This window comes from Nocardia sp. bgisy134 (assembly GCF_965341865.1).
Lineage (GTDB): Bacteria > Actinomycetota > Actinomycetes > Mycobacteriales > Mycobacteriaceae > Nocardia.
The window spans coordinates 1-112818 of sequence record NZ_CBDQZP010000014.1; the positions used below are offsets into that span (position 1 = coordinate 1).

A 112818-nucleotide genomic window follows, 5' to 3' on the forward strand; every position below is an offset into this window, starting at 1 on the left:
TCTCTCCCCCCCCCCCCCCCCCCCCCCCCCCCCCCCCCCCCCACCGGGCTCAGCAGTTGCTCGGCGCGGACTCGCCGCGGAAGCGGGCGTCGAGCCAGCCCAGTGCGGCAGGGATGCCGAGAACGGCGGCGGTGAGATGATCGGGCACCGCGATCTGCTCGGCCTGCACCCGCACGCCCGCCGCGCACCACCTGCGGTCGGTGTTGACGATCGCGTCGACCGGAACCAATCCGTCGATCGGAGAATGCCATTCGAACACCGGCGTGCGCGGCACACCGGCGTGCAGCTCGAGGCTGTTCTCCTCCACCACCGCTCGCGCGTCGCGGTTGTCGATCATCGAGGTCGTCTTGGCGAAGTCCATCGCGCCACGTCCCGCGCCCGCGGCGATGATGTCGTTGGTGCAGCTGTTGGCCATGGCGTCGCGCGCGGCCAGCCCGCGGTCGTTGAGTTGCTCGCTGAGCGGGAACCGCTCCGGGTACTCACGCTCCAGGCCGAGGCCCGCGGCCAAGGCCAGACCGAACACCGGGTGCGAACCGAGGCCGAGGCCCTCCATCATCTTGACCAGGTTCATCGGCACCCCGCCCATCGCGGCACCCGCGAGCTGGAGTTCCGGTGCGTACTCCGGCGCCAGCGCCGCCGCCCACGCGGTGGCCATCCCGCCGCCGGAGTAGCCGACCATCGCCGTAGGGCTCTGCGCCACTTGCAGATCGGACACCTGCTTCACCGCGCGGATGCCGTCCAGGGTGATCTGACCGCCCAGCTTCGCCGCGCCGTAGGCGAACTGCGGGCCGAGATGATCGGGGAGGGCCACGCTCCAGCCGCGCTGCAGCAGCACGTTCCAGCCGGGCGCCTCGCGCACGATCAGATTCGGATCGCCGGTGTAGAGCACCCGCGACACCGAGCACTCGGCGCCGAGCCCGTTGATGATGTGCTGGAAGGACAGCAGCGGGCCGTCCTTGCGGTGCGCCGTCGGGGTGAGCACCGTGGTGGTGGCCGCGATCGGCTTGCCCTGCGAGCTGGTCGAACGGAACCGCACCACGGTGACGGTGGTGTCCGGGAAGATCGGCAGCGGCGGCATCTGGCGCACCGCCAGCACCTCGCCGGGCTTCTTGTCGGCCAGGTCAGGGGGCGAGGCGTAGAACGGATCCGGATCGGGGGCCGGATACAGCGGTTCGCCGTGGGTCACCCCCGCTCCGGCGACGACCATCATCGCTCCGAGCGCGGCGACACCGAGCGCGCGCATCGAACGCAGGGCCTTCCTCATGGACTTGTGCCTCCCCAGTGGGTCCAACGTTGGAGAACATCCTCATCAACGGACGGTGGGGATGGCAGACGCGGTGCGCAACATGTTGACAATTCACAGTTCGGGCAGCGACACGCTGTGACCGCCGCGCACACATACTCGTGAGAATCCCCACCGAAGCGCCGCGCGGCCTGTGACTTGTCCAGCCAGTGGGATGGAACATGTTCTTTGCTATGGTCCCGGACCTACCGTCGAGTAACCGGCGTACGGCCGCGCCGGACCGGAAGGAGACGGTGGCATGGACGGCACACAGCGCATCGCGGATCGCTGGTCGGGTGTCGCGGACGCGCTGACCCGGCGCGTGACCGTCTACTTCGACGGCCCGACCCCCGAGGACGAGATCGTGCTCGCGTACGCCGCGACCAGCACCGAGGCGTGGGAATTCACCAGCGCGGCGCTGCACGCCGGCCTCACCGTCACCGTGGACGGCAAGGTCGGACCCGAGCTGCGCAGGTTGCCGTGCCGGTCGCTGTGGACCTGAACGCGAGGTGACGCGCCGTGCCTCACGGACTGTCCAGCACCCGATGGAGGAAGGCCATCGTGTCCGGCAGCGAGTCGCGGGCGGTAGCGAGGTGGTCGCCGGGATAGACCGCCACCTGGAGATCCGCGCCTGCCGACGTCAGCTCCGCGACCAGGGCTGCGCTCAGGGGCGCGGGCACGTCGCGATCGGTCAGACCCTGGCCGATGAACAGTGGCACCGTGTGGCCCTCGGTCGGTATCCGCAGCATCGAGCGCGCCGCGGCCAGCAGCGCCGGATCCGCCAGCGGCTTCGCCAGCATCTCGCCGATCGAGATATCGCGCACCATGGCGTCGGCCTCGGCGACACACTCGCGCTCGACCAGGGCGAGCACATCCCGGCCCACGGGAGTCAGATAGCTGTCCACGTCGACTTCGGGCGCGGTCTCGCGCAACCCCACGAGGATCGAGGCGAAATAGGCGGTCGTCATCCGGAGCGGAAGCCGCGGCACCCAGGGGCCGAGCAGCGGCGCGATGTTCTCCAGATTCGACGGCGGCCCGGTGGCGACCGCGCCGCGCAACCAGAGCTCGGGCGCGTCCTCCGGGGCGATGCGCGCGGTGAACAAGGCGGTCTGCCCGCCTTGGGACTGACCGAGCACGGCCCACCGGTCGCTCAGCTCGGGCACGACAGTCCGCGCGGCGCGCACCCCGTCGATCATGCTGCGCGCCTGCGACGGTCCATCCAGATACGGGTGCGTGCCCGGGGTGCCGAGGCCGACGTAGTCGGAGAGCGCCACGGCGTAGCCGGCGCGCAGCAACTCCGGATAGACGGTGTCGAGATAGAGGCGGCGCGGCTGCACCGTGAACGCGCAGTGGTCGGCGATCCCCACCGTGCCGTGCGCGTAGGCCACGATCGGCCATCCGCCGGGCGGCGGCGGACCCGGCGGCAGATAGATCGCGCCGCTGCTCTGCATCGGCCCGTGCGGGCCGCGCGACCAGTAGACAAGCCGTAGCCCGGCGCCCGCGTCCGCCACTTCGACGACCTGTGGCAACGGGGACACCTCCGTGACCGAGCCGGGCAGTCCGGCAGGGTTCGCCGCGCCGGTGCCCGCGGGCGCAAGCACCGAGATCACGACCCCGAGCACGCCCCCCAAGATCAGTGCGCGATTCATCGACCGATGATTGCCGTATCGATGCCGGCGGGGCAAGACACCACATTCGGTGTCCCGCTCAGGGCGACCTACCCCCGCCACATGCGGGCCATCGACGGACGTCGTCCGGCCGCGCACGACTACGCTCGACCGGGACGTCCGCGCCACGCCGGACACCACGGCGGCCATGTTGGATACCCACAGCGGCCACGCCGGACAAGTACAGCGCTCGGGAGGGAACGACAGTGAGACAGCGGACGCGGACAGCACACGACCGCCGACCGCGCGTGGTACACGGGGCGACGGTTGCGCTACTGCTGTCCCTCGCGGTCGCCGGTTGCGGCGGCGATAACACGTCCACCGCGACGACGTCCGATCTGGGCTCGCCCACGCCGTCCGCGCGCCTGACCGCACCGCCGACCACCGCGTCGATCGCGATCACCTCACCCGCCACCCCCCTTGCGGCGCAGCCGACGGTCGACCCCTACGAGGGCATTCCCCTCGTCGACCACGTGGCGTGGACCGAGAACGTGGACGGCGCCCGCCTGCTCGTCTTCCCCTCGGAAGCCGGTCGCCGCACCACCTATCCCGGTTCGGACGAGCGGGCCTGGCAGGAGGTTCTCGCCCAGTCCCCCGACGCCGACACCCCCGGCATGCGCGACCAGTTCATCTGCCACTGGGACTGGGCGCGTCTGGTCCAGCCGAACAAGCCCAGCTGGAATATCGAACCGTGGCGGCCCGCCGTCGGCTACCCGGCCACCGTGCAGGCGTCGTGCAACCCGGGCGGACCCGAACGCTGACCGACCGCCACCCGCTACCGGAAAGGACACCCATGCGCATCGTGATCGCCGGTGGACACGGCAAGATCGCCCTGCTGCTCGCCGAATCGCTCGCCGCGGTGGGTCACTCCGTCGACAGCCTGATTCGCAACCCCGTCCACGCCGCGGATGTCGCCGCCACCGGAGCCCGCCCTCTCGTGCTGGATCTGGAACGAACCGACCGCACCGCACTCGCCGCAGCGCTGACCGGGGCCGATGCCGTCGTCTTCGCGGCGGGCGCGGGGCAGGGCAGCGGCGCGGCCCGCAAATACACCGTGGACAAGGGCGGCTCGGTGCTGCTCGCCGAGGCCGCGGAGCAGGCCGGAGTACGACGTTTCGTGCAGATCTCCACCATGGGTGCCGGTCAGCCGCCCGCGCCGGGCACCGACGAGGTGTGGGCCGCCTACATCGATGCCAAAACCCAAGCCGAGGACGATCTTCGAGCCCGCGATCTGGACTGGACCATCGTGCGCCCGGGTCGGCTGCTCGATACCGAGGGCACCGGCCGGGTCACCCTGAGCGCGGACCGGGTCGGTCGCGACAGCATTGCCCGCGCCGACGTCGCGGCCGTCCTCGCCGCCGTGCTGTCCGCTCCGAACACCGTGCGCACCACGCTCGACCTCGTCGCCGGGGATACGCCGTCGGCCGATGCGGTCGCCAATATTGGTAGCCAATAGATTGCTGATTATCGTGTGACGCACCGGATTCGGCCAGCGGGATCCCCAAGACGGTTCCGTCGGCCGACTTATCCGGCCGCCGCCGACCCGCGATTTCGCACCGAATCCGAAACGATTTCCCGACGCTGCCGATTCACCATTCGAGACCTCGCCGCGCGGGGGCGCAATGACGACGCTTCGCCACACGGAGCGTCCGGCCATCCGCGCGCCCCCGCCGAGGCGCACGCGCCGGTCGGACGGTCCGGGACGCATCGCCGCGGCGAACGCCGCCCGACCTGGCCAGCCGTACACCCGGCCTGACGAGGAAGAACACTGGGAAGAGGGCGAACCCGGAGGCTGCCGCGCCGATCCAGCGAACCGCCCGGTCGGAACGCATGGCCGCGCTGGTCACAACTGTGAAAAACCTTTTGCGCGAATACAATCGATCGTGCAGATGTACTTGCATCTGAAAGGCACACGGACCTAAACTCAGTTCCGCAAAGCTATATAGAGGACAACCAGGGGAGGCCGTGTGGGCGAACCGAGGGCAAAAGTCGCCGGAGGTTTGCTGCCGCCTACAGTCAGGGGCGTTCTTATGGACCAACCACTTACAGGCGGCCGGATCGGGTTCGCCGACACCGCACTGGCCGACCAGCCAGCGAACGGTAGAGCTATGAGCACATCGTCGGCCCCGAGCGGCCACAGAAATACCGCGTACTCACGAGAAACGGCAGTCGCGTTCGTCATCGATGCCGTCGAGTCCACCGGAGCGGCCACCCGGAACGATTTCGACATCGATCGGATCGTGTCCACGGCGCACGCCATGGCGGACGACTGGGATCTCGAGGCGTTGCAGCCGGCGACGTTCTGGCGCATCGCATCCACCTTCATCAGGCAGTAGCCGGTTAATCACCGCGCGCGGCGGCCGAACAGCGCTGCGCGCCAGCGAATCTCGCCTGCGGCAGGACACGGCCGGACATCACCTCCGTCCGCCGAGCCGGTGTGCGCGACACCCAGCGCGACCTCGCCGCTTCTCGCGTCGTCCGGACCGACGACGACGCTCGAGCCACAACGGGATCTTCTCGCCGTCAATCGTTTTCGGCCCGAGCCAGGCGGCAAAAATCAGAAAAGAGACCGCTCGTGATCTTCAGGGCGTCGAGCTGCATCAGCGGCGCCAGGTAGTTATCGACGGCAGATAGTTATCGACGGCACCGCACCGCATCCAGCGGCACTCGGTGATTTCTCGGATACACCGCGAGGTCTTCGGCCGTACTGGCAGACCATCGGCGGCGCCACATGATCTTCGGCGACGCTCCTCAGCGCTGCCGGACGATCGTCACGCGTACGATGCCAACATCTCGACCGACTTCTGCGGCGGCAAGGCCTGCACGCTCAAGCGGTCCATCACCGAGAGGTACAGCGCCAGATCCTGCCTGCGGTCCAGGTACAGGGCGCTGGTCAGGTGCTCCAGGTACACGATGTCGGGTAGCTCGGGCTGAGCGAAGCGCAGGATGCTGAAGGAGCTGCCCGCGGCCGCGTGCTCGCCCGCCGAGTACGGCAGGACCTGAAGGGTCACGTTCGGTAGGCCGGCCAGCGCGATGAGGTGCTGCATCTGCTCGCGGTGCACCTGCGGCCCGCCCACCGGACGGTGCAGCGCGGCCTCGTCGATCACCGCCCAGACGATCGGCGGATCCGTCCGGTGCAGGATCTCCTGCCTGCGCTGGCGCACGGCGACGCGTCGTTCGGTGTCGGCGTCGTCGTTGCCGAGAGACAAGACGGCCCTTGCGTATTCGGGCGTCTGTAGCAGGCCGGGCACAAGGTGCGCCTCATAGGTGCGGATCTTGTTGGCCGCTTGCTCCAGCCCCAGGTAGGTGCCGAACCACGAAGGCAGCAAGTCGCTGTAGCGGTGCCACCAGCCGGGCTCGTTCGCCTGTCTGGCCAGCGCGAGGAACCGCTCGCGTTCGACGGGATCGGTTACGCCGTAAAGGGTTAGGAGATCGCGGATGTCGCGTTCTTTGAAACCGGTGCGGCCCAACTCGAGACGACTGATCTTGGCGTGCGAGCCACGAATCGCGTCGCCGGCGGCCTCGCGGGTGATGCTGCAACTCTCGCGTAGCTTGCGCAACTGCCCACCCAGGGCGATCCGGAGCACAGTCGGACCATGCTCCGCGACAACCGATTGCACGAGGCCGTCGTCGTTGGGTTCTGCGATCATGGAGTTCGTCTCCGATACTCGAGGTTGCCCACCAGTGTGTCACACACTTGTCGTTTCGAGACACACCGCACCGACCGCAATGTTACCTTTCAGCTAGTCAAATCGTCGAATTCCCCGGCCTTTGCTCCGCGAACGAACGCGTCGATCTCGGGGCGTGTGTAGAAGAGGACCGCGCCCTCGGGGTCGCGCGAGTTACGCACGGCGACCAGGCCATTGGACACCTCCGCTACTTCGACGCAGTTGCCGCCGCTCGGCCCGCTGTACGAACTCTTGCGCCAGGCGCTCGTGATCTTGTGTGTGGTTGTACCCGACATTTCCCACTCCTCGGTTACTGCCAGTGTGAGGGACCTATCCGCTTGGGTGCTTGCAGATGCACGCTCAAACGTTCTTGCATTTGCACCCACGTCCGGACGATAGCACGAAGTTCACCATGCGGCGCAGAATAATTCGGACCTACCGGTCGGCTTTGAGACCGGTGATTCGTCAGTCGCGGAAAGACCGTGATCAGCTGGCGGATCCAGTCCGCTGACACCACCCGAATCTTGTACTGTCACAGAGCACATCGGATGTACCGTCCATTCGCGACAACCTCGGTGCAAGACGCGCGCGGCGCGCCGCCGAACATCGGTCAAGGGCGGCGGACATCCGGCCAGCACGCACGTTCCCGAGGAGTCACACGCGATGCCCGAAGACCAGAGCCCGCTCATCCGGACCGACATCCCCCATTCCGCCCGAATCTGGAACTACTGGATGGGGGGCAAGGACTACTACGAAATCGACAGGGTCGCAGGTGATGCGGGCATCGAGGTCGACCCCGACATCACCACGATGGCCGTCCAGTCGCGCCAGTTCCTGATCCGCGCGGTCAGCTACCTGGCCAGCGAGGTCGGCATCCGCCAGTTCCTCGACATCGGCACCGGCCTGCCGACCATGCAGAACACCCACGAGGTGGCGCAGAGCGTGGCGCCCGACGCGAAAATCGTTTACGTCGACAATGATCCGCTCGTGCTGACCCACGCGAGGGCGCTGCTCACCAGCACCACCCCGGAAGGCGTCACCACCTACGTGGACTGCGACTTCCACGACACGGAGCAGATCGTCGCCGACGCGCAGAACGTCCTCAATTTCAACAAGCCGATCGCCGTCATGTTCATGGGCGTGCTCGGCCACGCCAAGACCTACGACGAATTGCTGCGCATCGTTCACACGGCGCTCGACGCCGTGCCGTCGGGCAGCTACCTGGTGATGTGGGACGGCACGGACGACAGCCAGGAGTACGTGACCCTCTGCGAGAACTACACCGGCACCGGCGGCGTGCCGTACGTGCCGCGCCCGCAGGCCCAGATTCGCGCCGTCTTCGACGGTTTGGAGTTGGTCGACCCCGGATTCACCTCCATCACCCAGTGGCGCGCCGAGAATACCGAGGTGGGCGAGATCCGGCCCATTTCCGCATACGGAGCCGTCGCGCGCAAACCCTGACGCGCACACCGCGGATACCGGCCAGTCGGCAAATATCCGGCGCGCCGAAATATCCTGACGTGTCATCGATAATCGCGCCGGGTCGGCGAAATTACTGACGCATCAGGAAATAGTGCGACGCGCCTGGGAAAGCCGCTGCGCCACAACGGCGGCCGTCGGCATCCGTCGACGGCCGCCGTTTTCCATTCCTCGCCGTCGTTCGTGCAGATGTACTTGCATCTGTAAGGTACGCGGCCCTAAACTCGGGCAAAGAGTAACGCGGGGAGGCGCGCAGGGAGTTCGCGCCGGCGTCGACAGACAATTCGCCTCCCCTTTGCCAGACGCGAGGGGCGGTCGACATGAGTCAGCCATTTCGAACTCCCCACCGGGACGCGCTCTTCGGAGGCGCCGGTGTAGAGACGTTGCGACCACCCGCCGCGGGCGATGTGTCCGCCGCCGATTGCGGCGCCGAGCCCGGTGGCCTCACCTATCGCCGCGCCCGCGAGATACTCCAGTTCCACGAGGTGCACGGCCCGCAGTGCAGACAGTGGCTCGCGGCGGCGGCGTACTTGTCCGCGGGCCTGGACGACGAATAGTTTGCCCTCGAATGTCGTTGCGGCTCAGTCTCTTCTGTCCCGATCACGCGCACGGCGCGTCACCGTAGACGACGAGCCAGATCGCCCGCCCCAGCGATTCCGCCAGCGCGTCGTCGGTGACGACCGAATTCGCCGCGAAGGCGGCCGTGATCGATCGCTCGACCATCGCCGTCAGCACCACCGCCGTCGCGGTCGGGTCGACGGACGAATCTATTCGCCCCTCGGCGCGATCCGTCTCGAGCCGAGTGCGCACCACATCCACGAAGGACGCGACCCGACCTCTCCAGTACCGCCCCACATCTCGGTCGTAGGCGGCGACTTCACTCAGCGCCAGCAGCAGATAGCGATGTTCACGGAACCCCGCGATCATGCTGCCGATCGCACCGACCACTCCCGCCCTGCGGTCACCGTGATCGGCGCGCCACCACGTCTCCGCCGCGTCGAACAGGTCCGCGGTCGCCAGCTCCGCCATGCGGATCAGTAGCCGGCTCTTGTCCGGAAAGTAGCGGTAGAAGGTCGATCTCGCGGAACCCGACGCCGCGGCGATCTTCTGCACCGCGATCTCGGTGTAAGGCGTTCCGTCGGCGAGCAGCTCTTCGACGGCGCGTAGGACGCGTCGCTCGAATTCCGCGCGCCGGTCGTCGACCTGCTTGCGCGCGTTCTTCGGGGCTCTCGTCAGCGAAGGCATCCGCCGCCCGCACGTCGCGCGACGGTGCGGCGTCGCCGAGGTCGTCCGCTGGATGGATCCATGAGTTCCATTCTGCCGTGCGGCCGTTGACAGCGAGAGGCGCCGAGCCGCACCATCGATCGGACACCATGTCCGAGACGCAGTGACCGAGGCGGTTCGATGATGAGCGGCGCTTCTGCCATCCCGGTCGAGGACACCGAGGTCGTCGTGGTCGGCGCGCGCTGCGCCGGGTCGGCGGCGGCCGCCGCGTTCGCGCAGGCCGGTCGGCGGGTGGTGCTGCTCGAAGCGACTCGGCTTCCCTCCGACACGCTCTCCACGCACTTGCTGTGGCCCGGCGGAGTCGCGGAGCTGCGGCGTCTCGGTGCGCTCGATCGTGTCGCGGAGTTGGGCGCGCCACCGATGCGGACGGCCTACGCGGCGGGCGCGGGCCATGCCATTCGCTCCTCGTTCGCGCCGGTCGACGGCGTCGACTACGCGCTGTGTGTGCGCCGCACGGGCCTGGACGCCGCGCTCGCGGCCACCGCGGTCGCCGCGGGAGCGCAGCTGCGGGATGGCGCGCGGGTCGGCGAATTGCTCTGGCGAGGAACACGATGCGCGGGCGTGCGGTACACCGATTCGTCCGGCACGCACGAATTGCGCGCCGCTCTCGTCGTCGGCGCCGACGGACGGCGCAGCACGGTGGCTCGGCTGGCCGGTGCGTCCCGCCCTCGGCTCTTCGCGCCGAGCGGGCGGGACTGCTATTTCGCCTACTGGCGTGACACGGCGGTCGAATGGCGCGGGGTGGCCGCGCAGTGGCGCGACGGCGCCGATCTCGGCACCGCCTTCCCCTGCGACGACGGGCTGCTGCTCGCCCTCGTACAACCGCCCGCGAGCCAGGACCGTCCGGGACCCGGCGGGGCCGAACGACGCTATCGGGAAGCGATCGAACGGATTCCGGGGTTGACGGCGCGGCTCGCGGGATGCGAGCGCGTGGGTCGCGTCCGCTCGGCGACCGGGCTCGTCTCCTACTTCCGGGGATCCAGCGGGCCCGGGTGGGCCTTGCCCGGCGACGCCGGTCATTTCAAGGATCCCGTGACGGCGCAGGGCATTCGGGACGCGCTGCACTACGGCAGACGGCTCGGCGAACTCGCCGCCCCGGTGCTGCACGAACCGCAGCGCCTGGACGCGGCGTTGCGCGCCTGGGAGTCCCAGCGCCTCACCGAATGTCTCGGCATCTACCAGTGGACGAACCGGTTGTCTCGCGCGACGCCCATGAGCCCCTTGGAGATTCAGCTGTACCGCCGCGCCACCGGCGACCCGGAGCTAGCACGGGCGGTGACCGAGATCTTCTCCCGGACAAAGGATCCGAAGGACGTCTTCACCCCTGGCCTCGCCGCCGCGCTGGCCGTTGGCGCCTTGCGTGCGGCCTGGCCGTCGGTCGGTCCGGTGCTGACCGAACTCCTCCACGAAGCCCGCGACACCGCCGCCGACTGGTGGCAGTCCCGCGCGCACCCGGCCATCACGCCCGCCACCGCCGCCGTCCCAGGAGTTCGACATGCGTGATCAGCGACCGTTTTCCGGTATTTCCCCGACCCGTCGCGATGTCCTACGCGGTGCGCTGGCGGCGGGCGCCGGCCTGTTGGCGAGCGCTCCGATGGCCACCGCCGCGCCCGTAGCGCGGCGAGCGCCCGCGCCGGGGCGAACGGTCGCGATCTTCGGCGGCGGCGTCGCGGGGCTCTCCGCCGCTCACGAACTCGCCGAGCGCGGATACCAGGTCACCGTCTACGAACCCGCCTTCCTCGGCGGCAAGGCCAGGAGCATGGGCGTCCCGGGCACCGGCACGGAGGGCCGGCTCGATCTGCCCGGCGAGCACGGCTTTCGCTTCTTCCCCGGCTGCTACCAGAACCTTCCCGACACCATGCGGCGCATTCCGTTCCCCGGCAACCACGACGGCGTCGCGGGCAACCTGGTGCGGGTGGAGGGCACCGTCGCCGGATTCCGCGGGCGCCCACCGATTTTCACGCCGGTCGAGCTCGGCGCGATCGACCAGCTGACGCCGCAACGACTACAGAACACTCTGATGAGCGCGTTCGGTTTCGTTCCCGAGCTGCCGCCGCACGAACTCGCGTTCTTCGCCAAGCAGATGACGGTCTGGTTCACCTCTTGCGAGCAGCGGCGTTTCGGGCAATGGGAGTACATCACCTGGGAGCAGATCCTGCGCGCCGAGGGCAAGTCGCCCGCCTACCGCGACTACTTGGTCAGCGCGCTCACCCGGATCACCGTCGCCGCGAAACCGCACCTCAGCTCGGCGCGCACTATCGGCACCATCGGCGAGGCGTTGGTGCTGGCCGCGACCGGAGCGATTCCGCAGTACGCCGCGGGGATCGACCGTATTCTGAACCGCCCGACCAACGAGGCGTGGATCGATCCCTGGGTCGGCTACCTGCGTTCGCTCGGTGTCCGTTTCGTCATGAACCGGGGCGCGAGCGCGCTGGCACTGCGCGGTGGGCGCGTCGTCTCGGCGACCGTGCGTGGCGCGAACGGCGCGGCCGACACCGTCACGGCGGACTGGTACGTCTGCGCCATGCCGGTCGAGCGAGCGCGGCCGCTGCTCAGCGACCAGATCCTCGACGCCGACCCGCGACTGGCGGGCATGCGTCACCTGCAGACGGATTGGATGGTCGGCATTCAGTACTACCTCGCCAGGACGACCGAGCTGCCGGAGGGCCATATCGCCGCGCTCGGTTCGCCGTGGGCGCTCACCGCATTGCGCCAAGCGCCCATGTGGGTCGGCGATTTCGCCGCACGCTACGGCGACGGCTCGGTGCGAGAGTGTCTCTCGGTGGACATCTCCGACTGGGACTCCCCCGGTCTGCTGTACGGCCGACCGGCCAAGGAGTGCTCGCGCGCGGAGATCGCGGCGGAAGTGTGGGCCCAGCTGAAGGAATGGCTCAACACCGCGACGGGCTGGCTGCGCGACGAGGACATCCACTCCTGGCATCTCGATCCCGGAATCAGCTGGCGCGGTGGCGAAATCGACAATGCGACACCGTTGCTGGTCAACACCGCCGGCTCCTACGTGCATCGGCCGTCGGCGCACTGCGCCATACCCAATCTGTTCTTCGGCGGCGACCACGTGCGCAGCCACATCGACCTCGCGACCATGGAAGGCGCCAACGAGTCCGGCCGCGCCGCGGCCAACGCGATCATGGACGCCGCCGACGACCCCGGCCTGCGCACGCCGATCTTCCCTCTGGTCTCGCTGCCGCTCTTCGATCAGGCCAAGCTCCTCGACGCCGATCGCTACCGCGCGGGACTGCCCCATGTGCTCGACGCCTGACGTTCCTCATCGGCGACCCACGCCGGGCAGTCCACCGAAGAAGATCTCGAACACCGTCTGTGGATTCGTGTGCAGCTGGGCGCTGGTCGGCGGGACGAACGGCGGCCCTTCGTTGATGTCGGTGACGACATAGTCCGCGTGCGAACCCGGCGTGCGCTGTTCGATACCGGAGCAGTCCGGACCGCCGGTCGCGTTGACCTTCGGCAGATCCTCCGGGTACTTGTACGGCTCCGAGGCCAGCATGAAGTTGCTGTTGAACACCGCGCCCGGCTTCATCCCGCCGAATATCGCGTTCGCCAACGGCATGACCGAGGTGATGCCCATGATCACGCAGCGCAGCACAGGGCGATAGTCGTGCAGCAACTCGGCGCCCGGCCGCAGCAGCCGGACCGCCGTCGCCAGCTGCTGCTCGTTCTCGGTGAAGACCGCGCGGGTGGTCTCGGCCAGACCCAGCACGTTGAGCAGCATCTCGTCCAGGTCCGCCGCCCGGTCCGCGACGGTCACGCCGGTCGCGGTCGCGTTGCCGACCGTGCGCAGCAACTCCCCCGCGGTGTCGGCGTAGAGGCCGGTGACCTCGGCTGTGGCGGCCATATCGAGTCCGAGTTGCGGCAGGCTCGGATTCAGTTCTCGCAGTACGGCGTCGGTGCGCGCCAGCAGATCCCCGAGCGTGTCGCCGCGCCCCTGCAACGCCGCGCTCAACGCGGCGAGGGTGGCGTTCAGCCGTGCCGGTTCGATTGCCGCCAGCAGCGTCGAGAGTCGCTGGAACAGCGTGTTGAATTCGACCGTCACCGATTCCCCGCGAATCAGCGCCCCCGGCGCGAGCGGGCGCGACGACGGGTGGGCGGGCGCCACGAAGTTGACGTACTTCGCGCCGAAGACCGTCGTCGAGCGGATATCGACCAGGGTGTTCTCCGGGACCATCCGCAGCAGGCCGGGGTCGAGCGCCAACCGCAGCCACACCCGGCCATCGTGCGGTTCGACGGCCGCGACGCGCCCGATGTCGACACCGCGCAGGCGCACCGCGGCGTCGGGATCGAGCACCAAGCCCGTGCGCGGCGCATCGACGACGACCGTGGCGGTCGGCTCGAAGCGACCCGTGTACAGCGCCGAGGCGACAAACAGCACGGCCACGATCGTCGAAACCAGCGCCAGCCCGGCGAGTTTGAGCCGGATCGTCACCCACGTGGCCCACAGGTTCGGGTAGCGCCCCCGGAAGGACTGTTGCCGTGCGTCCAACTCTTCACCCCTTCGGCAGGGCCCTGCGCGTGATCACGCGATCGCGTATCCCTTGCTCGCGTCCGGTCGACAGTAGTACTGTCCAGACACGTGTCCAGCATATGTCTGGACAGGTATCTGTGGAAGGATTTCCGATGACTCTGGTGAAACCACAGCGCGTCTCCGGCGGCGAGCACGAGCACGGACATCTCGAGGAGTTCCGCTCCGATCCGATCGCGTTGATGCGCCGGGTGCGCGCCGAATGCGGCGACATCGGCGCCTTCGAGCTCGCGGGCAAACAGGTCATCCTGCTCTCCGGGGCGGAAGCCAACGAGTTCTTCTTCCGTGCCGGCGACGAGGATCTCGACCAGGGCGCCGCCTATCCGTTCATGAAGCCGATCTTCGGCGAGGGCGTGGTCTTCGACGCCAGTCCGGAACGCCGTCAGGAGATGCTGCACAACCAGGCGCTGCGGGCCGAGCACATGCGCGGGCACGCGGCCACGATCGCCGCCGAGGTGGAGCGGATGCTGGCGCGCTGGGGCGACGCGGGCGAGATCGATCTGCTCGATTTCTTCGCCGAGCTGACCATCTACACTTCCTCGGCCTGCCTCATCGGCGCGAAATTCCGCAACGAACTGGACGGCAGGTTCGCGCACCTGTACCACGAACTCGAACGCGGCACCGACGCGTTGGCCTACGTGGACCCCTACGCGCCGATCGAGAGTTTCCGCCGCAGGGACGAGGCCCGGGCCGCGCTCGTCGATCTGGTGCAGGGAATCATGGACCAGCGGGCCGCCCGTCCCCCCGCCGAGCGCGGCGACCGCGACATGCTCGACGTGCTCGTCTCCGTGCCCGACGAGAACGGCGCTCCGCGCTTCAGCGCCAGCGAGATCACCGGCATCTTCATCTCGATGATGTTCGCCGGCCACCACACCACCTCCGGCACCGCGGCCTGGACCGTGATCGAACTGCTGCGCCACCCGGAGCTGCTGGACGGCGTCGTCGCCGAGCTGGACGAACTCTACGCCGACGGCTCGCCGGTGAGTTTCGGTGCGCTGCGCCGGATTCCGCGCCTGGAGGCGGTAGTGAAGGAGACGCTGCGGCTGCATCCGCCGCTGATCATCCTGATGCGGGTCGCCAGAGGCGATTTCGAGGTCTGCGGTCACCACATCACCGAGGGCGATCACGTGGCAGCCACACCGGCCATCTCGAACCGGCTGCCCGAGGACTTTCCCGACCCCGACGCCTTCGACCCCGGCCGCTACCTCGATCCGAATCAGGAGGACATCGTCAATCGCTGGACCTGGATTCCGTTCGGGGCGGGGCGGCACCGCTGCGTCGGCGCCGCGTTCGCGCTCATGCAGCTCAAGGCGATCTTCTCGATCCTGCTGCGGGACTGGGAGTTCGAGATGGCTCAGCCTTCGGAGAGCTACCGCAACGACCATTCGAAGATGGTGGTGCAGCTGGAGCAGCCCTGCCGGGTGCGCTACCGCAGGCGCGGTGCGGCGGGCGGGCGGGGCGATTGAGCGCCGGGACTTCGGCGGACATGCTCGGACGGCCGCGGCACCACACCGCGGCCGTCCGAGCGTCACCGGCTCACTCGTATCGAACCTGCCAGCTCTTGACCCCGTTGATCCAGCCCGACCGCAACCGCACCGGATCCGAGACCTGCCGCAGCGCGGGCATCGCGTCGGCGATCGCGTTGAACATCAGATCGATCTCCAGCCGGGCCAGGTTCGCGCCGACGCAGTAGTGCGCGCCCGTCCCGCCGAAGCCGACGTGCGGATTCGGATCGCGCAGGATGTCGAAGACGAACGGGTCGGCGAAGCCGTCCTCGTCGAAATTGGCCGAGCTGTAGAACAATCCGAGCCGCTGCCCGGCGTGGATCCGCTGCCCGCCGAGCTCGACGTCCGCGGTGGCGGTGCGCTGGAATGCGGTGACCGGAGTGGCCCACCGGACGATCTCGTCGGGCGCGGTGCGCGGGCGTCGCGCGCGGTAGATCTCCCACTGCTCGGGGTGATCCACGAAGGCCTTCATGCCGTGCGTGATCGCGTTGCGCGTCGTCTCGTTGCCCGCCACCGCGAGCAGGATGACGAAGAAGCCGAACTCGTCGGAGGCCAGCGCCTCGCCGTCGACGTCGGCGTACACCAGTTCGGAGACGATGTCGTGCGCCGGACGATCACGGCGCTGCTCGGCCATGTTCCACGCGTAGCCCAGGATTTCGGCCGAGGCCACGGTCGGGTCGCCGTACTCGGGGTCGTCGTAGTTGAGCATCTGGTTCGACCAGTCGAAGAGCTTGCGCCGATCCTCCTGCGGCACGCCGAGCAGTTCGGCGATCGCCTGCAGGGGTAGCTCGCAGGCCACCTGCTGCACGAAATCACCCCCGCCCGTGCGCTTCGCGGCGTGCACGATGCGCTCGGCCCGTTCGGTCAACGCCGCGCGCAGGCTTTCGACCGCGCGCGGGGTGAATCCTTTGGAGACGATCCGGCGGATCTTGGAATGCTTGGGCGCGTCCATGTTGACCAGCAGCGCGCCGGTGAGCTCCATCTGCTCCGGAGTGATGTCGCCCGGCAGCCGGATGATCGCGCCTTTGCGCTGCGAGGAGTAGAGCTCCGCGTGCCGCGAGATCTCCTTGACGTCCGCGAGTTTGCTCACCACCCAGTAGCCCCCGTCGCGGAAGCCGCCCGAGGCGTCGTCGGACTGCCCGTTCCACCACACCGGCGCGGTGCGGCGCAACAGTGCGAATTCCTCGACGGGACTACGGTTCTGCCACAGCGCGGGATCGGTGAAGTCGAAACCCGTCGGCATCGACGGTGCGGTCATGTCTACCTCCTGGGATGAAATGTCCTGCGGCGATGCGGTTCACGCGGATCGGTGATCGGGTTCGCGACCCGCGACATGGTCCCGGGCCCAGCGGTAGTCCGGTTTGCCGCTGGGCGAGCGCACGATGGCGTCGGCAACCCAGATCTGTTTCGGCACCTTGTACCCGGCCAGGTGGCGCCGCACGTGCAGTTCCAGCGAGCCGAAGTCGATCGGGCCGGATTCCGGCACCGTGACGACCGCCGCGACCTGATGGCCCCAGCGCTCGTGCGGCACGCCGACCACCACCGCGTCGTAGATCCGCGCGTGCGCCTTCAGCACGCCTTCGACCTCTTCGACGAACACCTTCTCGCCGCCGGTGTTGATCACCATGTCGCCGCGCCCGAGCAGGGTCACCGAGCCGTCGGCCTCGGCCCTGGCGCGGTCGTCGGTCACCACGATGCGGGCGCCGTCCACGGATTCGAACAGCCGGGCGGACCTCTCGGGATCCTTGTAGTACCCGAGCGGCACCGCCCCGGTCTTCGCCAGCCGGCCTTCGGCGCCCGGCGGCACCGGACGCCCCTCGTCGTCGACCACCACCGCGCCGCGACCGGTCCGCACCCGGGGCCCGCGCGCGGGGTCGTCGTCCTTCTGCGCGAAACCTATTCCACCGAAGCCTGTTTCGGACGATCCGATGGAGTCGGACACGATCGCCGACGGAAACATCTCCAGTAGGGTGTTCTTCACCGCCTGCGAGAGCAGCGCCGCGCCGGAGGCGATGGCCAGCAGCGAGGACGCGTCGGCGGGCCGCTGCCGGTAGGCGTCGATCAGCGGCCGCGCCATGGCATCTCCGGTGATCACCAGCACCTGCGGCCGATGCCGCGCCACGCCCGCCCACACCGCGGCGGGTTCGAAACGGCGCTCGAAGATCACCGCGTTGCCCGACCACAGCGCGGTGAAGGTCGGCATCATCGCGGCCGCGTGGATCAGCGGCGGCAGTACGAACCAGATGCTCGGCTCGCCTGCCGCGCCGGTGCGCGACTGCTGGTACTCGTCGGCCACGGGTTCGCCTGTGTAGAAATCGATCCCGCCGCCGAGCACCCGCCACATGTCCTCTTGCCGCCACATGACGCCCTTCGGCAGCCCGGTGGTGCCGCCGGTATACATCATGAACAGGTCGTCGGGACCGCGCTTCGCCGCGGGCCGCGTCCCGGGATGCTCCGCCAACGCGCTCTCGTACGGTACGGCGTCGGCGTCGGCCTGGTGCACCGTCTCGTCGTCGACGCGGAGCGCGTGCCGCACGCGCGGGACTCGAGATCTGGCCGCCCGCACCGCGTCCGAATAGCGGGCGTGGTAGACGAGCGCGTCGAGATCGGCGTTGTCGTAGATGTAGGCGAGTTCCGCTGGGCCGTATCGGTAGTTGATGTTGATCGGGACGGCCGCGAGCTTGAAGCAGGCGATCAGCGTCTCCATGGTCTCCACGCTGTTGTGCATCTGGAAACCGACGTGGGCGCCCGCCTCGACGCCCGATGCCGCGAGGTGGTGCGCCAGTCGATTGGCCCTGGCGTCGAGGTCCGCGAAGCTCACACGGCGCTCGCCCTGGAGTACCGCGATCCGGTCGGGCATGGCGTCGACGGCGTGCTCGAACAGGTCGGCAAAATTGTTGGCCATCAGGTGTCGTCTCGCTCTCGGCCGTCACACCACGGTGAGCGGCAAAGGTTTTCCACGGTCAGCGAACTCGAACCGCGCGCCGGTGCTGAACCGCGTCACCGCCACCTCGGCGCACTCGCGAAACGGTGTGTCGGCGAGCCGGAAATCGACAGTCAGCACGCCGCCCTCGGCGTCGGCTGCCGCGGCGAACCAGCGCGGGTTCACCGCGCGGGCGAGCGCGTCCAGCGGGGCGAGGTGGTCGGGGGCGAGCATGGCGGGCCACGCGCCGTCGGTCCCGGCGCCACTTTTGCGCGGAATGCGCAGGCGGACAGCGTCGTTCGCATAGTCGATGGCGATGCCGGTGTAGGGCAGAGGATTCAGCGCCGGATGCGCCGCGAGCACCGTGGCGAGAGCCTCCGCGTCGTCGCCGAGCCGCAGACAGCGGCGGATTCGGTCGGCGGTGAGTCCGGCGATGCCGGTGAACTGCTTGCGCGCGATCGCCGCCGCGCTCGGCGCGTCGGCCCTGGCCCGCACGGCGAGCACGAAACCGAGGGTGAGCAGATGATGCTGGAGGCACACCTCCTCGGCGATGCGCACCAGTGCGGAGTGCGAGAAGTCCGCGAAGCGCAGGTCGCTCAGCAGCGGTCCCGCGTAGTCGGACAGCCCGTCTTCCGCGGGAACGATGGGCGCCAACTCCGTACGGGCCGCAGCGGAATCGGCGACGAGCCCGGCGTCGCGCGGTATCGGCGGCGGCTCGTGCGCCGGATCGATGGTGACCCGCCAGGCGCAGACCGGCGTGCGGTCCGCGGGATGGCGGGGCGGGCGGTGGATGGGGCGCACCTGCGCGTGCGGATTCGTCGCCAGTGCGGTGGCGTCGAAGGTCGGGTCCTCGATGTCGTGGCACATCGAGACGACGAAGTCCTCGCCCATCGGCTCGACATCGGCCAGCGCGCCGCAGTGATCGAGCCAGAACTCGCCGTGATCGCGATCGTCCACGCGGAAGCGGAAATCCATGAACTGCGGCGGCGCGCCGATGTCGAGCTGCAACCCCTTGAAGATGGTCGGCACGTCGTCGCCAGCGAAACCCAGCGCCCGCTGCATCCTGCGCGTGTACACCGGGCTGGCCAGCTGCCACTCCTCGATGGCGACCTCCGTCATGCCCGTCCTGCCGAACGCGGCGATGGAGTGCGCCATTCCGGAACGGTCGATGAGGTGCCCGCACAGCAGCAGTTCGGGCACCAGCGCCGCCAGCGTCTGCCGGGAGAATCGCGCGTAGCGGCTCGGTGTCGTGCTCATCGCCGTCACCAGAGCGGGGCGGGCGCTTCGCCGACGCCGTACCAGCCCGGCAGCGGCGTACCGGAGGTCGAGCGGGCGATCCGCTGCTGCATGCCGGGGGTCAGCGCGTTGTTCGTGATCATCTCCAGGAACAACGCCGAGACGTTGCCGAAGTCGAAGAAGTCGCGCTGCCACGACCATTGGAAGTCGCCGCCGTAGCGGAACCAGCTGCCGCCGATGCCTTCCGGGCTGTACGGGCGTCCGTCGGGGCGTTGCGCGTCGGCGACCTGCTTCCAGAAACCGATCACCGTGCCGGACCGGTCGTCGACCACGAACTCCTGATACGGATAGGTCCAGCCCTCCAGACCCGTCATCTCCTGGCCGAGGGCGATATCGCGGATCTCCTCGCGCCCGACGGCCATGAATTCCTGGGCCGGGCCGTAGTTCCAGCCGTAGGTGGCGTCCATGGTGTACATCTCGGCGAGGGGCTTCCAGTCACCCTTCTCCTCGCAGCGCTGGTTCTCCAGGACCCAGCGCCGGATCATCTCGTCGAGCTCGGCGCGGTCGTAAGTCGCCATCAGTGTGCACCTTTCGCGGCGTGGTCGTTCTCGTCGTCGGTGAGGGAGAGCGCCCTGGTCGGGCAGTAGCGGATCGCGCTCGCGACCGCGTCGCGCTGCGCCGGATCCGGGCTGGGATCGAGGATCTCCACGTGGCCGCGCTTGGGCACGGTGAAGACGGCGGGCGCCTCGGACTGGCAGACGGCGTGACCCTGGCACAGATCGAGGTCGACGGAGATCTTCACGGCGCTCTCCCCTCGCCCGCACCGGACACCCTGGCTGTCATCACACACCTCGATTTCGAGAACAGGTTCATCCAGACCGGCTGCGACGGATACAACCGTTGAGACAGATAGCTGGACATGTGTCTGGACAGTACCACCGTGCTGGTCGGCCAACAACGGTTTCGACGACAAGCGCATCGGCGACCGGAGCGGCGATTCAGGACCGCGGGCGCGACGAAACCACCGCTACCGGATTCCGTCGCCTCGGGTTTGCGGGCCCGACGGGTCACCGACCGAGACAGTCAGCCCGTCCAAGATCACGACGCGTTGCCAAAACCGTTATCACACAGCGATGTTCGCGCATCTGTACTTGCATCTGTATCGAACACCGACCTACACTCGGCCCGAAAGCAGAGGAGCTTCACCGAGCCCGTGCCAGCGTTGCCACGAGACTCCTCGCAACATCCCGAAGGTCTTTGACATGGATCAGCCGCTACATCGCTCCCGCCGGCTCGGCGTCGCCGATATCGCCGCCGTCTACGGCACCGACGCACTGCACCGACGCATCGCCCAGTTGCGCGCCCGTGGACAGCACTATGCCGCCGTCGCGATAGAGCGCGAGATCCGCAGCAGCGCAATGGAAGACGGCTCCGGGTAGGCCGCTGCTCCCGCGGCGGGGACCGGAACGGGCGCCCCTTCCGACCGGCTCGCCTCCGGCCCGCGCTCGGTCCGGCTCCGATCGAGCGCGGGCACCGGCAAGCGCGCGAAGGCCCGAACGACTTCCGCCGCGTCGATCGACGACCGGCACCGGCGACGGGCACGACCGGACCATCCTCGGCGAGAGGGTTCAGCTATGCGCGACTCGCCTCCCACCGTCCCGGACACTTCGCGCGGGAGACCGCCGGGCGGTGGCACTCCGTACCGCGCACGCCTCGATGCCGTCGCCGATGCCTTGCATCTGGGGCCTCGCACAACGGTGCTGCGGTGCAATTGATCTCATCGAACACTCCCCATGCCGATAACCGTTTCGTATAGTGATGCAACAATTCGGGCGCTGTTCTATGACGTCCGATGTGGCACTGGAGCACTACGAATGACCTTCACCGCGCTGGACCTGTCCGCCGACCCGTCCACCACGGCGCTCGAAATCGGCGGCCAGCCGGCGTCGGTACCGCTGCAGAACACCGACGGGGTGGCGTCGCGGATGGTCGGCTACTTCGCCACCTGTGTCGCCCCGTGCCGCACGCTGCCCGGTGAGCAGATGCGCGGCGACGTCACCAAGGTGACGCGATTCTGCCTCACCCTGGCCGCCGAGATGTTCGATCGCAGGACCGTGCCCGACGACGACCAGCTCGGCGAGGTCAGGGAGGCCGCCGCCCAGTGGGCGCGCGAAGCGGTGCCGCTCGGCACCATCCTGCGCGCCTATCACGAAGGCCTGCGCATCGCGTTCGGCTTGATCACCGAGAGCGCCAAGGCCGACGACGTGGACGAGGTGATCGTCGCGACCGATCTGGTGCTGGAACTGCTCGAGGTCATCACGGCCGCGGTCTCCGACGCCTACGTGGACGAGCAGCATCTCGTCGCCCGCGAGCATCAGACCGCCGCGCAGACCCTGGCCTCCGCGCTGCTGAGCGGGCGCGGCAGTTCCGCGCTGGCCAGGCAGGCGGGTATCCCGATCGCGGAGTCGTATCAGGTGGTGGCGCTCTCGGTGCCGGAGCATCCGGACGAGCGCGATCCGCGGATCGACGCGCAGGTGGCCGCGCGCCGCAAACTACGCCGACTACAGTCCGAGCTGGCCACCGTCTTCCGCTCGCGTGTGCTGGCCCTGCTCTCCACCAAGGGCGGCACACTGCTCATCCCCGTGGGCGAGGACATCCCCGAGCTCACTCCCGAACTCCTCGACACTCTCTCCGCCGGGGCCGAGGTCCCGCTCACCGCCACGGTGATCGTCGGCGACACCGATCGGATCCCGGATTCCGCCGAGCAGGCCCACGAGCTGCTGAATCTGGTCCGGGTCGGCGGCCGCTCCGCCGGGCTCTACCAGATGTCCGATCTGGCGGTGGAGTACCAGCTCACCCGCGGCGGACCCGCCGCCCGCCGGATCGCCACCATCCTCGACCCGCTCGACGCGCACCCCGAACTGTTCGACACCATGCGCGCCTACCTGGGCAACGACATGAACCGGCAGCTCACCGCGCGCCAGCTGTACGTGCACCCGAACACCGTCGACTACCGGCTGCGCCGCATCGCGCAGCTGACCACGATCGACCTGGCCACCTCGGCGGGCATCTCGCAGGCGGCCATCGCCCTGCTGGCCAGGGATCTCGACCGCAGCGTGGCGCGGCGCTTGTAGTCGCGCGGCTTCGGCACGGGCCGCGAAACGCCTCCAGCGGCGCGACGCCGACGGCCCGCAGTACGCCTGTTGTGGCACGACCGCGCAACGATGCGGATTCGTGCTGGTCACACGGTCCCGAACTTGCGATCCTGGAACCCCGTGAGTCTGGATGGTGAAAAGTATGCGAATCGCGGAGATCTTGCGCAGGAAAGGTAGCGAAGTCGCCACGGTGCCGCCCGACACGACGGTGCGCAGTCTGCTGGCCACGCTGGCCGAGCACAATATCGGCGCGGTGGTCGTCTCCCCCGACGGGATGCGAATCGCGGGCATCGTCTCCGAGCGCGATGTGGTGCGTCGCTTGCACGAGCTCGGCGCGGACCTGCTCGACACGCCGGTCGCGGACATCATGACCGTCGAAGTCCGCACCTGTGTCCCCGACGATCACGTCGACAGCCTGCGCCGGATCATGACCGACCACCGGATCCGGCACCTGCCGGTGGTGCGCGACGACATGTTGATCGGCATCGTCAGCATCGGCGACGTGGTCAAGAGCGCGATCTCGGAGCTCGCGACCGAACGCCAGCACCTGGTCGACTATCTCCAGGGCCGGTACTGAGCGAACGGCGCTACAGCGCCGAGAGGTCGCCGAGGTCGGCGGACAACCAGCGCTCGGGTCGCATGTACACCGCGACCTGCTCGCCGTACGCCTCTGCCGCCCGCAGATAACCATCGACCTTGTCCGGCGGCAGGTAGCGGGCGACCATCTCGCGGTGCAGCTCGTCGGTCATCGGCGTGATCCGGGTGACCGGCCCCTCCACACTGACGTAGCGCACCGTGGGCTCCAGGCGCTGCACCATCAGGCTGAAGCGGCCGGTCTGCCGGATGTACCGCATCTTCTCGGACTCCGGGCCGGTCAGCACCCACACCTCGGCGCCCGGCGAGTACTGGTACCAGATCGGCACGTTCAGCGGACCGCGATCCTGGCCCGTCGTGACGGCCAACGCCGCGATGTGCGGCTGCGCGAGAAACTGTTGACGCTCATCTTGGCTCAACGGCATGGGCTCCAGGCTAGCGCGTGAAACACGTTGCCCACCTGAAACCTTCGATCACCGTACGAAATGTGCGTATCGTTGAATGGTGTCCATGGCATCGGCGTGAAGGGAGCGTCACGTTGCGGTCACCCGCGCCAGGCTCGCATTTCACCCGCTTCCCTGCCGCGCGCGGACACTCCGCCGGCCACCGGATTCCCGCTTCGCCCCCGCCCCTCTCCGCCAAGGTACGCGCGCTGTTCCCCGCGCTCGCCGAAGCGAGCGAGGTCTACCTGGACAGCGCGGCCACCACGCAGAAGCCGCTGCCCGTCGTCGAGGCCATCCACCGCTACCACTCCTCGCGCACCGCCAATGCCGGTCGCGGCACCTACCCGTGGGCGACCGAACTGACCGCGCGGATCTCGGATGTGCGCGCCCGCACGGCCGCGTTCCTCGGCGCCCGGCATGCCGACGAGGTGGTCTTCACCGGCGGCGCGACCGCCGCGCTCAACGCCGTCGCACTGTCCTGGGGGCTCGCCGAGCTCGCCGACGGCGACGAGATCCTCTACAACCCGCGCGATCACGCCTCCGCGGTGCACCCGTGGCACCATCTGCGCGGCCTGCTGGCTCGGTTCGGCCGCCGCGTGGAGCTGATCCCCTATCGGACGACCGAACTCGGCGAAGCCGACACCGCCGACATCCTCGCCAAGGTCACGCCGCGCACCCGGCTGATCGTCACCAGTCACCTGCACCACGTCTTCGGCGCGGTGACGACGCTGGAGGAACTGCGAGGGCGCATCGATCCGTCGGTGCTGCTGTGCTTCGACTGTAGTCAGAGCGGCGGTCACCTCCCGGTGGACGTGACCGAGCTCGGCGCCGATTTCGCGGTCTTCGCCGCGCACAAGATGTTCGGCGCGCCGGGCACGGGAATCCTCTACTGCCGCAGACGGATTCACGATCGGCTGCTGCCTTTCCTGCCCGGCGGCAATTCGGGGGTGCGGCTCACCGAAGCGGGGCTGGTCGGCGGCGTGATGCCGGAGCTGCTCGAGGGCGGCACCCACAACATCCCGGGTATCCTGGCCCTCGGCAGCGCGCTCGACGTGCTCGAATCCTTCGGCCTCGAGGCCATCGCCGCGCACAATCGCGAGCTCACCCTGCGGCTCCTCGACGGGCTGCGCGCGGTGCCCGGACTCGAATTCCTCCCCGGTCCCGCCTACGCGCCCTGCGCCGTCGGATACGGCATCGTCTCGTTCCGTCTCGCCGGAATCACCACGGCCGACGTGGGTTTCGTGCTCGGCCAGCTGGGTTTCCTGGTGCGCACCGGCCTGCACTGCACCCCCGCGGCCGACCCCGGTGCCGACGACCTGGACTCGGTGCGGGTCAGCACGCACGTCTACAACACCCTCGACGAGATCGACCGGTTCACCGCCTGCGTCACCACGATCGCCGAGGAGGTCACGTGAAGACCGACACCCCGCGCTACGACCGGAGGGCGGCGTCCCGGGTCATCGCCGGACTCGCCCAGCCGGAGCTGTTCGACGACGTGCCGGTGCCGACCGGTCCCCGCCATTCCGAATTCACTTGTGCCGCTTTGGTTCCCGAGGAAGGCAGCCATCTGACCTATTCGCAGCGGCTGTACCTGGAGCGTTTCATGCGGCCGTGCCACCCACGGCAGGTGACCAGCGCGACCCACCGCATCGCGTGGACCGACAGCGATGGGATCCCCAACACCGGGCACTTCCGCTCCGACGGCCTGGGGCCCCTGGTGCCGATCGCGGTGCGCGAGACCGTCCTGGCGCTGTGGCACGCGCTGCGCGCCGACACCGGGCTGGTGCGCCGCGCGGAGCGACTCGGCCCCCGCGACCGCGCCGTGCTCGAGGGCACCACCACCGACCACGACCCGCTCGAGATCTTCCGCGTCGGCATCGAGGCGACCGGCCGCGCACTGGCCCAGCACGCCCTGCTCGCCCGCCAGACGCCCTACCGCGATGCGGTCGAATTCGCCAGGGGCATGCGGGATTCCGGGCTCTTCGCGGCGATCGCGACGCGCTGGTTCTGGGAATTGCAGGCCTCCACCTACCGGCGCGGAATGATCCCGGTGACCCTGGCCACCCAGCCCGACGGCACCGTGCGCTACACCGCCGACGCGGTGGCCACGCTGCGTGCCATGAAGGACGCCACCATCGCCGACGCGCACACGGTGATGCGCCGCGCGACCACCGGCGAGGGCCTGAGCGTCGCCGATGCCATCGCCAAGTACCACGAGGATCTCGACCTCATCTCCCGCCAGTACGCGCTGCTGCCGCCGGGCACCCGCCCCGCCTGCCTGGCCGCGATGCCGCATCAGCTCGACGGCGTGCACTACAGCTTGCTGCCCATGGTGGTCGACCGGTTCGTCGAGGTGTTCGCCGAGATCGTGAGGGGTTGCCGCCCTGTCGAGGTCGCCGCGACGCTCGACGAACGCACCGCCGACGATCCCGCGACGGCCGACGACCGGACCTTCTATGTACCGGACATGAACTGCAAGCACTGTGTTCGCACCATCACCGGCATTCTGGAGTCGATGGGCCTGGTCGTCGCCGAGGTCGATCTGATCACCAAGCGGGTGACCGCCGAGTTCCGCAGCCCGCGCAACCGGGCGCGCGCGTTCGAGGCGATCCGCGACGGCGGTTACAACCCCGTCGCGGAGCGGCCCGAGCCAGCCCACGCCGAAATCGCCTCCCAGCCTTCGGAATCCGCGGTATGACGGCGCCGCTACCGGCGCTACCCGCGAAGATCCACCCGCTGGTTCGCGCCTTCCTCGACACCCGCGACGCCCTGGACGAGACACTGATCCGGTTCGGCTCGCCCGTGCATCTGGTCTTCCCCCAGGTCTTCGCCCAGAACTTGAAGCAGTTGCGCGCGGTCCTCGATCGGGAGCGGACCGGGTATCGAATCTGCTACGCCCACAAGGCCAATCAGTCACGTGCCTTCGTCCGCACCGCTGAGCACGCGGGCATCGCCATCGATGTGGCCTCGCCGCAGGAGCTGGCCAGCGCGATCGGCGCCGGGTTCGGGCCGATGCGAATCGAGGTGACCGGACCGAAGGGCGAGGCGTTCCTGCGCACGCTGATCGAGTGCGGCGCGACCATCAACGTGGACAACCTCTGGGAGTTGCGCCGCATCGCCGAGCTCGCCGGTGAGCGCGCCACCGTGCCGGTGCTGCTGCGTGTCTCCGGCTTCCCCGGCTCGCCGCTGAGCCGTTTCGGGGTTCCGCTCGAGCACGTCGACCACGCGTTGGATCTGCTCAGCGCCCATCGCGGCCGGATTTCCTTCCTCGGCTTCGCCTTTCACATCGATTCCGGCGAGAACGCCGAACGGGTGCGCGCGTTCGACGCCTGCCTGACCTTGATCGAACGGGCGTACGCGCGCGGGCTTTCACCCCGCGTGCTCGACCTCGGCGGCGGTCTGCGCCAGGTCTTCACCGCCGACGCCGATCGGTTCGACGGCTACGTTCGCGCGTTGCGCGAGGCGCTGCTCGGCCGTGGCGATCCGATGAGCTGGGGCGACAATACCTTCGGCTATCACATCGATGACGCGGCGGTGCACGGCACGCCGGTGTTCCACAAGTACGCCAACACGATTCCGGCCACCCGGATGCTCGGCGACCTGCTCACCGCACCCCTGGAGCGGCACGGCGGGCGCACGGTCGCCCAGGTCGCCGCGGACAATCTGCTCGAGCTCTGGCTCGAGCCGGGCAAGGCCCTCGTCGACCATGCGGGCGTGACGGTGGCGCGGGTCGAGTTCGTCAAGGAACTCGGCGACGGCACCCTGCTGGTGCACGTCGACCTCAGCCGCGACGCGGTGACCCCGGCCGACCAGGAGGTGATGGTCGACCCGATCGTCCTGCCGAGCGCCGCGCACGACTCGGGCCCGATGAGCGAGCGGTACGACGAGGGCGCGCTCACCCCGTTGCGTTCGGCGGCCGACACCGCGCCCGCGCTGCGGCCGGTGCACGAAACCGGGCCGGTGGGTGTGTATTTCGCCGGACGGCTGTGCCTCGAGCGCGACCTCGTCACCAATCACAAGGTCTCGCTTCCGCAGCGTCCCAGGTCCGGGGATCTGGTCGTGTTCCCGAACACCGCCGCCTACCACATGGACCTGTCGGCGGCCTCCGCCTCGATGCAGGCGCCGCCCCCGAAACTGGCCGTGGCCCACCGCGCGGGCAGTTTCCAGGTGAGCCGCGACGTCGACTACGAGCCCCATATCCCGGTGGGTCCGGCGCCCGCCCGGCGGACTCCGCCCCGAGCACCGCGCCGGACGCCGGTGCCGCGCGAAACCGAGGCGCCCTGATGCTCTACGGCCACATCACCGAACTGATCGGCAACACGCCGCTGCTGCGCCTCGACCCCGCGGTGCACGGGCTCGCGCACGTCGAGCTGTACGCGAAACTGGAGTCGCACAACCCCTTCGGCTCGGTCAAGGACCGCGTCGCCTGGGGCATGATCCGCGACGAACTCGATGGCATCACCGCCGCGGGACAGACCTTGATCGAGGCGTCCAGTGGCAACACCGCCAAGGCGCTGCGCGTGCTGGGGGCGCTCTCGGGCGTCGGACTGCGGGCGGTGACCAACCGGATCAAGGTGGCCGAGGTCCGCGATCTGCTGCGGCTGCTCGGCACCGACATCGTCGAGCTACCCGGGCTTTCCGAGTGTCCGGACCCGACCACGCCGAACGACGTGTACTCCGTGATCGAGTCGACCATGGCGAAAGAGCCCGGCGTCTATCACCATCCCTCGCAGTACACCAACGAGAAGAACGTCGAGGCGCACTGCCTCGGGACCGGACGGGAGATCCACGAGGACCTGGCGGCCGAGGGCATCGACCGGGTGGACTATCTGGTCGGCGGGCTCGGCACCACCGGGTCCACCCGCGGCGCCGCGACCTATCTGCGCAAGCACAATCCCGAATTGCGCACGGTCGCGGTGGTTTCCGAGCGCTCGGACTTCATCCCCGGTATCCGCTCGGAGACGGAGATGTGGGACGTGGGGCTGTTCCAGCCCGATTTCTACGACCGCATCGTCAGCGTCGCCTCGGGCGACGCCGTCGACGCGACGCTGCGACTGGCCACCGGATACGGCGTGCTGGCGGGGCCGACCAGCGGCGCCGCCTACGCCGCCGCGTTGGAAACTTTGGGCGCGCTGGATCTTTCGGAGCGCGACGCGAACGACCCTGTGGTCGCGGTGATCATCGTCTGCGATCGCCTCGAACCCTATCTCTCGTATCTGCAGAAGCGCAGGCCCGAGTTGTTCGGCAGGCCGGATCGCCGAAGCGAGCCGACCGCCGCCGAACTCGCCGCGACGCCCCGGCTGACGCCCGCCGAGGTCGCGGAACTGGATCGCACCGGACGGCCCACCATCGTCGACACCCGCGGCGCGATGGCCTACCGGATCGGCCACGTGCCCGGCGCGGTGAACATCCGCGACGATCAACTCGAGGACATGCTCACCCACGGCGTCCCGTTCCCGCGCTCGCGACCGGTGGTGTTCGTGTGCCCGGTCGGTGAGATCTCGCTGCGTTTCGCCGCGCTCGCACGGCGCGCGGGATACGACGCGGTGAGCTTGGACGGCGGCATCGTGTCCTGGCGCGACGCCGGGATGGCGCTGGAAAGCGGGGCCTGAACGGCCGATGCCCGGCAGGCATTACTGTGAATCGGTGCAGACAGGCCAGGAATCAGAGGACGCCGGTCCCCGCATCTGGGGCGGGACGACGCTCACCGAACGCCGGGAGGCGCGGCGCTCCGCGCTGCTGGAGGCCGCCCTGGATCTGATCGGCGAGGCGGGGGCCGCGGGCGTCACCATGCGCGCGGTGTGCCGCCGCGCCAACCTCACCGACCGGTACTTCTACGAGAGTTTCAGCAGCCGCGACGAACTGCTCGACGTGCTCTACCGGCAGATCGCCGACGAGTTCCTGGAGCCGATGACCGCGTTCACCTCGGCCGACGACGCGTCCAGGGACCGGGCGCTCTCGGAGATCCTCGTCGACAAGGTGCTGGAAGATCCCCGCAAGTCGCGCCTGTTCCTGGTCGAGCCGTACTCCAGCACCGGCCTCGGCCAGACCACCATCGCCGTGATGCCCGCCTTCACCCGGCTGATCCAGGACCACCTGTTCGCCCACATCGCGGACCCGGTCCGGCGCAGACTGGCCGCGGTCAGCATGGCCAGCGGCAATGCGGGCATGTTCTCCGCGTGGCTGAACGGTTCGTTGCGCGCGACCCGCGAGCAGATCGTGGAGCACTGCGTCGCGACCCTCACGGCGTACCGCTCGATCTACCCCGCCTGATCCCGGAATCCCCACGGCCCGCCGCCTCCCCGAGGCGCGCGGGCCGTTGTCGTCCGCGACCTCGTTTCGGGACGAGCATTTGACGGCAGGTGCCATCACTTCTAAATTGATGGCACCTGCCATCAGATGAAAGGCACCGTCGCCATGACCCTGTTCAATCCGAAGACCGACACCTTCGCGGAGTTCGACCCGATGACCCAGCGATTGCTGACCTCGCTCGTCGGCTTCTTCGAGAGCAAGGGCAAACAGGCGCTCACCGCCGACGCGCACCGCGGCGAGTGGTACGACGACTGGATGGTCTTCTTGCGGAAGTCGAGAATCATCGCCTACATGGCCACCCCGAAGGCGCACGCGGGCGGCGATCCGGACAAGCGCTGGGACACCGCCTTCATCTCCAAGTTCAACGAGATCACCGGCTTCTACGGCGCGCAGTACTGGTACGCGTGGGGCGTGTCGACCCTCGGCCTGGCCACCATCTGGCAGAGCGGCAACGACAAGGCGCACGCCCGCGCCGCCGAGGAACTCGATCGCGGCGGCATCGTCGCCTTCGGCCTGTCCGAAAAGGACCACGGCGCCGACATCTACTCCACCGACATGCTGCTCACCCCCGACGGCGCGGGCGGATTCACCGCCAACGGCGGCAAGTACTACATCGGCAACGGCAACGTCGCGCGACTGGTGCCGACCATCGGCCGCCGCACCGACATCGAGGGCCCGGACGCGTACGTCTGGTTCCTCGCCGACAGCAGCCACCCCCGCTACACCCTGGTCAAGAACGTCATTCACGGCCAGAACTACGTCAGCGCCTACGATCTGGCGGATTACCCGGTCACCGCCGACGACGTACTGCACACCGGCCGCAAGGCCTTCGACGTCGCGCTGGCCGCGGTGAACTGCGGCAAGTTCAACATCGGCATGGTCACCCTCGGCATCGTGCAGCACTGCTTCTACGAGACCGTCGACCAGGCCGCGGGGAAGATCTTGTTCGGACATCCGGTCACCGACTTCGGTCAGGTGCGACAGATACTGTCCGACAACTACATTCGCATCACCGCCATGAAGCTCTATCACGAACGAACCATCGACTACATGCGCGAATCGACCCCGGAGGACCGGCGTTTCGTCATGTTCAACTCGATCGGCAAGATGAAGGTGACGCGCGAGGGCGAGCGCGTCTTCCGCGAACTCTCGGATGTCATCTCCGCCAAGGGTTTCGAGAAGAACACCTACTTCGCGGTGGCGCGCGGCACCATCGACTCCATGCCCCGCCTGGAGGGCACCGCGCACGTGAACATGGCGCTCACACTGAAATTCCTGCCGAGTTTCCTCTACAACGCCGCCGACTTGCCGCCGGTGCCGGTGCGCCGCGACGCGGGCGACGACGAGGCGCTGTTCCGCCAGCCCGGCGCGGCCGGGCTCGGCAAGGTGCGTTTCGCGGACTGGCGGCCCGCGTTCGCCGGCTATCGCCACCTCCCGAATGTCGCGCTGTTCCTGGAGCAGGCCGAGCGGTTCGTCCAATTCCCGGTACAGGCCCCCGCGACCGACGCGCAGCTGACGGACCTGGACTATCAGCTGGCCGTCGGTGAGTTGTTCACGTTGCTGCCCTACGGCCAGCTGATCCTGGAGCAGGCCGCGATCGCGGGCACGCCCGACGACCTCGTCGACGCCATCTTCGAGTTGTTGGTCCGCGACTTCTCGGCCTACGCCCTCGGGGTCTTTGCCAAGGCATCTTCCACTGTGGCGCAACAGGAATGGGCCCTCGGCTCGTTGCGCAAGCCGATCTCCGACGCCGGGCGCGCCGACCGCGTGTACGCGGAGGTGCTCGGTCATGCGGGCGCGTACCGGATGAACCCGTAACTCGCGCACGTCCGTGGCTGCCCGCCGGGCGACGCGCGAGCCCGACCGGTCAGGACGACTCGCGCTCGACGAGCTGGGCGAGCCGCTCGAGATCGCCTCGAAGCGCGCGGGAACGGTCGCGGTGGGCGGGGACGAACCGGTAGATCACCCGATCGAGCCAGACCGGGAGCGAGAGCACTCGGAACGTCTGCTCGATACACGTCCCGTCGGGAGTAGGGCGCAGCCGGAAGCGCCATTCGGAGTTGTCGCCCAAGGCGCCGTCGGTGACCCACACCAGCTCCCGCGGCTTGTCGGCGACCGTGCAGGTGCACAGCCGCCGCCAGCGCCAGAGACCCGACTTGCTGCTGCCGCGGAAGCGAGCGCCGACCTCGGCGCGGGTGCTGCCGCCGAGCCACTCGGCGCCGCGGCATTCGTGGCTCCATTCGCCGACGCGGGTGACGTCGGCGAGCACCGCCCACACCGCGTCCGGCGGCGCGGCGCAGAACACTTCGTTCCTGCCGCCCAACGGCACGCGCAGCGGGGAGAATTCGGCGGTGTGCCAGCGCCGGAACGCGGCCCTGCGATACCGCCTGATCATGACGTGCAGCATCAGCCAGCGCGGCACCGCGGGAACCATCTCGCCGATCGCGGCGGTGTCGTCGGGCGAGGCGCCGTCCACGAGGAACAGCCCCTCGTCGAACCGCTCGATCGGGCCGAGCGGTTTGAGGTTGTGCTCGTCGGCCCAGTGCCGCCATTCGCCCTCGGTGATCGCGGTCGAGACCACCGGCATCATCTGGCGCTCTTCGCGTTCCAGGTGCGGGAGCAGTACGGCCTCCAGCTCGTCGAGCGCCGCGAGAACATGTGCGCGAGCCTCACCGGCGGCCCGGTAGGCCACCGCGGCGTCGACCAGCCGATCCATGGCGGGCACGAGGGCGCGGTGGTCGGCGTTCATCCGATCGAGCAGCTGCACCGCCGCCGGGTCGTGGTCGCGGACCAGCGGGTAGAGGTGTTCGTCCTCGGATTCGTGGAGATGGCGCAGGAAGCGCATGATCCAGAGCAGATGCTCCGCGATCGCGACGCGTTGTTCGTCGAACGGGTAGGGCCAGGCGCTCAGCGCGTTCCTGGCCCGGAGCAGGTCACGGCGCAGCGCCGAGTGCGCGACTCCCATCGCGCGGGTGTCGGCGGGTCGTTCCAGGTCTGCGGAGTTGGTCATATGGATTACTCCTCGGCGAGGTCGAGCAGCCGAATCACGGTGTCGGCCGCCCAGTTTCGGTATGTGGCGGGTGTCCACGCGGACTCCTCGGTGAGCGCGAGGTAGACCTCGCCGCCGAGGACGGCGTGCAGCGAGGCTGCCTCGGCGTCGGTGACGGGCCTGCCCGTCACCGCCTCGAGCCCCGCCCGCATCGACGTCGAGCGATCCGCGCGGTCGCGGGCCGCGAGTGCCGCCAATTCCGCGTCGACGGCCGCGGCCTGCACCAGCACGCGGTGCAGTGCGGCCGATCTCCGGTTCACGGTCTCGAGCAGGTTGGCCAGCTTGGCGGCGCGCTCGCGGACGAGACCGGCCGCGATGGCGTGGAATTCCGGCCGCTCCAGCAGGGGCACCGGCTCGTCGTCCCCGACAACGGCCACGTCGAGCACCACTTTCAGGATCTCGCGCTTGTTGCCGACGCTGCTGTACACCGTCTCCACGGCGCAGCCCGCGCGTGCGGCGATGTCGCGCATCGATGTGCCCGCCCACCCGCGGGCCACGAACAATTCGGCGGCGGCGGCGAGCACCGCCGCCCTGGTCTCGCCTGCCTTGGCCTGACGCAGGGTGGAGCGATATCGCCGCGTGCTAGTGGCCATACTCCATTGTCGAACGGGCCTGTATTCGACACAAGGTCGTTCCAGCGAATTATTCGTTCGTCGTCACTCGCGACGCACCCGGCGTTTCGAAAGTCGCTACCGAAAAGTGGCCTGGCACACGTAGGCTGACGTGTTCTGGTGTCGAGGGCAGGAGTGGAGGCATGACCGATCCCGTGCGTGGATTGACGGGAACGATCACCACGCCGATCCGCGGCGCCGGGACATTGGGAGAGGTGCTGGTCGCGATACGCGGGGGGACGGAGTTGTATATCGCGCGGGCCGCGGAGCCGATCGGGACGGGCGCTACCGTGCTGATCGTCGAGGCGCATCCCGGACGCATCGTCGACGTCGTTCCCTGGATCCCGCTGATATCGGAGCAGCAGGAACACTGAAAGAGCAAGGGAGACAGACGTGCTGGGCTACCACGTACCAGACCCGGACGAGGCGATGCTGGTCAGCGGCGCCACGAGCAAGGACAACGCGCCGTTCAAGGTGATCATCGGCCGCGGCGCCTGGGTGGTTCCTATGTTCCGCAAGGTCAGCTATTTGTCGCTGGCCATGTTCGAGGCGGAGATCAAGGAACGCTGCGTCACCAAGCAGGCCATCCAGCTGGATGTGCGGGCGGTGATCGCGTTCAAGGTCGCCAACGACACCCAGTCGATCGTGAACGCCGCGCAGCGCTTCCTTTCCGAGCAGGAACGGGAGATGTCGGTCCTGACCGGCCGGATCTTCTCCGGTCACCTGCGCTCGATCGTCGGCTCCATGACGGTCGAGGAGATCATCAGGGAACGCCAGAAGCTGGCCGACGAGGTACTGGTCGCCTCGAAGGTGGAGATGAGCAATATCGGGCTGTGGGTGGATTCCTTCCAGATCCAGTCCATCGACGACGGCAATCTGGGCTACATCAACGCGCTGGCCGCGCCGCACAATGCCGCGGTGCAGCGCGACGCGCAGATCGCCCAGGCGCAGGCCGCGCAACGGGCCGCGGAGGCCGAACAGGAATCGCTGCGCAGGCAGGCCGAATACCAGCGCGAGACCGCCATCCTGAAGGCCCAGTACCAGCGCGATATCGACAAGGCCAACGCCGAGGCCGCACAGGCGGGTCCGCTGGCGGAGGCCATCGCGATGCAGGAGGTGCTCACCGCACAGGCCGAGCAGGCGCGCAAGGAGGCACACCTGCGCGAGCAGCAGTTGCAGGCCGAGGTGGTGAAACCCGCTCAGGCCGAGGCGGATCGGGTGCGCATCCTGGCCGAGGCGGAAGCCGATCGCACCAGGATCCAGGCCGAGGCGGCGGCCTCCAACAACCGGATCGCGCTCGATCAGCTGCTCATCGAACAGCTGCCGGAAATCGTCAAACAGGCCTCGAACGGGCTGGCCAACGCCAATCTCACCGTGCTCAACGGACCGGACGGCGTCGGCGAATTGGTGAATGGAATGGTCGGCCAGGGACTCACCGTGTTCAACTCTCTGCAAAAGGCGCTTTCGAACAACGAAGCGGATAATGGGAGCTAAAGTGGCCGGGTAGCGACGGCGGCGAGGAGCGGGTGTTGGTGTCCATCGGGAAATTGGTGTCGTTCGACAGCTCTCGGGGGTTCGGGTTCATTCGACCGGAAGACGGTGGACCGGATGTGTTCGTGCACGTGAACGACATCGGACTGGACGAGGACGAACTGCGCCAGGGCCGGGTCTTCGAATTCGATGTCACCGAGGGCGACCGGGGTCCCAAGGCGGTCAACCTCAGCGCGGTCGGCGGGGCGTCCGCCGCAGCGCCCCGCCACAAGAAGGACAGGTCGTCGACCGGCCAGCTCACCGCCGCCGAGCACAAGCGCCTGATCACCGAACTATTGCTGGACGCCAGCCCCGCGCTCACCGCGGGCGAGATCCTCACCATCCGCGACCGCCTCACCGCCTTCGCCGATCAGCACGGCTGGTTGGACTGACCCGGCGCCCGGCGGTAACCACACGCTCCTCCGCGCCGACAACGCCCAGCTGGCGGTCCCAGCCGGGGAATTGCCGGTGAACAGCGCACGCCCGGACCGCGAAGTCCGCCTCCTTGTCGTACCCGAGCTCTACGATCGACCGGGACGACCCGCTCCGCACCGATGAATTCGCGTCGGCCACGACGTCGACACGGGTGAAGGACCAGACCCGAGGAGGAACGTGTGGACCTACCGGTGATGCCACCCGTCCGGCCGATGCTGGCCAAGACCGCGCCGTCCGTACCGCGCGAGCCGGGGCTGAGCTACGAGCCCAAATGGGACGGATTCCGTTGCGTGGTGTTCCGCGACGGCGACGAGGTCGAGCTCGGTTCCCGCAACGACCGCCCGTTGACCAGGTATTTTCCCGAGGTCGCCGAACTGCTGAAGCAGGCGCTGCCCGACAAGTGCGTGGTGGACGGCGAGATCGTGGTGGTCACCGAGCACGGCCTGGATTTCGACACCTTGCAGAACCGGCTGCACCCGGCCGCGTCCCGGGTGAACAAGCTGGCCGTGGAGACCCCGGCCAGTTTCGTCGCCTTCGACCTGCTCGCCCTCGGCGACAAGGATCTCACCGGCGAACCGTTCGCCGAACGCAGGCGGCTGCTGGAGACGATCCTCGACACCGCGCTCGCCCGCGTCCACCTGACCCCGCTCACCCGCGATCCGGACGTGGCCGAGGACTGGTTCACCCGGTTCGAGGGCGCCGGTTTCGACGGGGTCATGGTCAAAGCCGACGCCCAGCCCTACCAGCAGGACAAGCGGGTGATGCTGAAGGTCAAACACGAACGCACCGCCGACTGCGTGGTCGCGGGATTCCGCTGGCACAAGGACGGCGAGGGCGTCGGCTCGCTGCTGCTCGGGCTGTTCGACGACGAAGGCCAGCTGCACCACGTCGGGGTGGCGAGCAGTTTCACCGCGGCCAAGCGCAAAGCCCTCGTCGAGGAGCTGAAACCGTTGCGAGACAACGCCTTGGCGAACCATCCGTGGCGGGAGTGGGCCGATGCCGCCGCGCAGGCCAAGGCGGAGGGCAAGATGCCGGGCGGGGTGAGCCGCTGGACCGGGGGCAAGGACCTGTCTTGGGAGGCGCTGCGGCCGGAGCTGGTCGCCGAGGTCCGCTACGAGCACGTGCAGTCCGGCCGGCTGCGCCACGGCGGCAGGCTGGTGCGGTTCCGATCGGATCGCACACCGGATTCGTGTACCTACGCCCAGCTGGACGAGGTGGCGCCCGCCGAGCTCGGCGCCATCTTCGCCGAGGCCGAGGCGTCCCGATGAGCGCGTCGGTGGACATCGAGGTCGACGGCAGAACCGTCACCATCAGCAATCCCGACAAGGTCTACTTCACCAAGCGCGGCGAGACCAAGCTCGACCTGGTGCGCTACTACCAGGCGGTGGCCGAGCCGTTCCTCGGCGTGGTGCGGGACCGGCCGCTGCTGCTGGAGCGCTACCCGGACGGAGCGTCGGGCAAGTCGTGGTTCCAGAAGCGGGTGCCCAAATCCGCGCCCGACTGGCTGCACACCGTCGAGGTGTCCACTCCCAACGGCACCACCAGCGACGCGCTGGTCGCCCACGATCTCGCACACGTGCTGTGGGCGGTGAACCAGGGCTGCCTCGGCTTCCACGTCTGGCCCAATCACGTCGCCGATCTGCGCATCGCCGACGAACTGCGCATCGACCTCGATCCCTCCCCCGGCATCACCTTCGATGACCTGAAGCATGCCGCGGTGCTCACCAGGGACCTGTTCACCGAACTCGGCATCGAGTGCCGGATCAAGACCTCCGGATCGCGCGGCCTGCACATCTACGTCGCGCTCCAGGAGAAATGGGACGGCTACCAAGTGCGCGCGGCCTCGGTCGCACTGGCCAGAGAGCTCGAGCGCAGACACCCCGATCTGATCACCGCGCAGTGGTGGAAAGAGGAACGCGGCCACCGGGTGTTCGTCGACTTCAACCAGAACGCACCGCACAAAACGGTGTTCGGCGCGTGGTGCGTGCGCCCGAAGGTGGGCGCGCAGGTGTCGACGCCGATCTCCTGGGACGATCTGGCCACCGTCGCGCCGGACGAGCTGACCATCGCGACCGTGCCCGCCCGGCTCGCCGAGCGCGGCGATCCCTGGGCCGACCGAGCGCCGCAGTCCATCGAACCGCTGCTCGAGATGTCCGACCGCGACATGGCCGCAGGCCTGATGGACGCACCGTGGCCGCCGCAGTATCCGAAGATGCCCAACGAGCCGCCGCGCGTCCAACCCAGCCGGGCGAAGAAACCGGACTGAGGGCCCGGCGCGGCTATTCCGTCCAGAGCACCCAGGCCCCGCCGCGCCCCTGGGTCTCGCATACCAGGGCGCGGCCCTCCGACGTGCGCCCGGTCTTGGCGACCGAGGAGTCGCATTTCGAGCCCGCTTCGTAGATGCCGGTGCCGACGTTGTAGGGGCCCGACCACTGGTAGCCGCTTTCCGCTGCGGCGTTGGCTAGGCATAGCAGCGTTCCGCCGTCGGCCGCGGCCCCGATCAGACCGGCTTGGGTTGCGGTGCAGGCCCCGCCCTTGCGCGCCGCCGGCTGGGTGGTGGTCGCAGGTGGCGGCGGAGGTGGGGCAACTGCGGTCGACGCCGACGTGGTGGCCACCGTGGCCACCGTGGTCACCTGGGCGGTGGTCGTCGTGGTCGCCTGAGTGGCCCGGGACATGGTGTCGGGCAACATGTTTCCCGACAGCACGAAGAACCCCGCCACCGCCGCCACCTCGGCGGCGCCGAGCAACAACGCGAAACAGGCCATCACGCGGCCGCGCGGATGACTGAAGGCGATGAACCCGAAGACGATCGCGACGGGGAACAGCGCGAGCAATGCGGCCACCAGCGCGACAACCGCGTAGGGATTGACGATCGGCCGGGACTCGTGCGGGAACGGATCCTCCGGATCCCGCTCGTCCGGCCAAGCCTCCGGCCAGCGCTCGCGTTCCTGCCACTGTTGCGTGCGTGCCATCCAGCTCCCTCTCGCGTCAAAACTCTCGCGCAGGAACCCGGGCTGTCCGGCCCCGCCCGATACGCAGACAGAATACGGACGAATTGCCGTAATAAGACCGAATTGTCCGATCGATTCGGAATAACGAACTCGGCACAACGCTCGCACCCGCGGCGCAGGAGGTTCATGCTGAGCTAGCGGTGATATCGCTGATAATGCGCTGGTTCACTTCAGGAGGGACCGATGCCAGGACCTACCGATTCACCGAGCAAGGACAAGCGACTCTGGCACGCCCAAGCGGGCGACATGCTCGGCGATAACTACAACATGCCCGGAATTGTGCTGTGCGCCCTGGGCGTCGTCGCGATGGCGTGCACGTTGACCGCGGCCGGTTACGGCTATCCCGGCTGGACGCAACTCGGCGCGATCGCCACGGCGCTGCTGTGGTGTCTAGGGGTCGGCGCGCTGCTGGTCGAGCACCGGAGACAGGAAGTGATCGAACTGCGCTACGGCAGGCGCGGCCACGCACCCGGCGGCCTCCGCCCGGTGCACTACAGTGCCGCGCGCAGGCCCGACGCCTGAGCCGACCGCGTCAGCCGGCCCAGGCTCCCCGACACACGGCGAGTTCGAAGATCTCAGATGCAGAAAACGACGCTGCCGAGGGGCACACAGAGGATGACGGACCCGGCGGGCGTGGCAGCGGCGGAGACCGGGGTCGCTTGCGCGGGAGCCGGACTCGCCGAGGCCGCGGGAGCTGCGAGGAAGCACAGCGGGAGAGCTAACGCGGTAGCAGCCGCGGTTTTGATGATTGTGCTGGACATTGTGCAATCCCTTGATTCGATCGAATAGTTCACGAACGCCCGGACAGCCGCTGGGTAGTGGGCCGGGGGCGCCTCGCCGATAGCCCGGAGCAGTTCTGCCGACGGGTTATCGTGCCGAGCCCTGGTGGGCAGGCGTGATCTGCCGGTCGCCGGGGGATGTCCCCGTGAGCGCATGCCGAGGAGTCGCTGGGTCGTTGTCGCTGACGACCGTCTCCGGTAATCCAGGTCTGCCGATGGCGGACGGGGCGGCTAGATGCCCCCGCGGCCAGGTCGGCACGCCGACCGGCAACTGGCCGGTGCCGAATCATCAGGTAACAGCCCGCCGCGGCATCGAGCAAACGAATGGAGACGCCGCGACGATGGTCGCGACGGCCCACCCTGGTTCACCGCGGGGAAGGCGTCTAGATCAGCTTACTTCCGGCTACCAAATGTGAAAACAGGAACAGGAAATTTTCAATAATTTTCCTCCGGCCAAATGCCCGGCCTGAACGAGGAATTCAGGCAGATCGGGCATCGTCCGTGCCGCTTATGCCGACCGCTTCGGCCGCGCTCAGCGCCAGTTGTCGACCTTCGGCATCGTCTCGGTGACCAGGGTGAACAGCATGTCGGCGAGCAGTTCGTGCACCTGTTCGCGGGTGAGATTGCCGCGGGTGATCCACTCGCGTCCCGCGACCTTCACCAGCCCGCCGTAGGCCCGCACTATCGCCCGCAGTTCCGTACTGTGCGCCGAATCGGCCAGCCCGACCATCACCAGCGTGCGCTCGGCGGCGGCGTCGTCGGCCTCGTCGAGTATCTGCTGCACCTCGGGGTCGTCGCCGACGCCTTCGTGGCTGGTGACCTTGACCCAGGTGCTGCCATGCTCGCCGATGGTGTCCAGCAGCCAGCGCACACTGGCCTCGACGCGCTCGCGATCGGTGCCCGCGGGCACGACCATGGTTTCGAGCTTGGGCAGGGTCACCATCCGGCGCACCACGGCGAGATACAAATCCCGCTTGTTGCCGAAGTAGTGGTTGATCAGTCCGCGGGCCACCCCGGCGCGCTGCGCGAGCTCCGCGGTGGACACCGCGGCATAGGGCCGCTCGCCGAACATGTCGATCGCGCAGGCGAGGATCTGTGCGCGCCGCTCGTCGGGTTCGAGCCTGCGTCGGCGCGGCGACCCGTCGGCGGCGCCGTTCGACACCGCCGCGGAGGCCTCACCGCTTCGGGTTTCAGAGAGACCGCGCAATGAGATCCTTCATCACTTCGTTGCTGCCCGCGAGGATGCGCAGGACGCGGGCGCCGGTGTAGAGCTGGGAAATCGGATACTCCGTCATGTAGCCGTAGCCGCCGAACAGTTGCAGGCAGCGATCGACAACGATACCGAGTTGGTCGGTGATCCAGTATTTCGACATGGCCGCGGTCGGTATGTCGAGCTCGCCACGCAGATGCTTGACGATCGCGTCGTCGAGGAAGGTGCGGCAGACCTTGGCCAGCGTCGCGCATTCGGCGAGCTCGAACTTGGTGTTCTGCATCGCGAACAGCGGCTTGCCGAACGCCTCGCGCCCCTTGGTGTAGTCGACGGTCAGTTCGACGGCCTTCTCCATCATGGCGGTCGCGAGGATGGCGGTGACCAGTCGCTCCTGGGCCAGCAGCTGCATCATCTGGTAGAAGCCCTGCCCCTCGGCTTCGCCGAGCAGGTTGGACGCGGGCACCCGCAGGCCGTCGAAGAACAGTTCGGCCGTGTCCTGGGCCTTGCCGCCGATCTTGTTCAGGATGCGGCCCCGAGTGAATCCGGGGGTGTCGTCGCCGACCTCGGCGAAGATCAGCGAGACGCCCGCCGCGCCCTTCGACGGATCGGTCTTCGCGGCGATGATGATGCCGTCGCAGAGCCAGCCGTTGGTGATGAAGATCTTCGAGCCGGTGATGACGTACTCGTCGCCTTCGCGCACTGCGCGGGTCTTGATGTTCTGCAGGTCCGAGCCGGTGCTCGGTTCGGTCATGCCGATGGACAGCACCATCTCGCCGCCGGCCGCCTTGGGCAGCACCCGCCGCTTGAGCTCCTCGGACCCGAATTCCATGAGGTACGGCGCGATGATCGAGCTGTGCACCGCCATGCCGAGCGAGCCGTCGCCCGCGAAGGCCTGCTCCTCGATGATCGCCGCCTCGTGCGCGAATGTGCCACCGCCACCGCCGTATTCGGCCGGGATCGCAGTGCACAGCAGACCGAGATCACCCGCCCGGTTGTACAGATTCCGGTCGGGGTGCCCCTGCGCGACGAACTTCTCCTCGTGCGGAACGACTTCCTTCTCGAAGAACGTCCGTGCGAGGTCGCGAACGGCCTCCACCTCGTCGTCACTCCACGCGGCCCGTGCCATGGTCCCGATCCTTTGCTCACCACGGACCGGCCCCGATGCCGATCCACCGCCACCAGATTCCAGCACTATTGGCGGCTTGTCAACAACATGGGCGCGAGTTCGCCCCGGGTAAGGAGAAGAGCTTGGCCAGGGTCAGCTCGCGGGGCGTGCGGAGTTCACGGTGGCCAGGGTCGTGAAGATCGGGGCGTCCGGGTCGGCGACTATGCCTTGGGTGCGGAGGAATCGGTCGATCAGGCCCCAGACGAATTCGGCGGTTCGGTCGACGAATTCGGTGGTGCCGGACGGATCGGGGCGTCCGGATTCGCCCAGCCACAGGTCGGTGACGGCAACGACCGAGCCGACGACGGCGCGGGCCAGGTAGTCGACTCCGGCGGGGTCGATCGAGACGGATTCGGCGATCTCGCGGGCCTGCCGGGTGAAGCGATCCGCCGCTGCGCGACCGAGGTCGAACTGCAGCACCGATCCGTCGGCGCGCTGACTCACCTGCGCCTGACCGAGAAACCGAAACACGTTGGGGTGCTGGAGAATACTGTCGGCGTATCCGGTGAGCACGCGGCGCAGCGCGACGCGCGGCGGTTGCAGCACCAGGGTGACGTCGTTGCCCGCGGCGGCCGCGGCGGATCTGGCCATCCGGTCACCGATCTCGGTGTACAGATCGGATTTGTCGGCGAACCGGCGGTACAGGCGCGGCTTGGTGATGCCCGCTTCCTTGGCGATGTCGTCCATGCTCGGCCGGGGCCCGTCGCGATCGATGACGCGCACGGCCGCGTCGACGATCTCCTCGCGGGTGATCGTCGTCCTCACGGTTCTGCCGTGTGTGCGGGCCACGTGCGCAGCCTACTCGTACCGTCGGTACGCCTGCCGTTCGCTCAGCCCTTCTCGCCGCCAAGCGGTGACCCAGCTCATACCGCCGTCACGTCGCTCACCATTGATTGGGGGTCTCCGCGCTGTCAGTATCGTGGAACGTACCGGCAGTACGTTCAGGGCTCCGTACCCCTGGAAGCGATGGACAGTGACCGAGGCGAGCACATGACCGAATCGTTCGACAGCATCGGACCGCGCGGGACCCATCTCCCGCGACGAGAGCGCCGGGTCCGCGGCGCCGACGGTGACCTCGCGGTCTTCGAATGGGGCCACCCCCGCGGCGTCCCGCTGGTCCTGGTGCACGGACTCAGCGACACCCATCGGGTGTGGCGCGAGGTCGCCGCGCTGCTCGCCGACGATTTCCGGGTGATCGCGTACGATGCCCGCGGCCACGGCGACAGCGAAACATGCTCCAGCGCGAGCGCTTTCCGGCTGGACAAGTTGGCCGACGATCTCTTCGCCGTGCTGGACGCGGTCAGCCCGAACCGGCCCGCGCACGTCTGCGGGCACGGGTGGGGCGCGATCCAGGGCTGGGAGGCCGTGTGTGACCCGCGCGCCAACAGCAGGATCGCCTCCTTCACCGCCATCTCCGGACCGAATCTCGATCACCTCGGCGTCCAGCTGCGCGAGCTCGCCGTGCGGCCGCACCGGATGGGGCGACTGGCGGCCGATCGCAAGTTCTGGCGGCACGGCGCGGGCTCGGCGCGCACGGCCGCGCTGCGGATCGCCTATCCGCCCCGCGTCCGCACCTGGCTCATCGAACGGCTCGGCGGCATCCCCGCGGCGCACGCGCCCATCGCGCCGACCTGGCGCACGGATCTGCTCGCCGGCGCGCGCATCGCGCACGCCAACCTGGCGCCCCGGCTGCTGTGTCCGCGTCCTCGGTCGACCGCGGTGCCGGTGCAAATGGTGGTCGACACCACCGACGTGCTGGTCCCGCCGTTCCTCTACTACGGCAGTGCCCGCTGGGTGGACCGGCTGTGGCGCTGCTCGGTCCCCGCCGACCACTGGCTCCCGAGCACCGATCCGCTGCTGGTCGCCGAGGCGCTCGGCAATTTCGTCGAAGACCTGGCCGCGGCCGACAGCAGCCTGCCTCGAGGCTGACACGACACCCGCGAGGGCTTCAGGCCTCGTGGCCCCGGGGGAAGATCGGCGACCGCGTCGATGCGCAGGCACCCCGCGCGGGTTCCGCCCGCCGCCGTGGTGACCACCCAGACGGGATAGTCCGCCGCGGCGAGCACCGCGTCGAAAGCGGTGCGGGCCTGATCGGGGGCGTTCTCCATCGGCTGTCCCTTTCGTGAGCGGCGGCCGCCGGTGCCGCCAAGGATGCGCTTCGCCCCTCGACGACACCGGCGAGCCGGTCACCAGCGATCCGGTCCGCGGGTCTCGTCGATACCGTCGACCCGTTCCGTCCGCACCCTGTCGGACCCGGTCCGTTCTTCGACGATGTCATCGATCTTCAGCTGCATCGGTTCCGCGGGCACCGATGCGTCGCGCCCGGTCGCCATCGCCACCGTCGGCTCGTCGTCGACGTATCTGCGGCCGCGCGCGGCGCCCGCCGCGTCGGGATCGGCGCCGATGGTCAACCGTTCCTCGGAACGAATCAGCTCGTCGTCGGTCCGGCCGCCGCTGTCGGCGGCCCACTCGGCGGTCGTCGCCCGGGCGTTCACCGGGTGCTCGCCATAGGGCCTGCCGTAGGTCTTCCACGCCGAGAGGGCCGGGTCGATGTCGTAGTGCTCGAACAACTCTCGTTCGCTGCGCTGGCTGATATTGCCGTCGTCGTCGAGGTACGGCGCGGACTTGACCTGGTCCTTGCCGACCCGCACCTGTAGCGTCGCGCGCTCGCGCCGGTGCTCGGCGCCTGCCAGCGGCACCAGCGCGTCGTGACCGAACAACCCCGTGGAGATGGCCACCCAGGTCGGGAAGCCGCTGGCGTTGTCCACGTAGATCCGCTTGACCTTGCCGACCTTGTCCCCGTCACGGTCGTAGACGATGTTGCCGAGTACCGAATCCAGCAGACTGCTCATGGTCTCCTCCTCGATCCTCACTGCGGGACGATTGCGGCGACCGGCCGAAAGAGCGATCGGCAAGACACCGCGGACCTGCATGATCAATCGATCACACAGGCAACTACCCCCTGTCCTCACCGGCAAACAGCACTCGGTCGAGCGTCTGTTTCGCCGTGGCCACGACCGACGCGGGTGAACAAGACACGGCCGGACCGCGACCGGACGCGAGGGTTTGCGACAATGGTGACTTCGATTGCCCAGCTCACGAAGGACCTCCACACCCCCGATGGCCGACAGCAGTATCGATCCCGACGAGCTCGCCACCTGTCTTCGGGTACTCGACCAGGCCGGACAGCTGGAGAAGGACCACCCCGATTCGCTGCTCGTGCAGCGCGCGGTCGGGCACATGTTCAAGAAGCTCAAGCAGCGCCGCCGCGTCGAGGCCCGCGACAAGATCGCCACCGCGGACCGCGCGGTCGTCGCGGCCACCGCCACGGGCTCACCGAATCGCATCGATGACGAGACCGCGGGCATTCCGCTGACCTCGACGACCAAGGGCGCCAGCGCGGGCACCCTGCTCCGCCCGCGACCCTGTTACATCTGCAAGCAGCGCTACACCCGCGTCGACGCCTTCTACCACCAGCTGTGCCCGGACTGCGCCGCGAGCAGCCACGCCAAGCGCGACGCGCGCGCCGATCTCTCGGGCCGTCGCGCGCTGCTCACCGGCGGCCGCGCCAAGATCGGCATGTACATCGCGCTGCGGCTGCTGCGCGACGGCGCGCACACCACCATCACGACCCGCTTCCCCAACGACGCCATTCGCCGTTTCGCCGCCATGGACGACAGCGCTGATTGGCTGCACCGGCTGCGCATCGTCGGCATCGACCTGCGCGACCCCGCGCAGGTGGTGGCCCTCGCCGACGACATCGCCGCGCAGGGCCCGCTGGACATCCTGATCAACAACGCGGCGCAGACCGTGCGCCGCTCCCCCGGCGCGTACAGCGCGCTGGTGGAGGCCGAGTCCGGTCCGCTGCCCGCCGGCGCACTGCCCGACGTGGTGACCTTCGGCAAGACCATGCAGGCGCATCCGACCGCGCTGACCGCCTCGCTCGCGCCGACGCTCACCGCAGCAGATGTCGCGGAGCTCGCGCTGGTCGCGGGATCGGCCACCCCCGAACGGATTTCGCGCGGCGTGGCGATCGACGCGGGCGGGCTGGTGCCAGATCTCGCGCACACCAACAGCTGGGTGCAGACGGTCGCCGAGGTCGATCCGACCGAACTGCTCGAAGTCCAGCTGTGCAATTCGGTGGCGCCGTTCATCCTGGTGTCGCGGCTGCGTCCGGCCATGGCCGCCGCGCCCGCCCGCCGCAAGTACATCGTGAACGTCTCCGCCATGGAGGGTCAGTTCGGCCGCGGGTACAAGGGACCGGGACACCCGCACACCAATATGGCCAAGGCGGCGCTGAACATGCTGACCCGCACCAGCGCCAAGGAGATGTTCGAGTCCGACTCGATCCTGATGAGCGCCGTCGACACCGGCTGGATCACCGACGAGCGCCCGCACTACACCAAGATCCGCCTCGCCGAGGAAGGCTTCCACGCCCCGCTCGACCTGGTCGACGGCGCCGCCCGCGTCTACGACCCGATCGTGCAGGGCGAGGACGGTGTCGACCTCTACGGCTGCTTCCTCAAGGACTATCAGCCCTCGCCCTGGTGAGCCTCCGCCGCCCGCGCTGCCTGGCGAGCAGAATCGGTGGTGACACAGCTACCACGATCTGGAGGGCGCATGGCGGACGAGACTGGATCGCGTCGAACCGGAATCAGCGTGCTGCTGCGCGACAAAGCGCCGTTCCTGCGCTGGTCGATGATCCGCTTCGCGCTCGGCGGCCAATCCGTGCTGCGCACCGGACAGGTGGGCGACGGCCGCGAGGAAGCCGTGCGACAGCACGTGCTGAGCACCGCGACACCGGGCGATCCCGACAGTGTGCTCGCCGCCATCGATGACTTCGCGCGCACCCGCAGCTTCCTGATGAACGTCGGCGACGAGAAGGGTCTGCTGCTCGACGCCGCGGTTCGGCGCGCGAGGCCACTGCTCGCGCTGGAACTGGGCGCCTACTGCGGATACAGCGCGGTGCGAACGGGACGCCTGCTGCCGCAGCGGGGACGGCTGGTGTCGGTGGAGGTCAGCGCCGCCAACGCCGCGATCGCGACCGACGTGATCGCGCACGCCGGGCTCGCCGACCGGGTCGAGGTGGTGGTCGGCAAGATCGGCGACGGCGGGACGACCATGCGCAGGCTCGCCGTCGACCACGGATTCGCCGCGAGCGCGGTCGATTTCGTCTTCCTGGATCACTTGAAGACCGCGTATCTGCCCGACCTGCTCGCGCTGCTCACCGTGAACTGGCTACACCCGGGCTCCCTCGTGGTCGCCGACAACGTGAAGATGCCGGGAGCGCCGCGCTACCTGCGCTACATGCGTGCGCAGGAGGGCAGGACCTGGCGCACCGTGGAGCATCGCACCCACGTCGAATACCAGTCCCTGCTGCGCGATCTCGTCCTCGAGTCGGAGTACCTGGGCTGAGCGCACCCGCCACCGCGCCCTATTCGGCGCGACGTGCGGGATCGTCCAGCTGCCGAGCTACGAAATCCGATACCGCGCCGACGTGTTCGTCGAGGTAGAAGTGGCCGCCGGGAAACGTCTCGCGGGCGAACGCGCCCGAGGTGAACGCCCGCCATCCGTCGGCCTGCTCGGGTGTGGTGGTCGGGTCGTCGGTGCTGACCAGCGCGGCGAGGTCGCACGCGAGCGGCTCGCCGTGCCGGTGCCGATAGGTTTCCACGGCTTGGTAGTCGCTGCGCACCGCGGGCAGCACCAGATCGGCGAGGCCGGGCTCGGTGCGCAGCAGTGCGATCGGCGCGGGATCGGCGGCGAGGCGCTCCAGATCCGCGATGAGCGCCTCGTCGGATTCCAGGTGCAGGCGACGGTGTTCGACGAAAGACGGTGCGGGACGGCCCGAGACGAACAGGGCGGCGAGCTCCTGCCCTCGGGCCTCCAGCCTGCGGGCCGTCTCGTAGGCCAGGGTGGCGCCCATGCTGTGCCCGAACAGCGCGAGACCGGACCAAGGACCGCGTCCCAGCAATTCTCCGGCAATCCGCTCGGCGAGTGCGTGCAGATCCGGGACCGCCGCTTCGCCGAGACGGTCCTGCCGTCCTGGATACTGGACGGCCAGTACCGCCACGCCGGAACCGAATTCGAGGGCAAGCTCACGGTAGGCCGCCGCCGAACCGCCGCCGGGCGGGAAACACACCAGGTAGTGGCGCGGCGCCGGGTCGGTCCGCAGGACTCGCAGCCAATCGGTGGCGGTGATCGTCTCGTCCACGTCGGTCTCCTTCTCCGCCGGTGCGGCTAGTCTCGATCTGGTGAACGCGCACACACGGCTGGTCCACGAGTACGAAGCCGGAATCGGTGTCCCCGTTTCCGGCATTACCCACTCCCCCGATCCTGGCAGCAATCTTGCTGCGACACTGCCGGTCTGGGCGCTTGCGGCGGGTTCGGTGGCCACGGTGGCGGCCGCGGCCAACCGGTTGCGCGACGCGCACGGACTCGCTCCCGTGCCGCATCGGATCGACCCGGAACGGATCACCGCCGCGTTCTCGAGCGACCGCCTGCTGCGCGCGGACGGCCGTCAGGTGCCTGTGTTCGCCGATCTCTCCGGATTCTTCCCCACTTTCGACGGTTGGGTGCGCACTCACGCCAACTATCCGCATCACCGAACCCGTCTGCTCGCCGCGCTCGGCCTACCGGAGGACGCGCCACTCGACCTGGCGGTCGCCCACATCGCTATGAGCCGCGCGTCCGATATCGAGGACAACGCCGCCCTGGCGGGCGCGATCGCGGTCCAGGTGCGCACCGAGGAGGAGTGGGCCGCCACGCCGCAGGCGGCGGCCGCCGCGTCCGGCCCGCTGGTCGCCATGGATCCGCGGCAAGACCGCGCGGGCGCGCCTTTCCGTTCCGAGGCGACCCCGTTCCAGCCGTTGCGCGGGGTGCGTGTGCTCGACATGACCCGGGTGATCGCGGGCCCGGTCGCGACCAGGACGCTGGCGCTGCTCGGCGCGGAGGTGCTGCGGGTGGACCCGCCGTGGCTGCCCGAGATTCCGTGGCAGTACGCCGACACCTGCCAGGGCAAGCACTCCGCGATGGTCGACCTGCGCACTCACTCGGCCGTCTTCCACGACCTGCTCGCCTCCGCCGACGTGCTCGTCACGGGATACCGCCCCGGCGCGCTGGAGCACGCCGGGCTGACCACCGCCGTGCGTCCCGGCCTGGTGCACGGCCGGGTCAGCGCCTGGGGCGAGTCCGGTCCCTGGGGCAGCCGCCGGGGCTTCGACAGCATCGTGCAGTCCGCCACCGGCATCTCCATCCTGGAGGGCGCGCCGTCGGTGCCCGGCGCGCTGCCCGCCCAGGCACTCGACCACGCCTCGGGCTATCTGCTCGCGGCGGGCGTGATCGACGCCCTCGCCGCGCGCACCTACGACGGAATCGGCCGTGACGTGCGGGTCTCGTTGGCGCGCACGGCGTCCTGGCTGCTCGTCAACCCCGACCGCGGCCTGAGCCACGGCCCCGCCGCGGCCCCCAACCCGGAGATGACCGTCCACCACGGCGGCCTGGTGACGGCCACGCCCGCCCTGGCCGAGTACCCGGATTACGCCTGGCCCGCACCGCAATACGGGGCCAGTGCGCCCGCCTGGCCGGTGCGTACCCGGTAGGGGTCGCGTCAGGCGTCGCGGGCGAAGTCGGCCAGCAGCGCCGGGACCGCGGAATCGAAGCCGGCGATGTCGAGCATCCCGGCGTCGGACGGGTCCGCGATGCTGAACTTCGCCGCCGTCATGCCGACCACGACCAGCTTCGCGTGCGGGTTGACTTCACGGCGGTACCGCTGCAGGGCCTGGTGCGGGTGGATGCGGCCCGCCCAGGTCTCGGAATCGGTGTACACCGAGAACACGTCCACCTCGAGACCGTGCCGCAGCGCGTACGTCATGGGCAGCGAGCAGTCGGTGCCGCCGAACGGCAGGCCGGACACGGCGCGCACCGCGTCGTCCAGCCGCTGGCGCGGACCGATCGCCAACGGCGTCAGCTCCGCGTCGCTCGACCACGCGCCGCTCCTGGCGGTGAAACCGACGATCGAATGCGCCGTCTCGGTACTCGCGGTCACCAGCGCCAAGGCGGCGCTCGCCTCCCGCGCCGACAGCGGCGTGCCACCGATCGTCACGGCCATGGAGCCGGACACGTCGAGGGCGAGCAGGTGGCGCTTGCCGGTCGGCGGCACCGCCTCGAACGCCGCGTAGAACGCGGAGTCCAGCGCGTCCACGATCGGCGCGGCGGGCTCCCACCGGCCGTCGCCGCGTGCGGATCGACCCGCGGCGTAGGTGCGCAACGCGACGAGGACGTTGACCGGATGCACCCGAGACTTCCGCAGTCGCGCCGGGTCGGCGAGCTGGCGCGCCACCGCCGCGGTTCGCTCACCCAGCGGGGCGAGCAACCCGAGCCGGGTCAGCCGCGGCAGCTGGCGCATCAGTGCCGTCTGCGGAATCCCGTTGTCCAGCAGCGCCTCCCACACCGCGGGCGCGTCGAGCGCGGCATCGGGCAGCATCTCCCAGGACAGCCGGTACGCGCGCACCAGATCGGGGAGCTCGCGCACCGGCGCGGCCTGCGCTCGGTGGTAGCCCTCGATCAGCCGCAACCCGTCCAGCGACGCCTCGCGACCGCAGATCCAGTCGAACAGGTTCTTGCGGTCCGGCTCGGCGGTGTCCGGGTGCGCGAGACGCAGCAGGTCGCGGTGCGTCCACCCCTCCCGCTGGCGGTACTTCACCACCTGGAAGGCGAGATCGTCGACGGACTTCTCGACATACCAGTGCGCGACGGCGCGGCGCAGACCGCGGCCCCAGCCACGGAACTGCTCGACGTAGCGCGCGAACAGGAACAGGTGCGTGCCGGTGCGCGCCACCAGCGGCAGCGCGTCCAGCGCGGTCCGGCGACCGTCGGCATCGCCGAGGGAGGCCGCGGCGGCGAGCGCGAACAGCGCGGGATTCTGCTTGGGCGCGCGGCCCGCCGTGGAGATCGCGACGATCTCGGCGACGAGCTCGGCGGTGCGATGACGCGCGAAATCCAGGACGACCTCGGCGTTGTCCTTGGTCAGGTCTTCGGCGCGCACGTAGTAGGTACCGCCCTCGGTGCCCAGTGTCAGGAACCGGCGCAGCCGTACCTCGGGGGTGACCTCGAAGGCGAAGCCGCCCGCGTTGTTGCGCGCCTGTCGCGCGTCCGCCCGCTCCGCCTGCGGCGTGGCGCGGGTGGTGATCCCAGCCAGCACGTCCATGTCTTCCTCGTTTCCGGCCCCGGTCGGGGCTTGTCGGGAACGGGGGAAGCGGACGTGACGAACGCCCACCGGGATGATCTACCCGAAAGATGACCGACGGGCTTTCGGCCCGCGTCCCCCGTTCGACGGAACGCGAAGAACGGTCGTGGTGTGCCGACCGGACCAACGCTCCGTGGGGAGCGTGGCAGGAGTCGAACCTGGGAAACCGATAACCGACCGACTCCGGCCCGTTCTTCGCGTCCTGGCAATCCAGCGGGGCGGTCGTGGTGTGCCGACCGACGTAAGCGCTCTACCGGATTGAGCTACGGCAACATGCGCTGCCGGCGGGATTCGAACCCGCAACCGCTCCATTCGAAGTGGATAACCGACCGACTCCGGCCCGCCCCTTCGGATTGCCCAACGCGGAGAACTGTAGGGCGCGGTCGCGATCCGGCGCCACCGAATTATTCGCGCTCCGGCGGCCACCGGAAAATCCGTTGCGCTCGTCGGCGCGGGGGCGATGAAATGTGTATTCGCAGGTCGTCTGCACTCACATGACAGCAATCGACATCGGCACGCCGGAAGGAACCCGCACCGTGGACACCGTCGACCAGAGCGTGCACAGAGACGTCGCGGCGCTCGCCGGACGGACCGAATGGGTCGGCCTCGGGGTCCTCGCGCTCGCCTGCCTGGTCTACGCGATGGACCTCACGGTGCTACACCTCGCGGTGCCGATGATCAGCGCCGACCTGCACCCGACCAGCTCTCAGCTGCTCTGGATCATCGACGTCTACGGCTTCATGGTGGCCGGTCTGCTGATCACCATGGGCACCCTCGGCGACCGGATCGGTCGGCGGCGCATGCTGATGATCGGCGCGGCGCTGTTCACGGTGGTGTCCGTGGCGGCGGCGTTCGCGCCGACCGCGGAAGCGCTGATCGTCTGTCGCGCCCTGCTCGGCATCGCGGGCGCCACGCTGGCGCCGTCGACGCTGTCGTTGATCTTCAACATGTTCCGCGATCCCCGGCAGCGTTCGGTCGCGGTGGGCGTGTGGGTCGGCGCGTTCTCGGCGGGCGGCGCGGTCGGGCCGATCTTCGGCGGCGTGCTGCTGGAGAACTTCTGGTGGGGATCGGTGTTCTTGCTCGCCGTTCCCGTCATGGTGCTGCTACTGGCGCTCGGCCCGAAGGTGCTGCCCGAGTTTCGCGATCCCGAGGCGGGCCGCCTCGATCCGCTCAGCGCGGCGCTCTGCGTGGCGACCATGATCGCCGTCGTGTTCGGCATGAAAAAGATCGCCCAGGACGGTGTCGGGGTGGCGGCGCTCGCCGGCCTCGTCGGCGGAGCTGCGCTCGGCGTGCTGTTCGTGCGGCGTCAGCTCACCGGCGCCGACCCGATGCTCGACCTGCGGCTGTTCCGGTTGAGCAGGTTCCGTATCGCCTTGCTGATCAACATGGTCGGCATCTTCGTCGCCTTCGGGTATTTCCTGTTCGTCGCGCAGTACTTCCAGCTGGTGCTCGGGATGTCGCCGCTGCGGACCGGTCTGGTGATGGTGCCGTCCGGCGTCGGTTTCATCGTCGGATCGCAGCTGGCGCCGCGGCTGGTCCAGGTGGTGCGGCCCGCCTACCTGATCGGCGGCGGGCTCGCCGCGGCCGGTATCGGACTGCTGATGATGACTCAGCTCAGCGCCTCCGGAGGCTACGGTCTGGCGCTGGCCGCCTCGGTGATCTCCTCGCTCGGGCTGGCTCCGGTGTTCGGCATCACCACCGAGCTCATCGTCGGCGCCGCACCGCCCGAACAGGCGGGCGCGGCCTCCGGCGTGTCCGAGACCGGCGCGGAATTCGGCGGGGCGCTGGGCATCTCGATCCTGGGCAGCATCAGCATCGCGATCTACCGCGGCGATCTGTCGTCGTCGCTGCCCGCCGGGCTCTCCGACGCCGACGCGGGGTCGGTCCGCGACACCTTGGGCGCGGCGGTGCAGGTCTCGACCCAAGTGCCAACGGCCCTGGGCGAATCCGTGCTCGCGGCGGCACGCGAGGCATTCCTGCACGGCGTGCACATCACCGCGGGCATCGCCGGTGTCGCCGCACTCGCCATCGCGCTGGTCTCGGTGCGCAAGCTGCGCGAGATCCCGGCGGGCCCGCTGACCCACGAGGACTGACCCCGTCGTCAGCCGGTGGTCTCGGGCGAACCGGCGAGCGCCGCGAACGCGGTCGAGAGGGTGTCCCCATTCGGGAGGGCGCCCTCCGCGCTGATCATCCAGAGCACCGAGAAGCCCTGCGTCAGTGCGAAATAGAGTCCGGCGATCGCTTCGGCCTGCTGCTGGGTCAACCGGGGGTGGGTTGCGCGCAGGTTCGTGGCGAGGTCGGTGGTCGCGTGCCGGATGCTGTCGGCCATGTACCGCTGCGACTCCGGCGAGCGGGCCACGCGCAGCAGGTTCTCCATGCTGGCCAGCATGCCTTCGCGGTTGGCGGCGAAGACGGCGGGCAGGCCGTCGATCATCGACGCGAAGGCTTCCGGCATCGGACGCCCCTCGGTCTCCTCGATCAGCTCGGCCATGCTGTCGCCGATGCCGGTGCCGAGCGCTTCGGCCAACGCCTCGGTGATCAACCTGTCCTTCGAACCGAAGTGGTAGCCGATGGCGGCCAGGCTGACCCCCGCCGCGTTCGCGATGTCGCGCGCGGTGGTCTTGGCGACGCCGCGTTCCATGATCGCCTTGCGCGCTCCGGCCAAGAGGTCTTCACGGTTTCCCATGCGCTTCAGGCTATCGCACGTCTCAGACGTTTGTACAAGACGTATGTACTAACACTTCAGCGGTCCGCACCGTACCTCCGCGCGTCGTTCCGGCATGCGAGAACTCTGGACGCCCCGGCCTCGCCCATTCGGCGTAACTCCGCTTTCGCTCCAGCCCCGTGCGGGACTCCAGAAGGACATGTCCGGAAGCTTCCACCAGACGTAGCTCCGCTTTCGCTCAGCGATGCTCGGGACTCCGCCGGACCGCGTCCCACAGCGTCGATTAGTGTCGAGTCGTGCGGCAGAAAATGATCGTGGACGTCGACACCGGAATCGACGATTCGCTGGCACTGCTGTACCTGCTCGCCTCCCCCGAGGCCCAGATCCTCGGTATCGCGGCCACCGCGGGCAATGTGCCCGCCGACCAGGTCGCCGCCAACAATCTCGCGTGGCTGGATGTGTGCCGGGCGCCCGAGATCGAGGTCGCCCTCGGCGCGGCCGAACCGCTCGCCATCCCGTTGCGCACCACCGAGGACACGCACGGCCCGCAGGGCATCGGCTACGCCGACCTGCCCGAGAGCAGGCGCACGTGTTCGGACCGGACGGCCGCGCAGATGTGGGTGGCGCTGGCGCGCGAACATCCCGGCGAGATCGTCGGCCTGTGCACCGGTCCGCTGACCAACCTCGCGCTGGCGCTGCGCGTCGAACCCGAACTGCCACGGCTGCTGCGCCGGTTGGTGATCATGGGCGGCGCGTTCAACCATCCCGGCAACACCACGCCCACCAACGAGTGGAACGTGCACGTCGATCCCGAATCCGCCAAGGAGGTGTTCGACGCCTTCTCCGCCGCACCGCCGGATCGCCGTCCGCTGGTGTGCGCGCTCGACATCACCGAGACCATCGAGATGCATCCGAAACACCTGGCGCTGCTGGCCGAGCGCGCGCTCAGTCACCCCGCCGAGGCGGTGTCCGAGGACGACGCTCCCGGCGCGCGGTCCGCGGCCTCGAATCCCGTTGTGCGCCATGTATCCGACGCCGTGCGGTTCTACTTCGAGTTCCACCGCGCCTACGACCAGGGCTATCTCGCGCACATGCACGACCCCTTCGCCGCCGCCGTCGCCCTCGACCCGGCCCTGGCCAGGACCAAGCCCGCGACGGTCGACGTGGAGCTGACCGGCACGCTGACGCGCGCGACGACGGTGGCCGACTGGGCGGGCATGTGGGGGCGCGAACCCAACGCGGACATCGTCGTCGGCACCGATCCCGAGCTGTTCTTCGAACGGCTCGTCGCTCGCGTCGGCGATTTCGCGAGGAACCTCTATCCCGGTGACAGCAGCGCATGACGCACGCTCGCTCCGCTCCGCTCCGGCCGACGAAGGACTCACGGTGATCGACGACGACAACGCTTACCTGGCCGATTTCCGCGCGCGGCTCGACCTGCCCGGAATCGTCGACGTGCACACCCATTTCATGCCGGAAAAGGTGCTGAGCAAGGTGTGGTCGTACTTCGACTCGGTGGGCCCGCTGACCGGCCGCAGCTGGCCGATCGCGTACCGCGAGGACGAGCAGGTGCGACTGAAGACGTTGCGCGACTTCGGTGTTCGCGCGTTCACCGCGCTGGTGTACCCGCACAAGCCGGAGATGGCCGCGTGGTTGAACGACTGGACCGCCGAGTTCGCCGCCCGCACCCCCGACTGCCTGCACACCGCCACCTTCTACCCCGAACCCGGTGCGGCCGACTACGTCGCGACCGCACTCGACCGCGGCGCGCGCGTCTTCAAGGTGCACATCCAGGTCGGCGATTTCCCGCCCGGCGACCCGCTGCTCACCCCGGTCTGGGGACTGCTCGAGGACGCCGGGGTCCCGGCGCTGATTCACTGCGGCTCCGGTCCCGCTCCGGGTCGATTCACCGGGCCCGAGCCGATCGCCGAACTCCTGCAACGGTTTCCGCGACTACGGCTGATCGTCGCCCACATGGGCACGCCGGAGTACTCGGAATTCCTCGACCTCGCGCAGCGGCACGCGGGCGTCTACCTCGACACCACCATGGTGTGGACCGATTTCAGCGAGGCCGACTCGCCGTTCCCCGTCACCGAGCACGGACGGTTGCGCGAGTTCGGCGAGCGCATCCTGTTCGGCAGCGACTTCCCGAACATCCCCTACAGCTACGGCCACGCCATTCATGCCTTGGAGCGCCTCGACCTCGGCGCGGACTGGCTGCGGCAGGTCTGCTACCGCAACGCCGCCGAGCTCTTCACGATCAGCTGACCCCAGCCGTTGCCAGACAGTGCCTTTCGGGGCACAGCGCCGGTCAGCGAGTCTCGCGCCGGGAGAGCCCGCTGGCGCGCAGCACCCGGCGCGCCACGGCCGCGCGGATGGCCTCGTCGGTGCCGATGATGCGCACGTGCTTGCGCGCCCTGGTGATGGCGGTGTAGAGCAATTCCCTGGTGAGCAGCGTGGATTCGGGTTCGGGCAACACCACCGAGACGGTGTCGTACTGACTGCCCTGGCTGCGGTGGATGGTCATGGCGAACACCGTGACCACCGCGGGGAACTGGGTGGGATGCACCAGATACGGTTCGCTGCCGCGCTGGAGCGCGGCGCGCAGCGACCCGTCCGGCAACCGGACGATGACGCCGGTGTCGCCGTTGTAGATACGGGCCTCGTGATCGTTGGCGGTGACCAGCAGCGGCTGCCCCGGATACCAGGCCGCGTAATGCGTGTCGGGCCCCGCGCCGGAGGCAGCCGCCCAGTCCGCGGCCATCCGATCCCAGCGCTCCACGCCGAACGGACCCTGCCGGTGCGCGCAGAGCAGCCGGTGCGACTCCAACGCGAGCAGGGCGCCTGCCGCATCGCCGTCCAGCGCCGAATCGGTGACGGCGCGCGCCGCCCGAACCACATCCCCGCGCACCGGGGCCGTGTCCTCCGGCGCGCACAGCGACAGCTCCTGCCCGCCCGCGCGCAGCAGCTCCAAGGCCGCGTCGGCGTCCCCCGCCCGCACCGCGACGGCCAGGTCGGCGATCCGCCCGCCGAAACGCCGCCCCCTGGTGAGCCGGACGATGCCGCCGCGCAGCCTCGTTCGCTCCAAGGGCGTAAGCGCCTCCGTATCGTGTTCCGGCGCAGCCGAACCCGCGCCGATGATCTCGTCCAGCACCGGATTCGGTTCGCCGGCAACAGGTCCGGCGACCAGATCGGCGAGCACGGCGCCCGCGTCCACCGAGGCGAGCTGGTCCGGGTCGCCCACCAGGACCAGGCGCGTGTCGGGACGCAACGCGGCAAGCAGGCTGCTCATCATGGTGAGCGACACCATGGAGGTCTCGTCGACCACGATCACGTCGTAGGGCAGACGGTTGAACTCGTGGTACTTGAACCGGGTCCGGCGGCCGCGCTGCCAGCCGAGCAGCCGGTGCAGGGTAGCGGCCGTCAGCTCGGGAAGACCGAGATCGGCCGCCTGCTCGCGCACCGCCTCCTGTAGTCGCGCGGCCGCCTTGCCCGTCGGCGCGGCGAGGGCGATGCGCAGGGCGGCCGCTTTGGGATTCGCCCTGCGGTGCGCCTCGAGCAGCGCGAGCACCCGGGCGATGGTGTGCGTCTTGCCGGTGCCGGGGCCGCCTGCCACCACGGTGGTCCAGTGCGCGGCGGCCAGCGCGGCGGCGATGCGCTGGCGGTCGGGTCCCTCGCCGAGCGGGCTGTCGAAGAGCCGGTCCAGTTCCCGGCGCACCACCGCGACATCGATCTTGGGGTGGGTGGCCGCGCGTTCGGTGAGCACCCGCCGGATGGTCTGTTCCTGCTGGTAGTAGCGGTCCAGGTAGAGCAGGGAGCCGGAGTCGTCGCCACGCTCGGGCGGTACGAGCCGCAGCGGGCGCAGTGGTCCGGCCGATCCGCCGCAGACCAGCGGGCTGACCCGCAGCGCCGCCGTCACCGCGTCGATGTCCGGCCACGGCAGGGTCGCCGGATCGACGCCTGCCCCCGCGTCCCAGTCCTCGTCCGCGTCGACGCCGATCTCGCGCATCCGGTTCAGCTCCAGGCAGACCGAGCCCGAGCGCACCGCCCGCACAGCCAGTGCCGCCGCGAACAGCACCTCCTCCGAATCCTCGCGCCCGAGCCTGCCGAGCCGCACCGCGACGTGCACGTCCGCCGCGGACAACACCCCGGCCTCGTTGAAGACCCGCAGCAGGCCGGTGCCGCGCTGCGCCAACTGAATCGACGTCATCGGGCCTCCCCCGTTTCGCCGGCGAGCGGATCCGTGTCGCCCGCGAGCAGATCCGACAGCGCGGTGACGAGTCCTGCCGGTGGCGTCCACTCGAAAACACCTCGGCCGGGCGGTGTTTCGGGGCCGACCATGCCGCGCACGAACAGATACCGGCAGCCGCCGAGGTGCCGGGCCGGGTCGTAGCCGGGCAGCCGCCAGCGCAGGTAGCGGTGCAGCGCGACGGAATACAGCAACGCCTGCAACGGATAGTGCGAGCGCAACATCTCTGCGGTCATGCGCTCCCTGGTGTAGTGATCGACGGTGAGGTCGCCCGTGCCGAGGCGGTTGGTCTTGTAGTCGACGACGACGAAACGCGGTGTGCCGGAGGGATCGGTGACGCGGAGCACGGCGTCGATGCTGCCGGTGAGGTAGCCGCGCAGCTGGACGTCGTCCAACCCCGCGAGCAGGGCGGCGTAGGAGGCCAGGTCGTCATCGGCCGGCAGGTGCGCGCGCAGCAGTTCCGCGATGCCGCGGAGGGTCGCCGCGCCCGCGGCCGGAGCGTCGCCACCCGCCAGCGGCAGTTCGAATTCCAGTTCGGCGAGTTGATCGCGACGGGAAATGTCTGCCAGACAACCGATTCCGAGCGGAGTACGGAGAACCGCGAGCAGCGCGACGCCGAGCACGGCGGGATCGATCTCGGCCATCGACTCCTCGACCGCGGTGCGACAGCGGGCGTGCACCTCGGTGTCGAGATCCGCGCCGTCGGTGTCGATCTGCTCGAGCACGCCGTGCACCAGCGTGCCGAACTCGGCGCCGTAGGGCAGGGCGTTCATCAGCGACGGCGCGGCCGCGGTGACCGGTTCTTCGGCGGCGGGCGGCGGCGCGGACGGCTCGTCCTCCGGCCCGCGTTCGTCCTCCAGCTCGGCGTCCACCACCGTCTCGTGCGCGCCCGCGGTGAGCGCGGAGTAGGAGGTGCGCCGCCAGTGCTGGTCCATGGCCCGGTCGAAGCGGGCCACCGCGAGGTCGCCAGTGACCGGTTCGGTGCGCGCCCGGCGCGGCTCGATATCCTCGGCCGATGCGACCGCGGTCACCGAAATCGCCTCGGGCGCCGCGGCCGCCCATGCCGCCAGCATCGGCACCGCCTGCTGGTCGGCGGGCACCGCGGCCCGCCCTGGCACCGTCTCGCCGCCGTCGGGCCTGCCGAGGATCATGCGGTGCAGCGGCGCCGCCGCGGTGGTGATGGCGGGCGCCCACCAGGCCACGATCTGGCACATGGCGCGGGTCAGCGCGACGTAGAGCAGCCGCAGCTCCTCGCCTGCCTCCTCGGCTTCGCTGCGCAGCTTGCGCTCGGCGTAGCCCCCGGCGTCCTGTCCGCCCACGTCGAGCACGCGCGCGCCGTCGTCGTCGTGGAACAACAGCGTGGCCGGGTACGGGTTCTTGGCGCTGTCCCACGCGAAAGGCAGGTACACGATGGGGAATTCGAGTCCCTTGCTGGCGTGCACGGTGGCGATCTGCACGGCCGCCGCGTCGCGGTCGAGCCTGCGGGAGCGGTCGGCGACGACGCTCGCGGCGGGGTCGCGCACCTGGTCGGCCAGCCAGCGGGTCAACGCGGTCAGGCCGAGCCCCTCGGTCAGCGCGACCTGGTCCAGCAGCTGGGCGATGTGCCGCAGGTCGGTGAGCCTGCGTTCGCCGTTCTCGATCGAGAGCAGCCGCGGCGCGAGACTCGCCTCGGCGGAGAGCTTTTCGAAGACGGCCGCGAAGCCGGCGCGGGCGAACAGCCGTGCCGCCTCACGCAGCTGCGCGCTCACCCGTCCGACGAGATCGGCTCCGCCGCTGTCGATGTCGGCGGCGGTGCAGCCCAGGATCGGCGTGCACGCGGCAAGGCGGACGCGGTCGGAGCGGTGCGGCTGTTCCAGCGCCCGCAGCACCCACAACCAGTCGGTGGCGCTCGGCGTGCCGAAGACACTGGTGCCACCCGCCAGCACGGAGGCGACGCCCGCCCGGTCCAGCGCCGCGCGCACCACGTCGATCTGCGACCGCGTGCGGACGAGCACGGCGATGTCGCCGGGACCGACCGGACGACGGACGACACCGTCGATCTCGTCGTCCGGCGCGTCTTCTCGCGCCCGATCGCGTTCCGTTCGCGCCTTCGGCGCCGGAACGGTCACCCGCACACCGGATTCGAGCAGACCCACGATGTCGGCGGCGAGGTCGGCGGCGACCTTCGCGCGCTGGCGGCCGACGGACGGGAACCCCGACTTGTTCAGCGGGCCCGCACCGGTGCGCGGCAGGCACCGCACCCGCATCGGGGTGACGAGTTCGGCGGGCCCGGTCAGCCGCGACCACGGGCGCGTCGCGGCGACCGGATAGACCGCGATCTCGGGATGCCCGAGCGCCGCGCCGCCCTGGACGCGTTCCAGCGCGGCCAGCAGTCCCGCGTCGCTGCGCCAGTTGGTGGTGAGCTCGCTGCGGCGGTCGGCGTGCCCGGCGGCGTCCAGGTAACTGAGCACCTCCGCGCCACGGAAGGCGTAGATGGCTTGCTTGGGATCCCCGACCAGCACGAGTGTCGTCTCGCCGTCATGGAAGCAGCGGCGCAGGATGTCCCACTGGAGCGGGTCGGTGTCCTGGAATTCGTCTACGAGCGCCACCCGGTAGCGCTCGCGGATGCGCGCGCAGGCGACGGGGCCGTGGTCGGGATCGGCGAGCACGTCGTGCAGCAGCACCAGCAGGTCGTCGAAATCACGCAGTCCCGCAAGGCGTTTGCGGCGCTCGGTCTCGGCGCGCACGGCCTCGGCGAAGGCCACCCGCTCGCCCGCGGGCCCGTCCGCGCGGGGGGCGAGGCGGGCGTGCCGGTCGCGGACCGCCGCCAGCGCGAGGGTGTGCGCCTCCTTCAGCGAGAACGGTGGCGTGTCGCGCGCGTAGCGGTGCAGATAGAGATCGTCGGCGACCGTGCCGACCAGCTCGTCGACCGATTCGACCAGGCGGGCGCCCGGATCGTGTTCGCCGGCCAGCCCGAGTTCGTCGAGCATGCGCTGGCAGAAGCTGTGCGTGGTGGCGATGGTGCCCGCGTCGAAATCCGACAGCGCGGCGAGCAGTCTGGCCCGCCTTCGCCCGACCTGTGCGGCGTCGGCGTCGGCCAGGTGCCGGACCAGGTCGTCCGAATGCGCCTGCGCCGCCACCGGATCGGCCAGCGCCGCCGCCACCGCCACGAACCGATCGCGGGCGCGTTCGCGCAGCTCTTGCGTCGCGGCCCGGCTGAAGGTCACCAGCAGCAGCTGGGCGATGTCGACGCCCGCTTCGGCCACGTAGCGCACCGCGAGCCCGACGATGGCGTGAGTCTTCCCGGTGCCCGCACTGGCTTCCAGCACCGTCGTGCCGGTGGGCAGCGGACCGTACGGGTCGAACGACGCGATCGCCTCCGTCGCCGGGGCCCGGACGGTGTCTTGAACTGTCATGCCACGCACCGCCTTTCGTCCTGCCTCCGCGCATCGTCGATCCGGGCGTCGCACGGTCGCCCGGGGAAATCGCACCACGCCTGCGCCGGAAGCCCGGCAGACACGCCGGGACGCACGCGAAAACCGTGGGACGACACCGTGATCACGGCTGCCCCTGGCCTTCCGCGCCGAGCAGCGGCGCCCACAGGCGACGCGCCAGCACGCCGAACCGGGTGGTCTCCCCCGGCTCTCCCGCCGGAGCGGGCGTGTCCATCAGGTGTTCCAGCCGCGGCGCCGAGCCCCACACGTAGCGCAGGTGACGATCGGTGTGATCCCCGAATGCGCCGGGGCCGTTGGGTCCGCCGTTGAATTCGCGTTCGGCCGCGGCGAAGGCTTCGTCCGCGGAGGCTCCGCGGAACCGTCGCTCGGCGTAGGCCGCGGTCGCGGTCGGCGCGATCGGGAGCGGTTCGCACAGGCCCGCGTCTCGCAGCCGCACCAGTTCGCGCAGGATCGCCACGGCGGCAGGGGCATCCGGCGCGGTGAGCACGGATCGCCATGCGGGACGGCCGAATTGACCGCGTCCGGTGGTCACCGCACGCCAGGAACGGTCCTCGGTCGCCGCCAGCGCGAGCAGCGCGACCCACGCGGCGATGCGGTGTTTCGGCGCGAGGCGCGAAAACGTGGTACGCACCAGAGTTTCTCCGCGCACCTCGGGCACCGTGCCGGTGAGCCTGCGACCGTTGCCTAGATCGATGGCCACGTCGACGGCCCTGGCCTGACCCTCGTAGTCCGGCAGCGAGGCGCGCACCAGCTTGTCGACGGTGTGCTCGACCTCGTCGAGCACCGCGCCGCCGAGCCCGAACGGCGGCAGGGTGCCGCGCCGCCATTCCGCGGCGCGCAGCGCGTTCGCGTCCGCGCCGGTGAGCCGCGCGGTGAGCATCCGTTCGCCCAGTTCCCATTTGGCGAGGCCGTCGAGTTCGATGGGCAGCCGGTCGGCGATGTCCTCCTCGTGCTCGGGGACCCGCAGACCGAGCCGCTGCCACAGGAAGGCGCGCACCGGGTGTTCGGCGAAGGACATCAGATCGGCCAGCGCGACGTCCGACGGTTCCGGCGTGGGCAGCGGTTGCGGCAGGAACGCGGGGCGCGGCGCGGGCGGGCGCCCGGCCGCCAGCGCACCCGCCAGCGCGACCGTGTCGAAGCTGAACGGGCGCTCGGCGTGGAAGTTGCGGCGGTCGAAGCCTTGCAGCGGGTGCCGGGTGAGCACCGCGTCCATTCCCGCCGCGCCGACATGGGCGCGCAGCGCGTCGAGCAGTTCGGCGACCGGAATCGCGGGCGGCCGGTGCGCGCCGCTGACCGGGTCGGCGCCGGTGTGGAACAGCAGCAGCTTCTCACCCGCCGCCAGTACGGCGTCCAGCAGCAGCTGCCGGTCCTCGCTGCGCGGATCTCGTTCGCCGAGCACCGGATTGCGGGCGAGCACGTCGTCGCCGTCCACTACGGCCGCGCGCGGGAACACGTCGTCGTCGAGGCCGAGCAGCACCACGACGCGGTGCGGCACCGACCGCATCGGAACCATGGTGCAGACGGTGAGCTCTCCGGTGCGGAAGTTGGCGCGGGTGGGCTGGGCGGCGAGCCTGCTCGACAGCAGCACCGCCAGATCGGCCAGGCGCAGCGGCACCTCACCCGCGTGGTCGGTGGCCGCGGCGATCTCTCTGCGCGCCTCGGTGCGCACCCACGCCTGACTGTCGGGGACGTCGGTGAGCAGGTCGAGCGAGCGGCCGAGCACGGCGGCCCATTCACGCGCGGGGCGCGGCCCACGCAGATCGCGCAGGCACACCGCGAGCCGATCGACGAACTCCGCGAAGCGTCCTGCCAGATCGACGTCGTTGCTGTCCACGTCGTCCAGCGGCAGCGCGAGATCGAGCCAGTCGTCGGCGGATTCGTCGGCGGTGACTCCGAGCAGGATCCGGTCGACCGCGCCGTTCAGCGTGTTCTGCGCGAAATCGGCCAGCCCGAACGCCTGGCGCTGCCGCTGCCCGATGGCCCATCGTGCGCCGGATTCCGCCGCCCACCCACGCAGCCGTTCGATCGCGTCGTCATCGAATCCGCAACGGCGACGGACGGTTTCGGACGCGGCGAGATCGAGCACCTGGGTGACGGTGACGCGCCCGTCGGCCATCTCCAGCAGCACCTCGATCACCGCGAGCAGCGGATTGGTCACGCCGCGGCCGCGGTCGGCGAGCCGGACCCGCAGCAGGTGCGCGGGATGCGCCGCTTCCTGCGTGGTCTCCCCCGACCCCGCGCGGGAGCCGAAGGCGGCGCGCACCAGCGGCGCGTACGCCTCCACCTCGGGGCACATGATCAGCACGTCGCGCGGTTCCAGCGTGGGATCGGCCGCGAACAGGCCGAGCAGGCATTCGCGCAGGACCTCCACCTGCCTGGCCGGTCCGTGGCAGGCGTGTACCCGCACGCTGTCGTCGGCCGGGACGAGTTCGGCGGGCGGCCACGCGTCGTCGCGAATGCCCGCCTGCACCGCGGCCAGCAGCGAGGTCGCCGCCCGCGGCGCTCCGCGCTCCCATGGCGCCGAGCCACTCACCGGCGCAACGTCGTTCGACCGACCCGCCCGTTCGGACTCGGGCACCGGCTCCGCTCCGGCCGCGACCACCCGCGCACCACGCGGCGGCGCCGAGAGATGCGTATCCGACCCGGCCGCGGCAGGCCCGGACAATCGCTGCTGCAACTCGCGCACATCCCGCGCCAGACCCGCGAGCAGCGGATGACGCATCGACCGCCCTGACGCGTCGTCCGCACGCGAGACCGTGGGCGACAACCGCGCGATCTCCGACCACATGACCGGGCTCGGGTGCGCCAGCCACAGGTGCACGTCCCTGGCGTGACCCAACGCGTCGAGGACGGCCAGCTGATCGGCGGGCAACCGGGTCACCCCGAACAGTGAAAGTCGTTGCGGCAGTTCGACGAGATCGGGTTCGGCGCGCAGCAGCGCGCAGGCCGCGTCCAGCCGTTCGGCGGGGCTCGGCGCGCCGATCTCGGCGCGCAGCCGCCGCCACAGCGTCGGCTGCCACAGCAGATCGTCGGGCACCCGGCGGCCGGCACCATCGGTGTCGGCGCCCGCCGCCCACTCGGTGATCAGGGCGGGACGCTGTGCGCCGTACCCGTCGAACAGCCCGGACAGGTGCGCCGCGGTGGCGTAGCGCCTGCCGACCCGGTGATCGCGGCCCGCGGGGTCGGCGCCGCCGAGATGACGCGCGAGCACCGCGCACCACGGCTCGCCGAGCGCGGCGTCGATCACCCGCAGCAGCGTCCACACGGTGCGCTGCGGCGACCACGGATCGTCGTCCTGCGCGATCCCGGTGCTCGCCGCGAGCGCCTCGGCGACCAGCGCCGAAGGGGACGGGAATCGGATGTTCGCCGCGACGCCGTCCCGGCCGCCTGCCGAGACGCCGAGCACCGCGGACAGCCGCTGGGTCAGCCAGCGCTCCACGCCTTTGGCGGGCACGGCGACGATCTCCGCCGCGAACGGGTCCGGCTGCGGCGTCGCCAACAGCTCGGCGAGCGCGTCCGCCAGGGCGTCGGCGCGCTCGGCCCGGTGGATGTGCAGCGGCATTGCACGTTTATACGCCAGCGACCTGCGCGCAACCGCGCCGCCCCGCCCGGTCGAGAGTGAATTGAGCCACACGGGAACGGAATACTCGGCCATGTCACGGCGAACCGGTCGGACCCGTGTGCAACAGTTCTCAGCCGGGGAGGAACGGGAGAGCTGCATCGAAAGGCTGGTTCGCATTCATGAATGCGATGGTGATTCCCCTGCTGCCGAGAGGCGGGTTCACGGTCCGCCGTGTCGGTGACCGATGGGAACTGGTCAACTCGCGCCACTTCGGCCGCACCGTCGTCCTGCACAGCTGGCCTCGCGACCGCCACGCCGAGGCGTTCGAGCACTGCTACCGGCTCAACGGACGCACCGTCGAAGAACTTCGCGCCGCCTTCCGCTGACTCGCGGTTCAGCGAAACCCGCTGCGGTACAAGCGCACAACGGTCGCTGTAACACACCGGGCTGCCGAGCTCAAGACGTGCGTCCTCGGCGCGGATGTGCGATCGTGGTCCCTCGTGCGTTACCCCATGGCCCCCACCCGGACAGTTCCCCGCGTGGCCGCATCCGCCTGTGTCCTGGCCGCAGCGGCGATCCTGATCCCGACCGCGCCCACTTTCCTCCCTGGCGCCGCGGCGCCGAGCGCCTACGCCGCGCCCGGTTGCCTCGCCGGCTTCGACTGCGATATGAGCAGCCGGATCGCCGCGGTCGACGCCTACCTGAAGACGCGGCCCGGCGTCACGGGTTATGTCGTCCGCGACCGGGTGACCGGCGGGGTGTACGCCAACGAGCACGCGGAGAACTCCGTGTGGACCGCCTCCACCATCAAGCTCGCGATCGCCGCCGACCTGCTGAACCGGGCCCGCGTCGGCGCCATCGCGCTCCCGCCGGAAGACCGCGGCCTGCTCGAGGCGATGCTCGCCACCTCCAACGACGCCGCCGCCGACCTGCTCTGGAACAAGTACGCGGGCGTCGACCGGATGGCCTACAACAACGCATTCCGCGCCAACGGCATGGTCTCGCTCGTCCCCCAGCCCACCAACACCGCGCTCTTCCCCGACTGGTCGTTCCAGAAGTGCACCGCCGCCGACCTCGACCGGCTGATGGACAACGTGCTCACCGCGATGCACCCCGACGACCGCAACTACCTGCTCGACCGGATGCGCTCGGTCGACTACAACCAGCACTGGGGCGTCTGGGGAGCGGGCGCCCGCATGCGGCCCGGACTCAAGAACGGCTGGTCGGCCGAGCAGGGCGGCTGGGTGGTCAACTCGGTCGGCTTCGCGGGCCCCAACGAGCGGTACACCCTGGCGATCATGAGCTCGCTGGGCGACGCGGGCGGGTACACCGAGGGCGCCGAGACCGACACCAAGGTCGCGGAGATGCTGCTCGCCGGTCGCTGACCGGTCCTACCGCCGACGGCGCAGCAGCATGGGGGCGCCGTCGCGCGGGAACGGAATCGTGGTGAATCCCCACGGCATTCGATAGTCGCCGGGGATCTCCCACTCGTATTCGCGCACCATGGCCGCGATCAGGGTCTTCACCTCGAAGGTGCCGAAGTGCATGCCGATGCACTTGTGCGCGCCCGCGCCGAAGGGCAGCCAGGCCAGCCGGTGCGAGTGGTCCTCGCGGCGCGGTTCGGCGAATCGCAGCGGATCGAACACCTCCGGCCGCGTCCACAGCTCGGGCAGCAGGTGGTTGACCTGGTAGGCCAGGTCGACGGCGGTGCCCGCGGGAATGTAGTGACCGAGGATCTCCGTGTCGCGCACGGCACGGCGCACCAGGCCGGGCACCGGCGGCATCAGCCGCAGCGACTCCCTGACCACGAGGTCGAGCTCGGCAAGGCGGTCCAGATCCGCGATGGTCGTTGCGGCGTCGCCGGTTTCGGCGTCGGCCGCGAGCACCTCGTCGCGCACCCTGCGCTGCCATTCCGGATGTTTGCCCAGGTAGTAGGCGACCGCGGTGGCGGTGGTCGTCGTGGTGTCGTGGGCGGCCATGATCAGGAAGATCATGTGGTTCACCACGTCGGCGTCGGTGAACACCTCGCCGTCCTCGCTGCGCGCGTGGCACAGACCGGAGAAGAAGTCGGGGTCCTGTGAGCGGCGTTTGGCGGGCAGCATCTCGGTGAAGTACCGCTCCAGCACCTGCCTGCCGCGCAGACCCGCGCGCCAGTGCCCGCCCGGGATCGGATGGCGCACGATCGACAGGCCGGCGTGTGTGCAGTCGACGAAGGCGTCGACGAGTTCGCGCCGCCGCGGCCCGACGTCGACCGCCATGAAGGTCTCCCCCGCGATCTCGAGGGTCAGCTCCTTGATCGTCGGGTACAGCCGTACCGTCGCGCCGTTCCGTCCCTGCGGCACCCAGCGCGCGACGGCGGCTCGCGCGATCGGTGTCAGCGTGGCCAGGTGCGCCGCGAGGCGGTCCCTGGTGAAAGCCTGCTGCATGATCCGGCGGTGGAACATGTGCTCGTCGAATTCGAGCAGCAGCAGCCCGCGCCGGAAGAACGGACCGATGAAATAGTCCCAGCCCTGCCCGAAGTCCCGGCGTCGCTTGCCGAGCACCTCGTCGAGCGCCTCCGGTCCGGACACCAGCACGCGGTCGATGCCGAGCGAGGTGTTCAGCGCAACCGGTCCGTAGCGGCGGTGCCGCTCCATCATCTCGGCCGGACCCCAGCGCATGTAGTGCAGGGCGCGACCGAGATAGGGCAGCCCGATATCGCCGCGCACCGGGACGGTCGCGCGGCCGCGCGGCGGAGCGGCCAGCACGCGGTGACGTTCGGGCAGCCTGCGCAGCATTCGATCGATGACGCTCGTCTGCGGGACATCGATGAGATAGGCGTTCTCCGATACGGCGTGCACGCTGCGCTTTCGGACTGCGACCCGGTCTTCGGCGACCATCGCACACCTCCCTGAACGACAGCATCTATCGTATTCTCTTCTTCACAATCGTTCAGGTGGATCCGCGGCGGTGGTTTTCACTACTCCACCCCGCCGACCGTGAGGTTCCGCACTTCAACACGCCCGGAACGGGGATCTCGTCGTGACGGTCCAGGACGGGCCGACTACGGTTGGAGCTTGTCGATAACCGTTCGCGGGGGAATCAGCCCCCCGATTGTCGAGGAGCAGGACGATGAGCACTCAGTCTGTGGAGAACCGTCGCCACAGGGTGGTGGTGATCGGCTCGGGCTTCGGCGGCCTGTTCGGCACCAAGCACCTCAAGCGCGCCGACGTGGACATCACCCTGATCTCCAAGACCTCGACCCATCTGTTCCAGCCCCTGCTCTACCAGGTCGCCACCGGCATCCTCTCGGTCGGCGAGATCGCGCCCGCCACCCGGCTGGTGCTGCGCAAGCAGCGCAACGCCCAGGTGCTACTCGGCGATGTGACCGACATCGACCTAGCCGAGAAGACCGTCACCTCGCGGCTGCTGAACCAGGACACGGTCACCCCCTTCGACAGCCTGATCGTCGCCACCGGCGCGCAGCAGTCGTACTTCGGCAACGACCGGTTCGCCACCTACGCCCCCGGCATGAAGACCATCGACGACGCGCTGGAGCTGCGCGGCCGCATCCTCGGCGCGTTCGAGGGCGCGGAGCTGGCGACCACCCAGGAACTGCGCGACCGGCTGCTCACCTTCGTCGTGATCGGCGCGGGACCGACGGGCGTCGAATTGGCCGGGCAGATCGCCGAACTCGCCGATCGCACGCTCGAGGGCACCTTCCACAACATCGATCCGCGCGACGCCAGAGTCATCCTGATCGAGGGCGCGGGCTCGGTGCTCGGCCCGATGGGTCCCAAGCTGGGCGGCAAGGCCCAGCGCAGACTCGAGAAGATGGGCGTGGAGATCCAGCTCAACGCCATGGTCACCGACATCGACGCGCACGGCGTCACGGTCAAGGACTCCGACGGCACGATCCGCAGGATCGAATCCTCGTGCAAGGTCTGGTCGGCGGGCGTGCAGGCGAGCCCGCTGGGCAAGATGCTCGCCGAGCGCTCCGAGGGCACCGAGGTGGACCGGGCCGGGCGCGTCATCGTGGAGCCCGACCTCACCATCAAGGGCCACCCCAACGTCTTCGTCGTCGGCGACCTGATGTCCGTGCCCGGCGTGCCCGGCCAGGCGCAGGGCGCGATCCAGGGCGCGACCTACGCCGCCAAGCAGATCAAGGCCGGACTCGAGGGCGAGTCGCCCGAGGAACGTAAGCCGTTCAAGTACTTCAACAAGGGCAGCATGGCCACCGTGTCGCGGTTCAGTGCCGTCTGCCAGGTCGGCAAGCTGGAGTTCGGCGGGTTCATCGCCTGGCTGGCCTGGCTGGCGCTGCACCTGTACTACCTGGTCGGCTACCGCAGCCGGATCATCACGGTGATCCAGTGGTTCGTCACCTTCCTCGGGCGCACCCGCGGACAGATGGCCGCCACCGAGCAGTGGGTGTTCGCGCGGCTCGCCTTGGAACAGGTCAACGAGGATCAGGAGGAGGCCGACGAGCTCGCGGCCGCCCTCGGCGCGCCGCCCGCGAGCGACGGCCGCGCGCCGGGGAAAACGGTGACCGACCGAGCGGTCTCCTGACTTTCCGCAACTCCTCTCCTCGCCACCCGCTCGATCGGGTGGCGAGCTTTCGCGCGTCGGCGAAGTCAACCGGCCGCGACTCACTTGTCGTGCTGCGGATTTCCACCAATCCGTGTGGCGCTCGGGTCCGAATGTGGGACGTCGAGCAATCTCATCCACGACGAAAGGTGAGTATGGGCACAGGCAAGCACAGAGCTCTCAACCCGCAGCGGCAGAAGGTGGGCTCGATGGTCGCGGCGGGCGCGGTTCCGCTGGTGCTGGCGCTCGTCGGCACCGGGGTCGCCAATGCCGAGCCCGCACAGTCGAATACGGTCTCCCACCCCGAGCAGGCGAAGCAGTGGCCCGCGGCCGACGCGCCCAACATCGTTCCGTACGAGGGCCTCGACATTCCGGACGATGTCCACAGTTCGCTGCAGTGGGCGCGGCCCGCGCCGGACCAGAGCTACCTCGCACCGGTCGGTGTCCTGCACCCGCCGGTCGCGGTGGACCCGGTACCGCCGATCGCGCCGCCGCCGGGGCAGTTCCGCTTCGGTGACGTCACGGTGCCTACCCCCGACTGGATCACCCACGACCAGGCGATCCAGATCAACGACAATGCCGCCGTGGCCGAGGCGAATATCGCGACGTTCCTCGACTCGGTCGGCATGGAGCGCAGCCGGTCCGACCGCATCGCCGCGCAGACCCTCGGCACCGCGGCCATGGGCGCCGTGTCGGGCGCCGCCTCGGCGGTGCCGATCGCGATCAGTTCGGGGATGATGGGCGCGACGGTGGGTCTGGTAGCCGGTCTGATCTTCCTGCCGATCGGCCTCGTCGCGGGACCGATGCTGGGCGCCGCGGCAGGGGCCGCTGCGGTCACCGTCCCCGCGGCCATCGTGGGTGCGGCCGCCGGTGCGGCGGTCGGCGCGGCCAGCGGCTTCATCGCCCCCGCACGGGTTCTGGGCGACTGAACGCGCGGTACGCGCTTCCGGCGGGAAAGGTTGTGCCGGAAGGCAGAGCGCAGGGCGGGGTTTCGACACTTGTGTCGAGGCCCCGCCCTTTCGACGTCGACGGGAAGTCGCGGCTGCCGCACCTCAGCCGGGCGGCTGACCACCGGCCGGCACCGAAACCGCTGTGCCGCCGGGTGTTCGCGGGCTCGCGCTCAGCCGCGGCCCCACGGCGGTGAACAGACTTCCGCCCGCGGCGAGCGGCAGTCGCGCCGCGGTCAGCCCGAAGGTTTCGACGGGCCGATCGTCGGGGTAGACGAGCTCGCTGTCGAGTGCACGCGGTGCCGCGAGCGCGTCGTCGCCGGCGGTGTGCGCCCCGAGTTCCAGACGATGGCGCAGCAGCGGCAGATCCGCGAGATCGGCGATCAGATCACCGCGCCACGCGCCTCGATCCTCGTCCGCACGCCCGATCTGCACGCGTTCGCGCAGCCGCAGGCGGGCGCCCGCCGCGAGCAGCACGGTGGTGACCGCGCGGTGGTCGGCGCCGCCCGCCACGATCGTCGGCTCGGTCTCCGCGTCCAGTTCACCGCCGTCCGCGATCTCGAAACGCCAGCGCGCGACCGACACTCGCGTGGCGGCGCCGGGGAGCGCGATGGTCGCCGCCACCGACCGCAGCGCGAGCCGGGCGCCAGGACCGACCGCGACCGAGATGTCGATTTCGTCGCCGCCGAGGGGGGTGGCGGCTGTTCCGATCAGGTGCACGGTGTGCGGACCGGTCCGGCGGGCGGCCAAGCCGCCCGACGCGTGGATCTCCGGGAGCGTGCCCGCCCTGGCGACGATGCTCAGTTCGGTGCGCAACGGTTCAGTGGACTACGGCGGCCGCGGCGAGCTGTTCGCGCACCCACGCCAGCACCGGAGCGGCCGCGGGGTCTTCCATCAGCGAGAGCATCGCCGTCGGCCTGCCCTCGCGCACCTTGGCCGCGTCACGCTCCATCACCCCGAGATCGGCGCCGACCAGCGGGGCCAGGTCGGTCTTGTTGACCACCAGCAGATCCGAGAAGGTGACGCCGGGGCCGCCCTTACGCGGCACCTTGTCGCCGCCCGCCACGTCGACGACGAAGATCTGCACGTCGATCAGGCCGGAGGAGAACGTCGCGGTGAGGTTGTCACCGCCGGATTCCACCAGGATCAGATCCAGCGGCGGGTTGGCCGCGATCAGGTCGTCGATCGCGTCCAGGTTGGCGGTGATGTCGTCGCGGATCGCGGTGTGCGGGCAGCCGCCGGTCTGCACGGCGCTGATCCGCTCGTCCGGCAGCACCGCGTGGCGGCGCAGGAAGTCCGCGTCCTCGGTGGTGTAGATGTCGTTGGTCAGCACGGCCAGCGACAGTTCCTCGCGCAGTTGCCTGCACAGCGCCGCGACCAGCGCGGTCTTGCCCGAGCCCACCGGACCGCCGATGCCGATGCGCAGCGGCTCCCCCGGTGTGCGCTCCCGTTTCGGCCGATCGTGCGAATGATCGTGCGGTTCACCATCGATCAGGTGCGGTGGCATGCGGCCTCTCCTCTCTCGAAAACGTGTCAGCTGGCGAACAGCGGCATGTCGCGGCGCCGGTGCCGCTCGGCAAGCACGTCTTGCAGCGGATCCGACAGCGCGGCGAGACCGCCTGCGGCTTCGGCCGCGGTGCGGTCGCAGAGCTCGGCCAGCCGGACGGTGCACGCGGCGACGGCGGCGGGATCCAGCGCCAGCAACCGCTGGGCGGCGGTGGCGGCGCCGGTGAGGGTGGTGTACACGACGACGTCGGCCGTCTCGCGCGGGGTGATCGCGCAGGCGCGTCCCACCGCACCGAACACCGTCGACAAGTGCGGGCGAGCCGCTAGCTCTGCCCAATCATGGTGTGGCCAAACATTTTTTGCCAAGCGCAGCAGTCCGCGGCCCTGTGCGCGCGAGGCCGCCCGTGCCGCCGGTGCGGGCGTTCGCGCGTCGGCCTCGGCGTCCGCGCGGTGCGGGTCGAGATCCCCCGCGCACACGGCCGCGGCCAGCGAGGCCGCGACCAGACCCGAGGTACGCACACGACGTCGCAGGTACGCCTCGACGGACGCGACATCGCGCACCAATCCCGAGGCGACGGCCTCCTCCACACCGCCGGAGTGCACGTGCCCACCGATCGGCAGGCGCGAGTCCGCCAGCGCGAACAGTGTCGCCGGACTCGTCGCACCCGCTTCCACCATCGCTCGATCCTAGGCGTACCTTCGCCTTCGTTCCCGCCGTGCGCGGGATTCCGGCTACGTCCGGCCGAGCATTTCAGGCCTCGCCGCGGCGGTAGGCACGGGCCCAGAAACGCCGGGCCTGCCGTCGGGTGAGGTCGGTCCAGGCCTGGATGGGCGCCGACCACCAGGGGGCGATATCGGCCGGTTTGGCGGTGACGGCGTGACAGACGAGATCGGAGGCCTCGTCGACGGTGAGGCCGGGCACCCGGCTGAAGTCGGTGGGCGCGCTCATCCTGGTGTGCACGAGCGGCATATAGATCGACGTGGTGGTCAGGCCGTCGACGGCGATCTCGGCGGCGACACTGCGCAGCCACACGTCGAAGGCCGCCTTCGACGCGCCGTAGGCGGCCCACCGCGGGGCGGGCGGCATGAGCACGCCCCAGGTGGACATGTTGACGATGTGCCCGCTGCCGCGCGATCGCATGGCGGGCAACAGGGTCAGCAGCAGGCGGACCGGACCGAGGTAGTTCACGTCGATGGTCCGGGTGAAATCGTGGAAGCGGTCGTAGGATTCGGCGATCGGCCGGCGAATCGACTTGCCCGCGTTGTTGATCAGAACATCGATGTGGCCGTGCGCGGCGAGCAGCTCGCTCGCCAGACGATCTACCGCGTCCATATCGGTCATGTCGGTCGGATAGGCGTGGGCGACGCCGCCCGCGGCGGCGATCTCGGCGGTCAGCCGCTCGAGTTCGCCCGCGGACCGGGCGACCAGCAGCACCGTCGCGCCCGCCGCGGCGAGTTTGCGCGCGCTGGCCTTGCCTATCCCGTGCGACGCGCCTGTCACCAGCACGTTCCGTCCGGACACCGCGGCGCGCAGGTCTTTTTCGGAGGGTCGCGAGGTCGGGTACAGGAGCTTGACGGCCACCCGCTCGGCGAGCGGACGCCCGGTTCCGGTGGGCTGAGTCTCGGACACCCCACCAATGTATGGCGCGCTGGGGGTTTCTACCCGGTTCCTGGCGTAGAAACACGGCGGCGCGGCGGGCGGCCGATACGAGAGGATTCGACGATGTCGTCGCAACCTTCCCGTCCGGTCGGCCTCGGGGCCTGGATCGCCCGGATCATCGCCATCGTGGTGCTCGTCCCCGTTCGGCTGATCTGGGAGGGCCTGCGTCTGCTCGGACGCGTGCTCGCGGCCGCACTCTGGTACTTCGCCACCCGGCTGCTCGCGCCCATCGCCCGGTTCGTCTGGTATTGGGTGATTCGTCCGATCTGGTTGTTCGTCAAGGACTTTCTGTGGGGCTGGCTGCTCCAGCACGTGCTGTGGAGCTTGGTGCTGACGCCCGTCCTCGCGCTGCTGCTCGACTACGTCCTGCGACCGCTGCGCCAGGCCGTCGAGCGCTGGCTCTGGCGCACCGTGCTGCGACCCACGCTGGCCTGGTTGTGGCGCGCGGTGCTGGAGCCGCTGCTCGCCCTGCTGCTCGCGGCGGTCTACTGGCTGGGCAAGTGGTTCGTGGTCTGGCCGCTGGTGCAGCTGTGGCGCTGGGTGCTGCGTCCCCTGTGGCTGCTGCTGCGGGCGGTGCTGACCTACGCCTGGATGGTGGCCACCGTGCTCGTCGGGGTGCTGGTCGTGGCGCCGTGCCGTTACGTCTACCGCACCGTGTTGCGGCCTGTTCTGCACGTGGCGGTCGCCGTGTGGGTGGCGACGGTCGTGCGACCGCTGCGCTGGGTGCACGACAACGTCGTCACGCCCGTCAACCGATGGGCAGCAGAGATACTGACCACCGTGTTCGGCCGCTGACCTATCCGGCGCGGGCGGGGCGCCGGGTCGCCACCCAGGCGACGATCGCCATCAGCACGAGCAGACCGGCGCCGACGGTGGTCGCGACGTGCATGCCGTCGACGAACGACGCCTGCGCGCTGTGCGTCACGGCGTCGTCGGCGTCCTGGATCGTCTCGCCCAGCGTCGAGGCGTAGTCGCCGCCGGAACGGAAGACCAGCGCGGCGAGCGACCCGAGCAGCGCCAGCCCGAGCGCGTTGCCGAGTTCGAAGCTGGTCTCCGAGATCCCGACCGCCGAGCCCGCGCGCTCCGGCGGCACCGACGACACCGCGACATCCGACACCAGGGTGAACGCCATGCCGTACCCGATGCCCGCGATGGTCGAACCCGCCAGGTACCAGCCGATCCCGCCGTCCACGCCGACCCCGAGCAGCATCAGGTTGCCCAGCGCGGAAGCGAGCAGGGCTAGCACGAAGGTGGCGCGCACGCCGATCCGCTGCCCGACGCGCGCGCCGCTCATCGAGCAGATGAACACCGCGACCGCCATCGGAATGCCGAGCAGCGCCGCGGCGAGCGGGTCGCGACCGGTGACCGATTGCAGGTAGATGCTGGTCAGATAGCTCAGCGCGGCCAGCGACATCATGCCGACCAGGCTGGAGCCGATGGCGACGGAGAACTGCGCGCAGCCGAACAGCCGCAGGTCGAGCAGCGGCTCGGCCAGTGTGCGCTGCCTGCGCACGAAGACGAACAGCACCGCGACGCCGATCAGGCCGATGACGATCGCCTCCGGGTCGATCCCCTCCGCGGCGGCGTGCTTGATCGCGTAGACCACCGGAAGGATGCCGCCGATGGACAGCGCCACGCTCGGCAGATCCAGCGGGCCGAGCACCCCCGCGCGATGCTCCGGCAGGAGGAACGGCCCGAACGCCAACAGGATCAGCAGCACCGGCAGGTTGATCAGGAAGACCGATCCCCACCAGAAGTGGTGCAGCAGCAGCCCGCCGATGATCGGACCGACCGCGGACCCGCCCGCGAAGAACGCCGTCCACACGCCGATCGCGGCAGCCCGCTCGCGCGCGTCGGGGAAGAGACTGGAGATCAGCGCGAGGCTGGACGGCAGCAGCGTCGCGCCGCCGACGCCCATCAGCGCCCTGGCCGCGATCAGCACGCCCGCGGTGGGCGCGAACGCGGCGAGCACCGAGGCGATGCCGAACACGGTGGCGCCTGCCAGCAGGATGTTGCGCCGCCCGATCCGGTCGCCGAGGTTGCCCATGGTGATCAGCAGGCCCGCGATGAGGAAGCCGTAGATGTCGAGAATCCACAGCTGCTGGGCAGCCGACGGGTCGAGGTCGACGGTGAGCGTCGGCATGGCCAGGAACAGCACCGAGATGTCCATCGACACCAGCAGCACCGGCAACAACAGCACCCCGAGCCCCAGCCAGGCGCGCCGTGAGCCGACAGCGACGGACCCCGGCCCTTCGGCAGGCCGCACTGTCTCCACGTCTGTCATCCCGATTTCCTCTCCCGTGTCGCGTACGCCGTACGCATGAGTCCGGGTACAGTGTACGCACCCGGGCCCGGAACCGAAAGTGAGTCATGGGATGACCGAGCCGAAGCTGCACCGCGCCGCCATCGTCGACACCGCGATCGCGCTCGCCGACGACGAGGGGCTCGACGCGCTGTCCATGCGCCGCATCGCCGACCGGATGGGCGTCGGCGCGATGTCGCTGTACCGGCACATCGCGAACAAGGACGAGCTCCTCGCGGCGATGACCGACGAGGTGACCCGCCGGCATCCCTACCCGACCGCGGAGGGGCAGGGCTGGACCTGGCGCGACCGGGTCCGCATCGCCGCCGAGATCGACTGGGACCTCTACCAGCGGCACCCGTGGGTCATCCTCACCTTCGCCATGCCCCGCTACAGCTTCGGCCCGCACAGCATGGCGTGCCTGGCCTGGCTGGTCGAGGGCTTCCGGGAAATGGACGTCTCCGCGCGCGAGGCGTTGCAGATGGCGTTCTCGGTGTGGAACTACATCTCGGGCGCTACGCTGCCGCAGATCAGCTCGGCGCTGATGACGCGCAAGGGCATCGACACCGACGGCGACAACGGACTGCGCGCGCTACTGGAGGGCGCCCCGAGCACGCCGGTCCCCGCCGCACTCGCCGAATTACAGGGCGCCGGGGTCAGCGATCTGACGTCCGAGGACCTGCTCTTCCTCGGACTCGAGGCCCTGTGCGACGGGTTCGCCGTCCGGGTTCGCCACCGCACGACTTGACCCCAACCCCACTCGAGGTTGCAGGGTGATCACCATGCACGCGATCCGACTGCACGCCTTCGGGCCCGCCGAAAACCTCTGCTACGACACCGTTTCCGATCCAGAGCCCGGGCAGGGTCAGGTCCGCATCGCGGTCGCCGCGGCCGGGGTGCACGTCGTCGACACCGCGCTGCGCGGCGGCATGCCGGGACCGTATCCGCTGCCGGAGTTGCCGACCGTGCCCGGCCGGGAGGTCGCGGGCGTGGTGGATCTCGTCGGCGCGGACGTCGACCCGGGCTGGATCGGGAAGCGGGTGGTCGCCCATCTCGGCACGGCGCCCGGCGGCTACGCCGAACTGGCGGTCGCGGATGTCGCTCGGCTGCACGAGATCCCGGCGAATCTGGATCCGGCCGAGGCGGTCGCGATGGTCGGCACGGGGCGCACGACGATGGGCATTCTGCAGTTCGCCGACGTCGGGCCGGAGACCGTCGCGGTGGTGACGGCCGCCGCGGGCGGTATCGGAACCCTGCTGGTGCAGTATCTGAAAACCCACGGCGCCACGGTGATCGGACTCGCGGGCGGACCGAAGAAGGTCGCCAGGGTGACCGCCAACGGCGCCGACATCGCCGTCGACTACCTGCTGCCCGACTGGCCCGACCGGGTGCGCGCCCGTCTCGGCGATCGCGGCGCGACCCTGGTCTTCGACGCCGTCGGCGGCGAAACCGCAAGGGCCGCCGTCGATCTCCTCGCCAAAGGCGGCAGCCACCTGGTCTACGGTTTCGCCGGGACGGGACCGAACGACGGTGCGGCCCTGACCTTCACCGACGACGGGCTCGCCGAACGGGGCATCACCTCGCAGGTCGTGCTCGGGCCGCCGATGCTGCGGCCGGTCGGCGGCGACATCCGCGTCCTGGAGGACCGCGCCATGGCGGAGGCGGCCTCCGGACGGCTACACCCCGCGGTGCACCGCTTCGAGCTGGCCGACGCCGCAGGCGCCCACCGCGCCATCGAAACCCGCGCCACCATGGGCAAAGTCGTGCTGATCCCCTGACCGCCGCGCTCATCTGCTCAGGCGCCGGTAACGATGGATGGACAATGGCAGAAAGACCGCGATCAGCACCAGCGGCCAGACGACGGCCATGAGAATCGCGTGCTCCGCGATCCAGGTGTGGTCGCCGCCGGTGGGATTGCCGAAGAGTTCACGCGCGGCGGTGGTGGTGGACGACAACGGATTCCACGCGGCGATGGGGCCGAGCCAGGCGGGCATCGTGGCGATGGCGACGAACGGGTTGGCGAGGAAACCGAGAGGGAATTCGAGGGTACGGACCGCGGTGACGGCTTCAGGATTGGCGTAGCACAGCAGTCCGAGGTAGACGCCGACCCATAGGAACGCGAACCGCAGCAGCAGTAACAGCCCGACGGCCGCGGCGGCGTCGGCGAGTCCGCGGTGCGGGTGCCATCCGACGGCAAGACCGCAGCCGATGAGCACGGCGAGCGTCGCCGCCGACTCGAGCATGTCGGCGCAGGCGCGGCCGAGTACGACGGCGGCCGACGACACGGGCATGGACAGGAACCGGTCGGTGATGCCGCGCGCGGTGTCGGAGCTGACCGCGACCATGGTGGCGCCGATGCCGAACACCATGGTCATGGCGAACATGCCCGGCAGCAGGAATTCGCGGTAGTCGCCGCCCGGCACGGTCATCGCGCCGCCCAGCAGGTACCCGAACATGAGGACGATCATGATCGGGAAGAGCAACGTGTTGGTGACGACCACGCTGGGCTTGCGGCGCCAGCGCACGAGCGCGCGGCGGGTGATCGTGCCCACGTCGGTGAGTACCAGGCCCAGCGTGCCCAGTCGAGACGGCGCGATCGACCGGGTGAACTGCGCGGTGGAGATCGTCATGCTCGGGACTCCTCGGTGGTCAGATGCAGGAACACTTCGTCGAGAGTGGGACGGCGCACGGCTAGGTCCTCGACCGGAACAGCCGCCGCGCGCAAGGCCTGGGCGATATCGGTGAGGTCGGCGATCGCGTCGACGGCCGGGGCGCTGATCCGGCGGGTATCGGGGTCGACGATCGGTGCGGTGCGCAACCGCGTGCGCACCAGATCCGCCGCCGCGTCGAGGTCGCGGCGGTCGCGGGTGACGACGTCGATCCGGTCGCCGCCCATCAGGGACTTCAGCTCTCGCGGGCTGCCGGAAGCGATCACGTGCCCCCGGTTCATCACCGAGATCCGGGCCGCGAGCTGGTCGGCCTCCTCGAGATATTGCGTGGTCAGCAAAACGGTCGTCCCGGCGGCGACCAGAGCGCGAACCGCTTCCCACACCAGGTTGCGGTTGTGCGGGTCGAGTCCGGTGGTGGGCTCGTCGAGAAACAGCACCGCGGGGGCAACGAGGAAGCCGACGGCCAGATCCAGCCGCCGCCGCATTCCGCCGGAATACTGTTCGACCGGCTTGCCACCGGTTCTATCCAATCCGAACCACTCCAGCAACTCCTCGGCGCGACGCCGGGCGCCGGCGGCTCCGAGATGGTAAAGACGGCCGAACATTTCGAGGTTCTGCCGCCCCGACAACATCTCGTCCACCGCCGCCCGCTGACCGATCAACCCGATCCGGTGCCGCACTTGCGCCGCGTTGCCCACGACGTCGAGGCCCGCCACCTCGACCCTTCCCGAATCCGGCCGCGCGAGCGTGGTCAGAATCCGCACCGCGGTCGTCTTGCCCGCTCCGTTCGGCCCGAGCAGCCCGTACACCATCCCTTCCGGTACCGCCAGATCGAATCCGTCCAGCGCCGCGGTGCCCCCATAACGTTTGAGCACCTGGTCGCAGACGATCACGTCGCCCATCCCAGCTCCAAACTCTATACAACGTAAGTTATTCAAGAATAGGATACGTTGTAGAGAGTTTGCAAGGGTCGAGACGTGAGCCTCCGGCCCGATCGGAGATGATGTCGGCATGGACTACAGCGGAAGCGGGGATCCCCAGCGCACGATCGAGCTGCTGTGGGGGCTCGCGCCGCGCTCGAAGCGTGGCCCGAAACCCAAGCTGACCGTCGACGACATCGCGAAGACGGCGATCCGGATCGCCGATCTGGAGGGACTGGCCGCGGTCACGCTGCGCCGCGTCGCCGACGACCTCGGCGTCACCGCGATGTCGCTGTACGGGTACGTCCCGAGCAAGGCTGAACTGCTCGACCTCATCGCCGACCGCGTCTACCGCGACTACCCGATGCCCGACGGCTCGCCCTCCGGCTGGCGAGCGCGGCTCGAGACCATCGCCCGCGCGAATCGGACGATGTACCTGGCCCACCCCTGGCTGCTGCAGATCGCGGCGAGCAGGCCCATCCCCGGGCCGCAGCTGACCGCCAAATACGACTACGAGCTCCGCTCCATCGACGACCTCGGCCTGTCCGATACCGAGATGGATCTCGTCGTCACCCTCGTCAACGACTACGTGCGCGGCGCGGCTCGCACCGCCGTCGACGCCGCACGGGCCGAATCCGAGACAGGCCGCACCGACCGGCAGTGGTGGGACGCCTACGAGCCCGCGCTCGCCCAGGTGCTCGATCCCGCCCGATTCCCCACCGCCGTCCGCGTGGGCAGCGCGGCGGGCGCCGAGTACGGCGCCGCCTACGATCCCGACCGCGCCTTCGAATTCGGGCTGGACCGTCTGCTCGACGGTTTGGAGCGGTTCGTCGACGCCGCCGAGACCCGGTGACCTCGAAATCCATTCTCCGGCAACACCACTACCCCAATGAGGCACCGACTACGGAGCCACCCGGAAATTCGGTGGAGCCGTTCGGCCGGGCGGCCTACTGTCGCGGAATGGGTGAAAACGCGGGGCTGCTCAACGTCGTCGACATCGAGGCGACGTGCTGGTCGGGTCCCGCTCCGGCGGGTGCGGTGAGCGAGATCATCGAGATCGGCCTGACCGTGGTCGATCTGGCGGCGGGGGAGCGAATCGGCAAGCACCGCATTCTGGTTCAGCCCGAGCGCTCCTCGGTCAGCGAGTTCTGCACCGAACTCACCGGACTCACCCAGGCCGAGGTCGATACCGGCGTCTCGTTCGCCGAGGCCTGCCGAACCCTCGCCGCGGAACACGATGCCGGGGAGCGAGCGTGGGCCAGTTGGGGCGACTACGACCGCAAGCAGTTCGCGAGCCAGTGCGCCATGACCGGCGTCGCGTATCCCTTCGGGCAACGGCACACCAACGCCAAGCTCGTGTTCTCGGAGGCCTACGGGCTTCAGCGGCGGCAGGGCATGGCGGGGGCGTTGCGGATCGCGGGACTGCCGCTGGAAGGTCGCCACCACCGCGGCGAGGACGACGCGTGGAACATCGCCGCGCTGGTGCTCGACATTGCCGGGCGCGAGGCATGGCGCCTCACCTCGACGAACTACTGAGCGGCTACTCGTTCACGACCGCGTAGGCGAAGCCGTCCCATCCCTTCGCGCCGACGGTCTGCAGCACCGTCGCGTCCACACGCGGCTCGGCCGCGAGCATTTCGACCAACTCCCGGCTCGCCCGCACCATAGGATCGTCCGATGCGTCGTCCGCCACCGCTCCCCCGCGCACCACGTTGTCGACGATGATCACCGATCCGGGCCGGGTCAACCGCAGCGCCCAGCGCACATAGTTCGAGTTGTTCACCTTGTCGGCGTCGATGAACACCAGATCGAACGGCTCGGACTCCTCGGCCTCGAGCACCGGCAGGCTGTCCAGCGCCGCGCCCACCCGGATGTCCACCCGGTCGCCCACGCCCGCCTCGTCGACGTTCGCGCGCGCTACCTCCGCATGCCGCGGCTCGTATTCGAGGGTGATCACGCGGCCCGACTTCCCCACCGCCCTGGCCAGCCAGATCGTGCTGAACCCGCCGAGCGTGCCGATCTCGAGCACCCGCTGCGCTCCCGTCGACCGGGCCAGCAACGACAGGAATTTCCCTTGCGCCGCAGACACATCGATCGCGGGCAGTCCCGCCGCCGCGTTCGCCGCCAGCGCGGCGGTGGTATCGGGATCTCGCACCAGATTGTCCACGAGGTAGGCGTCCACGTCGGCCCAGTCGGAAGTCGTCATGCCTGAAGTCTGCCACCCGAAGTTTCCGAAAAGCGGTCGTCCGAGGTCCAGGCCATATTAGAGTCTGATTACAAACAGAGACCAGCGCGTCTCACTTTCGCCGAGATCGACCGACCCGACACAACCGACCCGGAGCACCACCGACCATGACCACCGTCCGGAACCGCTTGCGCGCCACCGCCGTCGCCGCGGGCCTGCTGACCCTCTTTGCGGCGACGATGCACGCCCCGGCATCGGCCGCGCCCGCCGACGGCGGCGCCGAGTACGTGGCGCTCGGCGATTCCGGCGCGGCGACCACGGGCGTGCAGCGGTTCGACCCGAGCGCTCCGTTCCCGTGCGTCCGCTCCACCGCGAACACGCCCAAACTGGTCGCAGCCGACCTCGGTCTCCGGCTCGATGACCGCACCTGCAGCGGAGCCCGCATCCCGGACCTGACCACCGGCCAAAGGCCCGGCATCGCACCGCAATTCGATGGACTCGGCCCGAACACCCGGCTGGTGACCGTACACATCGGCGCGAACGACACCGAGATGACCAGGTTCGTCGTCGCCTGCCACTTGGCCGGGCTCCGTGGCGGCGCGTGCGCCGACCCGGCGTGGGATCCCGCGATCGACGGAATCTCTGCCGCGTATTCGGCTGCGCTACAACGGATCACGTCGCTCGCACCGAACGCGAAGATCTTCGTGGACGGCTGGCCGCTGTATGTCCGCGACGGGGGCTGCCCCGCGTTGATCGGCCTTCGCCTCGAAGACGCCGCCGTCGTGCAGCGCGCGTTCGACCGGTTGAACTCCGTAGTCGCCAGTGCCGCGGCCGAATACGGGGCCACCTATATCGACACCCGTACCCCGTCCGCCGGCCACGACATGTGCGCGCCCGAGGGCGTCCGCTGGTTCGATCCGCTCGTGGCCACCGAGACCCTGGCCCCCTACCACCCGACCCTGACGGGCATGCGCGGCGTTGCCGACCTCGTCGTGGCGGCGGTGCGCGCTTCCGGATTTCAGGGCTGACCGGAGCTTCGGCTACACCCCCGCCTCGGCCAGCTCGTTCTCGATTCCGACGACGCCCACGACCATCTGCACCAGGTTGCGCAGCAGCGCGCCGAGACCGATGAGGGATTGGGCCATCTTCAACACCATCTGGGAGACCGTCATGGTGGCGGTGGAGATGCCGAACACGGCGCGGGCGATCAGCGCCGGTGAGGCCGTGCCCCCGGAAGCGATGAGAATCGCGGCGATCTCGACCAGCATGCCCGCGAGGGAGTTGAGGATCTCGGTGATGATGCCGCGCACGCCCTCCACCACCTTCGACATCTTCTCGTTCACCCGGCTCAGCAGGTCGGCGAGCGCGGCCTGCACGGCGATCTGGGCGATCACCGCGTCGGCCTTTGTCCGGTAGGCGTCGGCGACGGCGCCGACCCATCCGTCCGTGTCCGCGGTGACCTGCTGCTTCCAGTCGGCGGCGACCGAGGCGAGTTTCGCCGATGTGGCGGACCAGGATTCGGAGTAGGCCGTGACCATCTCCGGATTGCCCGCCAGCGAATCCAGCGTCTTCCGCATCGGCTCGACGTGTTCGAGCATCCAGCCCATCAACATCGAGCCGACGTAATTGAAGGGATCGAACTTCGCCAGTGTGATGCCCTTGGCGATGTCCTGCCCGATCTTGGTCGCATCCGCCACCGCGCTCGCGCCCGCCCAAATCTGCATGACGCCCGCGAAGGTATTGCCGTTCTCGCCAGTCGATCCGGCGAAGACCTTGTGACCGCCCTCGAATAGATCACCGACCGGGGTACCCGCGAAGACACCGGCGTTCGCGTCCTTGTCCTCTCCCTGCCCGATGGGCAGGCCGACGTTGCGCAGGAACGGAACATCCTCCTGGTAGTACTCGTTGCGGTGGTCGACCCCCTCCGCGAGTAGTTCGTTCCCTTCCGGCGCCTTGCTGTCGTCGAAACCCATCCCCTACACCTTCTCTTCGATCTGCTCGCGCTGCCGGTCCGTCTCGTTCTTGCGGCCCTCGTCCAGGTTCTGGAACGAGTCCGCGGCGAACCGCAGCTTCGGCGGCAGTTCTTCGGCGTCCTCGGTCACGACGCGCAGGCGCTCGGTGATGCGGTCGTGCAACGGGTTCAGGATCGATCGCGCGTAGGGGCCGACCAGCGTGCCGTAGCCGTCGTCGGCGTGCGCGAGATACTCGGCCGCCTCCCGCGCCATCGAAAGCCCTTCGAGCACGGCGTCCACCTTCGCGGCGTGGTCACGCATCCCGCCGGGATCGACCGCGATATCACCGGGATTGCCCATCTACGTCCCTCCAGTTGCCGTTTCCGTGCCTGCCGCAGGCGGCGGCCCACTGACTATGACGCGGTCACGGCACATTCGGTTCCGACAGAATTCCGTCGGGCTCACTCCAGCCAGGACTTGCGGCGGTAGTACAGGTCGTCCTCGTCCGGTTCGTCCGGCGTGAATGTCTGATCGCGGTCGGGCTTTCGGCTGCCATGGGGTGGCTGGGACGGCTGAGCGGGCGCTGGCGGTGGGGCGTAGGCGGCGGGCGGCGTATACACCGGCTCCGCGTGGGCCGGCGGCGCGGCGGGTCCGGGATCGGGGAAGCGCTCGGCGTACTGGCCGACGATGGCCTGGCCCGCACCGTCGTCGCCGACCATGTCGTGGACGAGATCGGTGACCTGGTTGCGCAGGCGGGCCTGGGCGCGGCGGGTGCAGGCCATGAGCTCGGCGGCGACGGCGGCGGGGTCCATGCCGCGGGTGGCCGCGGCGAGGGTGATGCCGGTGGTGACGCCGTTGGCGTCGACCGTCACGCTGATCCGGTTGTCGGCCGAGCTCTCGGTGACCGACAATGCCACCATTCTGCCTTGCAGGTCCTGATATTTCTGCGCCGTACGTTGCAGATTCTCGGCCCACCGAGCCAATTCGTCGGCGGCCTGGCTCGGGTCGTTGCCCAGCACTCGCGTCCCCTTCCACGCAGTGACAGTTCGGTCGCCCGGGCGTCGGAGAGATCACCCGGACCGTTCGTTCGCAGCACCTTACCCAGCCGGACGTGACGCGGCCGCCACGGGGCGCGATGATTTTCCCGGCCGAACGCCGTCGGTATCGGTGTACGACAACGACACGTCGAGGAGATCACCATGCACGCTGCATTCGCCACCGGCGCCCCCTGCTGGTTCGATGTCACGACCCCGGATATCCCGGCCGCCGCCGAGTTCTACACCGCCCTGTTCGACTGGACCGCCGAGGATCTGGGCCCCGAGGCCGGCCACTACACGCTGCTGCGCCAGGGTGACGCCCAGGTGGCGGGCATCGCATCGGCGACAACGCCGGACGGCAGCACCGTTCCGTCGGCCTGGACGCTGTATTTCGCGGTGTCCGACGCGGCGGCCACCGTCGCGGCCGCGCGGGACGCGGGCGCGGCCGTCTTCTGCGAACCCATGGACGTCTTCGGGCAGTTGACCTTCGCGGTGCTCACCGATCCGGCCGGCGCGACCTATGCGATCGCGCAGCTGATCACCCATCCCGGTACCCAGAACTGGGGCGCGATCAACGGTCCGTGCTGGGTGGAGTATTCCGCGCCGGGCGCGCCCGCCGACGCGATGGCGCATTACGCCGAGGTGCTCGGCTGGAAGTACACCAACGCCGCCTGGGAGACGGCGGCCGAAAACCCGTACCAGGCAGTCTCTCCCGGTGCGGGCGGGCACGAATTCGGCGGGGCGCACCACGCCCAGCCCGGCGAGCCCGCACCCTTCTGGTCGATGACCCTCCGCGTCGCCGACGTCGACGCCGTGGTCGCTCGCGCCGCGGAACTGGGCGGCAAGCTGCTCGCCGAGCCGCAGGACATGCCGGGTCCCTCGCGCGTCGCCGCGCTCGCCGATCCGGCCGGGGCCGCCTTCGCGATCATGTCGTTCGGCGCCTGAGACCGGTCAGAAGAGGAAATACCGCTGGGCCATGGGCAGTTCCGTCGCGGGCTGCTCGGCCCAGACCTCTCCGTCGATGCGGACGGTGAAGGTGTCCGGGTCCACCTCGATGTGCGGCATCGCGTCGTTGAGCGGCATGTCGGACTTGGTCAGCTGGCGAACATCCTTGACGGGCACCAGCTTTCGGCGCACCGCCAGGCGATCCGCCAGACCGGATGCGACGGCCTGCTCGGAGACGAAGTGCAGCGAGGTGGCCGCGGCGACGGGCGCGGCCGCGCCGAACATCGGGCGGGGCAGCACCGGTTGCGGGGTCGGGATGGAGGCATTCGCGTCGCCCATCGCCGCCCAGGCGATCGCGCCGCCCTTGAGCACGGCGTGCGGGCGTACGCCGAAGAACGCCGGGTCCCACAGCACCAGATCGGCGAGCTTGCCGACCTCGACCGAGCCGATCTCGTGGTCCATGCCGTGTGCGACCGCGGGACAGATCGTGTACTTGGCGACGTAGCGGCGCACCCTGGCGTTGTCGGCGGCGCCGTCGCCGGGCAGCGACCCGCGACGGCGCTTCATGACGTGCGCGGTCTGCCAGGTGCGCAGCACCACCTCGCCGATCCGTCCCATCGCCTGCGAGTCGCTGCCGATCATGGAGATGGCGCCGAGATCGTGCAGCAGGTCCTCGGCGGCGATGGTGGACGGGCGAATCCGGCTCTCCGCGAAGGCCAGATCCTCAGGAATGGCCGGGCTCAGGTGGTGGCACACCATGAGCATGTCCAGGTGCTCGTCGAGGGTGTTGACGGTGTGCGGACGGGTCGGGTTGGTCGAACTCGGCAGCACGTTGGAATGCGAGGCGACGGTGATGATGTCCGGCGCGTGCCCGCCGCCCGCTCCCTCGGTGTGATAGGCGTGGATACCGCGCCCGGCGATGGCGGCGAGGGTGTCCTCGACGAAGCCGACCTCGTTCAAGGTGTCCGAGTGCAGCGCCACCTGCACGCCGGAGGCATCCGCGACCCGCAGGCAGGCGTCGATCGCCGCCGGTGTCGAGCCCCAGTCCTCATGCAGCTTGAAACCCGCTGCGCCCGCGCGCAATTGCTCCCACATGGCTTCTTCGCTGACGGTGTTGCCCTTGCCGAGCAGCGCGATGTTCAGCGGCCAGTGATCGGTGGCCTCCAGCATGCGGGCCAGATGCCAGGCGCCAGGGGTGACGGTGGTCGCCTTGGACCCCTCGGCGGGCCCGGTGCCGCCGCCGACGAGCGTGGTGATGCCGCCGCCGAGCGCTTCGTCCATCAGCTGCGGGCAGATGAAGTGCACGTGGCAGTCGATGGCGCCCGCGGTGAGGATCCGGCCGTTGCCCGCGATGATCTCGGTGGACGGGCCGACCACCAGGTCCCGGTGCACGCCCGGCATGGTGTCGGGGTTGCCCGCCTTGCCGATGCCGCAGATGCGTCCGTCGCGAATGCCGATGTCGGCCTTGATGATTCCCCAGTGATCGATGATCACCGCGCCGGTGATCACGGTGTCCGGCGCGCCCTCGGCGCGGGTCGCGCGGGACTGGCCCATGGATTCGCGCAGCACCTTGCCGCCGCCGAACACGGCCTCGTCGCCCGCGAGACCCGGTCCGCCGCAGCGGTCTTCGGTGATCTCGACGATCAGATCGGTGTCCGCCAAGCGGATTCGGTCGCCCACCGTCGGTCCGAACAGTTCGGCGTAGCGGGCCCTGCTCAGCGCGGTCATCGCGCCCCCTCGGTGTTCGACGGTTCGTTCAGCCGTCCCGGCGGCGTCAGGCCGATGCCGTGTACCTCGCGGGTCCCGCCCAGCGGAACCAGCGAAACCCGTTGGCCGAGGCCAGGTTCGAAACGCACGGCGGTGCCGGCGGGGATGTCCAGCCGCCGCCCGTACGCGACGACGCGGTCGAAGTCGAGCGCGGCGTTGGCCTGCGGGAAGTGCACGTGACTGCCAACCTGCACGGGCCGGTCGCCGGTGTTCACCACGTCGAGCGTGATGCGGTCGCGGCCCGCGTTCAGCTCGATCTCGCCCTCGGCGCAGAAGTATTCGCCAGGAATCACGCGGGCCGCCTAGGCGATCGGGTGGTGGACGGTGACGAGCTTGGTGCCGTCCGGGAAGGTCGCCTCCACCTGCACGTCGTGGATCATCTCCGGCACGCCGGTCATCACATCGTCGCGTCCGAGCACGGTGCGCCCGGACGACATCAGCTCGGCGACGGTCCTGCCGTCGCGCGCGCCCTCGAGCACGTGATCGGTGATGAGGGCGACCGCCTCGGGGTGGTTGAGTTTGAGCCCGCGTGCCTGCCTGCGCCTGGCCAGCTCGGCGGCGTAGCTCAGCAACAGGCGCTCCTGCTCGTGCGGCGACAGTCGCATCGGGGCTCCTCACCGGTCGGTGGACGGGTGAGGGCCATTCTGGCACGCCCGATCCCGCGTCGCCGCTCGACGGCGCGGGCTCAGTCGCGCTTGGGCAGGTTCTGCAGACGCACCTGGCCGCGGGCCACCACCCGCCGCTGCTCGTCGGTGATCACGACCTGCCACAGCTGCTGGGTGCGGCCCTGGTGGACCGGGGTCGCCTCACCGTAGAGGATGCCCTCGCGCACGGCGCGCAGGAAGTCGGTGTTGTTGTTCACGCCGACGACGGTGCCGCGCTCGCCGTACCAGAAGCCGCCGCCAATGCTGGCGAGCGTCTCGATGACGGTGCAGTACACGCCGCCGTTCTGGATGCCCGCCGGCTGGTAGAGGTGCGGCTTGACGACCCACTCGCCGCGCACCCGCTCCCCGCTGAGCTCGGTGTAGCGCAGGCCGATCAGGTCCGCGAAGGTGCCCTCGCTGAGCTCGTTCATCATCTCCGGCGTGACATCGGCCAGCGAACGTACGGCCCCGGTCTCCTGTTGCGTCATGACCCCCAGCTTTACACCACACGAAACCGCCGGGCGCAGCGGGTTCAGTTCCCGGCCAGCGTGATGGTCCGGCCGTTCAGCGGCTGGGTCGGCCGGTTGCTGTGCGCGAACAGCCCGCGGTAGAGCTCGACCTCGCCCGGCGCGACCGTCACCGGCGTGCTCAGCACCGTCCACGACACGCCCTCGCTGCACGGCGGCGTGGTGAGCGAACCGTTGTAGCGGAACTGATCCCGGATGGCGGGCAGGAACGCCGACGGATCCAGCGGGCCGCCGAAATCGACGGCGGCATCCGAACTCTTCGGTGCGGCGGCGAGGATCGGCCCGAACACCGACGCGCCCGCACCCGCCTCCATCAGCACGCCGAGCACGGCGATCCGGCCCGCGGCGTTCTTGTGCACCAGGTGCAGTTCCATCGCCGCGCCGTGGCCGTCGACGGTGTGCTCGCTGGGCAGATGGAAGTGGAACTGGAGCAGATCGTAGGGCTGGCCCGCGACGAGGATGCGGTTGCCGCTGCCCGCGGGGAGCTCGGCCTGGACGGTATGACCGTTGTTGATCAGCCGGACCCCCGATATCGGCCGGTAGTCGACGTCGATGTGGTCGGCGGGATCGATCCGGGCGGACCCGGACAGGTCGACCGGCGACTGCTCGTGGCCGCTGCGACAGGTCAGGAAGTCGTGGTCCAGGTCGGCCCAGTGATCGGGCCCCTCCGCGTCGTAGTCCCAGTGCGCGGGGACGTGCGGGGACGGGCTCTCGACATGACTGCGCAACCCGGGCTGTTCGGCGCTACAGGAGAGCGCGGCCAGCAAGGCGGTCGCGGTGAACAGCGCGGCCAGCGAGCGCGACCGGAACGAACGGTGAACGAACACAGCGGGTACAGCTCCTCGACATCGACACACACGATCCCGACACGCGTCCGGACGGATCGGTACTCGGCGGTGGTCGACGCGCCGGTCTGTACGGTTTGCGACGAATATCCCTTTGGGTCAGGGGATCTCGCGACTCGTGTCGGAGCGACAGCGTAGGACCGCGCTGATTCGACACGCCAGGGTCGCCGAGGGCGAAAAATGTCACATGACACACGGCCGGGAAACAGCGTGTTGCCAAGTTAGGTAAGCCTGACCTATACTTAGGACGGCGTCAGGATCGAGCGAGTCCCGAGGGCTGCGGTGACCCCGATCCACTGCCGCGACGGGCTCCACGTCACCACGTGGGGCCCGTCGCTCTTTCTTTCCCGCGCCGTCGATCTCACCGCCGTCGTCGCGAACTTCCTTCTGTCACAGCACATGTCGACTTCGTGTCGGCCGTCGACACACGATCGCAAAGAACTGGACACGCGACCGCCGGGGAACGTTCATCGGCGCGGGCGACGCCGGTTCATCGGTCGGACAACGCGACTCGACAAGCTCGGGTGCACCTCGCGGAGGCGGTGACGCCTCGAACGCCGAGGCGCACCGTCCGAGATCTGATGAGGGGAAGTATGAGCATGAATCGCTCCAGCGGTCTGCGCGGCGTCGGCCGTGTCGCCGGCGTCGGCGCCGCCGCGGCCGTTGCCATGGGCCTGCTGTCCACCGGCGCCGCCGACGCGGACACCTTCGTGCCACTGCCGAACGGCGAGCGGGTCGGGCCGGGCGTCACGATCGCCAGGATCGGTGAGCGCGCGGTGATCTCGCCCTCGCTGGCCGCCAACGGCGCGGGCCGGGTCGCCTGGGTCTCGGGCACCGTCACCGCGGACGTCACGGTCACCCCGGAGGGCAAGGTCGGCCCCAACAACGGTCCCGCCAACGGACCGGGCAGCAACAACTCCTCGACGCACGGCGCCTCGCAGCTGAACACCGGCTACATCGTCGGCTGCCAGGTGGCCATCGGCGACGACGCGATCAGCGCGGGCCTCTCCGGCGGCATCGATCTCAGCGGCGGCAGCCTCGGCGGATCGATCGGCCTCGAGCTCGGTCCCGGCCAGGTGAAGTTCGTGCAGATCGACTACAAGGACATCCTGAAGCCGGGCGTCTACTCGGTCGAGTACCAGGACGTGGAGATCGAGATCCAGGGCTGCGCGGGCTACGCCCAGGCGCGCGCCTACACCGTCGTCGAGATCGTCGGCGACCACTACTCCAAGACCACCCTCTACGGGATGCCGTTCAGCATCGGCTGATTCCGGCAGTGGTCCACGAAACACTCTCGCGCTGAAGCGACTTCGACCCCGGAGGGGCAACACCACAATGATCGATCGCAAGAGCATCGCACGAGCGGCGGGCCTCGGGGCCGCAGCCACTCTCGCGATGGGCCTGTTCTCCACCGGCGCCGCACACGCCGACACCTTCGTGCCGCTGCCGGGCGGCCAGATCACCAAGACCCTGTCCGACGGCACCGTCGTCACGGTGCGCTTGGTCGGCGAATCCGCCACCATCAGCCCGTCCCTCGGCTCGACCCCGGTGCATCGCAACACCTGGGTGTCGGCCAGCGCGCAGGTCGAGCTGTCCGGCTCGAATGCCAAGGGCGGCAAGATCTACCCGGGCTACGTCGTCGGCTGCCAGGTCAACATCGACGGCGGCGGCGTCGAGGGCGGCGTCACCGGCGAGCTCGACTGGAGCGGCGACCAGGTGGAGGGGAACGTCGGCGCCGAGAGCGGCGGCGAGCTCTCGCTCGGCCCCGGCCAGGCCAAGTCGTTCTATGTCCTCGACATCGAGGAGGCCGACGACTTCGGCAACGAGTCGCACGAGCGGCGCAACAAGTTCAAGGGCACCACCGGCAGCGTCACCTGGGCGGACGAGACCATCGGCCTGACCGGCTGCGGCGGCTACGCGCAGGCGCGCTCGTTCGTCAAGGTGAAGGTCGAGACCACCAACGTCATGTCGGTGATCACGCTGTGGGGCCGGCCTTTCAGCATCGGCTGATCCACGATCGGCACCACCGGGGCCCGGCGTCGTCACGCCGGGCCCCGCTCGTTCGTTCGGCCGCCGTGCGATCTCATGACGAATTCGTGATCGCCGCCGCGGGCAGCCACACGACGAAACGGGCGCCGCCCCCCGGTCGTTCCAGGCAGGCGATACTGCCGCGGTGCGCGGCCACAGTCTCGGCGACGAGGGCGAGCCCGATGCCGGTGCCCGCCGTCGAACGCCGACCGGTGCGGACGGTCGCGAAGCGCTCGAAGATGCGCGCGCGGTCCGCTTCCGGCACACCGGGACCCGCGTCGTCGACGGTGAGCACGGCGCGCAGGCCCTCCTTCCCGACGCGCACCGCGACGACACCCTCGCCGTGCCGGTCCGCGTTCTCCAGCAGATTCGCCACCGCGCGCTCCAGCTCGATCTTGCGGCCTTCGACGACGACGTCGTCCTCGACGTCCAGCAGCGCGCTGTCGTAGGCGCGCGCCGCCAGGGTGTTGGTCAGCAACTCCGTGAGCGAGAGCGGCTCCAGGTCCGAGCGATGAATGCCCGCCTCCGCCCTGGCCAGCGCGAGCAGATCCTCGAGCAGCCGCCGCAGGTGGTCGAGTTCGGCGTTCACCAGGCCCAGGGCCTGGCGCGACCGCTCGGGCAGCTCCTCGGCGTTCCTGGTCAGCACGGCGACGCCGGTGGTCAGCGTGGTGAGCGGGGTGCGCAGCTCGTGGCCGATGTCGGAGACCAGCCTGCGTTCCCGTTCGATGCGCTGCTGCAGTGCGTCGACCATGGCGTTGAACGCGTCCACTGTGGTCGACAGATCCCGGTCCCGCGAGCGCGGCAGCCGGATCTCGTGCTCGCCCGCGGCGAGGCGCGCCGCGGTCCCGGCCACCTGGCGCAGCGGCTTCAGCGCGTGCCTGCTGGCCCACACCCCCAGCCCCGCGCCGATCGCGACCGCGGCGAGCCCGCAGATGATCAGCACGTTGCGCAGCATGCGCAGGGTGGCCTCGAGTTCGGCCAGCGGCGCGAATTCGTAGAGCACGCCGCCCTTCTCGCCGAGCGCCACCCCGGTGCGCAGGTACGACCGCCCGTCCAGGGTGACGCGTTCGGTGGGACCGGGACCGCGCCTGCCGTGCCCCCGGGGCAGCACCACCGCGGGGTCGGCGTCGAAATCCGGGTCGCTGCTGAACCATTCGGAATTCCACCGCAACAGCAGCACCGTGTCGGCGGGCGGGTTCAGCGCGCCGAGCGCGGCGGCGCCGGTCGCGCCCGGTTCGTCGAGCAGTACGCCGAGCATTTCGGCGTGCGCCTCCGCGCCCCGTTCCACCGCGCGGACGCGCTGGGATTCCATGTAATCGCGCCCGATCAGGAACACCGCCGCCACCAGGATCAAGGCCACCAGGCTCGCGCTCGACGCGAAAGCGAAGACGACGCGCCCGCGCAGACTCCGCAGCGGGATCGGCGCGCAGCGGCGATCACTCCTGGACATCGAGGCGATAGCCGAGGCCGCGCACGGTGACGATCAGGCGAGGGTCGGAAGGATCGCACTCGATCTTGGTGCGCAGCCGCCGCATGTGCACGTCGACGATCCGCTCGTCGCCGAAGAAGCCGCGGTCCCAGACCCGGTCGAGCAACACGGCGCGGCTCAGCACGAAACCCGGGTTCTCGGCCAGCTCACAGAGCAGCCGGAACTCGGTCAGCGTGAGACGCAGGTCGTCCCCGCCGCACCGGGCGATGCCGCGCCGCGGCGAGAGCACAACGCGGCGCGCGGCGTCCAGCAGAATGTCTTGCGGCGCATCACGTTCGGCGGTCAGGCCCGCGCGCCGCCGCAGCGCCCGCATCCGGGCGGTGATCTCCTTGACCTCGAACGGCTTGGTGACGAAATCGTCCGCGCCCGCCTCCAGCGCGGCCACTACGTCGTGGGTGTCGTCGCGGGCGCTCACCACGATGATGGGCACCTGGTGGTCGCGCCGGATCTCCCTGATGCAGGTGAAGCCGTCCATGCCGCCGAGCATCAGGTCGATGATCATCACGTCCGGTGCGCCGTTGTCGCGCAGGTGATCCAGCGCCGATTCCGCGGCTTCGGCCTCGGCGACGTCATAGCCCTCGTCCTCCATCGCCAGCCGCAAGGCGGTCCGCACCCGGTCGTCGTCCTCCACGATCATCAGCTGCGTGCTCATGCTTTCGCCTCACCGGCGCTCGGCTCCGGCATGCGCACAGCCCGCAGGCACATGATTCGCTCACCGCGTTCACTCATGCCTTCGCCTCGCCCCTCCTCGCGCTGACAATCGGCCTTTCCCGGACACCGTCGCGCCGCGTCGGCATCGGCCGCGGTTCACCAGCGCGCAACGTACCCGGCGCAGGTGACGACGAAACGGACGCGCGGCGAACGGCGGTGGACTCAGCGGACCAGACAGGCGGTGCGCCGGACCGGCAGCCCGCGTTCCTCCAGCGCGAGCAGCAGACCCTGGCCGCGGCGGGCGCCGTCCTCGGCGTCGGTGCGGGCCAGAGCGGGCACATAGGTCGACGCGCCGACGAGGGATTCGCCCACCAGCGACCAGAATCGGCGCGCGCTGAGCCCGGAGCACCTGGCGAGTCCCTGCTGGATCAGCGTCAGCGAGGGCTCGCAGCGGTGGGCCAGCCAGACGAACATGGCGCGTTCGCAGGGCAGCGTCACGACACCCGGCCGCCCGGCCGAGCGTTCGCCGTCGATCACCCGAATCGTGGTGTCCTCCAAGCCCGCCCAGTCGATGCCGCCGTCGTTGTCGTGGTGCACCCACAGGTTTTCCAGGCCGGGATCCCAAGCCTTGCCCTCGGCGACGAGCAGCGCGGCCACCCGGCCGATCACCGCGTGGATGAGCGCGGTCGCGACCACCTCGGCCGCGGTGTCGGCGCTGATCATCTCGGCGGCGTGGCGCCGGTACATCAGCTCGATCCGGCCCTCGCGCAAGCCTTCCGACAGCTTCCACCACCGGCGTTTGCCCTGATCGGCCATCGCGGCAACGGCATACACTCGCGGGTGCTCCGGCTGCAACGCCCGCAGCCGGGCACAGGCGCGACCGAACGCCGCCTCGGCGTCGCGGGCCTGGCGGGTTGTCAATGGCTCGAGCATCGAACCTCCTCGGGGTCGGCTCCTCATAGAAGTCGAGTTCGGAAGATAGGTTAGGCTTACCCAACCTGGCAAGCCCAGGGCTACGTGAAGTCGGCACCACATCGAGTCAGGAGCAGTTCGTCGCTGTGACACCCCTTGGCACCGTGAGGCGGCGTCGCCTGACCGGTCTCGTCCTCTTGTTCGCGCTGCTCGCGCTCGCCGCGGTGGCCAGCGTCGCGCTCGGTTCCCGGTCGCTCGCGCCCGGCACCGTCTACGACGCCGTGCGCGATGCGCTGGCCTGCCAGGGCGGACCGTTCAGCTGCCCGGCGCAGACCGTCGAGGAGCAGATCGTGCGGTCGCTGCGGCTGCCGCGCACGGCGCTCGCGGTGGTCACCGGGATGGCGCTCGGCATCACCGGTGCGCTGATCCAGGGCTACACCCGCAACCCGCTCGCCGACGCCGGCCTGCTCGGACTCAATTCCGGCGCCGCGTTTCTCGCCGCGCTGAGCATGTACCTGTTCGGCTTCACCATGCCCGAGCAGTACATCTGGTTCGCCTTCGCCGGAGCGCTGCTGACCGGACTCGCCGTCTTCGGGTTCTCCTCACTCGGCAGCGGCAAGGCCAGCCCGCTCAGCCTGGTGCTCGCGGGCGCGGCGCTCACCGCGTTGCTCCAGGCGATGACGAATGCCATTGTGCTGCTGGACCCCGCGGCCCTGGACACCTATCGATTCTGGGTGGTCGGCGCGGTCGCTGGGCGCGACGCCGAGGTGTTCTGGCAGGTGCTGCCGTTCCTGGCGGCCGGGCTCGTACTCGCCGTCGCGGCCGCGCCCGGACTCAACCTGCTCACCCTCGGCGACGAGGTGGCGCGCGGGCTCGGCGTGCACATCGGCCGCAGCCGCGCCCTCGGACTCACCGCGGTGGTGCTGCTGTGCGGCGCCGCGACCGCCGCCGTGGGACCGATCGCCTTCCTCGGCCTCATCGTCCCGCACCTGGCGCGGATGGTCACCGGGCCCGATTTCCGCTGGCTGGTGCCGTATTCGGGGGGCATCGGCGCGCTGCTGTTGCTCGTCACCGACACCGCGGGCAGGCTCGTCGCGCGGCCGGGCGAACTCCAGGCCGGCGTGATGCTGGCCGCCGTCGGCGCCCCGTTCTTCATCGCGCTCGTGCGCCGTCGAAAGCTGGTGAACCTGTGAGACTCGGCTCCTCCGCCTTCGCGCCCGCCAGGAGGACGCGGTGAACGTCGACGTGAAAACCGCCGTCCGACCGCCGGATTCGGCCGGACTGCGCCGGGTGCGCCCCGCCCTGCGACTCGGCCCGGTGTCGCTGGTGTTGCGACCGGCCATGGTCGCGATCGTGCTCGTGCTCGCCGCGCTCGCGTTCGCGCTGTTCTGCGTGGACATCGCCGTGGGCGACACGCACATTCCGATCGGCCGGGTCCTCGACGTGCTCTCCGGCGGCGGGAGCCGATCGCAGCGCTACATCGTGCTCGACTCGCGGCTGCCGCGCGCGCTCACCGCGCTCGTCGTCGGCGCGGCGCTCGGACTCGCGGGCGCGATCACCCAATCGATCCTGCACAACCCACTGGCCAGCCCGGACATGCTCGGTATCACCACCGGAGCGAGCCTGGGCGCGGTGTCGGTGCTCGTCGCCTCCGGCGGCGCCACGACGGGCTTCGCGGCCACCTTCGGCGCGCCGCTGGCCGCGCTGCTCGGCGGACTGCTCACCGCCGCGGCGATCTACGTCCTGGCGCTCGGTCGCACCGCCACCGGCGAATTCGGTGCGACCGGCCTGCGGCTGGTGCTCATCGGCATCGGCGTCAACGCGCTGCTCATGGCTGGTATCAACTGGGTGCTCACCCGCGGGACCTGGCAGGACGCCGCCCGCGCCCAGCTGTGGCTGACCGGATCGCTCAACGGCGCGGACCGTGACCAGCTCGTCCCCGCGGCGCTGGCGCTGGCGATCGTCGCGCTGGTCGCGGTGGGTTCGGCGCGCACCCTCGCCGCGCTGCGACTCGGCACCGAGACCACCAGGGTGCTCGGCGTGCGCATCCAGACCCAGCAGGCCATCCTGATCGGCGCCTCGGTGGTGGCCGCCTCCGTGGCGACCGCGGCCGCCGGTCCGATCGCGTTCGTCGCGCTGGCCGGGCCGCAGGTCGCGCGGCGACTGCTGCGCACGCCGGGGGAACCATTGATCGGCTCGGCGTTGATCGGTGCCATCCTGGTGGTCGGAGCGGACGCGGCCGCGCGGACGCTGTTCCCGGTGGACCTGCCCGTCGGCATCGTGACCGCCGGATTCGGCGGACCGTTCCTGCTGTACCTGCTCGTGCGTATGAATCGGAAGGCGACCCTGTCATGACCGTCACCACCACCGCCGCCGCGCACCAGCTGGCCGCCGAGGGCATCAGCCTCGGCTATGGCGACCGCGTCATCGTCGACGGCCTCACCCTGGACATCACGCCCGGCGTGATCACCACCGTCATCGGCCCCAACGGCTGCGGCAAGTCCACCCTGCTGCGCTCGCTCGGCCGCCTGCTGCGGCCGCGGACCGGGCGAATCCTGTTGGACGGCAAGGCCATCTCGTCGATGAAGACCAAGGAAGTCGCGCGCGTGGTCGGCATGCTGCCGCAGACGCCGGTCGCGCCGGAGGGCCTGACCGTCGCCGACCTGGTCGCGCGCGGCCGTCATCCGCACCAGTCCTGGATCCGGCAGTGGTCCGCGGCCGACGAGGCCGAGGTGATGACCGCGCTCGAGCAAACCGGCATCGCCGATCTTGCCGACCGCGCGCTCGACGAGCTCTCCGGCGGCCAGCGTCAGCGCGCCTGGATTTCCATGGCGCTGGCGCAGGGCACCGACATCCTGTTGCTCGACGAGCCGACGACCTACCTCGACCTCGCGCATTCGCTCGAGGTCCTCGATCTGGTCGACCGGCTGCACGACGATCTCGGCCGCACCGTGGTGATGGTGCTGCACGATCTGAACCTGGCCATTCGATACAGCGATCAGCTGATCGTCATGCGCGCCGGACGGATCGTCGCGCAGGGCAGTCCGGCCGACATCGTCACCGCCGCGCTGCTGAAAGAGGTCTTCGGGCTGGACGCGTCCGTGCTCGAGGACCCGGTGTCCGGCAGGCCGATGATCGTGCCGATCGGTACCCGGCACGTGCTGCCCGGCGCATCGGCGGAATAATTCATCCGGTTCGCGAGGTATGACCAATACCACATAGCAACCGGACAGTTACGACGGGGTGTAGTACGCATCCTTGTCGTTGTGTCCGTAAACTTGGGGGATGGCAGGACTCGGTGAACTCGAGAAAGCGGTCATGGACCAGTTGTGGTCGAGCGACGAACCGCAAACCGTCCGGCAAGTGCACGAAGCGCTGGCCGCGCGCCGCGAACTCGCGTACACCACGGTCATGACCGTGTTGCAGCGACTCGCCAAGAAGAATCTGGTGGTCCAGCGGCGCGACGATCGCGCGCATCGGTACGCGCCCGTGCACACCCGGGACGAATTGGTCGCCTCGCTCATGGTCGACGCGCTGCAACAGGCCGACGCGGCCGGTAGCCGCGCCGCCGCGCTCGTGCATTTCGTGGAGCAGGTCGGTCGCGACGAAGCGGATGCGCTGCGCGAGGCACTCGCTAAGCTCGAAGCATCCGAAGGCAATCAACCACCGCCCAAGTAGTATCGGGGATGGCCGTTCGGCCCCCGGCCCTCACAATGCCGTGAGCGCGCCGGTCCCCACAACGCAGTGAGCTGAGTCGATGAACGCAACCGCGCCGGTCTTCGCCGGTCTCGCCTTGCTTCTCGCGGGGCCCGCCCCTGCGCTGCTCAGCCGTGCGACCTGGCCGTACCGGACACCGCGCGCCGCGCTCGTGCTGTGGCAGGCCATCGCGCTCGCGGCCGTGCTCAGCGCCTTCGGATCCGGGCTCGCCATCGCCGCCGAGCTGCTGGTGCCCGGACCCGACGGACGCCCGACCACCTCCCCCACCAGGGAGATCGATGCCCTCGGTCTGCCCCTGTGGCTCGCCTACGTCACCGTCTTCGCGCTGACCCTGCTGATCGGCGCGCGACTGATCTTCTCGGTGATCCGCGTCGGGGTGCACACCCGCAGGCGGCGGGCCAGGCACCGCATGCTGGTCGACCTGCTCGACCAGAGCGGCCCGCACCGGCGCGCGCACGACATCCGCGTGCTCGCCGCCACCGAACCGATCGCCTACTGCCTGCCTGGCCTGCGCCAGCGGGTCGTGCTCAGTGCGGGCACGCTCACCAACCTGGACCATTCCGAGGTCACCGCCATCGTCAGTCACGAGCGCTCGCACCTGCGGGCCAGGCACGATCTGGTGCTCGAGGCGTTCACGGCCGTGCACGAGGCCTTTCCCCGGGTGGTGCGCAGCAAGGCCGCGCTCGGCTCGGTGAAGCTGCTCATCGAGTTGCTCGCCGACGATTCCGCGGTCAAGATCACCGGACCCAAGCCGCTCGCGCGGGCGCTGGTTGCCTGCGCGAAGTCGACCGCGCCGCAGGGTGCGCTGGCCGCGGGCGGACCGACCACGCTGATTCGCATCCAGCGGCTGAGCGGCCGGATCGGTGATCTCCGCGTGGCGTCGGTCGCCTATCTGGGGTCGGTCGCCATCCTCGTGGTTCCCACCTTGGCCGTCGCGGTACCCTGGCTGGTCGAACTCAGTCGGTTGTTCAACCACTGACCTCGCCGATCCGGCGTCACACCGGTCGCCCCTACTGCATCTCACTTCGGGACGTCGCCGTCCACCACCACGCCCGTTCGCGCGCCGATCACGCGCGCGCACGTCGACACACGAAAGGCCGTCAACCCTTTGACTCCCTCGCCCGCCGCCGCGGCGCCCAGCGTCACCTTCGCTGACCTGGGCCTGCCCGTTCCGCTCGTCCAGGCTCTGCGCCGCGACGGCATCGAGGCGCCCTTCCCCATCCAGGCCGCGACGGTCCCGGACACCCTCGCGGGCAAGGACGTGCTCGGCCGCGGCCCCACCGGTTCCGGCAAGACGCTGGCGTTCGGACTACCCATGCTGGCCCGCCTCGCGGGCGGCGCCGCCAAGCCCGGCCGTCCGCGCGGATTGGTGCTGGTACCCACCAGGGAGCTGGCCGCGCAGATCGAACGCGCACTCGACGAACCCGCGCTCGCCCTCGGCCTGCGCATCGCCTCGGTGGTGGGCGGCGCGCCGATCAAGCGGCAGGCCGACCGGCTGGCCCGCGGAGTCGACCTGCTCATCGCCACCCCCGGCCGGTTGCAGGATCTGATCCTGCAGGGCTCGGCCGACCTGTCCGAGGTGGTGATCACCGCGCTGGACGAAGCCGACCACATGGCCGACATGGGCTTCCTGCCGCAGGTCACCAAGCTGCTCGACCGGACACCCAAGGACGGTCAGCGACTGCTGTTCTCGGCCACCTTGGACGGTGAGGTGGACAAGCTGGTCAAGCGCTACCTGCGCTCCCCCGTCACGCATTCCACCGCGCCGCCGTCGGCCGCGGTCACCACCATGTCGCACCACCTGCTGTACGTGCACAAGGCCGACAAGCGCGCCGTGGTCGCCGAGATCGCGTCCCGCGACGGGCTCACCATCCTGTTCGTGCGCACCAAGCACGGCGCCGACCGGCTCGCCAAACAGCTGCGCGCCTCCGGCGTCGCTGCGGGCGCGCTGCACGGCGGTAAAGCGCAGAACAACCGGACCAGGACGCTGGCGGCCTTCGCCGACGGCAGCGTGCCCGTACTCGTCACCACCGACGTCGCCGCCCGCGGCATCCACGTGGACGGCATCTCCCTCGTCGTGCACGTCGACCCGCCCGCCGAACCCAAGGCCTACCTGCACCGAGCGGGCCGCACCGCGCGCGCGGGCGAGGACGGCGTCGTCGTCACCTTGGTCACCGACGCCGAGCGCACCGACGTGGAGAAGATGACCCGCAAGGCAGGGGTCGACATCGAGGGCGTCGAGATCACGCCGGGCGACAAGCGGCTGGCGGCGATCACCGGCGCGCGTCGGCCGTCGGGAATTCCTGTCACTTTGCCCGGCGCTGCCGCAGCGAAGGTCGAGGGGGCCGGGGGCGATGGGCGTCGCACCGAGGCCAAGGCGAAGTCCACCTCGCGCCGCGCCGGCACCGAGGCGAAGACCGGTAGGCGTCGCGCCGCAGCCGAGGCGACGTCCGACGGGCGATACGTCGGTGCCGAGGCGAGATCCACCGAGCGCCACGCCGCGACAGAAGCGAAGTCCGACGGGCGTCGCACCCGCGCCGAAGTGAGCTCGACCGCGCGCCGATCCGCCGCCGAGGCGACGTCCTCCGGAGAAACTCCCGCCCCACGCGGGCCGGGACGGCGGTCCCGCGGCAACCGTTCGACCACTCCCGCGGCAGGGCGCGCGAATCACGCCGCAGGCGCGCGCTCGACCGAAAACCGCCGCACCACAACCGAACCCGCACGCCGATCGACCACGGACGGCACATCGACCGCACACACCGGCCGACGCCGCAACGAAGCCCCCGACCGCGGCGCGCCCCGCGCCGACGGCTCGACCCCGGTCCCCCGCACCCGCGCCGGACGCCGCTCCGTCGAAGCGCGAGACACCACGGGCCACCACCACGCCACCGGCGGGCGTCGCCGACGGGCCAACTGATCCGCGCGCCACGCCCAGGCGCCTTCCGCACACCGCCAACGCGTCCTCACACTCCTTCCGCACGCCTCACATAGACACCGACAGCGTGAGGCGTACGAAAGACATGTGGCAGCGGGGATTCGCGCCAGTGAATGTTTGGTACGACTCGCATGGGTTCTGAGGTCTGCGAAGGGTGTGGACGGGGCGCGAGGTTGGAGACGGGGCGCGACACGCCCGGGATGCAACGGCGACGCGCCCGGGTGGAGTGGGCGGATCCGCGAGTTGGCTAATGCGGGGCAAACTGGAGTGGTGCATCATCCGTTCTGGGCCGTGGTTTGCGCGCTCGTGGCCGCGCTGTTGTTCGCGGTGGCCGCGGTGGCACAGCATCGGGCCGCCTCGGCGGTGCCGGAGGAGCACTCGCTGGTGGGGACGCTGCTGCGCAGTCCGCGGTGGTGGGCAGGGGTCGGCGGAGACGCGGGCGGGTACGCGATGCAGGTCGTGGCGCTCGCGCTGGGGGCGGTGCTGCTGGTGCAGCCGATTCTGGTGAGTGCGCTGGTGTTCGCGCTGCCGCTTTCGGCGCGGCTCACCGGTCGCCGGGTCGGGGCGCGCAACTGGGCTGCCGCACTGGCGCTCGTCGCGGCGCTGGCCTGCTTTCTCGTGGTCGGCAATCCTTCCGAAGGGGATTCGAACGCGCCGCTGGGCGATTGGATCGTCCCGCTGGGGATTCTGCTCGGCGCCGTCGGCGGCGCGGTCGCGCTGGCGCTCGGTGCGGCCGACGGCGGACTCCGCGCCCTGTTGTTCGGCGCCGCGGGCGGCGCGCTGTTCGGGCTGGCCGCCGCGCTGACCTCCTACGTCACGGATCTGTTCGAGCACGGGCTCGGCCACGTCGTCGGCAGTTGGCAAACGTGGGCGCTGGTCGCCGCGGGCTTGATCGGTGTCTACTTCCAGCAGCGCGCCTTCCAAGCCGGTTCGCTCACCGCCTCGCTGCCCGCCGTCACGATCGCCGAACCGCTGGCGGCCGCGTTTCTCGGCCTGACGGTTCTCGACGAACAGTTGCGCACCAACGGTTTCGGGATTGTGATCACCGCGTTCGCTGTGCTCGTCATGTGCGTGACAGCGATTCAACTGTCGCGCGCACAGGCCGCCGCTTGATCGACCGCATCCGCTTCGCCACAGGAGCGTCCGGTCGCAACCCTGTAGCTGAATGTGTTGAGGCACATACTGTTCCATCGATACGCCGGGCAGACGTACGTCCAATCCCTCATGCTGACACCACTCCGGCGCTGACACCATTCCGGCACAGTGCCGAGTTGCACCGCCCCCTTCGGATTCGCCATTCACCGGCCCGCCACTGAGCAGCTCCCAGCGAACCCACTGCGCCCGCCGATCGCGTTCGGGCACGCACTGTTACGCCACGCGCAAACGCCCGGTCCCGCTCGATGGGACCGCCCCAGCCGGTGCGCCGGAGAATTGCCGCGCGAGTCGTGAGTCCCGGTTAGTATTGGTCAAGTGCAGTTTCTCCCTGGACACCAGCCGCCGTACGACCTCACCTACGACGACATCTTCCTCGTCCCGAACCGGACCGACGTCGCGTCCCGTTTCGATGTGGATCTGTCGACCGTCGACGGTTCCGGCACCACCATTCCCATCGTCGTGGCGAACATGACCGCCGTCGCGGGCCGCCGCATGGCCGAGACCGTCGCCCGGCGCGGCGGCGTCGTGGTCCTGCCGCAGGATCTGCCGATCACCGCGGCCGCCGACACCATCGCCTTCGTCAAGAGCCGCTCGCTCACCGCCGACACCCCGGTCACGCTCGACCCGGATCGGTCGGTCTCCGAGGCCGTGGCGCTGATGCACAAGCGCGCGCACGGCGCACTGGTGGTGGTCGACGCGGGCAGGCCGGTCGGCGTGGTCACCGAGGGCGCGTGCACCGACGTCGACCGCTTCGCCCGTCTGCGCGAGGTAGCCGTCACCGATTTCGTCCAGGCGCCTGCCAGCACCTCCCCGCGCGAGCTGTTCGACCTGCTCGAGGCCGAGCACGCGCACCTTGCCGTGCTCACCGCCGAGGACGGCTCGCTGGCCGGCGTGATGACCCGCACCGGCGCCATTCGCACGGGCATCTACCAGCCGAACATCGACGGCAATGGCAAGTTGCGCGTGGCGGCCGCGGTCGGCATCAACGGCGACGTGGCCGCGAAGGCCAAGGCGCTGGTCGACTCGGGCGCCGACCTGCTCGTCATCGACACCGCGCACGGTCACCAGGAGAAGATGCTCGAAACGCTGCGCGCCGTCGCCGATCTCGGCCTCGGCGTGCCGCTGGTGGCGGGCAACGTGGTCTCCGCCGCGGGCACCCGCGATCTGGCCGCGGCGGGCGCGGACATCATCAAGGTCGGCGTCGGCCCCGGCGCCATGTGCACCACGAGGATGATGACCGGCGTCGGTCGCCCGCAGTTCTCCGCGGTGGCCGAATGCGCTACGGCCGCAAAGGAACTCGGCGTGCACATCTGGGCCGACGGCGGCGTCCGGCATCCGCGTGACGTGGCGCTCGCGCTGGCCGCGGGCGCGTCCAACGTGATGATCGGCTCCTGGTTCGCAGGCACCTACGAGTCGCCCGGCGACCTGCGGGTGGACCGCGACGGCAACGCCTACAAGGAGAGCTTCGGCATGGCCTCCAAGCGCGCCGTCGCCGCGCGCACCGCCACCGACAGCGGCTTCGACCGGGCCCGCAAGGCGCTGTTCGAGGAGGGCATCTCCAGCTCGCGCATGCGACTCGACCCGGAACGCCCCGGCGTCGAGGACCTGATCGACCACATCTGCTCCGGTGTGCGCAGCGCCTGCACCTACGCGGGCGCCCGCACGCTCACCGATTTCCACGACAAGGCCGTGCTCGGCGTGCAGTCCGCGGCGGGCTTCGCGGAAGGGCGTCCGCTGCCCAGCGGATGGTGAGCACCGACACGCGAACAGGACGCAGACCGGGCGACGCGATCCACCGCGTCGGCCGGTAACATGGTGGTTGCCGGGCCGCCCGGCACCACGATTTCCGCATGCCGAAAGGAACAAGTTGTCACCCGCGTCCGAGGGCGCCGCACAGGAGGGCTCCTCTACCGAGCCGGGTGACAAACCCGGCGCTCTCCTTCTCGCAGCAAGCCAGCCCGAACCAGCTTCTCCCCGCGTGTCCCGTAGTACCGCGCTCCGCGGGCGGTGTTGATCGTGTCCACCGTCCTCACCATTCTCAGCCTGGTCGGGTTCGTCGCCCTCACCGCAGGCACCGCGCTGTTCGTCGCGGCCGAATTCTCGCTCACCGCCCTGGAACGCAGCACCGTCGAGGCGCACGCCCGCACCGGTGACGTGCGCTCGCGGATGGTGCGTCAGGCGCACCGCACGCTCTCGTTCCAACTCTCGGGCGCCCAGCTCGGCATCACCATCACCACGCTGATCACGGGCTACATCGCCGAGCCGGTGCTCGCCCGCCTGCTGGCGCCGGTGTTCACCGCGGTCGGCATGAACTCGAGCGCGGCCGGCGGCGTCTCGCTGGCGCTGGCTCTGGTGCTGGCCACCTCGCTGTCGATGATCTACGGCGAGCTGGTGCCCAAGAACATCGCCATCGCCAAGCCGATGGCGACCGCGCGCATGACCGCGGGCCCGATGATCGCCTTCTCGGTGGTGTTCAAGTGGATGATCCACTTCCTGAACAGCAGCGCGAACTGGGTGGTGCGCCGCCTCGGCGTGGAACCCGCGGAGGAATTGCGCTCGGCGCGCTCGCCGCAGGAACTCGGCTCGCTGGTGCGCACCTCGGCGCAGCGCGGCGCGCTCGACCAGCGCACCGCCTTGGTGATGGACCGGTCGCTGCAGTTCGGCGAGCGCAGCGCCGAGGAGTTGATGACGCCGCGGGTGAAGGTGGAGTCGCTGGACAAGTCCGACACCATCGCCGATCTGATCGCCGCCGCCAGCCGCACCGGCTACTCCCGGTTCCCGGTGATCGACGGCGATCTCGACAACACCCTCGGCGTGGTGCACGTCAAGCAGGCGTTCACCCATCCCGCGAACGTGCGCCGCACCATCCCGCTGCAACTGCTGGCCCGCCCCGTTCCGGTGGTGCCCGCCAGTCTGGACGGTGACGAGGTGCTCGAACGCGTGCGCGCCGACGGTATGCAGGTCGCGCTGGTCGTCGACGAGTACGGCGGCACCGCGGGCCTGGTCACCATGGAAGACCTGATCGAGGAGATCCTCGGCGACGTGCGCGACGAGCACGACGAGGAGGAGCGCGACGTGCGCCGGGTCTCCGACGGCTGGGACTGCTCGGGCCTGCTGCGCATCGACGAGGTCTCGCGCGCCACCGGCTACGACGCGCCGGAGGGTGAATACGAAACCCTCGGCGGTCTGGTGCTGACCGGCCTCGGCCGCATTCCCGTGGTCGGCGACGAGGTGGTGCTGCCCAATTCCACGGCAGGCAACCGCCACCCGTACGAAAACGGCGACGGTGGCTGGATCGCCAGGGTCGAACGCATGGACGGCCGCCGCATCGACCGGGTCCGCCTGATTCCCGTCACACCGGAGGCGCTGATCGCCCACCCGTCGCAGGAGCACAGCCATGGGTGATCTGTTCGCTGTCCTGCTCACGGTGGTGCTGCTGGCGGGCAACGCCTTCTTCGTCGGCGCCGAGTTCGCGCTGATCTCCGCGCGGCGCGACCGCCTCGAGGCGCTGGCCGCCCAGGGTAAGCGCAACGCCACCACCGTCATCCGGGCCGGTGAGAACCTGTCGATGATGCTCGCCGCCGCGCAGCTCGGCATCACGATCTGTTCGATCCTGCTCGGTCGCGTCGGCGAGCCCGCCGTGGCGCACCTGCTGGAGGGGCCGTTCGAGCTGCTCGGCCTGCCCGATCAGCTGTTGCACCCGGTGGCCTTCGCGGTCGCGCTGACCATCGTGGTGATCCTGCACATTCTCTTCGGCGAGATGATCCCGAAGAACATCGCGCTGGCCGGGCCGGAACGCAGTGCGCTGCTGCTGGTTCCGATGCACCTGATGTGGTTGCGGATAGCCCGTCCGCTGATCGCGATCTACAACCTGGCGGCCAACCTGTCGCTGCGGCTGCTGCGCATCGAGCCCAAGGACGAGTTGGAGGCCACGGTCTCCAGCGTGGAGCTCGCCGAGATGATCGGCGAATCCCGTTCGGAGGGTCTGCTCGACGAGGAGGAGCACCGACGCCTCACCCAGGCGCTGGGCACCTCGGATCAGATCGTCGCCGATGTGATGGTGCCGCTGGCCACGACGCGCTCGGTGCCGTTGCGCGGCAACGGAACAACGCTCGGCGATGTCGAGACCGCGGTCACGGAGACCGGCTTCTCCCGCTACCCGGTGCGCGCCGACGACGGTTCGCTGGTCGGCTACCTGCACGTCAAGGACGTGCTGGACAAGGTCGCCGACGACGCCGCGGGCCCGAGCACCCCGATTCCGCGCACCGACATCCGTCCGCTCCCGACCGTCGGCGCGGCCACCACACTGTTCGAGGCGCTGGCCCGCTTGCGCCGCACCAGCAGCCACCTGGGCCGCGTCGTCGACGCTCGCGGCAACACCGTGGGCATCGTCGCGCTGGAGGACCTGGTCGAGGAGTTCGTCGGCACGGTCCGCGACACCACCCACCGGATCGCCGAATGATATTCCGCGCCATCGTGTTCCGTCGCGGTATCGCGCCGTGTGGCACGGTGGCGCGGTCCGGCTTCGCGCCACGCACTCCGTTGGGCCACCGAGCGGACGACGATCGGCTGCCGCGCAGCCTGCGTCGCCCGCACGGGCACGCGGGCCGGTTCACGCGCGATTCGGGCGGACAGCTGCCCGCCCGAATCGCCTTCCCCTGTGTGGCCCGCCGACTGGTCGGTGACGTCCGGGAGTCGGCGTGATGCTCGAAAGCGTTTTGGCGGAGGACGATTGGCGTGCGCGCGCCGCCGCGTACCGGGCGCGGCTGGACGAGCTCGTCGGGCCGTATCTGGAGCGGCGGGCCGCCGGTTCCACGCATCCGGTGATCGATTTCCTGTTCACCTACTACGGCAACAAGCCCGCGCAGTTGCGCCGGTGGCATCCCGGGTTCGGCGTCGGGTTGGCCGGTGCGCGCGAGTACGAGGGGGCGCGGGGCTACCACCGGGACGCGCGGCCCCGTCAGACCGGCACTCCCGAGTGGTCCGGCGCACCCGCGACCGATCGCGGGCCGGTGTTCGCGGCGGATCCCGTATACCTCGCCCGCCGCCGCGACACCATCGAATTCGTTGCGAACCTGTTGCGCGCCACTGCGTCCCGCCCCGCGCAGCTGTCCTGCTTCGGACTGCACGAGTGGGCCATGGTGTACCGCACCGACGACGTCCGCCATCGACAGGTGCCGCTGCGTCTCGGCTCGGCGGGCACCGACGCCGTGGTCGAGGCGATGTCGTTGCGCTGCACCCACTTCGACGCTTTCCGCTTCTTCACCCCGGAGGCCGTCGGCCGCAACGCCCAGCCGCTCGCCCGCGCCGACCAGGTGGCCAGGGAGCAGCCCGGCTGTCTGCACGCCAATATGGATCTCTACAAATGGAGCTTCAAGCTCGTCCCGCTGGTCTCCTCCGAGCTGGTTCTGGAGTCTTTCGAATTGGCATGCGCCGCCCGTGAACTCGACATGCGCGCCAGCCCCTATGATCTCGGCGCATACGGCTACACTCCGATTCCCATCGAAACCCCCTCCGGCCGTGCGGAATACGTCCGCCGACAGGCCGAACTAGCCGAGCGGGCCGCGACGCTGCGCGCCACCTTGCTCGCCACCTGCGAGAAGCTGCTCGAAGCAGGCGCTGAGCACGCCGTCGGATAAGCCGTCGCACGGCAAAGCATGTCGAGGTCGGACCCTGCCGGTCGAGTCCAGCGGCATGCGTCACCTTTGCCTCGAATTGTTACCGTGGCATATGCCCAGCGAATCCCCGGCGGCGGCGACTCTGCGCCGCGAGCAGCTCCGCGACTTCCTGCGCACCCGCCGCGCCCGGCTCACCCCCGATGACGTCGGCCTGGTCACCGCAGGAAAGCGGCGGACGCCGGGGCTGCGCAGAGAAGAGGTCGCCCTGCTGGCGGGGGTCGGCGTCTCCTGGTACACGTGGCTCGAGCAAGGACGCGATATCAAGGTGTCGGCCGAGGTGCTCGACGCGGTCGGGCGCGCGCTACGCCTCACCGAACCCGAGCGCGCGCACCTCTACGTGCTGGCCGGTCTCAATCCACCGACCGCCGGTGGCACACGCGACACCGAGGTCTCGCCGGAGCTTCGGCAGCTGGTCGACGCGTGGACACCGCGCCCGGCGATCCTGCGCGACCCCTACTGGAACCTGCTCGCGATCAACGACGTGACGCGCTCCGTCTTCGGCTACGGCGACACCGACCGCAACTGCCTCGTCTCGTTCTTCACCAACGCCCGCTACCGCGGCATGCACGACCCGTGGGCGACCACCGCGCCCGTGATCGTCGCGGCCTTCCGCGCCGATGCCGCCCGCGCGCCCGGCGATCCCGAATTCAGCCGCGTGGTGGACGAACTCACCGCCGCGAGCCCCGAATTCGCCGAGCTGTGGGCGCGCCACGATGTCGGCGTCCCGGGTCAAGGCGTGAAGGCGGTGCGCCATCCCGAGGCGGGCGACCTGTACTTCGATACGACCACCCTGATCGTCGCCGACCGCCCCGACCGCTACCTCGAGCTGTACAACCCGCGGCCGGGCACCACGACCGAACAGCGAGTCGCTCAGCTCCTGCGTATCCCGGTGGCCACCTCGGCCTGACCGCCAGGGTGGTGTTGCCGGACCCAGGTTGACCACGCACTGTTTGCCGCGCGCCGCACTCGGCAGGCTGAATGCCATGACACACAGCACTTCCCGATCGTTCGGCACCTCCCGTTACCAGGACAAGATCGCGCTCGTCACCGGCGGCTCCAGCGGTATGGGGCTGGCCACCGCCCGGCGGCTGCTCGCCGAGGGCGCCACGGTCGTGATCACCGGACGGGACAAGAGCCGCCTCGATGACGCCGTCGCGGAGCTGGGCGACGGTGACCGTGTCCTCGCGATCCCCGGTGACGCGTCCAGCCTCACCGATCTCGACGCGCTGACCGACGCGATCCGGGAGCGCTTCGGACGCCTTGACGTGGTCTTCGCCAACGCGGGCGTCGCCTCGTTCGGGCCGTACGCCGAGATCACCGAGGCCGAATTCGACCGCGTGGTCGATATCAACTTCAAAGGCGTGTTCTTCACCATCCAGAAGACGCTGCCACTGCTGCCCGACGGCGCGGCGATCGTCGTCAACGCCTCGTGGACGCTGCATCGAGGCATGCCGGGCGGCTCGCTCTACGCGGCGACCAAGGCAGCGGTGCACAACCTGGCGCACACTCTCGCCGCGGAGCTGGGCCCCCGGCGAATCCGCGTCAACTCGGTGAGCCCCGGCTACATCGAGACCCCGATGTTCGACGCCGAAGTGTCCGCCGAGGCGCGGGTCGCCGTCGTCGGCGAGGTGGTCGCCGGGCGCATCGGAACCGCCGAGGACGTCGCCGACGCCGTAGCGTTCCTGGCCTCTGAAGAGGCGTCCTACATCAACGGCCAGGACCTGATCATCGACGGCGGGCTGGTCGCCGCTATCCCGGGCAAACTCCTCTAGGCGAAACCTCTTCGGTTGCAAGGAGCGTCGTCGGCCACTGCGGCGGGCTCGTCCCGGCGCACAAGAAGGCGGCGCTCCGCTTCCCTCGTTCGACGAAGTCGATAGTTTCCTGAATACCGGGAACTGTCACGGTAAATTTCCGACCAATGCCGACTACGCACGTCTTATTGGTACCCAAGGGTATTCCGCACCCAGGCATTGGGACCGCATGCACTGTCGGCGGCTCCGGGCCCGGCACGACGACGCCAGCGGATACCCCGTCAAAGGACGAAGCGGGGCGACAGGCCGGACGACCAGGCGAGTGAATCGTGCCCGGTCACGTAACGAATCACGTTGCATTCCAGCCCACTTTGCGCTTCTGACCAGGACAGCCGTTCTGGCGAGAACCACAGTTCCGGCGAGATCGAATGCGCTATCTTTATTGTGGAGTACTGGTCAGATCTACATGGCGCAATCTCTCATCTCATGGCACATCCAGCCCGAGGAGGATTCGACTATGACGACGTTCGCACCAGTCACCATTCAGCAGGCGCAATTCCCGATCGTCGAATCGTTCACCCAGGACGCCGTGACCAACCCGCACTGGCAGCTGCTCGGCAGCGCTCGGCTGAACGGCGGCAGCCTGGAGCTCACCCCCAACGCCAATTCCCAGGCCGGGACGGCGTTCCTCGATCAGGCGTTCTCGTCCAAGCTCGGCGTCACCATCGACTTCGATTACTCCTGCGAGGGAGGATCCATGCTCGGTGACGGCTTCAGCGTCTACGTGATCGACGGCGAGCACACGACGCAACCCGGCGGCATCGGCGCCGCACTCGGCTACTCCTTCACGAAAGCGTCGCAGGAACAAATCGTCGCGCCGGGAGTCACAGCCGGGTTCGTGGGCGTCGGCTTCGACAATTACGGGAACTTCGCCACGCCGCTCGCCGGTACGGGAGGCGGCGCGCAACGGCCCAACACCGCCGGGGTCCGCGGACCCGGCAGTCTGCGGGAGGGGTTCCGCTGGCTGACCGGCGTGCAGGTGCCGGGCGGATTCCGCGCGGCGTGGGAGCGCGGTGCGCACATCCAGATCTCCATCATCGGCGGCCGGCTGACCGTACGGCACGCGGACAAAGCCAACCCGAACGGCACCCTGCTGATCGACAACTTCGATCTCGCCAGCACCAACGGTAAGGCGCCTGTGCCCGAGACCTTCAAGCTGGGGCTGGCGGCCGGAACGGGTGCCGCGACCGCGTCCCACCGGATCAGGAACCTGACGGTGACCCTGCCCGCGGACATGCCGCTGGAGATGACCGGCCCGGAGACGGCGAAGTCGGGACATCGGATCTCCTACACCATCGGCGTGCAGAATCTCGGCCCCAACGACACCCCTGACGCCGTGTTGGAGGGCGCGATTCCGACCGAACTGACCGACTTGGAGCTGACCTGCCGACCCGAGAACGGGGCCGTCTGCGGCACCGGTTCGGTCCGGGACGGCTTGTACCTGCCGATCGACCTGCCCAAAGGCAGCAAGGCGACCGTCACCCTGTCCGGCACCATCGACCCGCAGTTCGAGGGCCGGCTCACCTGCACCAGCATGATCACGTCGCCGTCGCGCGCCAATACCGCCAAGCAGCACTCCGGCTCGGTCACCACCGACGTCGAGCGGCCGCCCGTCACCGTCACCCCCGAGATCGTCGGGCAATGGGCCCAGACGTGGCCCGAGGACGCGAAGGGGTGGGTCATCAGCTACAAGCTCACCCTGGCCGCCCATGAGCAGCGGGTGGTGTGGTGGGAGATCCGCTTCGACGTACCGCCGCGAACCCGCATCAATCCCCAGCAGACGCAGTGGTACAAGGTGATCAAGGACGGCACCGACGGATCCGTCGTCATCGCTACACCGGACGACACCCACACCGTCGAGCCAGGCACGCCCCTGCCCGTGGCCGTGCAGCTGCTCTACCCGTCACAGCACGAGGCCGGTGACGGCACCCTGCGCAACCTCCAGGCCACCGAGGTGACCCACCCGTAGGCCCGGGGTCGAAGCATCACCGAGAACCTGGTGACCCGCCGGGGGGTGAAGAACCAACCCCGGCGGGAAACCCAAGCGGCACCGGTCCGGAGACCGGTGCCGCTGAATCCGGTTCAGGTGTAGAGATGTTCGCCGGGCACAGCGGTTGCCGACGCACGCACCTCGGCGGGATTGGTCTCCCTCAGCACCCAGGCACTGAAGACGGTGACCAGCCCCATCAGCGCGAGATACACCGAAACGAGCACAGTGGTACCGGTATTCGCGATCAGCGCGGTCATGATGAACGGGGTTCCGCCGCTGATGGTGATCGCGGCCAGCTGATACGCCAGTGACGCACCCGAGTAACGCAACCGGGGCTCGAACAGTTCGCCCATGAAAGCGGCCAGCGGACCGTAGGTCATCGATTGGAGGATCGTGCCCACCGTGATGGCGACAGCGAACAGCGGAAGTTTCGCGGTATCGACCAGCCAGAAGTACGGGAAGGCCCAGATCACCAGACCGATACCGCCGAAGAGAATCATCGGCCGACGTCCGACCCGGTCCGATCTGGCGCCCGACCACAGGATCACCGCGCAACCGATCAGGGAGGCTACCAGCGATATGGTCAGTATGTCGTTGCGCTTCATGCCGAGCTCCCGGGTCCCGTAGCTGAGCACGCCCGCGATGCTGATGTAGAAGGAGGCGTTGGTGGCGGCGAGCAGACCGCAGCCGAGCAGGATCTTGCGCCAGTGCATCCGAAGCGCCTCCGACAGCGGTGCGGCGACGACCTGCTCGGCACGTTTGCTCGCTACTTCCTGTTGCAGCGCATGGAATTCGGGCGTGTCCTCGACCTTGGTCTGGATGTAGAGCACGACAGGGAACAGCAGCGCGCTACAGAGGAACGGCACCCGCCAACCCCAGCTCAGAAACGCCTCGTTCGACAGGGCCGAGGTCGCGACGAGGAACACCAGGTTTCCG

103 protein-coding genes, 1 tRNA gene and 1 pseudogene (1 of these 105 only partly in view) are annotated in these 112818 nt (G+C 69.6%); 58 read left to right on the plus strand and 47 right to left on the minus strand.

Going from position 1 to position 112818, the window contains the following annotated elements:
• Positions 1 to 49: 49 nt before the first annotated feature.
• Positions 50 to 1264: a lipase family protein gene (locus tag ACRWNM_RS23505; RefSeq protein ID WP_431970234.1), complete on the minus strand. Its 1215-nt coding sequence runs from the start codon at positions 1262 to 1264 to the stop codon at positions 50 to 52.
• A 277-nt stretch (positions 1265 to 1541) separates the two neighbouring features.
• Between ACRWNM_RS23505 and ACRWNM_RS23510 the strand changes: the two genes are divergently transcribed.
• Complete coding sequence (locus ACRWNM_RS23510; protein WP_431970235.1) at positions 1542 to 1784, plus strand: hypothetical protein; 243 nt, start codon at positions 1542 to 1544, stop codon at positions 1782 to 1784.
• Between the two features lie 22 nt (positions 1785 to 1806).
• On the opposite strand, the gene ACRWNM_RS23515 is transcribed toward ACRWNM_RS23510, so the two are convergent.
• On the minus strand, positions 1807 to 2931 hold the full coding sequence (locus tag ACRWNM_RS23515; protein WP_431970236.1) for an alpha/beta hydrolase family protein: 1125 nt from the start codon (positions 2929 to 2931) through the stop codon (positions 1807 to 1809).
• A gap of 224 nt (positions 2932 to 3155) precedes the next feature.
• On the opposite strand from ACRWNM_RS23515, the gene ACRWNM_RS23520 reads away from it, so the two are divergent.
• The 3 genes from ACRWNM_RS23520 (at position 3156) to ACRWNM_RS23530 (ending at position 5285) form a co-directional block, all read left to right on the plus strand.
• Positions 3156 to 3710 carry a DUF2599 domain-containing protein gene (locus tag ACRWNM_RS23520; protein WP_431970237.1) on the plus strand — a complete coding sequence of 185 codons (555 nt, stop codon included), beginning with the start codon at positions 3156 to 3158 and terminating at the stop codon, positions 3708 to 3710.
• Between the two features lie 32 nt (positions 3711 to 3742).
• Entirely contained in the window at positions 3743 to 4405 is a 663-nt protein-coding gene (locus tag ACRWNM_RS23525; RefSeq protein ID WP_431970238.1) for an NAD(P)H-binding protein, read from the plus strand.
• A 652-nt stretch (positions 4406 to 5057) separates the two neighbouring features.
• The gene (locus tag ACRWNM_RS23530; RefSeq protein WP_431970239.1) at positions 5058 to 5285 is read left to right on the plus strand and encodes a hypothetical protein; all 228 of its coding nucleotides are present in this window, start codon (positions 5058 to 5060) and stop codon (positions 5283 to 5285) included.
• Between the two features lie 435 nt (positions 5286 to 5720).
• Here the strand turns inward: ACRWNM_RS23530 and ACRWNM_RS23535 are convergent, their stop codons facing one another.
• Complete coding sequence (locus tag ACRWNM_RS23535) at positions 5721 to 6599, minus strand: helix-turn-helix domain-containing protein (protein WP_431970240.1); 879 nt, start codon at positions 6597 to 6599, stop codon at positions 5721 to 5723.
• Positions 6600 to 6688: 89 nt separating this feature from the next.
• Positions 6689 to 6913, minus strand: a complete 225-nt coding sequence (locus ACRWNM_RS23540; protein WP_431970241.1) for a DUF397 domain-containing protein — start codon at positions 6911 to 6913, stop codon at positions 6689 to 6691.
• A gap of 367 nt (positions 6914 to 7280) precedes the next feature.
• Between ACRWNM_RS23540 and ACRWNM_RS23545 the strand changes: the two genes are divergently transcribed.
• Both ACRWNM_RS23545 and ACRWNM_RS23550 read left to right on the plus strand, forming a co-directional pair.
• Positions 7281 to 8078 carry an SAM-dependent methyltransferase gene (locus ACRWNM_RS23545; protein WP_431970242.1) on the plus strand — a complete coding sequence of 266 codons (798 nt, stop codon included), beginning with the start codon at positions 7281 to 7283 and terminating at the stop codon, positions 8076 to 8078.
• 338 nt (positions 8079 to 8416) lie between these two features.
• The gene (locus ACRWNM_RS23550; protein ID WP_431970243.1) at positions 8417 to 8653 is read left to right on the plus strand and encodes a hypothetical protein; all 237 of its coding nucleotides are present in this window, start codon (positions 8417 to 8419) and stop codon (positions 8651 to 8653) included.
• A gap of 43 nt (positions 8654 to 8696) precedes the next feature.
• Here ACRWNM_RS23550 and ACRWNM_RS23555 read toward each other — a convergent pair whose 3' ends face one another.
• On the minus strand, positions 8697 to 9341 hold the full coding sequence (locus ACRWNM_RS23555; RefSeq protein ID WP_431970244.1) for a TetR/AcrR family transcriptional regulator: 645 nt from the start codon (positions 9339 to 9341) through the stop codon (positions 8697 to 8699).
• A 162-nt stretch (positions 9342 to 9503) separates the two neighbouring features.
• Here ACRWNM_RS23555 and ACRWNM_RS23560 point away from each other — a divergent pair, with 162 nt between their 5' ends.
• Complete coding sequence (locus ACRWNM_RS23560; RefSeq protein WP_431970245.1) at positions 9504 to 10883, plus strand: FAD-dependent oxidoreductase; 1380 nt, start codon at positions 9504 to 9506, stop codon at positions 10881 to 10883.
• Entirely contained in the window at positions 10876 to 12660 is a 1785-nt protein-coding gene (locus ACRWNM_RS23565) for a hydroxysqualene dehydroxylase (protein ID WP_431970246.1), read from the plus strand. The genes ACRWNM_RS23560 and ACRWNM_RS23565 overlap by 8 nt, the downstream gene beginning before the upstream one ends.
• A gap of 6 nt (positions 12661 to 12666) precedes the next feature.
• Here ACRWNM_RS23565 and ACRWNM_RS23570 read toward each other — a convergent pair whose 3' ends face one another.
• Positions 12667 to 13896, minus strand: coding sequence for an MCE family protein (locus tag ACRWNM_RS23570; protein WP_431970247.1), 1230 nt, complete (start codon positions 13894 to 13896; stop codon positions 12667 to 12669).
• Positions 13897 to 14030: 134 nt separating this feature from the next.
• Here ACRWNM_RS23570 and ACRWNM_RS23575 point away from each other — a divergent pair, with 134 nt between their 5' ends.
• The gene (locus ACRWNM_RS23575; protein ID WP_431970248.1) at positions 14031 to 15401 is read left to right on the plus strand and encodes a cytochrome P450; all 1371 of its coding nucleotides are present in this window, start codon (positions 14031 to 14033) and stop codon (positions 15399 to 15401) included.
• 70 nt (positions 15402 to 15471) lie between these two features.
• Here ACRWNM_RS23575 and ACRWNM_RS23580 read toward each other — a convergent pair whose 3' ends face one another.
• The 5 genes from ACRWNM_RS23580 to ACRWNM_RS23600 are packed head-to-tail and all read right to left on the minus strand — an operon-like array spanning position 15472 to position 20401.
• The gene (locus ACRWNM_RS23580) at positions 15472 to 16698 is read right to left on the minus strand and encodes a cytochrome P450 (protein WP_431970249.1); all 1227 of its coding nucleotides are present in this window, start codon (positions 16696 to 16698) and stop codon (positions 15472 to 15474) included.
• A gap of 39 nt (positions 16699 to 16737) precedes the next feature.
• Positions 16738 to 18345 (minus strand): acyl-CoA synthetase, encoded by a 1608-nt coding sequence (locus ACRWNM_RS23585; protein WP_431970250.1) that lies wholly within the window; start codon positions 18343 to 18345, stop codon positions 16738 to 16740.
• A 24-nt stretch (positions 18346 to 18369) separates the two neighbouring features.
• Positions 18370 to 19620 (minus strand): hypothetical protein, encoded by a 1251-nt coding sequence (locus ACRWNM_RS23590; RefSeq protein ID WP_431970251.1) that lies wholly within the window; start codon positions 19618 to 19620, stop codon positions 18370 to 18372.
• A gap of 5 nt (positions 19621 to 19625) precedes the next feature.
• Positions 19626 to 20177: a nuclear transport factor 2 family protein gene (locus ACRWNM_RS23595; RefSeq protein WP_431970252.1), complete on the minus strand. Its 552-nt coding sequence runs from the start codon at positions 20175 to 20177 to the stop codon at positions 19626 to 19628.
• A complete protein-coding gene (locus ACRWNM_RS23600) occupies positions 20177 to 20401 on the minus strand; it encodes a ferredoxin (RefSeq protein ID WP_431970253.1) in 225 nt (74 codons plus the stop codon). The genes ACRWNM_RS23595 and ACRWNM_RS23600 overlap by 1 nt, the downstream gene beginning before the upstream one ends.
• A 460-nt stretch (positions 20402 to 20861) precedes the next feature.
• On the opposite strand from ACRWNM_RS23600, the gene ACRWNM_RS23605 reads away from it, so the two are divergent.
• The 3 genes from ACRWNM_RS23605 (at position 20862) to ACRWNM_RS23615 (ending at position 23331) form a co-directional block, all read left to right on the plus strand.
• Positions 20862 to 21038: a hypothetical protein gene (locus ACRWNM_RS23605; protein WP_431970254.1), complete on the plus strand. Its 177-nt coding sequence runs from the start codon at positions 20862 to 20864 to the stop codon at positions 21036 to 21038.
• A 435-nt stretch (positions 21039 to 21473) separates the two neighbouring features.
• A complete protein-coding gene (locus ACRWNM_RS23610) occupies positions 21474 to 22733 on the plus strand; it encodes a PucR family transcriptional regulator (protein ID WP_431970255.1) in 1260 nt (419 codons plus the stop codon).
• A gap of 163 nt (positions 22734 to 22896) precedes the next feature.
• A complete protein-coding gene (locus ACRWNM_RS23615) occupies positions 22897 to 23331 on the plus strand; it encodes a CBS domain-containing protein (protein WP_431970256.1) in 435 nt (144 codons plus the stop codon).
• Between the two features lie 10 nt (positions 23332 to 23341).
• Here ACRWNM_RS23615 and ACRWNM_RS23620 read toward each other — a convergent pair whose 3' ends face one another.
• Complete coding sequence (locus tag ACRWNM_RS23620; protein ID WP_431970257.1) at positions 23342 to 23773, minus strand: pyridoxamine 5'-phosphate oxidase family protein; 432 nt, start codon at positions 23771 to 23773, stop codon at positions 23342 to 23344.
• Positions 23774 to 23886: 113 nt separating this feature from the next.
• Between ACRWNM_RS23620 and ACRWNM_RS23625 the strand changes: the two genes are divergently transcribed.
• The 6 genes from ACRWNM_RS23625 (at position 23887) to ACRWNM_RS23650 (ending at position 31921) form a co-directional block, all read left to right on the plus strand.
• Entirely contained in the window at positions 23887 to 25206 is a 1320-nt protein-coding gene (locus tag ACRWNM_RS23625) for an aminotransferase class V-fold PLP-dependent enzyme (RefSeq protein WP_431970258.1), read from the plus strand.
• Complete coding sequence (locus ACRWNM_RS23630; protein WP_431970259.1) at positions 25203 to 26489, plus strand: heavy-metal-associated domain-containing protein; 1287 nt, start codon at positions 25203 to 25205, stop codon at positions 26487 to 26489. Before ACRWNM_RS23625 ends, ACRWNM_RS23630 begins: the two co-directional genes overlap by 4 nt.
• A complete protein-coding gene (locus tag ACRWNM_RS23635) occupies positions 26486 to 28075 on the plus strand; it encodes an alanine racemase (RefSeq protein ID WP_431970260.1) in 1590 nt (529 codons plus the stop codon). Before ACRWNM_RS23630 ends, ACRWNM_RS23635 begins: the two co-directional genes overlap by 4 nt.
• The gene (locus ACRWNM_RS23640; protein ID WP_431970261.1) at positions 28075 to 29403 is read left to right on the plus strand and encodes a pyridoxal-phosphate dependent enzyme; all 1329 of its coding nucleotides are present in this window, start codon (positions 28075 to 28077) and stop codon (positions 29401 to 29403) included. Before ACRWNM_RS23635 ends, ACRWNM_RS23640 begins: the two co-directional genes overlap by 1 nt.
• A 34-nt stretch (positions 29404 to 29437) precedes the next feature.
• A complete protein-coding gene (locus tag ACRWNM_RS23645; RefSeq protein ID WP_431970262.1) occupies positions 29438 to 30064 on the plus strand; it encodes a TetR/AcrR family transcriptional regulator in 627 nt (208 codons plus the stop codon).
• Positions 30065 to 30208: 144 nt separating this feature from the next.
• Positions 30209 to 31921 carry an acyl-CoA dehydrogenase family protein gene (locus ACRWNM_RS23650; protein ID WP_431970263.1) on the plus strand — a complete coding sequence of 571 codons (1713 nt, stop codon included), beginning with the start codon at positions 30209 to 30211 and terminating at the stop codon, positions 31919 to 31921.
• A gap of 49 nt (positions 31922 to 31970) precedes the next feature.
• Here the strand turns inward: ACRWNM_RS23650 and ACRWNM_RS23655 are convergent, their stop codons facing one another.
• The gene (locus tag ACRWNM_RS23655) at positions 31971 to 33113 is read right to left on the minus strand and encodes a hemerythrin domain-containing protein (RefSeq protein ID WP_431970264.1); all 1143 of its coding nucleotides are present in this window, start codon (positions 33111 to 33113) and stop codon (positions 31971 to 31973) included.
• 5 nt (positions 33114 to 33118) lie between these two features.
• Positions 33119 to 33745: a TetR/AcrR family transcriptional regulator gene (locus ACRWNM_RS23660; RefSeq protein WP_431970265.1), complete on the minus strand. Its 627-nt coding sequence runs from the start codon at positions 33743 to 33745 to the stop codon at positions 33119 to 33121.
• A gap of 161 nt (positions 33746 to 33906) precedes the next feature.
• Between ACRWNM_RS23660 and ACRWNM_RS23665 the strand changes: the two genes are divergently transcribed.
• From ACRWNM_RS23665 to ligD, 5 genes are all read left to right on the plus strand, one after another.
• Positions 33907 to 34137: a hypothetical protein gene (locus ACRWNM_RS23665; protein WP_068064169.1), complete on the plus strand. Its 231-nt coding sequence runs from the start codon at positions 33907 to 33909 to the stop codon at positions 34135 to 34137.
• 19 nt (positions 34138 to 34156) lie between these two features.
• Positions 34157 to 35257 (plus strand): SPFH domain-containing protein, encoded by a 1101-nt coding sequence (locus ACRWNM_RS23670; protein WP_431970266.1) that lies wholly within the window; start codon positions 34157 to 34159, stop codon positions 35255 to 35257.
• A 32-nt stretch (positions 35258 to 35289) separates the two neighbouring features.
• Entirely contained in the window at positions 35290 to 35685 is a 396-nt protein-coding gene (locus tag ACRWNM_RS23675; protein WP_431970267.1) for a cold shock domain-containing protein, read from the plus strand.
• Between the two features lie 222 nt (positions 35686 to 35907).
• Positions 35908 to 36996 carry an ATP-dependent DNA ligase gene (locus ACRWNM_RS23680; RefSeq protein WP_431970268.1) on the plus strand — a complete coding sequence of 363 codons (1089 nt, stop codon included), beginning with the start codon at positions 35908 to 35910 and terminating at the stop codon, positions 36994 to 36996.
• Complete coding sequence (gene ligD / locus ACRWNM_RS23685; protein ID WP_431970269.1) at positions 36993 to 37994, plus strand: non-homologous end-joining DNA ligase; 1002 nt, start codon at positions 36993 to 36995, stop codon at positions 37992 to 37994. Before ACRWNM_RS23680 ends, ligD begins: the two co-directional genes overlap by 4 nt.
• A 13-nt stretch (positions 37995 to 38007) precedes the next feature.
• On the opposite strand, the gene ACRWNM_RS23690 is transcribed toward ligD, so the two are convergent.
• Positions 38008 to 38700 carry a hypothetical protein gene (locus ACRWNM_RS23690; RefSeq protein WP_431970270.1) on the minus strand — a complete coding sequence of 231 codons (693 nt, stop codon included), beginning with the start codon at positions 38698 to 38700 and terminating at the stop codon, positions 38008 to 38010.
• Between the two features lie 222 nt (positions 38701 to 38922).
• On the opposite strand from ACRWNM_RS23690, the gene ACRWNM_RS23695 reads away from it, so the two are divergent.
• Positions 38923 to 39261 carry a hypothetical protein gene (locus ACRWNM_RS23695; RefSeq protein WP_431970271.1) on the plus strand — a complete coding sequence of 113 codons (339 nt, stop codon included), beginning with the start codon at positions 38923 to 38925 and terminating at the stop codon, positions 39259 to 39261.
• Positions 39262 to 40050: 789 nt separating this feature from the next.
• On the opposite strand, the gene ACRWNM_RS23700 is transcribed toward ACRWNM_RS23695, so the two are convergent.
• From ACRWNM_RS23700 to ACRWNM_RS23710, 3 genes are all read right to left on the minus strand, one after another.
• Entirely contained in the window at positions 40051 to 40725 is a 675-nt protein-coding gene (locus ACRWNM_RS23700) for a TetR/AcrR family transcriptional regulator (protein WP_431970272.1), read from the minus strand.
• Positions 40709 to 41854, minus strand: coding sequence for an acyl-CoA dehydrogenase family protein (locus ACRWNM_RS23705; protein WP_431970273.1), 1146 nt, complete (start codon positions 41852 to 41854; stop codon positions 40709 to 40711). Before ACRWNM_RS23705 ends, ACRWNM_RS23700 begins: the two co-directional genes overlap by 17 nt.
• Before the next feature lie 132 nt (positions 41855 to 41986).
• Positions 41987 to 42658 carry a TetR/AcrR family transcriptional regulator gene (locus ACRWNM_RS23710; RefSeq protein WP_431970275.1) on the minus strand — a complete coding sequence of 224 codons (672 nt, stop codon included), beginning with the start codon at positions 42656 to 42658 and terminating at the stop codon, positions 41987 to 41989.
• A gap of 225 nt (positions 42659 to 42883) precedes the next feature.
• Here ACRWNM_RS23710 and ACRWNM_RS23715 point away from each other — a divergent pair, with 225 nt between their 5' ends.
• Positions 42884 to 43822, plus strand: coding sequence for an alpha/beta fold hydrolase (locus ACRWNM_RS23715; RefSeq protein ID WP_431970276.1), 939 nt, complete (start codon positions 42884 to 42886; stop codon positions 43820 to 43822).
• Positions 43823 to 44079: 257 nt separating this feature from the next.
• On the opposite strand, the gene ACRWNM_RS23720 is transcribed toward ACRWNM_RS23715, so the two are convergent.
• Entirely contained in the window at positions 44080 to 44745 is a 666-nt protein-coding gene (locus ACRWNM_RS23720; protein ID WP_431970277.1) for a PRC-barrel domain-containing protein, read from the minus strand.
• Between the two features lie 268 nt (positions 44746 to 45013).
• Between ACRWNM_RS23720 and ACRWNM_RS23725 the strand changes: the two genes are divergently transcribed.
• Both ACRWNM_RS23725 and ACRWNM_RS23730 read left to right on the plus strand, forming a co-directional pair.
• Positions 45014 to 46444: an SDR family NAD(P)-dependent oxidoreductase gene (locus ACRWNM_RS23725; RefSeq protein ID WP_431970278.1), complete on the plus strand. Its 1431-nt coding sequence runs from the start codon at positions 45014 to 45016 to the stop codon at positions 46442 to 46444.
• A gap of 69 nt (positions 46445 to 46513) precedes the next feature.
• Positions 46514 to 47308: an O-methyltransferase gene (locus ACRWNM_RS23730; protein ID WP_431970279.1), complete on the plus strand. Its 795-nt coding sequence runs from the start codon at positions 46514 to 46516 to the stop codon at positions 47306 to 47308.
• Between the two features lie 19 nt (positions 47309 to 47327).
• Here the strand turns inward: ACRWNM_RS23730 and ACRWNM_RS23735 are convergent, their stop codons facing one another.
• Complete coding sequence (locus ACRWNM_RS23735; RefSeq protein WP_431970280.1) at positions 47328 to 48104, minus strand: thioesterase II family protein; 777 nt, start codon at positions 48102 to 48104, stop codon at positions 47328 to 47330.
• Positions 48105 to 48144: 40 nt separating this feature from the next.
• Here ACRWNM_RS23735 and ACRWNM_RS23740 point away from each other — a divergent pair, with 40 nt between their 5' ends.
• Positions 48145 to 49491, plus strand: coding sequence for a CoA transferase (locus tag ACRWNM_RS23740; RefSeq protein ID WP_431970281.1), 1347 nt, complete (start codon positions 48145 to 48147; stop codon positions 49489 to 49491).
• Between the two features lie 8 nt (positions 49492 to 49499).
• On the opposite strand, the gene ACRWNM_RS23745 is transcribed toward ACRWNM_RS23740, so the two are convergent.
• Entirely contained in the window at positions 49500 to 51098 is a 1599-nt protein-coding gene (locus ACRWNM_RS23745; RefSeq protein ID WP_431970282.1) for a TROVE domain-containing protein, read from the minus strand.
• Between the two features lie 318 nt (positions 51099 to 51416).
• Positions 51417 to 51478 (minus strand) — tRNA-Arg (locus tag ACRWNM_RS23750).
• 153 nt (positions 51479 to 51631) lie between these two features.
• Here ACRWNM_RS23750 and ACRWNM_RS23755 point away from each other — a divergent pair.
• On the plus strand, positions 51632 to 53230 hold the full coding sequence (locus ACRWNM_RS23755; protein WP_431970283.1) for an MFS transporter: 1599 nt from the start codon (positions 51632 to 51634) through the stop codon (positions 53228 to 53230).
• 8 nt (positions 53231 to 53238) lie between these two features.
• Here the strand turns inward: ACRWNM_RS23755 and ACRWNM_RS23760 are convergent, their stop codons facing one another.
• Positions 53239 to 53823, minus strand: coding sequence for a TetR/AcrR family transcriptional regulator (locus ACRWNM_RS23760; protein WP_431970284.1), 585 nt, complete (start codon positions 53821 to 53823; stop codon positions 53239 to 53241).
• 287 nt (positions 53824 to 54110) lie between these two features.
• Between ACRWNM_RS23760 and ACRWNM_RS23765 the strand changes: the two genes are divergently transcribed.
• On the plus strand, positions 54111 to 55145 hold the full coding sequence (locus ACRWNM_RS23765) for a nucleoside hydrolase (RefSeq protein ID WP_431970425.1): 1035 nt from the start codon (positions 54111 to 54113) through the stop codon (positions 55143 to 55145).
• Positions 55146 to 55188: 43 nt separating this feature from the next.
• Positions 55189 to 56070: an amidohydrolase family protein gene (locus ACRWNM_RS23770; protein WP_431970426.1), complete on the plus strand. Its 882-nt coding sequence runs from the start codon at positions 55189 to 55191 to the stop codon at positions 56068 to 56070.
• Positions 56071 to 56113: 43 nt separating this feature from the next.
• Here the strand turns inward: ACRWNM_RS23770 and recD are convergent, their stop codons facing one another.
• From recD to recC, 3 genes are all read right to left on the minus strand, one after another.
• Entirely contained in the window at positions 56114 to 58012 is a 1899-nt protein-coding gene (gene recD / locus ACRWNM_RS23775; RefSeq protein ID WP_431970285.1) for an exodeoxyribonuclease V subunit alpha, read from the minus strand.
• Positions 58009 to 61446, minus strand: coding sequence for a UvrD-helicase domain-containing protein (locus ACRWNM_RS23780; RefSeq protein WP_431970286.1), 3438 nt, complete (start codon positions 61444 to 61446; stop codon positions 58009 to 58011). Before ACRWNM_RS23780 ends, recD begins: the two co-directional genes overlap by 4 nt.
• Before the next feature lie 142 nt (positions 61447 to 61588).
• Positions 61589 to 65047 (minus strand): exodeoxyribonuclease V subunit gamma, encoded by a 3459-nt coding sequence (recC, locus tag ACRWNM_RS23785; protein WP_431970287.1) that lies wholly within the window; start codon positions 65045 to 65047, stop codon positions 61589 to 61591.
• A gap of 188 nt (positions 65048 to 65235) precedes the next feature.
• On the opposite strand from recC, the gene ACRWNM_RS23790 reads away from it, so the two are divergent.
• Both ACRWNM_RS23790 and ACRWNM_RS23795 read left to right on the plus strand, forming a co-directional pair.
• Complete coding sequence (locus tag ACRWNM_RS23790) at positions 65236 to 65433, plus strand: hypothetical protein (RefSeq protein ID WP_431970288.1); 198 nt, start codon at positions 65236 to 65238, stop codon at positions 65431 to 65433.
• 153 nt (positions 65434 to 65586) lie between these two features.
• A complete protein-coding gene (locus ACRWNM_RS23795; RefSeq protein ID WP_431970289.1) occupies positions 65587 to 66432 on the plus strand; it encodes a tat pathway signal sequence in 846 nt (281 codons plus the stop codon).
• Positions 66433 to 66438: 6 nt separating this feature from the next.
• On the opposite strand, the gene ACRWNM_RS23800 is transcribed toward ACRWNM_RS23795, so the two are convergent.
• Entirely contained in the window at positions 66439 to 67926 is a 1488-nt protein-coding gene (locus ACRWNM_RS23800; protein WP_431970290.1) for a cytochrome P450, read from the minus strand.
• A 232-nt stretch (positions 67927 to 68158) separates the two neighbouring features.
• Between ACRWNM_RS23800 and ACRWNM_RS23805 the strand changes: the two genes are divergently transcribed.
• Both ACRWNM_RS23805 and ACRWNM_RS23810 read left to right on the plus strand, forming a co-directional pair.
• Positions 68159 to 69592 (plus strand): NAD(P)/FAD-dependent oxidoreductase, encoded by a 1434-nt coding sequence (locus ACRWNM_RS23805; protein WP_431970291.1) that lies wholly within the window; start codon positions 68159 to 68161, stop codon positions 69590 to 69592.
• Between the two features lie 173 nt (positions 69593 to 69765).
• The gene (locus ACRWNM_RS23810; protein ID WP_431970292.1) at positions 69766 to 70539 is read left to right on the plus strand and encodes a hypothetical protein; all 774 of its coding nucleotides are present in this window, start codon (positions 69766 to 69768) and stop codon (positions 70537 to 70539) included.
• 123 nt (positions 70540 to 70662) lie between these two features.
• Here ACRWNM_RS23810 and ACRWNM_RS23815 read toward each other — a convergent pair whose 3' ends face one another.
• The 4 genes from ACRWNM_RS23815 to ACRWNM_RS23830 form a co-directional block, all read right to left on the minus strand.
• Positions 70663 to 71373 (minus strand): urease accessory protein UreD, encoded by a 711-nt coding sequence (locus ACRWNM_RS23815; protein WP_431970293.1) that lies wholly within the window; start codon positions 71371 to 71373, stop codon positions 70663 to 70665.
• 4 nt (positions 71374 to 71377) lie between these two features.
• Positions 71378 to 72064 carry an urease accessory protein UreG gene (gene ureG / locus ACRWNM_RS23820; RefSeq protein WP_431970294.1) on the minus strand — a complete coding sequence of 229 codons (687 nt, stop codon included), beginning with the start codon at positions 72062 to 72064 and terminating at the stop codon, positions 71378 to 71380.
• Positions 72065 to 72090: 26 nt separating this feature from the next.
• On the minus strand, positions 72091 to 72741 hold the full coding sequence (locus tag ACRWNM_RS23825; protein ID WP_431970295.1) for an urease accessory protein UreF: 651 nt from the start codon (positions 72739 to 72741) through the stop codon (positions 72091 to 72093).
• A 73-nt stretch (positions 72742 to 72814) separates the two neighbouring features.
• The gene (locus tag ACRWNM_RS23830; RefSeq protein ID WP_431970296.1) at positions 72815 to 73693 is read right to left on the minus strand and encodes an SDR family NAD(P)-dependent oxidoreductase; all 879 of its coding nucleotides are present in this window, start codon (positions 73691 to 73693) and stop codon (positions 72815 to 72817) included.
• A 93-nt stretch (positions 73694 to 73786) separates the two neighbouring features.
• On the opposite strand from ACRWNM_RS23830, the gene ACRWNM_RS23835 reads away from it, so the two are divergent.
• Positions 73787 to 74518 carry a hypothetical protein gene (locus ACRWNM_RS23835; RefSeq protein WP_431970297.1) on the plus strand — a complete coding sequence of 244 codons (732 nt, stop codon included), beginning with the start codon at positions 73787 to 73789 and terminating at the stop codon, positions 74516 to 74518.
• A 1-nt stretch (position 74519) separates the two neighbouring features.
• On the opposite strand, the gene ACRWNM_RS23840 is transcribed toward ACRWNM_RS23835, so the two are convergent.
• On the minus strand, positions 74520 to 76007 hold the full coding sequence (locus tag ACRWNM_RS23840; RefSeq protein WP_431970298.1) for an MFS transporter: 1488 nt from the start codon (positions 76005 to 76007) through the stop codon (positions 74520 to 74522).
• A 91-nt stretch (positions 76008 to 76098) separates the two neighbouring features.
• Between ACRWNM_RS23840 and ACRWNM_RS23845 the strand changes: the two genes are divergently transcribed.
• Together ACRWNM_RS23845 and ACRWNM_RS23850 are read left to right on the plus strand one after the other, a co-directional pair.
• A complete protein-coding gene (locus ACRWNM_RS23845) occupies positions 76099 to 76773 on the plus strand; it encodes a TetR/AcrR family transcriptional regulator (RefSeq protein ID WP_431970299.1) in 675 nt (224 codons plus the stop codon).
• A gap of 34 nt (positions 76774 to 76807) precedes the next feature.
• Positions 76808 to 77803, plus strand: coding sequence for a zinc-binding dehydrogenase (locus ACRWNM_RS23850; RefSeq protein ID WP_431970300.1), 996 nt, complete (start codon positions 76808 to 76810; stop codon positions 77801 to 77803).
• Positions 77804 to 77812: 9 nt separating this feature from the next.
• Here ACRWNM_RS23850 and ACRWNM_RS23855 read toward each other — a convergent pair whose 3' ends face one another.
• Both ACRWNM_RS23855 and ACRWNM_RS23860 read right to left on the minus strand, forming a co-directional pair.
• Positions 77813 to 78655 (minus strand): ABC transporter permease, encoded by an 843-nt coding sequence (locus ACRWNM_RS23855; protein ID WP_431970301.1) that lies wholly within the window; start codon positions 78653 to 78655, stop codon positions 77813 to 77815.
• Positions 78652 to 79596 carry an ATP-binding cassette domain-containing protein gene (locus ACRWNM_RS23860; protein ID WP_431970427.1) on the minus strand — a complete coding sequence of 315 codons (945 nt, stop codon included), beginning with the start codon at positions 79594 to 79596 and terminating at the stop codon, positions 78652 to 78654. The genes ACRWNM_RS23855 and ACRWNM_RS23860 overlap by 4 nt, the downstream gene beginning before the upstream one ends.
• Positions 79597 to 79705: 109 nt before the next feature.
• On the opposite strand from ACRWNM_RS23860, the gene ACRWNM_RS23865 reads away from it, so the two are divergent.
• Positions 79706 to 80467 (plus strand): TetR/AcrR family transcriptional regulator, encoded by a 762-nt coding sequence (locus ACRWNM_RS23865; protein ID WP_431970302.1) that lies wholly within the window; start codon positions 79706 to 79708, stop codon positions 80465 to 80467.
• A 107-nt stretch (positions 80468 to 80574) separates the two neighbouring features.
• Positions 80575 to 81150, plus strand: coding sequence for an exonuclease domain-containing protein (locus ACRWNM_RS23870; protein ID WP_431970303.1), 576 nt, complete (start codon positions 80575 to 80577; stop codon positions 81148 to 81150).
• Between the two features lie 4 nt (positions 81151 to 81154).
• On the opposite strand, the gene ACRWNM_RS23875 is transcribed toward ACRWNM_RS23870, so the two are convergent.
• Positions 81155 to 81820, minus strand: a complete 666-nt coding sequence (locus ACRWNM_RS23875) for an O-methyltransferase (protein WP_431970304.1) — start codon at positions 81818 to 81820, stop codon at positions 81155 to 81157.
• 146 nt (positions 81821 to 81966) lie between these two features.
• Between ACRWNM_RS23875 and ACRWNM_RS23880 the strand changes: the two genes are divergently transcribed.
• Positions 81967 to 82827 carry an SGNH/GDSL hydrolase family protein gene (locus tag ACRWNM_RS23880; protein WP_431970305.1) on the plus strand — a complete coding sequence of 287 codons (861 nt, stop codon included), beginning with the start codon at positions 81967 to 81969 and terminating at the stop codon, positions 82825 to 82827.
• 12 nt (positions 82828 to 82839) lie between these two features.
• Here ACRWNM_RS23880 and ACRWNM_RS23885 read toward each other — a convergent pair whose 3' ends face one another.
• The 3 genes from ACRWNM_RS23885 to ACRWNM_RS23895 form a co-directional block, all read right to left on the minus strand.
• Positions 82840 to 83772, minus strand: coding sequence for a hypothetical protein (locus ACRWNM_RS23885; protein ID WP_431970306.1), 933 nt, complete (start codon positions 83770 to 83772; stop codon positions 82840 to 82842).
• Between the two features lie 3 nt (positions 83773 to 83775).
• Positions 83776 to 84111 (minus strand): type VII secretion target, encoded by a 336-nt coding sequence (locus tag ACRWNM_RS23890; RefSeq protein WP_431970307.1) that lies wholly within the window; start codon positions 84109 to 84111, stop codon positions 83776 to 83778.
• Positions 84112 to 84212: 101 nt separating this feature from the next.
• The gene (locus ACRWNM_RS23895; RefSeq protein ID WP_431970308.1) at positions 84213 to 84770 is read right to left on the minus strand and encodes a YbaB/EbfC family nucleoid-associated protein; all 558 of its coding nucleotides are present in this window, start codon (positions 84768 to 84770) and stop codon (positions 84213 to 84215) included.
• 180 nt (positions 84771 to 84950) lie between these two features.
• Here ACRWNM_RS23895 and ACRWNM_RS23900 point away from each other — a divergent pair, with 180 nt between their 5' ends.
• Positions 84951 to 85733 (plus strand): VOC family protein, encoded by a 783-nt coding sequence (locus tag ACRWNM_RS23900; protein ID WP_431970309.1) that lies wholly within the window; start codon positions 84951 to 84953, stop codon positions 85731 to 85733.
• A 6-nt stretch (positions 85734 to 85739) separates the two neighbouring features.
• On the opposite strand, the gene ACRWNM_RS23905 is transcribed toward ACRWNM_RS23900, so the two are convergent.
• The 5 genes from ACRWNM_RS23905 to ACRWNM_RS23925 form a co-directional block, all read right to left on the minus strand.
• Positions 85740 to 87461: an urease subunit alpha gene (locus tag ACRWNM_RS23905; protein ID WP_431970310.1), complete on the minus strand. Its 1722-nt coding sequence runs from the start codon at positions 87459 to 87461 to the stop codon at positions 85740 to 85742.
• Positions 87458 to 87793 carry an urease subunit beta gene (locus ACRWNM_RS23910; protein WP_431970311.1) on the minus strand — a complete coding sequence of 112 codons (336 nt, stop codon included), beginning with the start codon at positions 87791 to 87793 and terminating at the stop codon, positions 87458 to 87460. The genes ACRWNM_RS23905 and ACRWNM_RS23910 overlap by 4 nt, the downstream gene beginning before the upstream one ends.
• Before the next feature lie 9 nt (positions 87794 to 87802).
• On the minus strand, positions 87803 to 88105 hold the full coding sequence (locus ACRWNM_RS23915; protein ID WP_431970312.1) for an urease subunit gamma: 303 nt from the start codon (positions 88103 to 88105) through the stop codon (positions 87803 to 87805).
• Positions 88106 to 88185: 80 nt separating this feature from the next.
• Entirely contained in the window at positions 88186 to 88632 is a 447-nt protein-coding gene (locus ACRWNM_RS23920; protein ID WP_431970313.1) for a PaaI family thioesterase, read from the minus strand.
• Positions 88633 to 88676: 44 nt separating this feature from the next.
• The gene (locus ACRWNM_RS23925; protein ID WP_431970314.1) at positions 88677 to 89498 is read right to left on the minus strand and encodes a carbonic anhydrase; all 822 of its coding nucleotides are present in this window, start codon (positions 89496 to 89498) and stop codon (positions 88677 to 88679) included.
• Positions 89499 to 90109: 611 nt separating this feature from the next.
• Between ACRWNM_RS23925 and ACRWNM_RS23930 the strand changes: the two genes are divergently transcribed.
• Positions 90110 to 90784 carry an MspA family porin gene (locus ACRWNM_RS23930; RefSeq protein ID WP_431970315.1) on the plus strand — a complete coding sequence of 225 codons (675 nt, stop codon included), beginning with the start codon at positions 90110 to 90112 and terminating at the stop codon, positions 90782 to 90784.
• 67 nt (positions 90785 to 90851) lie between these two features.
• The gene (locus ACRWNM_RS23935; RefSeq protein ID WP_431970316.1) at positions 90852 to 91526 is read left to right on the plus strand and encodes an MspA family porin; all 675 of its coding nucleotides are present in this window, start codon (positions 90852 to 90854) and stop codon (positions 91524 to 91526) included.
• Between the two features lie 73 nt (positions 91527 to 91599).
• Here the strand turns inward: ACRWNM_RS23935 and ACRWNM_RS23940 are convergent, their stop codons facing one another.
• The 3 genes from ACRWNM_RS23940 to ACRWNM_RS23950 all read right to left on the minus strand — a co-directional run bounded on the left by ACRWNM_RS23940 (position 91600) and on the right by ACRWNM_RS23950 (position 94617).
• Positions 91600 to 92994, minus strand: a complete 1395-nt coding sequence (locus tag ACRWNM_RS23940) for a sensor histidine kinase (RefSeq protein WP_431970317.1) — start codon at positions 92992 to 92994, stop codon at positions 91600 to 91602.
• Positions 92981 to 93685 carry a response regulator transcription factor gene (locus tag ACRWNM_RS23945; RefSeq protein ID WP_431970318.1) on the minus strand — a complete coding sequence of 235 codons (705 nt, stop codon included), beginning with the start codon at positions 93683 to 93685 and terminating at the stop codon, positions 92981 to 92983. Before ACRWNM_RS23945 ends, ACRWNM_RS23940 begins: the two co-directional genes overlap by 14 nt.
• Positions 93686 to 93906: 221 nt before the next feature.
• Positions 93907 to 94617 carry a hypothetical protein gene (locus ACRWNM_RS23950; RefSeq protein ID WP_431970319.1) on the minus strand — a complete coding sequence of 237 codons (711 nt, stop codon included), beginning with the start codon at positions 94615 to 94617 and terminating at the stop codon, positions 93907 to 93909.
• 125 nt (positions 94618 to 94742) lie between these two features.
• Between ACRWNM_RS23950 and ACRWNM_RS23955 the strand changes: the two genes are divergently transcribed.
• The 14 genes and pseudogenes from ACRWNM_RS23955 to ACRWNM_RS24020 all read left to right on the plus strand — a co-directional run bounded on the left by ACRWNM_RS23955 (position 94743) and on the right by ACRWNM_RS24020 (position 111861).
• Positions 94743 to 95789, plus strand: coding sequence for a FecCD family ABC transporter permease (locus ACRWNM_RS23955; RefSeq protein WP_431970320.1), 1047 nt, complete (start codon positions 94743 to 94745; stop codon positions 95787 to 95789).
• 40 nt (positions 95790 to 95829) lie between these two features.
• Positions 95830 to 96951: a FecCD family ABC transporter permease gene (locus ACRWNM_RS23960; protein WP_431970321.1), complete on the plus strand. Its 1122-nt coding sequence runs from the start codon at positions 95830 to 95832 to the stop codon at positions 96949 to 96951.
• Complete coding sequence (locus tag ACRWNM_RS23965; RefSeq protein WP_431970322.1) at positions 96948 to 97781, plus strand: ABC transporter ATP-binding protein; 834 nt, start codon at positions 96948 to 96950, stop codon at positions 97779 to 97781. Before ACRWNM_RS23960 ends, ACRWNM_RS23965 begins: the two co-directional genes overlap by 4 nt.
• Before the next feature lie 100 nt (positions 97782 to 97881).
• The gene (locus tag ACRWNM_RS23970; RefSeq protein WP_067778283.1) at positions 97882 to 98274 is read left to right on the plus strand and encodes a BlaI/MecI/CopY family transcriptional regulator; all 393 of its coding nucleotides are present in this window, start codon (positions 97882 to 97884) and stop codon (positions 98272 to 98274) included.
• 79 nt (positions 98275 to 98353) lie between these two features.
• A complete protein-coding gene (locus tag ACRWNM_RS23975) occupies positions 98354 to 99292 on the plus strand; it encodes a M56 family metallopeptidase (protein ID WP_431970323.1) in 939 nt (312 codons plus the stop codon).
• Between the two features lie 129 nt (positions 99293 to 99421).
• Positions 99422 to 100789 (plus strand): annotated as a pseudogene (locus tag ACRWNM_RS23980) (DEAD/DEAH box helicase); the annotation flags it as partial.
• 729 nt (positions 100790 to 101518) lie between these two features.
• On the plus strand, positions 101519 to 102361 hold the full coding sequence (locus ACRWNM_RS23985) for a DMT family transporter (protein ID WP_431970324.1): 843 nt from the start codon (positions 101519 to 101521) through the stop codon (positions 102359 to 102361).
• A gap of 357 nt (positions 102362 to 102718) precedes the next feature.
• Positions 102719 to 104155 carry a GuaB1 family IMP dehydrogenase-related protein gene (locus tag ACRWNM_RS23990; RefSeq protein ID WP_431970325.1) on the plus strand — a complete coding sequence of 479 codons (1437 nt, stop codon included), beginning with the start codon at positions 102719 to 102721 and terminating at the stop codon, positions 104153 to 104155.
• A 264-nt stretch (positions 104156 to 104419) separates the two neighbouring features.
• On the plus strand, positions 104420 to 105808 hold the full coding sequence (locus ACRWNM_RS23995; RefSeq protein ID WP_431970326.1) for a hemolysin family protein: 1389 nt from the start codon (positions 104420 to 104422) through the stop codon (positions 105806 to 105808).
• A complete protein-coding gene (locus ACRWNM_RS24000) occupies positions 105801 to 106865 on the plus strand; it encodes a hemolysin family protein (protein ID WP_431970327.1) in 1065 nt (354 codons plus the stop codon). Before ACRWNM_RS23995 ends, ACRWNM_RS24000 begins: the two co-directional genes overlap by 8 nt.
• Positions 106866 to 107106: 241 nt before the next feature.
• Complete coding sequence (locus ACRWNM_RS24005) at positions 107107 to 108042, plus strand: 3-methyladenine DNA glycosylase (protein ID WP_431970328.1); 936 nt, start codon at positions 107107 to 107109, stop codon at positions 108040 to 108042.
• A 91-nt stretch (positions 108043 to 108133) separates the two neighbouring features.
• Positions 108134 to 108988: a helix-turn-helix transcriptional regulator gene (locus tag ACRWNM_RS24010; RefSeq protein WP_431970329.1), complete on the plus strand. Its 855-nt coding sequence runs from the start codon at positions 108134 to 108136 to the stop codon at positions 108986 to 108988.
• A 76-nt stretch (positions 108989 to 109064) separates the two neighbouring features.
• A complete protein-coding gene (locus ACRWNM_RS24015) occupies positions 109065 to 109853 on the plus strand; it encodes an SDR family NAD(P)-dependent oxidoreductase (protein WP_431970330.1) in 789 nt (262 codons plus the stop codon).
• A 496-nt stretch (positions 109854 to 110349) separates the two neighbouring features.
• Positions 110350 to 111861, plus strand: coding sequence for a hypothetical protein (locus tag ACRWNM_RS24020; protein ID WP_431970331.1), 1512 nt, complete (start codon positions 110350 to 110352; stop codon positions 111859 to 111861).
• Positions 111862 to 111974: 113 nt separating this feature from the next.
• On the opposite strand, the gene ACRWNM_RS24025 is transcribed toward ACRWNM_RS24020, so the two are convergent.
• On the minus strand, positions 111975 to 112818 hold the 3' portion of the coding sequence (locus tag ACRWNM_RS24025) for an MFS transporter (RefSeq protein WP_431970332.1). The gene runs 548 nt beyond the window's last position; the window shows 844 of its 1392 coding nt (coding positions 549-1392); the start codon falls outside the window, past its right edge; the stop codon is at positions 111975 to 111977.

Excerpts from the sequence above, each read along its gene's own strand:
- ACRWNM_RS23505 (WP_431970234.1), bottom strand. The coding sequence starts at position 1,264 with ATGAGGAAGGCCCTGCGTTCGATGCGCGCGCTCGGTGTCGCCGCGCTC.
- ACRWNM_RS23510 (WP_431970235.1), top strand. The coding sequence starts at position 1,542 with ATGGACGGCACACAGCGCATCGCGGATCGCTGGTCGGGTGTCGCGGAC.
- ACRWNM_RS23515 (WP_431970236.1), bottom strand. The coding sequence starts at position 2,931 with ATGAATCGCGCACTGATCTTGGGGGGCGTGCTCGGGGTCGTGATCTCG.
- ACRWNM_RS23525 (WP_431970238.1), top strand. The coding sequence starts at position 3,743 with ATGCGCATCGTGATCGCCGGTGGACACGGCAAGATCGCCCTGCTGCTC.
- ACRWNM_RS23530 (WP_431970239.1), top strand. The coding sequence starts at position 5,058 with ATGAGCACATCGTCGGCCCCGAGCGGCCACAGAAATACCGCGTACTCA.
- ACRWNM_RS23535 (WP_431970240.1), bottom strand. The coding sequence starts at position 6,599 with ATGATCGCAGAACCCAACGACGACGGCCTCGTGCAATCGGTTGTCGCG.
- ACRWNM_RS23540 (WP_431970241.1), bottom strand. The coding sequence starts at position 6,913 with ATGTCGGGTACAACCACACACAAGATCACGAGCGCCTGGCGCAAGAGT.
- ACRWNM_RS23545 (WP_431970242.1), top strand. The coding sequence starts at position 7,281 with ATGCCCGAAGACCAGAGCCCGCTCATCCGGACCGACATCCCCCATTCC.
- ACRWNM_RS23550 (WP_431970243.1), top strand. The coding sequence starts at position 8,417 with ATGAGTCAGCCATTTCGAACTCCCCACCGGGACGCGCTCTTCGGAGGC.
- ACRWNM_RS23555 (WP_431970244.1), bottom strand. The coding sequence starts at position 9,341 with ATGCCTTCGCTGACGAGAGCCCCGAAGAACGCGCGCAAGCAGGTCGAC.
- ACRWNM_RS23560 (WP_431970245.1), top strand. The coding sequence starts at position 9,504 with ATGAGCGGCGCTTCTGCCATCCCGGTCGAGGACACCGAGGTCGTCGTG.
- ACRWNM_RS23565 (WP_431970246.1), top strand. The coding sequence starts at position 10,876 with ATGCGTGATCAGCGACCGTTTTCCGGTATTTCCCCGACCCGTCGCGAT.
- ACRWNM_RS23575 (WP_431970248.1), top strand. The coding sequence starts at position 14,031 with ATGACTCTGGTGAAACCACAGCGCGTCTCCGGCGGCGAGCACGAGCAC.
- ACRWNM_RS23580 (WP_431970249.1), bottom strand. The coding sequence starts at position 16,698 with ATGACCGCACCGTCGATGCCGACGGGTTTCGACTTCACCGATCCCGCG.
- ACRWNM_RS23585 (WP_431970250.1), bottom strand. The coding sequence starts at position 18,345 with ATGGCCAACAATTTTGCCGACCTGTTCGAGCACGCCGTCGACGCCATG.
- ACRWNM_RS23590 (WP_431970251.1), bottom strand. The coding sequence starts at position 19,620 with ATGAGCACGACACCGAGCCGCTACGCGCGATTCTCCCGGCAGACGCTG.
- ACRWNM_RS23595 (WP_431970252.1), bottom strand. The coding sequence starts at position 20,177 with ATGGCGACTTACGACCGCGCCGAGCTCGACGAGATGATCCGGCGCTGG.
- ACRWNM_RS23605 (WP_431970254.1), top strand. The coding sequence starts at position 20,862 with ATGGATCAGCCGCTACATCGCTCCCGCCGGCTCGGCGTCGCCGATATC.
- ACRWNM_RS23610 (WP_431970255.1), top strand. The coding sequence starts at position 21,474 with ATGACCTTCACCGCGCTGGACCTGTCCGCCGACCCGTCCACCACGGCG.
- ACRWNM_RS23615 (WP_431970256.1), top strand. The coding sequence starts at position 22,897 with ATGCGAATCGCGGAGATCTTGCGCAGGAAAGGTAGCGAAGTCGCCACG.
- ACRWNM_RS23620 (WP_431970257.1), bottom strand. The coding sequence starts at position 23,773 with ATGCCGTTGAGCCAAGATGAGCGTCAACAGTTTCTCGCGCAGCCGCAC.
- ACRWNM_RS23635 (WP_431970260.1), top strand. The coding sequence starts at position 26,486 with ATGACGGCGCCGCTACCGGCGCTACCCGCGAAGATCCACCCGCTGGTT.
- ACRWNM_RS23640 (WP_431970261.1), top strand. The coding sequence starts at position 28,075 with ATGCTCTACGGCCACATCACCGAACTGATCGGCAACACGCCGCTGCTG.
- ACRWNM_RS23650 (WP_431970263.1), top strand. The coding sequence starts at position 30,209 with ATGACCCTGTTCAATCCGAAGACCGACACCTTCGCGGAGTTCGACCCG.
- ACRWNM_RS23655 (WP_431970264.1), bottom strand. The coding sequence starts at position 33,113 with ATGACCAACTCCGCAGACCTGGAACGACCCGCCGACACCCGCGCGATG.
- ACRWNM_RS23660 (WP_431970265.1), bottom strand. The coding sequence starts at position 33,745 with ATGGCCACTAGCACGCGGCGATATCGCTCCACCCTGCGTCAGGCCAAG.
- ACRWNM_RS23665 (WP_068064169.1), top strand. The coding sequence starts at position 33,907 with ATGACCGATCCCGTGCGTGGATTGACGGGAACGATCACCACGCCGATC.
- ligD (WP_431970269.1), top strand. The coding sequence starts at position 36,993 with ATGAGCGCGTCGGTGGACATCGAGGTCGACGGCAGAACCGTCACCATC.
- ACRWNM_RS23690 (WP_431970270.1), bottom strand. The coding sequence starts at position 38,700 with ATGGCACGCACGCAACAGTGGCAGGAACGCGAGCGCTGGCCGGAGGCT.
- ACRWNM_RS23695 (WP_431970271.1), top strand. The coding sequence starts at position 38,923 with ATGCCAGGACCTACCGATTCACCGAGCAAGGACAAGCGACTCTGGCAC.
- ACRWNM_RS23705 (WP_431970273.1), bottom strand. The coding sequence starts at position 41,854 with ATGGCACGGGCCGCGTGGAGTGACGACGAGGTGGAGGCCGTTCGCGAC.
- ACRWNM_RS23715 (WP_431970276.1), top strand. The coding sequence starts at position 42,884 with ATGACCGAATCGTTCGACAGCATCGGACCGCGCGGGACCCATCTCCCG.
- ACRWNM_RS23720 (WP_431970277.1), bottom strand. The coding sequence starts at position 44,745 with ATGAGCAGTCTGCTGGATTCGGTACTCGGCAACATCGTCTACGACCGT.
- ACRWNM_RS23725 (WP_431970278.1), top strand. The coding sequence starts at position 45,014 with ATGGCCGACAGCAGTATCGATCCCGACGAGCTCGCCACCTGTCTTCGG.
- ACRWNM_RS23730 (WP_431970279.1), top strand. The coding sequence starts at position 46,514 with ATGGCGGACGAGACTGGATCGCGTCGAACCGGAATCAGCGTGCTGCTG.
- ACRWNM_RS23745 (WP_431970282.1), bottom strand. The coding sequence starts at position 51,098 with ATGGACGTGCTGGCTGGGATCACCACCCGCGCCACGCCGCAGGCGGAG.
- ACRWNM_RS23755 (WP_431970283.1), top strand. The coding sequence starts at position 51,632 with ATGACAGCAATCGACATCGGCACGCCGGAAGGAACCCGCACCGTGGAC.
- ACRWNM_RS23760 (WP_431970284.1), bottom strand. The coding sequence starts at position 53,823 with ATGGGAAACCGTGAAGACCTCTTGGCCGGAGCGCGCAAGGCGATCATG.
- ACRWNM_RS23765 (WP_431970425.1), top strand. The coding sequence starts at position 54,111 with ATGATCGTGGACGTCGACACCGGAATCGACGATTCGCTGGCACTGCTG.
- recD (WP_431970285.1), bottom strand. The coding sequence starts at position 58,012 with ATGACGTCGATTCAGTTGGCGCAGCGCGGCACCGGCCTGCTGCGGGTC.
- ACRWNM_RS23780 (WP_431970286.1), bottom strand. The coding sequence starts at position 61,446 with ATGACAGTTCAAGACACCGTCCGGGCCCCGGCGACGGAGGCGATCGCG.
- recC (WP_431970287.1), bottom strand. The coding sequence starts at position 65,047 with ATGCCGCTGCACATCCACCGGGCCGAGCGCGCCGACGCCCTGGCGGAC.
- ACRWNM_RS23790 (WP_431970288.1), top strand. The coding sequence starts at position 65,236 with ATGGTGATTCCCCTGCTGCCGAGAGGCGGGTTCACGGTCCGCCGTGTC.
- ACRWNM_RS23800 (WP_431970290.1), bottom strand. The coding sequence starts at position 67,926 with ATGGTCGCCGAAGACCGGGTCGCAGTCCGAAAGCGCAGCGTGCACGCC.
- ACRWNM_RS23805 (WP_431970291.1), top strand. The coding sequence starts at position 68,159 with ATGAGCACTCAGTCTGTGGAGAACCGTCGCCACAGGGTGGTGGTGATC.
- ACRWNM_RS23810 (WP_431970292.1), top strand. The coding sequence starts at position 69,766 with ATGGGCACAGGCAAGCACAGAGCTCTCAACCCGCAGCGGCAGAAGGTG.
- ureG (WP_431970294.1), bottom strand. The coding sequence starts at position 72,064 with ATGCCACCGCACCTGATCGATGGTGAACCGCACGATCATTCGCACGAT.
- ACRWNM_RS23825 (WP_431970295.1), bottom strand. The coding sequence starts at position 72,741 with ATGGTGGAAGCGGGTGCGACGAGTCCGGCGACACTGTTCGCGCTGGCG.
- ACRWNM_RS23835 (WP_431970297.1), top strand. The coding sequence starts at position 73,787 with ATGTCGTCGCAACCTTCCCGTCCGGTCGGCCTCGGGGCCTGGATCGCC.
- ACRWNM_RS23840 (WP_431970298.1), bottom strand. The coding sequence starts at position 76,007 with ATGACAGACGTGGAGACAGTGCGGCCTGCCGAAGGGCCGGGGTCCGTC.
- ACRWNM_RS23845 (WP_431970299.1), top strand. The coding sequence starts at position 76,099 with ATGACCGAGCCGAAGCTGCACCGCGCCGCCATCGTCGACACCGCGATC.
- ACRWNM_RS23850 (WP_431970300.1), top strand. The coding sequence starts at position 76,808 with ATGCACGCGATCCGACTGCACGCCTTCGGGCCCGCCGAAAACCTCTGC.
- ACRWNM_RS23855 (WP_431970301.1), bottom strand. The coding sequence starts at position 78,655 with ATGACGATCTCCACCGCGCAGTTCACCCGGTCGATCGCGCCGTCTCGA.
- ACRWNM_RS23860 (WP_431970427.1), bottom strand. The coding sequence starts at position 79,596 with ATGGGCGACGTGATCGTCTGCGACCAGGTGCTCAAACGTTATGGGGGC.
- ACRWNM_RS23865 (WP_431970302.1), top strand. The coding sequence starts at position 79,706 with ATGGACTACAGCGGAAGCGGGGATCCCCAGCGCACGATCGAGCTGCTG.
- ACRWNM_RS23870 (WP_431970303.1), top strand. The coding sequence starts at position 80,575 with ATGGGTGAAAACGCGGGGCTGCTCAACGTCGTCGACATCGAGGCGACG.
- ACRWNM_RS23875 (WP_431970304.1), bottom strand. The coding sequence starts at position 81,820 with ATGACGACTTCCGACTGGGCCGACGTGGACGCCTACCTCGTGGACAAT.
- ACRWNM_RS23880 (WP_431970305.1), top strand. The coding sequence starts at position 81,967 with ATGACCACCGTCCGGAACCGCTTGCGCGCCACCGCCGTCGCCGCGGGC.
- ACRWNM_RS23885 (WP_431970306.1), bottom strand. The coding sequence starts at position 83,772 with ATGGGTTTCGACGACAGCAAGGCGCCGGAAGGGAACGAACTACTCGCG.
- ACRWNM_RS23890 (WP_431970307.1), bottom strand. The coding sequence starts at position 84,111 with ATGGGCAATCCCGGTGATATCGCGGTCGATCCCGGCGGGATGCGTGAC.
- ACRWNM_RS23900 (WP_431970309.1), top strand. The coding sequence starts at position 84,951 with ATGCACGCTGCATTCGCCACCGGCGCCCCCTGCTGGTTCGATGTCACG.
- ACRWNM_RS23905 (WP_431970310.1), bottom strand. The coding sequence starts at position 87,461 with ATGACCGCGCTGAGCAGGGCCCGCTACGCCGAACTGTTCGGACCGACG.
- ACRWNM_RS23915 (WP_431970312.1), bottom strand. The coding sequence starts at position 88,105 with ATGCGACTGTCGCCGCACGAGCAGGAGCGCCTGTTGCTGAGCTACGCC.
- ACRWNM_RS23920 (WP_431970313.1), bottom strand. The coding sequence starts at position 88,632 with ATGACGCAACAGGAGACCGGGGCCGTACGTTCGCTGGCCGATGTCACG.
- ACRWNM_RS23930 (WP_431970315.1), top strand. The coding sequence starts at position 90,110 with ATGAGCATGAATCGCTCCAGCGGTCTGCGCGGCGTCGGCCGTGTCGCC.
- ACRWNM_RS23935 (WP_431970316.1), top strand. The coding sequence starts at position 90,852 with ATGATCGATCGCAAGAGCATCGCACGAGCGGCGGGCCTCGGGGCCGCA.
- ACRWNM_RS23940 (WP_431970317.1), bottom strand. The coding sequence starts at position 92,994 with ATGTCCAGGAGTGATCGCCGCTGCGCGCCGATCCCGCTGCGGAGTCTG.
- ACRWNM_RS23945 (WP_431970318.1), bottom strand. The coding sequence starts at position 93,685 with ATGAGCACGCAGCTGATGATCGTGGAGGACGACGACCGGGTGCGGACC.
- ACRWNM_RS23950 (WP_431970319.1), bottom strand. The coding sequence starts at position 94,617 with ATGCTCGAGCCATTGACAACCCGCCAGGCCCGCGACGCCGAGGCGGCG.
- ACRWNM_RS23965 (WP_431970322.1), top strand. The coding sequence starts at position 96,948 with ATGACCGTCACCACCACCGCCGCCGCGCACCAGCTGGCCGCCGAGGGC.
- ACRWNM_RS23970 (WP_067778283.1), top strand. The coding sequence starts at position 97,882 with ATGGCAGGACTCGGTGAACTCGAGAAAGCGGTCATGGACCAGTTGTGG.
- ACRWNM_RS23975 (WP_431970323.1), top strand. The coding sequence starts at position 98,354 with ATGAACGCAACCGCGCCGGTCTTCGCCGGTCTCGCCTTGCTTCTCGCG.
- ACRWNM_RS24000 (WP_431970327.1), top strand. The coding sequence starts at position 105,801 with ATGGGTGATCTGTTCGCTGTCCTGCTCACGGTGGTGCTGCTGGCGGGC.
- ACRWNM_RS24005 (WP_431970328.1), top strand. The coding sequence starts at position 107,107 with ATGCTCGAAAGCGTTTTGGCGGAGGACGATTGGCGTGCGCGCGCCGCC.
- ACRWNM_RS24010 (WP_431970329.1), top strand. The coding sequence starts at position 108,134 with ATGCCCAGCGAATCCCCGGCGGCGGCGACTCTGCGCCGCGAGCAGCTC.
- ACRWNM_RS24015 (WP_431970330.1), top strand. The coding sequence starts at position 109,065 with ATGACACACAGCACTTCCCGATCGTTCGGCACCTCCCGTTACCAGGAC.
- ACRWNM_RS24020 (WP_431970331.1), top strand. The coding sequence starts at position 110,350 with ATGACGACGTTCGCACCAGTCACCATTCAGCAGGCGCAATTCCCGATC.